Source organism: Alkalihalophilus lindianensis (assembly GCF_032843265.1).
GTDB lineage: Bacteria > Bacillota > Bacilli > Bacillales > Bacillaceae_D > Alkalihalophilus > Alkalihalophilus lindianensis.
This window is the reverse complement of the sequence record NZ_JAWJBA010000004.1, coordinates 288,358-403,700: the sequence shown is the minus strand read 5'-3', so window position 1 is coordinate 403,700 and position 115,343 is coordinate 288,358. Positions and strand designations below refer to the sequence as shown.

The 115,343-nt window shown below is 38.5% G+C and carries 114 protein-coding genes and 2 pseudogenes (2 of these 116 only partly in view); 18 read left to right on the top strand and 98 right to left on the bottom strand.

Going from position 1 to position 115,343, the window contains the following annotated elements:
- On the top strand, positions 1-589 hold the 3' portion of the coding sequence (locus tag RYX56_RS14605) for an AraC family transcriptional regulator (RefSeq protein WP_317122769.1). The gene continues 260 nt to the left of window position 1, outside the view; the window shows 589 of its 849 coding nt (coding positions 261-849); its start codon lies beyond the left edge, outside the window; its stop codon occupies positions 587-589.
- Positions 590-748: 159 nt separating this feature from the next.
- On the opposite strand, the gene RYX56_RS14600 is transcribed toward RYX56_RS14605, so the two are convergent.
- The 15 genes from RYX56_RS14600 to RYX56_RS14530 form a co-directional block, all read right to left on the bottom strand.
- On the bottom strand, positions 749-1,183 hold the full coding sequence (locus RYX56_RS14600) for a VOC family protein (protein ID WP_317122768.1): 435 nt from the start codon (positions 1,181-1,183) through the stop codon (positions 749-751).
- A gap of 222 nt (positions 1,184-1,405) precedes the next feature.
- Positions 1,406-2,917, bottom strand: coding sequence for a tripartite tricarboxylate transporter permease (locus tag RYX56_RS14595; RefSeq protein ID WP_317122767.1), 1,512 nt, complete (start codon positions 2,915-2,917; stop codon positions 1,406-1,408).
- Positions 2,918-2,929: 12 nt separating this feature from the next.
- Entirely contained in the window at positions 2,930-3,388 is a 459-nt protein-coding gene (locus RYX56_RS14590; protein WP_317122766.1) for a tripartite tricarboxylate transporter TctB family protein, read from the bottom strand.
- 158 nt (positions 3,389-3,546) lie between these two features.
- A complete protein-coding gene (locus tag RYX56_RS14585; RefSeq protein ID WP_317122765.1) occupies positions 3,547-4,569 on the bottom strand; it encodes a tripartite tricarboxylate transporter substrate binding protein in 1,023 nt (340 codons plus the stop codon).
- 314 nt (positions 4,570-4,883) lie between these two features.
- On the bottom strand, positions 4,884-5,423 hold the full coding sequence (locus tag RYX56_RS14580) for a chromate transporter (RefSeq protein ID WP_317122764.1): 540 nt from the start codon (positions 5,421-5,423) through the stop codon (positions 4,884-4,886).
- Between the two features lie 13 nt (positions 5,424-5,436).
- Positions 5,437-6,054 (bottom strand): chromate transporter, encoded by a 618-nt coding sequence (locus RYX56_RS14575; protein ID WP_317122763.1) that lies wholly within the window; start codon positions 6,052-6,054, stop codon positions 5,437-5,439.
- 92 nt (positions 6,055-6,146) lie between these two features.
- Positions 6,147-7,730 (bottom strand): class I adenylate-forming enzyme family protein, encoded by a 1,584-nt coding sequence (locus RYX56_RS14570; protein WP_317122762.1) that lies wholly within the window; start codon positions 7,728-7,730, stop codon positions 6,147-6,149.
- A 41-nt stretch (positions 7,731-7,771) separates the two neighbouring features.
- Complete coding sequence (locus RYX56_RS14565; RefSeq protein ID WP_317122761.1) at positions 7,772-8,941, bottom strand: acyl-CoA dehydrogenase family protein; 1,170 nt, start codon at positions 8,939-8,941, stop codon at positions 7,772-7,774.
- A 179-nt stretch (positions 8,942-9,120) separates the two neighbouring features.
- Complete coding sequence (locus RYX56_RS14560) at positions 9,121-10,029, bottom strand: LysR family transcriptional regulator (RefSeq protein WP_317122760.1); 909 nt, start codon at positions 10,027-10,029, stop codon at positions 9,121-9,123.
- Positions 10,030-10,182: 153 nt separating this feature from the next.
- A complete protein-coding gene (locus RYX56_RS14555) occupies positions 10,183-11,826 on the bottom strand; it encodes an alkyl sulfatase dimerization domain-containing protein (RefSeq protein WP_317122759.1) in 1,644 nt (547 codons plus the stop codon).
- Between the two features lie 345 nt (positions 11,827-12,171).
- Positions 12,172-12,903 carry a MerR family transcriptional regulator gene (locus RYX56_RS14550; protein ID WP_317122758.1) on the bottom strand — a complete coding sequence of 244 codons (732 nt, stop codon included), beginning with the start codon at positions 12,901-12,903 and terminating at the stop codon, positions 12,172-12,174.
- A gap of 149 nt (positions 12,904-13,052) precedes the next feature.
- A complete protein-coding gene (locus RYX56_RS14545) occupies positions 13,053-13,307 on the bottom strand; it encodes a hypothetical protein (RefSeq protein WP_317122757.1) in 255 nt (84 codons plus the stop codon).
- Between the two features lie 1,138 nt (positions 13,308-14,445).
- The gene (locus RYX56_RS14540; RefSeq protein ID WP_317122756.1) at positions 14,446-15,318 is read right to left on the bottom strand and encodes a GNAT family N-acetyltransferase; all 873 of its coding nucleotides are present in this window, start codon (positions 15,316-15,318) and stop codon (positions 14,446-14,448) included.
- A gap of 462 nt (positions 15,319-15,780) precedes the next feature.
- Entirely contained in the window at positions 15,781-16,242 is a 462-nt protein-coding gene (locus tag RYX56_RS14535; RefSeq protein ID WP_317122755.1) for an SAM-dependent methyltransferase, read from the bottom strand.
- A gap of 100 nt (positions 16,243-16,342) precedes the next feature.
- Complete coding sequence (locus RYX56_RS14530; protein ID WP_317122754.1) at positions 16,343-16,909, bottom strand: GNAT family N-acetyltransferase; 567 nt, start codon at positions 16,907-16,909, stop codon at positions 16,343-16,345.
- Between the two features lie 264 nt (positions 16,910-17,173).
- Between RYX56_RS14530 and RYX56_RS26545 the strand changes: the two are divergent.
- The 3 genes and pseudogenes from RYX56_RS26545 (at position 17,174) to RYX56_RS14515 (ending at position 19,669) form a co-directional block, all read left to right on the top strand.
- Positions 17,174-17,803, top strand: a pseudogene (locus RYX56_RS26545) (YczE/YyaS/YitT family protein).
- A gap of 91 nt (positions 17,804-17,894) precedes the next feature.
- Positions 17,895-18,695: an alpha/beta fold hydrolase gene (locus tag RYX56_RS14520; protein WP_317122752.1), complete on the top strand. Its 801-nt coding sequence runs from the start codon at positions 17,895-17,897 to the stop codon at positions 18,693-18,695.
- 135 nt (positions 18,696-18,830) lie between these two features.
- Positions 18,831-19,669: pseudogene (locus tag RYX56_RS14515) on the top strand (tyrosine-type recombinase/integrase).
- 83 nt (positions 19,670-19,752) lie between these two features.
- Here RYX56_RS14515 and RYX56_RS14510 read toward each other — a convergent pair.
- The 11 genes from RYX56_RS14510 to RYX56_RS14460 all read right to left on the bottom strand — a co-directional run bounded on the left by RYX56_RS14510 (position 19,753) and on the right by RYX56_RS14460 (position 29,910).
- Positions 19,753-19,992 (bottom strand): hypothetical protein, encoded by a 240-nt coding sequence (locus RYX56_RS14510; RefSeq protein ID WP_317122751.1) that lies wholly within the window; start codon positions 19,990-19,992, stop codon positions 19,753-19,755.
- A 131-nt stretch (positions 19,993-20,123) separates the two neighbouring features.
- Complete coding sequence (locus RYX56_RS14505; protein WP_317122750.1) at positions 20,124-20,861, bottom strand: leucine-rich repeat domain-containing protein; 738 nt, start codon at positions 20,859-20,861, stop codon at positions 20,124-20,126.
- Positions 20,862-21,091: 230 nt separating this feature from the next.
- Positions 21,092-22,084, bottom strand: a complete 993-nt coding sequence (locus RYX56_RS14500) for an NADP-dependent oxidoreductase (protein ID WP_317122749.1) — start codon at positions 22,082-22,084, stop codon at positions 21,092-21,094.
- Positions 22,085-22,479: 395 nt separating this feature from the next.
- Positions 22,480-23,178, bottom strand: coding sequence for an SDR family oxidoreductase (locus RYX56_RS14495; protein ID WP_317122748.1), 699 nt, complete (start codon positions 23,176-23,178; stop codon positions 22,480-22,482).
- 374 nt (positions 23,179-23,552) lie between these two features.
- Positions 23,553-24,131, bottom strand: a complete 579-nt coding sequence (locus tag RYX56_RS14490; RefSeq protein WP_317122747.1) for a TetR/AcrR family transcriptional regulator — start codon at positions 24,129-24,131, stop codon at positions 23,553-23,555.
- Complete coding sequence (locus RYX56_RS14485; RefSeq protein ID WP_317122746.1) at positions 24,098-24,316, bottom strand: hypothetical protein; 219 nt, start codon at positions 24,314-24,316, stop codon at positions 24,098-24,100. The genes RYX56_RS14490 and RYX56_RS14485 overlap by 34 nt, the downstream gene beginning before the upstream one ends.
- Before the next feature lie 838 nt (positions 24,317-25,154).
- Positions 25,155-26,390, bottom strand: coding sequence for a beta-ketoacyl-ACP synthase II (fabF, locus tag RYX56_RS14480; RefSeq protein ID WP_317122745.1), 1,236 nt, complete (start codon positions 26,388-26,390; stop codon positions 25,155-25,157).
- A gap of 29 nt (positions 26,391-26,419) precedes the next feature.
- The gene (locus RYX56_RS14475) at positions 26,420-26,851 is read right to left on the bottom strand and encodes a PaaI family thioesterase (protein WP_317122744.1); all 432 of its coding nucleotides are present in this window, start codon (positions 26,849-26,851) and stop codon (positions 26,420-26,422) included.
- Positions 26,852-26,875: 24 nt separating this feature from the next.
- Positions 26,876-28,033 (bottom strand): MFS transporter, encoded by a 1,158-nt coding sequence (locus tag RYX56_RS14470; RefSeq protein ID WP_317122743.1) that lies wholly within the window; start codon positions 28,031-28,033, stop codon positions 26,876-26,878.
- Positions 28,034-28,136: 103 nt separating this feature from the next.
- Positions 28,137-28,715 (bottom strand): TetR/AcrR family transcriptional regulator, encoded by a 579-nt coding sequence (locus RYX56_RS14465; RefSeq protein WP_317122742.1) that lies wholly within the window; start codon positions 28,713-28,715, stop codon positions 28,137-28,139.
- Between the two features lie 298 nt (positions 28,716-29,013).
- On the bottom strand, positions 29,014-29,910 hold the full coding sequence (locus tag RYX56_RS14460; RefSeq protein ID WP_317122741.1) for a LysR family transcriptional regulator: 897 nt from the start codon (positions 29,908-29,910) through the stop codon (positions 29,014-29,016).
- 131 nt (positions 29,911-30,041) lie between these two features.
- Between RYX56_RS14460 and RYX56_RS14455 the strand changes: the two genes are divergently transcribed.
- Both RYX56_RS14455 and RYX56_RS14450 read left to right on the top strand, forming a co-directional pair.
- Positions 30,042-31,238 (top strand): YbfB/YjiJ family MFS transporter, encoded by a 1,197-nt coding sequence (locus RYX56_RS14455; protein ID WP_317122740.1) that lies wholly within the window; start codon positions 30,042-30,044, stop codon positions 31,236-31,238.
- A gap of 14 nt (positions 31,239-31,252) precedes the next feature.
- A complete protein-coding gene (locus RYX56_RS14450) occupies positions 31,253-31,456 on the top strand; it encodes a tautomerase family protein (protein ID WP_035195477.1) in 204 nt (67 codons plus the stop codon).
- A 228-nt stretch (positions 31,457-31,684) separates the two neighbouring features.
- On the opposite strand, the gene RYX56_RS14445 is transcribed toward RYX56_RS14450, so the two are convergent.
- The 5 genes from RYX56_RS14445 to RYX56_RS14425 form a co-directional block, all read right to left on the bottom strand.
- Entirely contained in the window at positions 31,685-32,467 is a 783-nt protein-coding gene (locus RYX56_RS14445) for a class I SAM-dependent methyltransferase (RefSeq protein WP_317122739.1), read from the bottom strand.
- A 118-nt stretch (positions 32,468-32,585) separates the two neighbouring features.
- Positions 32,586-33,083, bottom strand: coding sequence for a GNAT family N-acetyltransferase (locus RYX56_RS14440; RefSeq protein ID WP_317122738.1), 498 nt, complete (start codon positions 33,081-33,083; stop codon positions 32,586-32,588).
- Between the two features lie 200 nt (positions 33,084-33,283).
- Complete coding sequence (locus RYX56_RS14435) at positions 33,284-34,117, bottom strand: nucleotidyltransferase family protein (protein ID WP_317122737.1); 834 nt, start codon at positions 34,115-34,117, stop codon at positions 33,284-33,286.
- Between the two features lie 130 nt (positions 34,118-34,247).
- Positions 34,248-34,511, bottom strand: a complete 264-nt coding sequence (locus RYX56_RS14430) for a hypothetical protein (protein ID WP_317122736.1) — start codon at positions 34,509-34,511, stop codon at positions 34,248-34,250.
- A gap of 83 nt (positions 34,512-34,594) precedes the next feature.
- Complete coding sequence (locus RYX56_RS14425; RefSeq protein ID WP_317122735.1) at positions 34,595-35,155, bottom strand: GNAT family N-acetyltransferase; 561 nt, start codon at positions 35,153-35,155, stop codon at positions 34,595-34,597.
- 412 nt (positions 35,156-35,567) lie between these two features.
- Between RYX56_RS14425 and RYX56_RS14420 the strand changes: the two genes are divergently transcribed.
- The 4 genes from RYX56_RS14420 to RYX56_RS14405 are packed head-to-tail and all read left to right on the top strand — an operon-like array spanning position 35,568 to position 38,997.
- Complete coding sequence (locus tag RYX56_RS14420) at positions 35,568-36,827, top strand: glycosyltransferase (protein WP_317122734.1); 1,260 nt, start codon at positions 35,568-35,570, stop codon at positions 36,825-36,827.
- Positions 36,828-36,847: 20 nt separating this feature from the next.
- Complete coding sequence (locus tag RYX56_RS14415; protein WP_317122733.1) at positions 36,848-37,495, top strand: TetR/AcrR family transcriptional regulator; 648 nt, start codon at positions 36,848-36,850, stop codon at positions 37,493-37,495.
- Position 37,496: 1 nt separating this feature from the next.
- On the top strand, positions 37,497-38,741 hold the full coding sequence (locus tag RYX56_RS14410) for an MFS transporter (RefSeq protein WP_317122732.1): 1,245 nt from the start codon (positions 37,497-37,499) through the stop codon (positions 38,739-38,741).
- 19 nt (positions 38,742-38,760) lie between these two features.
- Positions 38,761-38,997 carry a hypothetical protein gene (locus RYX56_RS14405; protein WP_317122731.1) on the top strand — a complete coding sequence of 79 codons (237 nt, stop codon included), beginning with the start codon at positions 38,761-38,763 and terminating at the stop codon, positions 38,995-38,997.
- 395 nt (positions 38,998-39,392) lie between these two features.
- Here the strand turns inward: RYX56_RS14405 and RYX56_RS14400 are convergent, their stop codons facing one another.
- Both RYX56_RS14400 and RYX56_RS14395 read right to left on the bottom strand, forming a co-directional pair.
- Positions 39,393-39,626, bottom strand: coding sequence for a hypothetical protein (locus RYX56_RS14400; protein ID WP_317122730.1), 234 nt, complete (start codon positions 39,624-39,626; stop codon positions 39,393-39,395).
- 58 nt (positions 39,627-39,684) lie between these two features.
- The gene (locus RYX56_RS14395; RefSeq protein WP_317122729.1) at positions 39,685-40,185 is read right to left on the bottom strand and encodes a transaldolase family protein; all 501 of its coding nucleotides are present in this window, start codon (positions 40,183-40,185) and stop codon (positions 39,685-39,687) included.
- A gap of 226 nt (positions 40,186-40,411) precedes the next feature.
- Between RYX56_RS14395 and RYX56_RS14390 the strand changes: the two genes are divergently transcribed.
- Positions 40,412-40,594, top strand: a complete 183-nt coding sequence (locus RYX56_RS14390) for a hypothetical protein (RefSeq protein ID WP_317122728.1) — start codon at positions 40,412-40,414, stop codon at positions 40,592-40,594.
- 217 nt (positions 40,595-40,811) lie between these two features.
- Here RYX56_RS14390 and RYX56_RS14385 read toward each other — a convergent pair whose 3' ends face one another.
- From RYX56_RS14385 to nagA, 4 genes are read right to left on the bottom strand one after another with little or no spacing between them, the layout of a single operon-like run.
- On the bottom strand, positions 40,812-41,537 hold the full coding sequence (locus RYX56_RS14385; RefSeq protein ID WP_317122727.1) for an SIS domain-containing protein: 726 nt from the start codon (positions 41,535-41,537) through the stop codon (positions 40,812-40,814).
- Positions 41,538-41,547: 10 nt separating this feature from the next.
- A complete protein-coding gene (locus RYX56_RS14380) occupies positions 41,548-42,273 on the bottom strand; it encodes a GntR family transcriptional regulator (RefSeq protein WP_317122849.1) in 726 nt (241 codons plus the stop codon).
- 23 nt (positions 42,274-42,296) lie between these two features.
- Positions 42,297-43,031 (bottom strand): glucosamine-6-phosphate deaminase, encoded by a 735-nt coding sequence (nagB, locus tag RYX56_RS14375; RefSeq protein ID WP_317122726.1) that lies wholly within the window; start codon positions 43,029-43,031, stop codon positions 42,297-42,299.
- Complete coding sequence (gene nagA, locus RYX56_RS14370; RefSeq protein ID WP_317122725.1) at positions 43,018-44,217, bottom strand: N-acetylglucosamine-6-phosphate deacetylase; 1,200 nt, start codon at positions 44,215-44,217, stop codon at positions 43,018-43,020. The genes nagB and nagA overlap by 14 nt, the downstream gene beginning before the upstream one ends.
- 221 nt (positions 44,218-44,438) lie before the next feature.
- On the opposite strand from nagA, the gene nagE reads away from it, so the two are divergent.
- On the top strand, positions 44,439-45,818 hold the full coding sequence (gene nagE / locus RYX56_RS14365; RefSeq protein WP_317122724.1) for an N-acetylglucosamine-specific PTS transporter subunit IIBC: 1,380 nt from the start codon (positions 44,439-44,441) through the stop codon (positions 45,816-45,818).
- Between the two features lie 163 nt (positions 45,819-45,981).
- Here the strand turns inward: nagE and RYX56_RS14360 are convergent, their stop codons facing one another.
- The 3 genes from RYX56_RS14360 to RYX56_RS14350 form a co-directional block, all read right to left on the bottom strand.
- Entirely contained in the window at positions 45,982-46,404 is a 423-nt protein-coding gene (locus RYX56_RS14360) for a hypothetical protein (protein WP_317122723.1), read from the bottom strand.
- A gap of 118 nt (positions 46,405-46,522) precedes the next feature.
- A complete protein-coding gene (locus tag RYX56_RS14355) occupies positions 46,523-48,007 on the bottom strand; it encodes a site-specific DNA-methyltransferase (protein ID WP_317122722.1) in 1,485 nt (494 codons plus the stop codon).
- A 152-nt stretch (positions 48,008-48,159) separates the two neighbouring features.
- Entirely contained in the window at positions 48,160-50,412 is a 2,253-nt protein-coding gene (locus RYX56_RS14350; protein WP_317122721.1) for a transglycosylase domain-containing protein, read from the bottom strand.
- A gap of 498 nt (positions 50,413-50,910) precedes the next feature.
- Here RYX56_RS14350 and RYX56_RS14345 point away from each other — a divergent pair, with 498 nt between their 5' ends.
- Entirely contained in the window at positions 50,911-52,002 is a 1,092-nt protein-coding gene (locus tag RYX56_RS14345; protein WP_317122720.1) for a peptidoglycan-binding protein, read from the top strand.
- Between the two features lie 52 nt (positions 52,003-52,054).
- Here RYX56_RS14345 and ykzS read toward each other — a convergent pair whose 3' ends face one another.
- The gene (gene ykzS, locus RYX56_RS14340; protein WP_317122848.1) at positions 52,055-52,249 is read right to left on the bottom strand and encodes a protein YkzS; all 195 of its coding nucleotides are present in this window, start codon (positions 52,247-52,249) and stop codon (positions 52,055-52,057) included.
- A gap of 107 nt (positions 52,250-52,356) precedes the next feature.
- Between ykzS and RYX56_RS14335 the strand changes: the two genes are divergently transcribed.
- Entirely contained in the window at positions 52,357-52,752 is a 396-nt protein-coding gene (locus RYX56_RS14335; RefSeq protein ID WP_317122719.1) for a GNAT family N-acetyltransferase, read from the top strand.
- Positions 52,753-52,789: 37 nt separating this feature from the next.
- On the opposite strand, the gene ald is transcribed toward RYX56_RS14335, so the two are convergent.
- Positions 52,790-53,917: an alanine dehydrogenase gene (gene ald / locus RYX56_RS14330; RefSeq protein WP_317122718.1), complete on the bottom strand. Its 1,128-nt coding sequence runs from the start codon at positions 53,915-53,917 to the stop codon at positions 52,790-52,792.
- 329 nt (positions 53,918-54,246) lie between these two features.
- Here ald and RYX56_RS14325 point away from each other — a divergent pair, with 329 nt between their 5' ends.
- Positions 54,247-54,678: a DUF2621 domain-containing protein gene (locus RYX56_RS14325; protein WP_317122717.1), complete on the top strand. Its 432-nt coding sequence runs from the start codon at positions 54,247-54,249 to the stop codon at positions 54,676-54,678.
- A 42-nt stretch (positions 54,679-54,720) separates the two neighbouring features.
- On the opposite strand, the gene RYX56_RS14320 is transcribed toward RYX56_RS14325, so the two are convergent.
- On the bottom strand, positions 54,721-55,230 hold the full coding sequence (locus RYX56_RS14320) for a CcdC family protein (RefSeq protein WP_317122716.1): 510 nt from the start codon (positions 55,228-55,230) through the stop codon (positions 54,721-54,723).
- Between the two features lie 221 nt (positions 55,231-55,451).
- Here RYX56_RS14320 and RYX56_RS14315 point away from each other — a divergent pair, with 221 nt between their 5' ends.
- Positions 55,452-55,631: a Spo0E family sporulation regulatory protein-aspartic acid phosphatase gene (locus RYX56_RS14315; protein ID WP_317122715.1), complete on the top strand. Its 180-nt coding sequence runs from the start codon at positions 55,452-55,454 to the stop codon at positions 55,629-55,631.
- 27 nt (positions 55,632-55,658) lie between these two features.
- On the opposite strand, the gene RYX56_RS14310 is transcribed toward RYX56_RS14315, so the two are convergent.
- From RYX56_RS14310 to RYX56_RS14270, 9 genes are all read right to left on the bottom strand, one after another.
- Positions 55,659-57,449, bottom strand: a complete 1,791-nt coding sequence (locus RYX56_RS14310) for an ABC transporter ATP-binding protein (protein WP_317122714.1) — start codon at positions 57,447-57,449, stop codon at positions 55,659-55,661.
- Positions 57,449-59,206, bottom strand: coding sequence for an ABC transporter transmembrane domain-containing protein (locus RYX56_RS14305; protein ID WP_317122713.1), 1,758 nt, complete (start codon positions 59,204-59,206; stop codon positions 57,449-57,451). The genes RYX56_RS14310 and RYX56_RS14305 overlap by 1 nt, the downstream gene beginning before the upstream one ends.
- 23 nt (positions 59,207-59,229) lie before the next feature.
- Positions 59,230-60,297, bottom strand: a complete 1,068-nt coding sequence (gene mnmH / locus RYX56_RS14300; RefSeq protein WP_317122712.1) for a tRNA 2-selenouridine(34) synthase MnmH — start codon at positions 60,295-60,297, stop codon at positions 59,230-59,232.
- A 92-nt stretch (positions 60,298-60,389) separates the two neighbouring features.
- A complete protein-coding gene (locus RYX56_RS14295) occupies positions 60,390-60,608 on the bottom strand; it encodes a YneF family protein (RefSeq protein ID WP_012959284.1) in 219 nt (72 codons plus the stop codon).
- A gap of 128 nt (positions 60,609-60,736) precedes the next feature.
- Complete coding sequence (gene sirA, locus RYX56_RS14290; protein ID WP_317122711.1) at positions 60,737-61,177, bottom strand: sporulation inhibitor of replication protein SirA; 441 nt, start codon at positions 61,175-61,177, stop codon at positions 60,737-60,739.
- A gap of 140 nt (positions 61,178-61,317) precedes the next feature.
- Complete coding sequence (gene tkt, locus RYX56_RS14285; RefSeq protein WP_317122710.1) at positions 61,318-63,315, bottom strand: transketolase; 1,998 nt, start codon at positions 63,313-63,315, stop codon at positions 61,318-61,320.
- 205 nt (positions 63,316-63,520) lie between these two features.
- Positions 63,521-63,763 (bottom strand): DUF896 domain-containing protein, encoded by a 243-nt coding sequence (locus RYX56_RS14280; RefSeq protein WP_317122709.1) that lies wholly within the window; start codon positions 63,761-63,763, stop codon positions 63,521-63,523.
- Positions 63,764-63,834: 71 nt separating this feature from the next.
- Positions 63,835-64,539 carry a YneB family resolvase-like protein gene (locus tag RYX56_RS14275; protein ID WP_317122708.1) on the bottom strand — a complete coding sequence of 235 codons (705 nt, stop codon included), beginning with the start codon at positions 64,537-64,539 and terminating at the stop codon, positions 63,835-63,837.
- On the bottom strand, positions 64,499-64,783 hold the full coding sequence (locus tag RYX56_RS14270) for a hypothetical protein (RefSeq protein WP_317122707.1): 285 nt from the start codon (positions 64,781-64,783) through the stop codon (positions 64,499-64,501). The genes RYX56_RS14275 and RYX56_RS14270 overlap by 41 nt, the downstream gene beginning before the upstream one ends.
- Positions 64,784-64,930: 147 nt before the next feature.
- On the opposite strand from RYX56_RS14270, the gene lexA reads away from it, so the two are divergent.
- A complete protein-coding gene (gene lexA, locus RYX56_RS14265) occupies positions 64,931-65,554 on the top strand; it encodes a transcriptional repressor LexA (protein ID WP_317122706.1) in 624 nt (207 codons plus the stop codon).
- Between the two features lie 146 nt (positions 65,555-65,700).
- Here lexA and RYX56_RS14260 read toward each other — a convergent pair whose 3' ends face one another.
- The 9 genes from RYX56_RS14260 to spoVK all read right to left on the bottom strand — a co-directional run bounded on the left by RYX56_RS14260 (position 65,701) and on the right by spoVK (position 73,684).
- Positions 65,701-65,955 (bottom strand): hypothetical protein, encoded by a 255-nt coding sequence (locus tag RYX56_RS14260; RefSeq protein WP_317122705.1) that lies wholly within the window; start codon positions 65,953-65,955, stop codon positions 65,701-65,703.
- 72 nt (positions 65,956-66,027) lie between these two features.
- Positions 66,028-66,255, bottom strand: coding sequence for a hypothetical protein (locus tag RYX56_RS14255; protein ID WP_317122704.1), 228 nt, complete (start codon positions 66,253-66,255; stop codon positions 66,028-66,030).
- A gap of 35 nt (positions 66,256-66,290) precedes the next feature.
- Entirely contained in the window at positions 66,291-66,617 is a 327-nt protein-coding gene (locus tag RYX56_RS14250) for a hypothetical protein (protein WP_317122703.1), read from the bottom strand.
- Between the two features lie 813 nt (positions 66,618-67,430).
- Positions 67,431-67,892, bottom strand: coding sequence for a CarD family transcriptional regulator (locus tag RYX56_RS14245; protein WP_317122702.1), 462 nt, complete (start codon positions 67,890-67,892; stop codon positions 67,431-67,433).
- A gap of 207 nt (positions 67,893-68,099) precedes the next feature.
- On the bottom strand, positions 68,100-69,449 hold the full coding sequence (gene glnA, locus RYX56_RS14240) for a type I glutamate--ammonia ligase (protein ID WP_317122701.1): 1,350 nt from the start codon (positions 69,447-69,449) through the stop codon (positions 68,100-68,102).
- Positions 69,450-69,560: 111 nt separating this feature from the next.
- Positions 69,561-69,959, bottom strand: coding sequence for a MerR family transcriptional regulator (locus RYX56_RS14235; RefSeq protein WP_317122700.1), 399 nt, complete (start codon positions 69,957-69,959; stop codon positions 69,561-69,563).
- 172 nt (positions 69,960-70,131) lie between these two features.
- Entirely contained in the window at positions 70,132-71,379 is a 1,248-nt protein-coding gene (locus RYX56_RS14230; RefSeq protein ID WP_317122699.1) for a methionine gamma-lyase family protein, read from the bottom strand.
- A 7-nt stretch (positions 71,380-71,386) separates the two neighbouring features.
- Positions 71,387-72,655, bottom strand: a complete 1,269-nt coding sequence (gene hflX / locus RYX56_RS14225; protein WP_317122847.1) for a GTPase HflX — start codon at positions 72,653-72,655, stop codon at positions 71,387-71,389.
- Between the two features lie 75 nt (positions 72,656-72,730).
- The gene (gene spoVK / locus RYX56_RS14220) at positions 72,731-73,684 is read right to left on the bottom strand and encodes a stage V sporulation protein K (RefSeq protein ID WP_317122698.1); all 954 of its coding nucleotides are present in this window, start codon (positions 73,682-73,684) and stop codon (positions 72,731-72,733) included.
- Positions 73,685-73,835: 151 nt separating this feature from the next.
- Here spoVK and RYX56_RS14215 point away from each other — a divergent pair, with 151 nt between their 5' ends.
- A complete protein-coding gene (locus RYX56_RS14215; RefSeq protein WP_317122697.1) occupies positions 73,836-74,846 on the top strand; it encodes a tyrosine-type recombinase/integrase in 1,011 nt (336 codons plus the stop codon).
- 37 nt (positions 74,847-74,883) lie between these two features.
- Here RYX56_RS14215 and hfq read toward each other — a convergent pair whose 3' ends face one another.
- The 37 genes from hfq to RYX56_RS14030 all read right to left on the bottom strand — a co-directional run.
- Positions 74,884-75,111, bottom strand: a complete 228-nt coding sequence (hfq, locus tag RYX56_RS14210) for an RNA chaperone Hfq (protein ID WP_317122696.1) — start codon at positions 75,109-75,111, stop codon at positions 74,884-74,886.
- Between the two features lie 50 nt (positions 75,112-75,161).
- Positions 75,162-76,085, bottom strand: a complete 924-nt coding sequence (gene miaA, locus RYX56_RS14205; protein ID WP_317122695.1) for a tRNA (adenosine(37)-N6)-dimethylallyltransferase MiaA — start codon at positions 76,083-76,085, stop codon at positions 75,162-75,164.
- A gap of 17 nt (positions 76,086-76,102) precedes the next feature.
- On the bottom strand, positions 76,103-76,885 hold the full coding sequence (locus RYX56_RS14200; protein WP_317122694.1) for a class I SAM-dependent methyltransferase: 783 nt from the start codon (positions 76,883-76,885) through the stop codon (positions 76,103-76,105).
- 31 nt (positions 76,886-76,916) lie between these two features.
- A complete protein-coding gene (gene mutL / locus RYX56_RS14195; protein WP_317122693.1) occupies positions 76,917-78,800 on the bottom strand; it encodes a DNA mismatch repair endonuclease MutL in 1,884 nt (627 codons plus the stop codon).
- A 15-nt stretch (positions 78,801-78,815) separates the two neighbouring features.
- Entirely contained in the window at positions 78,816-81,455 is a 2,640-nt protein-coding gene (mutS, locus tag RYX56_RS14190) for a DNA mismatch repair protein MutS (RefSeq protein ID WP_317122692.1), read from the bottom strand.
- A gap of 157 nt (positions 81,456-81,612) precedes the next feature.
- Positions 81,613-82,188: an outer spore coat protein CotE gene (locus RYX56_RS14185; RefSeq protein WP_317122691.1), complete on the bottom strand. Its 576-nt coding sequence runs from the start codon at positions 82,186-82,188 to the stop codon at positions 81,613-81,615.
- Between the two features lie 254 nt (positions 82,189-82,442).
- Entirely contained in the window at positions 82,443-82,871 is a 429-nt protein-coding gene (locus RYX56_RS14180) for a YlbF/YmcA family competence regulator (RefSeq protein WP_317122690.1), read from the bottom strand.
- Positions 82,871-84,499: a tRNA (N6-isopentenyl adenosine(37)-C2)-methylthiotransferase MiaB gene (gene miaB, locus RYX56_RS14175; protein WP_317122689.1), complete on the bottom strand. Its 1,629-nt coding sequence runs from the start codon at positions 84,497-84,499 to the stop codon at positions 82,871-82,873. The genes RYX56_RS14180 and miaB overlap by 1 nt, the downstream gene beginning before the upstream one ends.
- Before the next feature lie 152 nt (positions 84,500-84,651).
- Complete coding sequence (locus tag RYX56_RS14170; protein WP_317122688.1) at positions 84,652-85,518, bottom strand: 2-oxoacid:ferredoxin oxidoreductase subunit beta; 867 nt, start codon at positions 85,516-85,518, stop codon at positions 84,652-84,654.
- A gap of 1 nt (position 85,519) precedes the next feature.
- The gene (locus RYX56_RS14165) at positions 85,520-87,262 is read right to left on the bottom strand and encodes a 2-oxoacid:acceptor oxidoreductase subunit alpha (protein ID WP_317122687.1); all 1,743 of its coding nucleotides are present in this window, start codon (positions 87,260-87,262) and stop codon (positions 85,520-85,522) included.
- Positions 87,263-87,566: 304 nt separating this feature from the next.
- Positions 87,567-87,827, bottom strand: a complete 261-nt coding sequence (locus tag RYX56_RS14160; protein ID WP_317122686.1) for a stage V sporulation protein S — start codon at positions 87,825-87,827, stop codon at positions 87,567-87,569.
- A 184-nt stretch (positions 87,828-88,011) separates the two neighbouring features.
- Complete coding sequence (locus tag RYX56_RS14155; RefSeq protein WP_317122685.1) at positions 88,012-88,806, bottom strand: TIGR00282 family metallophosphoesterase; 795 nt, start codon at positions 88,804-88,806, stop codon at positions 88,012-88,014.
- Between the two features lie 116 nt (positions 88,807-88,922).
- Positions 88,923-90,488: a ribonuclease Y gene (gene rny, locus RYX56_RS14150; RefSeq protein WP_317122684.1), complete on the bottom strand. Its 1,566-nt coding sequence runs from the start codon at positions 90,486-90,488 to the stop codon at positions 88,923-88,925.
- 163 nt (positions 90,489-90,651) lie between these two features.
- Positions 90,652-91,329 carry an ATP-binding protein gene (locus tag RYX56_RS14145; protein WP_317122683.1) on the bottom strand — a complete coding sequence of 226 codons (678 nt, stop codon included), beginning with the start codon at positions 91,327-91,329 and terminating at the stop codon, positions 90,652-90,654.
- Positions 91,322-91,573, bottom strand: coding sequence for a hypothetical protein (locus tag RYX56_RS14140; RefSeq protein WP_317122682.1), 252 nt, complete (start codon positions 91,571-91,573; stop codon positions 91,322-91,324). Before RYX56_RS14140 ends, RYX56_RS14145 begins: the two co-directional genes overlap by 8 nt.
- Before the next feature lie 28 nt (positions 91,574-91,601).
- Positions 91,602-93,020 (bottom strand): AAA family ATPase, encoded by a 1,419-nt coding sequence (locus RYX56_RS14135; RefSeq protein WP_317122681.1) that lies wholly within the window; start codon positions 93,018-93,020, stop codon positions 91,602-91,604.
- The gene (locus tag RYX56_RS14130; RefSeq protein ID WP_317122680.1) at positions 93,013-94,005 is read right to left on the bottom strand and encodes a metallophosphoesterase family protein; all 993 of its coding nucleotides are present in this window, start codon (positions 94,003-94,005) and stop codon (positions 93,013-93,015) included. The genes RYX56_RS14135 and RYX56_RS14130 overlap by 8 nt, the downstream gene beginning before the upstream one ends.
- Before the next feature lie 60 nt (positions 94,006-94,065).
- Entirely contained in the window at positions 94,066-95,115 is a 1,050-nt protein-coding gene (gene recA / locus RYX56_RS14125) for a recombinase RecA (RefSeq protein WP_317122679.1), read from the bottom strand.
- A gap of 198 nt (positions 95,116-95,313) precedes the next feature.
- The gene (locus RYX56_RS14120; protein WP_317122678.1) at positions 95,314-96,933 is read right to left on the bottom strand and encodes a DEAD/DEAH box helicase; all 1,620 of its coding nucleotides are present in this window, start codon (positions 96,931-96,933) and stop codon (positions 95,314-95,316) included.
- Positions 96,933-98,183 (bottom strand): competence/damage-inducible protein A, encoded by a 1,251-nt coding sequence (locus RYX56_RS14115; protein WP_317122677.1) that lies wholly within the window; start codon positions 98,181-98,183, stop codon positions 96,933-96,935. The genes RYX56_RS14120 and RYX56_RS14115 overlap by 1 nt, the downstream gene beginning before the upstream one ends.
- A 12-nt stretch (positions 98,184-98,195) precedes the next feature.
- Positions 98,196-98,774, bottom strand: a complete 579-nt coding sequence (gene pgsA / locus RYX56_RS14110) for a CDP-diacylglycerol--glycerol-3-phosphate 3-phosphatidyltransferase (protein WP_317122676.1) — start codon at positions 98,772-98,774, stop codon at positions 98,196-98,198.
- A gap of 34 nt (positions 98,775-98,808) precedes the next feature.
- The gene (locus RYX56_RS14105) at positions 98,809-99,303 is read right to left on the bottom strand and encodes a YajQ family cyclic di-GMP-binding protein (RefSeq protein WP_317122675.1); all 495 of its coding nucleotides are present in this window, start codon (positions 99,301-99,303) and stop codon (positions 98,809-98,811) included.
- Positions 99,304-99,439: 136 nt separating this feature from the next.
- Positions 99,440-100,336, bottom strand: coding sequence for a helix-turn-helix domain-containing protein (locus RYX56_RS14100; protein WP_317122674.1), 897 nt, complete (start codon positions 100,334-100,336; stop codon positions 99,440-99,442).
- A 21-nt stretch (positions 100,337-100,357) separates the two neighbouring features.
- Entirely contained in the window at positions 100,358-101,125 is a 768-nt protein-coding gene (locus RYX56_RS14095; RefSeq protein WP_317122673.1) for a DUF3388 domain-containing protein, read from the bottom strand.
- Positions 101,126-101,404: 279 nt separating this feature from the next.
- A complete protein-coding gene (locus tag RYX56_RS14090) occupies positions 101,405-101,656 on the bottom strand; it encodes a DUF3243 domain-containing protein (RefSeq protein ID WP_317122672.1) in 252 nt (83 codons plus the stop codon).
- Positions 101,657-101,728: 72 nt separating this feature from the next.
- The gene (gene ymfI, locus RYX56_RS14085; RefSeq protein WP_317122671.1) at positions 101,729-102,451 is read right to left on the bottom strand and encodes an elongation factor P 5-aminopentanone reductase; all 723 of its coding nucleotides are present in this window, start codon (positions 102,449-102,451) and stop codon (positions 101,729-101,731) included.
- 1 nt (position 102,452) lies between these two features.
- Positions 102,453-103,748 (bottom strand): EF-P 5-aminopentanol modification-associated protein YfmH, encoded by a 1,296-nt coding sequence (gene yfmH, locus RYX56_RS14080; protein ID WP_317122670.1) that lies wholly within the window; start codon positions 103,746-103,748, stop codon positions 102,453-102,455.
- Complete coding sequence (yfmF, locus tag RYX56_RS14075; protein WP_317122669.1) at positions 103,745-105,025, bottom strand: EF-P 5-aminopentanol modification-associated protein YfmF; 1,281 nt, start codon at positions 105,023-105,025, stop codon at positions 103,745-103,747. Before yfmF ends, yfmH begins: the two co-directional genes overlap by 4 nt.
- A gap of 33 nt (positions 105,026-105,058) precedes the next feature.
- Entirely contained in the window at positions 105,059-105,784 is a 726-nt protein-coding gene (locus RYX56_RS14070; RefSeq protein WP_317122668.1) for a GntR family transcriptional regulator, read from the bottom strand.
- Between the two features lie 38 nt (positions 105,785-105,822).
- Positions 105,823-108,180, bottom strand: coding sequence for an FtsK/SpoIIIE family DNA translocase (locus RYX56_RS14065; protein ID WP_317122667.1), 2,358 nt, complete (start codon positions 108,178-108,180; stop codon positions 105,823-105,825).
- 142 nt (positions 108,181-108,322) lie between these two features.
- Positions 108,323-108,544: a YlzJ-like family protein gene (locus RYX56_RS14060; protein WP_317122666.1), complete on the bottom strand. Its 222-nt coding sequence runs from the start codon at positions 108,542-108,544 to the stop codon at positions 108,323-108,325.
- A complete protein-coding gene (locus RYX56_RS14055; protein WP_317122846.1) occupies positions 108,541-109,296 on the bottom strand; it encodes a ClpP family protease in 756 nt (251 codons plus the stop codon). The genes RYX56_RS14060 and RYX56_RS14055 overlap by 4 nt, the downstream gene beginning before the upstream one ends.
- A 117-nt stretch (positions 109,297-109,413) precedes the next feature.
- Positions 109,414-111,081: a ribonuclease J gene (locus RYX56_RS14050; RefSeq protein WP_317122665.1), complete on the bottom strand. Its 1,668-nt coding sequence runs from the start codon at positions 111,079-111,081 to the stop codon at positions 109,414-109,416.
- Between the two features lie 339 nt (positions 111,082-111,420).
- Positions 111,421-112,296: a 4-hydroxy-tetrahydrodipicolinate synthase gene (dapA, locus tag RYX56_RS14045; RefSeq protein WP_317122664.1), complete on the bottom strand. Its 876-nt coding sequence runs from the start codon at positions 112,294-112,296 to the stop codon at positions 111,421-111,423.
- A gap of 39 nt (positions 112,297-112,335) precedes the next feature.
- Positions 112,336-113,562, bottom strand: coding sequence for an aspartate kinase (gene dapG / locus RYX56_RS14040; RefSeq protein WP_317122663.1), 1,227 nt, complete (start codon positions 113,560-113,562; stop codon positions 112,336-112,338).
- A 15-nt stretch (positions 113,563-113,577) separates the two neighbouring features.
- Positions 113,578-114,633, bottom strand: a complete 1,056-nt coding sequence (gene asd / locus RYX56_RS14035) for an aspartate-semialdehyde dehydrogenase (RefSeq protein WP_317122662.1) — start codon at positions 114,631-114,633, stop codon at positions 113,578-113,580.
- A gap of 153 nt (positions 114,634-114,786) precedes the next feature.
- A protein-coding gene (locus RYX56_RS14030; RefSeq protein WP_317122661.1) for a dipicolinate synthase subunit B crosses the window boundary here: on the bottom strand, positions 114,787-115,343 show its 3' portion. Its footprint extends 37 nt past the window's final position; 557 of the gene's 594 nt are visible here — the last part of the coding sequence; its start codon lies off the right edge, out of view — the gene reads right to left on this strand; its stop codon occupies positions 114,787-114,789.

Sequence of the window (115,343 nt, the reverse complement as noted above, 5' to 3'; positions counted from 1 at the left end):
CTTTTCACGAGCTTTTCAAAATTATCATGGAGTAACTCCTTCCATTTCAAGAAGATCTGAGCAGAACTTGAAAGCATATCCACGAATGACCTTTCAATTAACGATTCAAGGAGGAAGCGAAATGAAATACCGTATTGCTGACAAAGAAGCTTTTAAAGTGATTGGAGTAAAGTATGAGGTCGAAATGGTCAATGAAATTCTATCACCAACCTATGAAGATATGATAGCAGGTATCAGCGATGAGAAAATGAGGGAATTGGAGTCCTTCTCCGATAAGGAACCTCAGGGAATCGTTCATGTATCCGTCAACTACTCAGAGAGTTCAGATGGGAAGGCAATGTTTAATCAGTATATTGGTGTCGTTACAACACAAGATGAGAAAAATGAGTTTGCAACATTAGAAGTACCTGCGCTAACCTGGGCCATTTTTGAAGTGGATGGGGATTGGCTACAAGTTGAAAAGCATTGGCAGCGAATTTACTCCGAGTGGTTACCGACCTCTTCCTATGAGCTAACAGAAGGAGGTCCAGAAATACTAGCTAGCAAAGATCAAAAAAGTGAAATCTGGATCTCTATTAAGAAAAAGTAAAAATACGTTTCTGCTTATTACTAATCTAGACCAATAGTTGCTTTCGTTAGCCCTACAAAAAATGCGATGCTTCGATTACTCAAGCATCGCATCCATTGTGTTAAATAACCCATTTCTGAAGATCATTTTTTCTGGATCATTCTAATCGTACAATCACTGTTAATTCTTTCTTTTTTCCTCCCAAAGCTGAATACGTTCTTCATGAGTAACCGCTTTATGTACTTGATGCAGCATCCATATATAACCAAAGGGGTCCATGAATATGGCGTTCGATACTCCGTGGTCAGGAATCACAGTCACCGTTTGTATCTCTGTACAATCTAAATTCATCGCTTTTTCATAGGTCTTCTTAATATCTGGGACAGTTACATTAACCCAACTCGTTTTCGGATCGTCAGGACTTGGTGCGATCAAATGGAATTCGGGGTTTTCATCTAACATATGAAAGTGAACGTCATATAGGGTAAAAACGACTTCATTTTCACCAAGAGGCAAGTTTGAAACCTCGACACGCTCAATATCAAATATAGTTTCGTATAATTCCAATGCTTTTAAGCTATCTTTCACAACCATATCAATTTCTACTCCAACCATAATGAACACACTCCTTTTACAAGTTATAAATCGTCTTCACCACACCATTTTTCCCTATTTTACCAGTTGAAGTATATCAAATTCAATAGTACTAACACGGTAAATATGGTTTTCTTGATGTACTATTTTTCCGTTAAACAGAGGGACATTTCTTGCGCTTCTAGAATCCTCCCTCTTTATCATTATAAATTAACTTTTAATTCTATTCCCGTGAGCTTCCTTTTACATATTCAACTGTGACTTATCAGTTTTCCTTTTTCTCATCTTTTGAATTCTTGGAAGAATGATAATCAAGAGCGACAATATGACAAAAGTAATGGCTAGAGGACTACTTACAAAGATCAAATAATTATTGTCTGATAGCAATAACGCCCGGCGGAAGGCTTGCTCTAGCATGGGACATAAAATCATGCCGAGTAATAATGGTGCCAGTGGATATCCATTTTTCCTCATAAAGTAGCCAACGAGAGCAAAGAAGATTAATAGTCCGACATCAAACAAACTACCTCTGTACGCATATACCCCGATAAAACATAAACAAGCAATTACTGCCGTCAAGTATGGTTCTGCTTTTTGAATAAGGATGGAAAAAAAAGGTACAAATAAAGTATTTAATACGAGTAGTAAGATGTTCGCAACAAAGAGTGTTGCAATGGCCGCCCAGACAATATCAGCGGAATCAGTTAGTAAACTTGGTCCTGGTTGCAAACCAACCATCATCATACCACCTAATAAAATGGCCGCACTTGCTGAGCCCGGAACCCCTAAACTAAAGGTCGGTATTAACGCCCCACCTACTGAAGCATTACTGGCAGATTCAGGACCACTCAATCCCTTGTGATTTCCTTTTCCGAATGTTTCAGGTTCTTTTGATATCTTCTTCTCAAAACTATACGATAGAAACGTAGCTATGGACGCTCCTGCTCCAGGCAATGCTCCAACTAGAAATCCGATGATCCCCCCGCGTACCATGCTAAATAAACTTTTGACAACCTCAACGATCTTTGGGAAAAGAGACAATAGATTTAATTTTGAAGAGATGGTGTGGCTGTTTTTGTTTTGTTCTAAACGCATGAGTACTTCTGATAAACCAAAGATACCAATGGCTACAACAACAAAACTAATGCCGTCCCATAACTCCATGGTTCCAAAGGTCATTCGTTGATCACCCGTTACAGGATCAAGACCAATCATCGCAAGTAATAACCCTAAGGCAACAGATATATATGATTTAATCGGCTTGCTCTCTGTTACACCACTTGTTGCAACCAAAGCGAAAATAAGCAATGTAAAGTATTCAGCTGGGCCAAATGCAATGGCAAACTCCGAAATCACACCTATAAAAAATACAAGACCGAAAAACCCAATTAATCCTCCAATAAACGATCCGATCGCACTCAACGTTAGCGCCTGTCCTGCTTTTCCTTGCTTAGCCATTGGATAGCCGTCAAATGTGGTAACTAAAGCACCAGCGTCGCCTGGAACGTTTATTAAGATCGAACTTATTCTTCCGCCATACTGTCCACCTAAATAAATACTTATTAATAAGACAAGAGCATTTAATGGACTTAATCCAAACGTGATCGGTAGCAAGATAGCCATCGCTGTGATCGAGCCGATCCCCGGCAGTGCACCTACTAGCGTACCTATGGTAATTCCTATCAGACACCATAATAGTGTAGAAGGACTTGTAACGATGGAAACAATCCCTTCCATTAGCAAAGATAATTCCAACTCAGTCCCCCCTTAAGATAACATTCCTGACGCAAAAGATATCCCTAGTAATACATCGAAAATAACATAAATTACTAAGATAGAAACGATTGAAAATACACTAGAATGAAAAAGCGTTCTCTTTTCTAATTGATTCAAAATAACAAAAATAAACAATCCCAAACTGATTAGCATTCCTACCACATAAACCAATGCTAACGTTAAGACAATGGCTACTAAGAAAAATAGCTGTGTAGAAACTGCGATTGAAGATCTACCCCCTTCTTTTTGTGATTCCTGCTTACGTTCATTCCAAAATACCGAAAATCCTTCAATCGCCAGTAAGGTGATAATAAGGAGCGCTAATACCATCGGCAAAAATCCTGGTCCTATAACTCCATTTGAGGCGAGTACTGGCAACTTTAGAGATTGAAACAGCAAAATAGTTACTCCCAATATAAAACAAATGGGGAATAGCAAACGCAACGCCATTAGGTCTACCTCCTCTCAAGCATTTGATGATTGATTATGTATTTTTCAGAGGTACATTTGCCTATGTAGAAAAAAGTTCCACCTCTTCAACATATTATTGCCATTAATCGAGTCAAAGAGGTGTCTATCAATTTCCTTGAAAAGTGAGCAAACAAGGGTTAATTTTGACTATTCAAAAACTCTGAATATCTTCTTCCTTCTGTATCCATCCACTCGGTGTACTCGTCTCTCCCTTTAAACTCGTCGATATACAATTGACTCTCAATATATTCCTTCCAACTATCGGTCATCGTCATTTCTTTTAGTGCGTTTTCCCAGTAGGAAACGGCCTCTTCACTTATCCCTGCCTTCATAAATACCCCTTGTGGTCGATAAAAATAAACATCGCTTCCTTGCTCAACTAGAGTTGGAATTTCTGGTAGCACCTCTAATCTTTCAGTAGACAATGTCGCTAATGCGTTTAGCTCATCACTGTCTAAATACCCTTTAATCACTGGTGGAACGAATAACGCCACATCAATACGCCCACCTAATAATTCAGGTACAACCTCACTAATGCCATTATGAGGAATAAATCTTAACTCACTTTCGATTCCATAGGATTCGGCTATTTCATTCCATTTGGCAACTTCGACAGTATCAGTCGCCGAAGGCAAACCGATGAAAATTTGTTTTGAATCATCTTTCATGGCGTTCATCAGTTCATCGACTGTTTGATACTCGGAATCACTAGGGACGACCATGAGCAATGTGTTATTCGCAATCTGTGCGACTGGGATAAAATCGTCTAATCTCATATTCGCATCAGGCATATACATCCCTGCATAAATATCAACGGATTGTAATAATGTATTTTCATCGCCTTTGTTACGCAATTCCATTAAAGCCCGAACTCCACCGCCTCCGGTGATATTTTCAACAGCAAATGACTCTTCGACAATTCCTTCTTCATTCAATGTTCTAGCAGCTGACCGGGCTGCTAAATCAGTCCCTCCTCCTGGAGCAAAGCCAACAATATACTTAATCGGTCCTTCAGGTGTAAACTCTGCAACTTCATCAGTAGTTTCCGTGTTTGTGTCAGCTGAGCCTTCCTCATTCGATGTGACCGAACTGGTTGATCCACAAGCGACCACAAATGCTCCCATAATGAAAAGAAAAGCGAATAATATCGATTTTTTCATAAAGTAAATCCTCCCTAGTAGTAAGATGACATTCTTTATAAACCTAACTATATTCAAGTTGTTTGAGCTAATTGAGATTAAATCTTTTTAAAAGGTAGATCCTACTCATCCAGTTTGTAAAGAAGCACCCCTCTTTTGAATACGCTTACAATTATTTAGAGAATGATAGGGAATAGATGAAAAACCCCCTTTAAAAAATTCAGTTTTTTTAGATTTTTACATAACTTTATTTTAAAGGTAAATCTAAAGTTAAGTATATCAAGCATTTATTATATATAATTAAGTACTACTTATAGAAGAGTCCCCTGCTTCTATCATGAGTAGAGGAGGACACCAACAAGGCCAGAGAGAATAATAACGTACGCTGGGTGAAAGCGAAGACGTATTAAGGCAAATAGAGATAGAATAAAGATGAGAAGTAAACTCATCGATTTATAAGTAAGCGAACCAATCAAGTTGTTTGAAATTGCAAATGTTACAGCAGCATAAATAATTAATCCAACGATGATTGGTCGCAACCCATAAAAAGCCGATTGCAAGATTCGATTTTTACTAGCCTTAAAGAAGAAAGTAGCGACGATCAAAATGATTATTAAAGAAGGAAGCACCATCCCTAAAGCGGAAAAAATAGCTCCAGGAACTCCTGCTGTTTGGTAGCCAACAATTACGGCACTGTTGGTCGCAATAGGACCTGGAGACATTCCGGCTAATGCGATAATATCGGTGAATTCTTGTGTCGTCATCCAACCGCTTGAGGTTACTTCTCTCTCGATCACTGGAATCATCGCATACCCACCACCAAACGATACAAGGCCAATCATAAAGAATGTTCGAAATAACTCCAACACTATCATACACTAAACCCCTCTAAATTCCGGATCCCCTATAATAATCACGATCAGTCTCATCCTTATGCGTCTCTAAACTAGTATTGTAACCAAGATAGTCTCTTATTTTGACTAAGGCGATCCCAGCGATTCCACCAATAACTATAATTAGAACGGGATGTAAATGAAAGAATAGGAGGCAAAAGACAGTAACACCAACAGTAGCAAAGGTCGTTTTGTCAATGACAGCCATTTTTCCAATTTTATATCCTGCATAAGTAATGAGCGCAACAATGGCAGGTCGTATCCCTTGAAAAGCTGCCTCTATCTTGGGATGATCTTTGTAAAGTAGAAAGCTAATCCCTAAGACTAATACAATGAAGAAGGTTGGAATTAGAATTCCGGCCATCGCAAACATGGCGCCGGCCACTCCAGCAACGCGGTATCCAATAAACGTAGCAGAATTAATCGCAATGGCACCTGGAACCGACTCGGCAACAGCAAATATTTCTGACACCTCTTTTAATTGTAACCACTTCTTTTTGATTACCACTTCTCTTTCAATCAATGGAATCATGGCATATCCCCCACCAAAGGTGACAGGACCAATCTTGGAAAAGGTAATAAATATTTCCCATACTAGCCTCCAATTCCTCATTTGTTACACCCCAACTATTCTCCGTTTAGTCACAACAATCCTTGTAACAGTAAAATTTAGAGCTGGAATAAACGGTGATCCCAGTCAGCTCGTTAGTTAACACTGAGCAAACCTTCGACATACATTTTCTTTAATTCTTTCTTATCGACCTTACCAATTGGAGTGAGAGGCAAGCTTTCTCGGAAGTAGACGTTTTTCGGTACCATGTATTTAGAGGTGTTTTGCTTACAAAAAGCGATAATATCCTCCTCTGAACACCGGGCTCCTTCTTTGATAGTGACCACGACACAAACTGATTCTCCCCAATCCGGATCGGATACCCCAATACACGCACTTAATGAAACCGCAGGGTGCTGATTGACGACTCGCTCAACTTCAGAAGAATAAACGTTCATCCCACCAGAAATGATCATGTCTTTCTTGCGGTCCTTAATATATATATATCCGCTTTCATCAAACATGCCAATATCCCCCGTATGGAGCCAGCCATCACGAATTGTTTCTTCAGTTAGCTCTGGCTTTTGATAATACCCAATCATCATCGCTGGTGATTTCACGATGATCTCCCCAAGTTCAAATGGTTTCACATCATTTCCCTCTTTATCAACCATTCGAATCTCGGTCAATAGACAAGGCTTTCCGCAACTCTTTAAGACCTCGGGTTTGTTATGATAAGCCCAGTAATGAGCACTCTTTGAAAGTCTTGAAATAACAATATTGCATTCTGTCATGCCGTACTGTTGGCGCATGATCGGTCCAAACACTTCAAATGCTTCCTTCAACCGCTCTTGTGAAATAGGCGAGGCGCCGTAATAAATATTTCTCATCGAGCTTACGTCATACTCCATCTTTTTTGTTACACCTAACAACCTGTATAGCATCGTTGGGACCATAAATGTGGTCGTAATTTTGTATGCCTTAATGGTCTGCATGAAACTAACTGGATGGAATGTAGGCATGACATAGACATGCACTCCAGACATAAGAGATCTCCACAGGAGAGAACCAGCCGAATGAACAAGCGGCGTGCTAAGTAACAATTTCTCTCGGTCATCAAGTGGATCTTCAATCGCAGCTGAAAGTACTGCGGCCCATAGACCTTTCTGGGTATGCATGACGCCTTTTGGTGTACCCGTTGTTCCACCAGTATAAGATAAAATGGCAATGTCATCTTCTAACGCAACTTGACACTCTACGGCTGGATCCGTTGTTTCCTCTGACCAATCGAATATCTCAAACCTTTCTGGGTATTCAATACCAAACCCTGGTAATCCAATGATACGGACATCTGAATTATTTTCTTCTTCGACATATTGGAGTGTTGTCGCTACATGCTGTTGTGTTGCCATAATAAGCACTTTTGGTTTTGACTCATGTAAGATAAACTTAACTTCCCGGTTTCCTAGCTTCTCTCCTAACGGCACGATGGTTGCTCCACACTGCTGCACCGCTAAGCCAAACACGACACCCTCTAGGCTATTTGGAATAATCGTAGCAACATGAGTCCCCCTTCCTACCCCTAATCGTAGCAAGTACTTTGAGATTCGTTCGGTCTTCTCCAATAATTCATGATAAGTGAACGTTGTCTCAGCTGGCAGCAAGGTAAGCGCTGGGAGGTCTCCGAATCTCTTTAGTCCTTTTGTCAGAAGAGACTGAAATGTTTTCTTCTGTGTCATAAGTCATGCCTCCTTCACCCACTGTTTAATAGATCTTAGAATTATTTCAACAATTCTTTCGCAATCGTATTTTTTTGAATTTCAGAAGTCCCAGTGAGAATTCGGAACATCCGTGCACTTCGATACAATTTTTCTACTGGATGCCCTTGTGCCAATCCTTGTGATCCAAAAATTTGAATCGCCTTATCCGCAACACGACTCGTTACTTCAGAGGCATAGAGCTTAGCCATAGATGCACCCGTTCGACCTTCTTCACCCTGATCAATTTTGTCAACGACATCATAGACCATACATCTAGCCGCATAGATTTCCGTAGCCATTTCCGCTAGCATGTGCTGAATCGCTTGGAAATCGCCAATGGGTCTTCCAAATTGCACTCTCGATTTTGCCTGTTCCACTGATAAATCAAGAAGGCGTTGAGCAACCCCAATAAATGCTGAAGCGTGAGAAGCACGGTTTGTAGTAATTCGTTTTAACCCAAGCAGAAGTCCTCTACCTGGCAGTCCGATAATATTAGAGGCGGGTACTCGGCATTCGTTAAAATACAATTCTGCGTGGATTCGTTCTCCTGAGATTGGAACTTGAATGTTCCCCAATTCGAATCCATCCGTTTGCGGTGTTTTTTTATCAACGATAAAAGCAGTGACTCTAGGTTTCTCACCTTCTACTAATTCTTTCGCTATCACAATAGCAAAATCAGCATAAGGGGCTGCGCTGATAAAATGCTTTTTCCCACTTAGAATATATTCATCTCCGTCTTGAACGGCCTTCGTTTGAATCGCAAAGGCATCGGACCCCGCATTCGGTTCAGTCAAAGCAAAACAACAACTCGCCTCCCCTTTAATAACCGGAATGGCATATCTCTTTATTTGCTCTTTTGTGAAATTTTCTAGCATTTGTCCAATTCGTAATGGTCCTCCGATTTCACCAATCACCTGTCCCCACAATACGGCACCCGATCGAGCCAAGTCCTCTTTGAAGTAACATAACCCTTTTAAGCTAATATCTTGACCGCCATACTCTTTCGGTAGATTAATGCCATAGAAGCCTAACTCTCGTGAGCGTTTTCTCACCCATTCAATTGCCTCCATTGGAATATCCTCTTCTGCATTCAATTGATTTTCCTGCTCGTATGGCAGCAATTCATTTTCGATGAATGCCTGTAATTTGTTACGAAGTACGCTAAGGTCTTCTTTTAATGCCATGACCATTGCTTCCCTTCTTCCCTTAAATTTTTATTGTCTGCAGTTTCGATTGTTACAAATTTTCTTAATCTTTAAATTAATTATAGATATAAATTTATGTGAAGTAAAATAACCATTTATTATATTTAGTTAACTAAAATTGATATATAATCAACAAAAAAATTCCCTATCAAAAAGATAAAGAACTAATATTTCAACGTAGACGTATAGAATTCAAGACACTTAATAAACTCTCTTGCCGCTTTTGAAGAACGCTGCTTTTTCGAGCGAACCCATCCAAATTCCAATGAACTTTTATCAAAATTCACTAATGGGATCGGCACAAGCTCGCCACTTAAATAATACGGATCACTGTTAATACCAACATCATAGTAAAATGAGATGGCCAACCCTTCAGCCACTGACTTCTTCATAATTTCCGTATTATTAGTATAAAACAATATTTTCATCTCTCCATGCTGTTCAAAAAAGTCTTTGATAAATGAACGCATTTGTGGTCCGTTATAGATGACTAAACTTTGACCTATCAGTTCTTTCGGGGTAATGCTTTTTCGGCTAGCCAAAGGAGAGTTCTTACTAACAGAAACGATAATCTTCCCTTCCATCAATGTTTGAAACTCTAGCTCATCTTCTTCGGGCTTGTTCAAAGGGATATTCAATAAGCCGATATCAATTTTCTGATTTAGGACATCATTAATAACTTCATGTCCACCCTTTTCTTCCATTATGATGTTGACATTCGGGCATTTTTTCTTAAAGAAAGCCAATGATTTCGGTAAAATCGTTAGAAATAACCCTTGAGTGGAAGATAGTCGCAATTCCTGCTCTATAATATCTGAATGCATTTGCGCTTTATCTTTTATTTCTTCTAACTTACTCAAAACCTCATACGCTTTCTGAATGATTTCCTTTCCCTCTTCTGTCGGGATCGTCCCCATTCGTGAACGCTTAAATATTTTAATCCCTAATTCTTTTTCTAAGTTCGTAATCGCCATGCTGATGCCAGCTTGCGAGATATGGAGGCTTTTTGATGCATTCGAAATCGATCGTTTCTCAGCGACCTTGATGATATATTCCAGTTGTTCAATATTCATGGCAAATCCTCCTTGAATTCTCTTACTAGAATCATACATCTAAGGGAAAGCCCTTTCAACATATAGAAGAAAAAATGGCATAACGGGCACAAGATAAAAAAGATGACCAGCATCACCTGATCATCTTTTTGTTTGTATACTCATCTAAAGGCATTACTGAAAAAGAGCAAAAAATTGTTTCAAAAGAACATAGTCTCCTTCATATTGAAGTTCCCCCGCTTGAACCGCTTCCTCACACTCTTTAGCACCTATAACGAGTTCTTTCCATACTTTCTCATCAGTCTCAACCAAGAGCACTGAATCCACTGTACTATTTTTACGAATTTCAGCAACACCCTTACGAATCGTAATCTGAAAATGTTCGATCTGATCTGTAATACGAACAGTGACAGAATACATTTGATCAAGGCAACGCTCCGGCTTCAGTAAGATTGCCATATTGGAAAAGAAACGACCTAATGGCATCGCATGCGCATAAGCTGCTCTAGCTTGTAACGGCTTTTTCCGTGGTTGCTGCGCTTCTAACTCTCTTGCCTGCGAGAGATAATACGAACGATTATTGGAATTATACGACCTCAACCCTAGTTCCGTTAAGGCTTTGATTTTAACCTTCCTCGCCTCGTCCATGTTAGGTTCTAGTGACATGATCATATCGGAGAGCTCTGCAGCCCATTGAAAATCTTCCTGCTCTAGCGCTTTCTTCGCCTCTTCAACTAATTGGTCTGTCCCCCCGGCTAAACGTGAAATTTTCTCAGCATAATCTCTAGAAGATAACCGTTCCAAGTTCGTCGCATTTCCATCAAACCAGCCTAAGTATCCATCATAAATTGCACGAACAGATTGAGCCACACTTCCATAAAGCTCTCGAAGCTCCTCGCACTCTAGTAAATGCCTTGGAAGCGTAATTTCTTCGACAAGTTGGTCAGGCGTCTTCCCTTGATTCATTCCACGAACCGTGCTGTCATGAATGAACTGAATCGCATCTCGATACATTGTTAATAGTTCATGAATACGGCTAGAACCAAAGACCGGTTCAGTATGGCCAAGAACCAAATATTCTGCATGAAGATCTCGCATTCGATCTAATGAATGAACCCATTGTAAGACTGGACGTGGCGTCGTTCCTCTGATCGTATAAAGGTTCGGAAACGCAGGATAATAGTTATCTGCACCAAGCAACACTTTTTGATTAGGAATCCAAATATAAATTTGATCATCTGTCTCTCCAGGAGCAGAAACCAGCTGTAAATTCACATCTCCAATCGTTAATGCCATTGAACCTTTGAACACCTTCGTTGGGAAAAGTAACTTTTGATTGTTGCGATTAAACCGCAAAGACGGACCTAGTCCACTGCAAGGGATCTCATCAGGTGGCAAAAAGACTCCAAACTGTCTTGCCCCACGCATATCCAGGATATTTTTCAGCTGATTAAACTGCGTATCAAAAAACTGAACGGTCTTCTCATTCGAATAGATTTCCGTCTCCTCATCCATAAAAACCGATGCACCGTTCACATGGTCTGCATGCCCATGAGTATAGATGATGGCCGCTGTCGGCAGTGGGGAAATTTTATCAAACTCTTCCCTAATTTCAGCTGCCACGTCTATGCTTTCGGTTGTATCTACGATAATATTTCCTTCACTCGTGACAATTAACGTCGAGTTACCTAATCCGTAGCCAACAGCACAGTAAATATTATCTGTCACCTTTTCAATCCGTTTCCGGAACCGTTTCTTATGATTCTCTAAAAGTGCAAACGCTTTCTTTTTTCCGTTTTTTAATGTTTTTTGCGACAAATAAATCCTCTCCTTTTTATAAATGACTCTTTAACTCTAGGCTTACAGGTAATGAGATGTTTACATGATGAGGAAGTATGGAACTGGGGGACTTTAATAACTAATAATTGTATAAAAAATTGTATGTATTAATTATAATAGTTTCGTATATATAAATAAAATTAAAGTTACTTATAGATAGTTAAGTGAGATTTATGGAAAGGTTAATTCCCCCTTCCTTTCTTTTAAGTACACTCTTTCAGAAAGTGACCTAATAATGAAGATAATTATTACACAGTATAAAGTCAAATATGAAAAGACGCTCACTTTGAACGAAGTTGTCTCATTAGGAGCAATGCGATCTACTTATTCATATTCAATTATCTCCAAAAGTTTTTCTACGGCGGCCATCGCTTTTAGCTGTCTTCTATTTCGGGTACCTAGCAGGGTTAGAACCTCCTCGGCAAGTTTTTGGCATTCGGCTGTTCCCTCAGCTCCCTCGAACCTGTCCTTCATCCGTGCATTTTCATCCGTATAAAATCGATGGTTCATCGCTTTAAGGAGACTGATTTTGGCCAATTGAAGACGGTCAAAATTACGATAGCCGCTTTCCGGATCCCGGAAAGCCCGTATGTACCCTTCTTTATCCCAGTACCTGATGGCTGTTCGGGAAACGTTCATTCTTTCTGCGGCTTTCCCTAGCGACCAGAGACAAGATTTTTTCTCCGAGTATGCAATGAGTTCGACGGCTTCCATCACGAACTTCTTTTCCTCTCCTCTACGAATCAGCTCGTCGTTAAGAATCCAAAGCGCTTCATCGATTTTCTTATGCCTAATGTTTTGCATAACCTTCACTGCTATATCCATTCCAAAACCATCGGATAAGGATTTAATGCATAAAAAATAGACAAGATGAGTGTCCGAGTATACACGGTATCCACTTGCCGTAAATTCTCTCCATCCACAAGTATCTACTTCACTGACCCCTAAACTTATCCAATCTTCCATTCTTTCAAAATAAGTCCGATTATTATATTCTTGAATTTCCTCTGGTATTATAAAAGGTTTTGATGACGCTAAAAATGTTATTTCAGACATTGCTCCCCTCCTCCTTTCAACCCATTTCATATCATAGAAATTAGAAAATAACCGACTTCTTTTTTGAACAATCCTGCTCCGTTACTTCAATAATAAAAAGACGATACCTTTATTCAGCTATCGCTACCCATTAGCTTAAAATAATTGCGCTAAGATTTGTTATATATTTCCTGATCAGGCGTGCCTTTTCTTTTTTTTATGTAATAAACAGTCAATACTATAATGCTTGTAACTCCAAAAGAATAAGTAAAAAGTATAGTGAAATATTCTTGATACGACCTTTGCATACTTGAATAATAACCATTTACATCTGTTGTCATAATCGTTCGATCTGTGAAAAACCATAATAATAAAAAACAAAAAATAATGGAATAAAAAGCAGTCTTAACTAAAATTTCTTTCACGTTCCCCACCCCTATATTTATAATTATTACTTATAATACCAAAGGAACCCATATTTTCTCATTGTACTATTCTGCTCGTTACTTCAACAAGAAGAAGCGATTACCCTTTATTGAGCAATCGCTACCCGTTACTGTAATATCAACCACGAATTTCCTTGAATTTATTGATTACATATATAAAGAGAAGATAAGTGCCAAATATCAAGATAACACCTACTAAACTAATTGTGAAACTATCCTCTTTGAAGATAAAAGGACTCAGCATTTCATTGTCAAACATATAAGCAATTGAGTAATACACAAGGGTAATAACAATGAATATCGACATATCCAATTTTGTAATCCTTTTGTTTTTAACAGCCAATATTAACCCTATTACTACAACCATGAAAAAAATCCACGCTCCAAAATTCACCGGCCACCACCTCACCTTTTAATCGAAATCACTTTATCTGACAATGTAGATTAAATATCTTCCTTCTCGCATAATCCTGTTTCATTAACTTAACATTAATTCCCTTTTATTTAACAAAGAAAAAGCTTCCCTTATTGAAGGAATGCCACCCTTTAGTTGAATTTCAACTTTACTTCATAGTAGAAAACAAAACTTAATTGTTTTACATACCCATTATTATTTTATTCAGCTTTACCAATAAATAAGTCTATCTGTAATATGTAGATAAGCAGCATAAATCAGTACATATGAAATCCCACAAAGTGAATATATAAGTAGGAATTTCTTTTTGTTTTTCACTTTAACATTAATAATACAACAGACTACAATACTAACAATAAGAGGAATTAATATCACAATCCAAGTTTCTAAGTTCATAAAAACCTCCCAAAGAATTTGTTCAACTCTACTGCCTTTACTTGAATATCGTCACTTCAATTTTAACATTAATTCCCTTTTATATGTTCACAAAAAAGGCTTCTCTGTTTATTACAGAAAAGCTCCCGTTAGCTTAAAAAAATTATTTAACAATTATTGAAAAGTTCCGCTTTCATTGTTGTTTGATTGTTTTAACTCCTTCTTATACTTAGTATAGGAAGTAAGAACTCCTATCAAATATAATCCCTCATTGAAAAATGTTGACAAACTATTAGCTGGTTTAGTTTAAGTACATTTATTCACAATCTACCCAAAAATTTGTGCTGCAATCCCGAATAATGTATTGTTTCTAGAAGGCATATTGACAGAATTGATTACCATTATCGGAGGTTGACTTACATTAACAAATCCTTTTTTCTCCAAAAACACCATAAACTCAATATTACCTGATGGGACATCAATTCTTAATTTCCCTTGATGTTTTGAAGATAATTTATCTATTAGAACCGAAGCGCTTTGAAAATCTGGTGCTACAATTGGACCTAATATGAGATTAATCGGGCCTAAAATGGAAAGTCCATATCCAACTATTGTTCCAATTTTATCTTTTACAACCAGGCATTTTTCTGATTGTTTTATTCTATTTCTTAGAAAGTGAGTTCTTTTATCTCCAAAAGCACCCTCATCAAGCTTAAGTAATTTTTCAAAATCAATTTCACTGAACTCTTCAATGCTTATATGACTGTTAATTAGTGGGGCCGTATCAATTTGATAATTATCACACAGATATTTATGAACAAAACCAACGGTATGAAAACCCATTTTCTCATATAAGGGTGTTCCTTCTTCTGTCGCAATCAACATAATGGACGTTTCCTTAGAAACACTTTCGATACATTCCTTAGTAACCTTTTTGCCTAACCCCATACCTCTAAAATTTTTATTAACTATAACCATACCAATTGAAGCTAAAGAAGTATCATAAGGAATGATTGCGGAACTAGACACAATTTCCCCCTCGGCATTTTTATGTCCGAATATTTTACCGGATGACAGAACAGTTCCAATTTCTTTTTCATCATAATCCCATCCAACTGATGCAGAAAGCTCGATTAATTTTGGAACATCACATTTATCAAATTGGAATAATTCTAATATTGATTTATTGGATGTGACCATAATGATTTCTCCTCCCCCGGAACATCATTTTAATCCTCTTATACAAAATTATACTATATTAATTTTAACCTGATCTTAGTGAAAAAGCGTTCCTGCTGTTGTTGCAAAAATGTACTCCATAGGTTGTAGAATGTTAATACTGGTTTAATGCATTGAAACTTTATTACCTTGCTTGTTAAATGAAAATGCACCCATCTCCTCAATAGTCACTTCAAAAGGATAAAATTCCGCATCTTTCTTTGAGAAGAACCACTTAACATTAATTTCCTTTTTATTGATATAGAAAAAGCAGTTCTTGTTAAGGGAATGCACCCTTTAGTAAAAAAAAGAGCATAACCAATTAAAGGTTTGGTTCTCAATACGATTGGTCTCGAATTATTACTGTTTGAGGACGACAAAGGGAAACAAAAAGGAGCTAGCTTTTCATAGCATTGCTCTCAACGCAGTTTGTTGGCAGGATCATCAGCAACTCCAATAATTCTTCATGATGTCATTTGTCCACTCTGGCTGAGAAATTTCCTCTCTAGGAAGAAACTCTTGCATCACTGGCTTGATATCTAGGATTGGCGTTTCATTTATACAATCAAGGCCTGAAACCGTTAACTCTCTTCCTTCTTTTTTCAGTACCTTTACAGTTGTAAGTCCTAACTGATTGGGGCGGTTTTTCCCACGCTGAGAAAAGATTCCCACTTTAGGTAAAGATGTATCATTCCTAGGGTGTCTTGCACCTAAAACTATTTTGTCTTTCTCTACTTTATGTAAGTAAAAGATAATTTCTACGTGTGAAAAAGAATCAATCTCATTAAAAGCTTCCTCTGGGAAAGTACTGCCTAATACAATCTTACTAATTACTTCTCCCCAGTAATCATCCTCAATGGTTTCTCTTTCATTATAAGCAATACCAATTGGATTTAATGTAATCATATAACTCCCTCTTCTCTATGGATTAAAAAATTGTTTCTTCAAAGAAAACGATTGCACTTATTAATTAAATTGCAGTCGATAGGTCCCTTTTAAATAGGAGTTATGTTAGGCTGTTATAACATTTTGTTTTTTTGTAATCTTTCGATAATAAACCATATATTAAAGTATCTTCATAGTGGTCATATAACCATTCACTTTCTCTTGATAACCCTTCTAATTCGAACCCCAACCTTTCTGGAATTGCTTTACTTTTCGCATTACCTTCTGCCACTCGAATTTCTATACGATTAAGAGCTAAATCCGTAAATATATAATCAATTATTTTCGAACATGCTGAAGTCACTAAGCCTTTTCCTTCATAATTCTCACCTAACCAATAACCTAAAGAGGCTGTTTTATGATTCCACATAATACTATTAATTCCTACTAAGCCAACTAGATTTTCTTCATACCAGATACCTGCTTGAAACCCATTATTGTTACTAAATTGCTCTAAAGAATAATGAATAAAAGATTCACTATCTTTTAAAGTGGTATTGCTATCTAACCATGGAAGCCACCTTCTTAAATGATCTCTTGATGAATTTATTAGAGAATACAACGATTCAGCATCCCTTGGCTCTAATAATTTCAAATAACATTTATCACTTATTTCAACTACAAACATAGAAAACACCGCCTAAAGTCTTATATTTAATACATAAAATATACCAAATAATAACTAAATCATAAAATTAGTTTACTTATATAATAGAAAACTAATTTTAATTCACTAACATTTTAGTAAATTTCGGTTTAGAATAATGAATAGCCAAAATAAATGGTTATATATAACTATAAGGAAACAAAACACCTATTATAAGTTATGAGAACAAACAGAGAACGTAATTAATACACAATCAAAACATTTTTAAAATTAAATGAATTGAAGGTGGGATACTTGGTTGGACGCTTAACATCTTACATTATTGGTATCGTGTTAGTGGGAGTGGGGATTAATCTATTAATTATCGCAAACGTAGGTTTAGACCCGTGGGGACTTTTTAACATCGCCATATCTACTTCGCTCGGCATAACATTAGGTAGTTTTTATATATACTCTGGGATCTTCTTTGTGATCATAAATTCAATTATACAACGGAAAATTCCAGATATTTTAGGAATGGTTACATCATTCTTTATGGGTGTATCTATTGATATATCCAATTTATTCATGAGCGGTCTTTCGACTTACTCTAGTTGGGTATAACTTCCAATAGGTTTAATGATATTTTGTTTAGGTCTAGCCTTCTACTTATCAACGGCTCTGCCTCGTAGTCCAGTCGATGATTTAATCTTTTCCACACAAAGAATAATTAATAAGAGTTTTAAGACAAGTAAAATAACATTAGATTGTATTGTATTAGTTTTTGGTATGCTTTTAGGAGGGGTTTTAGGGTTTGGCACTCTTCTCATGGTTGTTTGTGTTGGTCCACTTATCGCCTTGTTTACAAGGTTATTAGATAGGACGTTGAAACCTAGTATCCTTTTTAAATCAAAACGAGACCTACATACAAATTAAAGAAGTGAGAAAACAGATTATACTACTGCTACCTCCTATTTTCCTTCGATAAGCCATCAATAAGATATATCAATTTATGAGGTGAAGAGCAATGCCTAGTTTTAAAAACAACGATGTAGAATTATATTACGAAGTAAAAGGTTCTGGGGAAGCCATTGTGTTTACACACGGGGCTTCTTGGGATCATAAACAATGGCAGCCTCAGATTGAGGAATTGTCAAAGCAGTTTAAGACGATTATATGGGACGTACGTGGGCATGGACAGTCGACCTTACCAAAAGGAAGAGTCGACTCTGAATCATTTAGTAAGGATTTAATTGGTCTGCTAGATCATTTAAATATTAAAGAAGCACATCTTTGTGGTTTATCAATGGGAGGGCATATCTCTCTACAAACCGCTATTAGATATCCTCATTATGTGAAATCACTCATATTAATCGGAACCCCTTTTACTAACAGATATAATTGGTTAGAGAAGGTAATCGTTCCTATTAACAGGTGGTCCAGTTTATTTATACCTATGAATGTATTGGCTTCTATTCAGGCAACAACGCTTTCGAAATTCAATCCCGATAATAAAAGATATATAAAAGAAGTAGTTGGATCAATACCTCTTCATCAGTGGATACGCATTTGGAATGCCGTTTCTCGAATGGAAAGTCGAGATGATCTTCGTAAAATCTCCTGCCCTACCTTAATACTTCAAGGTGACCATGACACAATGACGGAGAGGCAACAAAGAGTCATGGCTGACCTCATTCCTAATGCTAGTTTAACCTATATCAAAAATGCACATCACGCCACGAACCTTGACCACCCAGAGCAAGTAAATAATGAAATACTTCATCACATATCTCAATTAAATTACAACTTTGGACGTTCTCTTGATTAAAGGGACGTCCGTTATGTGTTAACCTACCCCTTCAGTCTAACATTAATTTCCTTTTGTATGACTACATTGTTTATTGTATTCTTTGAAACAAAAACGTTAATAATTCCTGTAAAGACTTATACAGGAGGGGTTAAGATGCTCTTATCACAAGCGTGGAAAACCTATGAATCTGATAAACGAATTGAAGGTTTCTCTTCTCAAACGATAAAAGCTTACCGGCTTCAATCATGCCTTCTTATCCGCTATTTTACTGATGTGGCGATTGAATCATTGTCTACAAATCAATTAAAGGAGTATTTAGCTGAACCAAGCGAACATTTAAAACCGTCTAGCTTAGCCCATCGCATTCGGTTCATGCGATCCTTGTTTCGGTGGTCACATGAAGAGGGACACATTCCCTCAAACCCAGCTTATAAGATTAAGGAACCAAAAGTCGGGAAACGAATACCCAAGTTCCTTACAGAAAGAGAGATTGAACATCTTAGGGAAGCTTGTAAAATGCCAATGGAGAAAGCACTGTTTGAGTTTATGTTCTCAACTGGCTGCCGTATTGGTGAAATTGTCTCTCTGGACAAGAATTGTATTAACTGGTCTAATCGTTCCGCTATTGTTAGAGGAAAAGGCGATAAAGAACGTGAGGTGTACTTTAATATCAAATGTAACATCTGGTTAAAACGGTACATCAAATCCGTCAAGATAATGATCCCGCGATATTTGTTACAGATCGTTCACCTCATCGAATGAGCATCGCTCAAATGAGGTATATCATAAAACGTATTTCAAGCCGTGCAGGCATTAATAAAACCATACACCCTCATCAGCTTAGACACAGTTATGCCACTCATTTATTAAACAATGGAGCCCCTATTGATGTCATACAGAGTTTACTCGGCCATTAAAAAACGGAGACGACACGGATCTATGCCCAACTGAGTGGACGACTTAGACAAGACTTATATAGAAAATACTTTTAAGTATGACAAAAGAGCAGCACTTGGGTAGTGTTGCTCTTTAAATTCTCGCACCCGTTAGCACAATAATGAATTACTAACTTTGTTTATGCTTTTTTGAGTGAATTCCAAACCAATGTTGTACCAATTACAATTTGAACAATACTAAAAATATATGGAACCCATCCCATAATTCCATTAAGCACAGTAGCAAGTTTTCCAGGAGGACTAGCCCAACCTGTCATACTAGGAATGTACATTGCAATAGCTAAGTGCATAATACCCAACAAAATTGTACCTGACAAAATTAAGAAAGAACCTATTAGGTAAGACTTATTTTGGTTCATATTTCCTCTCCTTTTTTCTTTTAAGAAGAATTTTTCATCAATTCTTCTGCCCGTTAGCTATTTATAATTTCTTTGAAATGCTTTGAATTGCTCTTCATATTTTTGTAACCTCTTTTCATGAACTTTCGAATTTAAAAGGGTTTTCGCTTACCAACAACCATCACATCTTCATCACCTATGGAACTTAATAGATATATAAATGGTTGAAAATATTTGCACTTAGTATTAGGTAGTTTTACTGACAATCTTGCATATTCTTCGGTTGGAAATTGATTTGAGATAGCTAATTCTTGAAGTTCTTTTAAATCCGAAATTGGCTCTAAAGATTCATCTTGAACTTTAATATTTGATAAGCCTAGATATTTTAAATTTCTAAGAGTTCTTAAGGATTCAAGATTATCTAATTTTAATTGATTTGTTTCGCCACCTGACAATTCTAATATCTCCAACCTTTTGTTGTTTTGTAAAGGACTAATATCATTTAACTTAGAAAAGTCTTTTATTGATAAATATTTTAAAGAAATATTGTTAGATAAATCCCACAAATTATTAGCTTTTGTGTTCCACTCAAGTGCCAGTATTTCAACATTCGTGAGTGAACTAAGTATCGATAAATCATTAACTCTCAATTCATAAATATAAAGCATGTTGGGATTAACAATACTTAATATAGCATTGAATTCTGCTTGGTTTACTGTATGAATCCATAATTTATTTAAGTTTGAAAATGATTTCAACATTTCAATATTCTTTGTTTTTCCTCCAATGAACAATTCAGGAGAAGAAACATCTACATTATTTAAATCATTAGCAAACTGTGGTTGTGTATCAATACGAAAAATGTATTCTGGATGTTCTTTCGGCAACAAATTTTTCGCCTCCTTTTACTCACGACAGAGTTAGTTTGTATCAAGTATTAAATTGATTTTATAGCATTTTCTTATTTAACTAACCTGCCCTTTAGTTTAACATTAATTTCCTTTTATTTGACAAAGAAAAAGCATCCCTTGTTAAAGGAATGCTAACCCGTTAGTTTAAGAACATTTGTATTAGTAAGGTAACTTTTTTATAGTGCTAGTGCTCATTCAGACACTCAGTATCACCTTAACTTAAGAATTACTTTCCCTTTAGCTTTACCTGTCTCTGTATACGCTAAAGCATGTTTAGCTTCTTCAAAAGGAAACACTCGGTCAATTGTTGGTTTCACTGTTCCTGCTTCTAAAAGTTCTGATAAAATATCTAACTGTTGCCCACTATGTTTCATAAAAAGAAAGGTGTATTTTATATCATACTTTTTTTCCAATCCAGTTATTTTTGAACTGGCTAATGAGAGAATTATTTTCTTAATTAGACCAAGTCCCATTTCTTTTGCGAAACGACCATTCGGAGTTCCAGCGATAGAAACAATTTTACCCCCTTTTTTTACTGTCAAAAATGACTTCTCTAATGTTTCACCTCCAACACTATCAATTACTGCGTCATAATCTTTTATGACGTCTTCGAAATTCACAGATTTATAATTAATAATTTTATCTGCTCCAAGTGATTTGGTTAATTCAATTCCTTCGCTAGAAGTTGTTGCAACATACGCTCCCATTTCTTTTGCTAGTTGTATAGCAAAAGTTCCTACGCCGCCTGAGCCAGCATGAATGAGAACTTTTTGACCGTTTTTCACACTCAATATATCGTGAAGTGCTTGGTATGAAGTTAATCCAACTAAAGGGATAGAAGCTGCTTCTTCAAAACTAAGGTTTTTAGGTTTTAAAGCAATATCTGCTTCATGAACAGATAGATATTCTGTAAATGTACCCATCTTTTCTGAACGAGGACGACCGTAAACTTCATCACCCACATTAAATTTGGTTACCCCTTTACCAACTTCGATAATGGTTCCACTAAAATCGTTCCCTAATGTTAAAGGCATGTCGTATGGCAACAAAAGTTTTAATTCGCCTTTACGTATTTTTGCATCAAGGGGGTTTATACTCGCTGCATGTATTTCCACTAACACCTCATTATCTCTTATTCTGGGCATTGGTCGTTCAATAAAAATAGGATCTTTTTTATATCCTTCTATTACAAATGCTCTCACGCCAAAACACCTGCCTCTCTACATTAATTACTAGTAAATTCCTGATTTTATTGTAAAAACAAGATATCCTGAAACTTCATCATTCTCTTTAAACGCAAACATTATGAAACTCCCCCAAAACTTGAATAGATATGGGAAAGTTTCATTAATCATTCCTGCTGTTTATATGCCAGTTATTGTTTCATAGAAGGATAATCGATATATCCTTCCGCCCCGCCAGCATACATTGTATTTCGGTCAGGTTCGTTCAATAGTGCGCCAACTTTTAAACGTCCCACCAAATCAGGGTTTGAGATTAACCAAGTTCCTACGGTAACAACGTCAGCTCATTGTGGAACGTGTCCTTTTACCTTTTGTTTGAAATCTTGGACAAATCACTGAATTAGTAATTTGTATTAGGAGAGATGTGAGTATATCGCAGATACACCACCGGCAAAATCTCTTTGGATCTTTCGGCTCACGTCATCAGCAACAATTTCAAAGCTGTCGGATTCTAATCCATCAATAGCAATTTTTGCGATATCCTCAGGGTTGGATTTGGGAACTTCTAAGCTCGACGTCATGTCTGTCTCCATGAAGCCTACATGTAATCCAGCTACTCTCACATTTTGAGGATAGAGATTTAAACGTAGGTCGTTCGTCAATGCCCACTCTGCCGCCTTTGCAGCCGTATAAGCGCCAACAGATCCCGAACTAACCCAAGATAATGCGGAAAGAATATTCAGAATCGATCCTCCCCCATTATTTGATAGAATCGGTGCAAAAGTACGAACCATGGAAAGTGTGCCAAAGAAATGCGTATTAAACTCCAAATGTATTTTATCGAGATCACCGTCAATCAAAGAAGCACCTGTAGACGATCCTGCATTGTTGATCAAAAGCGTAACATCCTTAGCTACCATAGCGGCTGCAGCTACCTCTTGAGGGTTGGTAATATCAAGCTTTACAGGAATTACACCGGGAATGTCAATGGACTCCGGATTTCTTGCACCAGCATAAACCTTAGCCCCTCTGGATAGAAGTTCAAGTGCTAAATGGCGTCCAAAACCTCGGTTCGCGCCGGTGACAAATGCGACTTGTTCAGAAATTTTCATTTTTATGTGCTCCTTTTATTATTTAATTTTGGTACAACAAAATGTCTTCCTCCTTAAAACTACGCAAGTAATGATTTCCTTAAGGAAACGTTTTGGACATAGGCGAGTCTCACTATATGGGAATGGTCATTCTAAAAAGCACAAAATCCCTTTATGGAGAGAGCTTTAAGTAAGGCAAGATTTATATACGAGAACGACCATTCTAAAAAGCACAAAAATATGATCCCTTCATGGAGAAAGCTTAAGCAAGGAAAGATTCATATACGAGAACGATCATTCTAAAAAATCCATAAGCAATGATATCTTCTTAGGAGTAAGCTTTACTACAGCTCAGACTTACTCATATAGGAACTATTATTCTAAGAATAAAATAATTATTTATCTAAAAGTTTTATGGATAAATTGGCTATACCGTTTAGTTTTTCTTTTGGAATGGAGGTTCTTGTCATTACCCTTAACCCAACACATACAGTATGCAGATGTTCCGCCAGTTCGCCGCCATCGTAATCTGAGGTAAATTCTCCCTCCTCCTGCCCCCACAGAATAATATCCTTGAGTAGCTGCTCTGATAGTGTGAACGATTCAGTGGACTTTGAATCCACGTCGGCATCGCGCATTGCCAATTCCACCGCCGAATTTACCATTAAACAGCCTGAAGGCGAGCTCTCTTCACCATATATCATGAAACTAAAAATAAAGTGAAGAGCCTCCGCTGCAGTTTTGGAGCGTTTAACTTCTCCCATAAGCTCAGCTCTGACTTTATCGCGAAATCGATCCATAGCTTTCAAAAACAGCGTATGTTTGTCGCCAAATGTGTCATATAAACTTCTGCGATGGATTCCCATATGCTCGACCAGATCGGTCAAGGATGTCTTCTCATAACCTTGTGCCCAAAAGAGCTTCATCGCCTTGTCTAATACTACGTTCTCTTCGAATTCTTTGCTTCTTGCCATTCTATTTTCCTCCTCCCATCGAAAATATAACATATTGAGAACGATTGGTAAAGAAAATAAGCATCAAAATCTTCATAGTAAACTAAGTTGAATTTACAAATAGAACAACCTTGTTCTTTATCGATAAAACCTTCAAAGTCAAAGTCATCAATAATAACTAAGTCATTTTTTTCTTCTATTTTCATAGGTCCTCTCTTAATTTTACTATCGCACCCGTTATTTAATGATGGTTATAGTGGCTGATTTCAAGTATTGATAGATATAGTCCCTGACTTCTTGTTCCTCTACAATTCGGGACCCTCCACCCGGGCATCAACCTTACATATCCAACTACAACCATGGCATTAAAGAATAGTCTGTTTCATGCCACTACCTTTTGGTAGCTCTCTTGATGTCCGAACTGGCTCAATTCGATGGCTGTAATCAACGGTTTCAAAAATAAAAACCAGTAATGTTAAGTGTTAACATCAACCCTTTAGGTTTAATTCGTATAAGTAATTAAATTCATTTATTCCTACAAAAAAAAGAGGAGAAAATGCCCCTCAAACAATAAGCATATATAGTGAATAATTGAAGTCATTGTAACAAAACTCGTATGAATAAAACCTTTCTGTTTAAATTGACCAGCTACGTTTCTAACAATTTCAATATTATTTAAACTAGATGCAATATAAAATTTCATTTTTATTTTCCTCCGCATATTTATTTGTAATGTCTTATGAAATTTCATTAATTCTTTTTAAACTCTTCTGCTCCTTTAGTTTAAGTGTATTTTTTCACAATCCCACTCCGAAATTACATAAATATCCAGTTTTGTTCATGAGTCTTATTCCATTAAATGGCCCTTAAAAGAAAAATGAGCACTACCCTTATTCAAGAATAGCGCCCGATTGTGGCATATGGAAAAATATGAAGGAGCTGCAAAAATGGCTTCAGTTATTTTACTAAAACATCGAGATAGTTAGGATTTAAACGATAAAATAATATTTAACCTTTCAATTAGTCCTTTTACTTCAGTCTTACCTATATCGAAAACTTTTTAAATACCAACACGGCATTATGTCCGCCAAAACCAAAACCATTTGAAATGGCATAATTTATCTCACATTCAACTGAGTGGTTTGGTACATAATCTAAATCACATTCTTCATCGAAATGTTCATAATTAATTGTAGGAGGTGCAATATTTTCCAAGATACTTTTTATAGTAATGATTCCTTCCACCCCACCAGCAGCACCAAATAGATGACCTGTCATTGATTTTGTGGAACTAACCTTTAGATTATATGCATGATCACCAAATACACTCTTAATTGCTTTCGTTTCTGATTTGTCGCCTTCTGGAGTGCTGGTCCCATGAGCATTTATATAATCAACATCAGCAGGATTAATTTTAGCCATTTCTATTGCAAGATTCATTGCTCTAAATGCTCCCTGAAAATCTGGTGAAGTAATATGAAAAGCATCAGTTGTTGACCCATATCCGATAATTTCTCCAAGAATAGTTGCCCCTCTATTTTTTGCATGCTCATATTCTTCAAGTAGTAAAATTCCAGCTCCTTCAGACATTACGAAACCATCACGATTTTTATCAAAAGGTCTACTAGCTGCTGTCGGAAAAACATTATTTGTTGACATTGCTTGCATTCTTGAAAAACCTGAATAGGCTAAAGGATTAATTGGTGCTTCTGCTCCACCTGCTAAAATGGCATCTGAATAACCGTGACGTATGTTCAAAAACGCCTCTCCAATTGCATGATTTCCAGTTGCACATGCAGAAACAGGAGCAAAACTAGCTCCTTTGAATCCTGTTTTTATTGAAATGATTCCAACCGCCATATTACTAATCATCATAGGTACCATAAAAGGAGAAACTTTTCTTGGTCCTTTTTCTAGAAGTGTTTTATGATTCTCTAGTACAGTGTCAATACCACCAATACCCGAACCAATGAAAACTCCAAATCGATTCGCATCGAAATCACCAATTGTTAATTTTGATTGATCCAATGCTTGTTTTGATGCGGCATATGCATATTGTACAAATTTGTCATACTTTCCTAGCTCTTTTTTATCAAAATAATTTTCGGGAAAAAATCCTTCGACATAACCACCTATTTTAGAATTAATACCTTCATAGCCCTCAAATTCAACCTTTTTAATTCCTGATTTTGAAGCCTTTATATTATTCCATAAAGTTTCTACATCACTACCTAAACATGAAACGGTACCATATCCAGTTATCACAACTCTACGAGTCATTGAAATCCCTCCTAAAATAAAGATAAAGATTATCTGTTCTTTGCATTTTTCCCTTTTAAAGTCATACAAGTAGAACTTGCTTTTGCAACTAATGACATATTTTCATCATAAATAGAGCAATCAATAAGACCGATGGAACTTCCTTTTTTTACTACAACAGCACGGGCTTTTAAGGTCGTCTTCCATATGGGTTTTAAGTAGTTGATTTTCAATTCGACTGTTGTGAACGTTTCATGCTCATTCAACAATGTAGCATATGCAACTCCCATTGCTGCATCTGCCAAATCACATAGAATACCTCCATGTACGGTTCCCATCGGATTGAAATGCGCTTCCTTTGTCTTTAATGTGAATACGGTCTCTCCATTCTTAACTTCTACTGGCTCAAATCCAATTAATTTTGCCACAGGTGGGACTGAAATTTCCTTGTTAGCATTTAGTTTAATCGTATTCTCCATCATTCATCTCCCTTTACTATGTGTGTTTTATGGTTCAAGTACAACCTTCTCCTTCTCACTTACAAAGGAAGTGATAATAAGGGCAGTAACAAATATGAATACGGCAAAGACATACGCCTCTCGAACTCCCCCTAACTGCTCAATAATTGCTCCTGCCAGAAAGGGGCCAAGTAATTGACCCGTTGCAAAGAAAATGGTTACAAAGCCCAAGACGGCCGGTACTAGATAAGGAAGAGAGCGTTCTGCTGCCATGGCTTGGACGAGGACCATTAGACCCCCTATGGAAAAACCAAATAAAATAGCAGAAGCTATAAAACTAATTATGTGATCATTGACGACTGGAATTATCCCTCCCATGACGCAAAAAGCCAAGGCAACGAGTAGAGATTTTTTTCTCCCTACTTTATCTGAAACCATTCCCCAAATTGGACCACCAATAATAGTAAATAATCCAGATATTGAAAATAGACTTCCGGCCACTTTTTCACTGATCCCGGAGTGTATCATAAAAGATGTTTGAAAAAGGATTGGGATGAGATAAGCCACTCCAACTAAAAAGTAAATGATACCCACCCTAACGATTTTTTGATTTTTGTAGACATGAGCGACTCTTAGATTCCTATCATCTTTGTTGGACGCTCTGTTTCCTGGTTCTTTCAATACGATCCATGAGAGAAATGTGACTATAATAGAGATAATGGCAAAAATTATCCAAATAGCCCTCCATTCCCATACTGGAAAGTACTGAATTAAATAGGTGGTCATTAGACCACTAAGAAGCATCCCTGAACCCACCCCGCTCAATAAAACCCCAAGCACTAATCCTTTTTCCTTTTGGAATTGGATCACTAGTAAAGACATAATCGGGGAAAATACAAAAGCACTTCCTGCCCCACAAAAAAACATGATAAGTGTGTATAGATAAAAGGAATTCGAGAATGAAAGTAAAATGAAGCTACCAGTGACGAGAAAGCCACCTGCCATTATGACTTTTTTCATTCCAAACTTCAGAGCTAAAACACCAGCTACAGGAGAAATTGCCAGAAACCCAAGCGAGATCGTTGTTGCTAATAATCCTGCTTGTGTGTAGTTCATATTTAAGTCGGCTTGCATAAAAGGCATTAACACACCATAAGCCAATCTTGCAAAGCCAGTAGTCGAAATAACCAATAAGAAACCCGACATAAGCTGAGTCCACATAGGCCATCTTTTATGTGCTAGAATATAAATCCCCCCATTAAAAGACCGAACGGTCTTTTTTTATTCAAAAAAATAATAAATAAAAGAATTAGAAAAGAATGGCTTTTATCTGAATGATGACCATGTCTAAATATCGCTTATCCTTATACAATCTGCTGAGGGCCAATGCACCTTCCATGGAAGAAATAATGAACACCGCCATCTGTTCAGAATCAACATGTTTGTCAATTTCATTTTGACTTTTTCCAAACTCAATTATGGCTTTAATCATCTTGATTAAGCCTGCAAAACCTTCCTTAATTGAATCTTCAATCAAAATTTTTGAATCATCTGCTTCAATGGCCGCATTCATTAAAGGACATCCACCTACTAAGATGTCATTGTGGAACAAAGTCATAAAAATATCAGTAAAAGCTTGAAATTGCTCGTTTGCATTTTCCTTGGATTTGATAGCTTGTAAATAGTTTTCTTTTAGTGTGATTAACGAGTATGAAAACGAAGCTTTGGCCAAATCCTCCTTACTATCAAAATGATAAAATATACCTCCTTTTTTTAATCCTGTGGCCTTCATTATTTCAGAGATAGAAGTGGATTTATAACCATTTGTGTTGAATAAAGACGATGATTGCTCAATAATAAATTTTTTCGTTCGCTCCCCTTTATTCATCTTTTCTAACCTCCTTTTTAAAAAAGAACAATTGGTCTTTTTTTATTATTTAAAACCATTGGTACCGTTTATGTCAAGTAATGAACATGATAATAGAGCCGATTGCCAAGATATCTCCCCTTTTTGCCTATTTAGCTTTCTAAGAAATCATTATCTTATTAAACAATCCTGCTCCTTTAGTTTAACATTAATTTCCTTTTCTTTGACATAGAAAAAGCATTCCTTGTTGAAGGAATGCTACCCTTTAGTTTAAGTTTAATTCTTCACAATCTTTCTAGGATAATAAATAAGTATCAATCTAAACTATTGTTGCCTTGCTATTAACTAATACCCTTTCATTACTTAATATTTCTATAAATTCTCTTAAGGATGAAGGCTTATATTTATCTTTACGATAAATGAAAAGTGTTTCGACTTTTCCGAACACGCTTGGAATAGAGTGTTGGATCAGATGTCCTTCTCTCATATGTTTGGCTACAACACTTCGAGGAAGTAAACTTATTCCTAAACCCGCAGATACACAACCGATAATTCCGTCAAGTGTTCCAAATTCCATTATTTTTTTTGGAATGACTCCTTCATGATTTATCCATTCTTCAAACCTTGCCCGATAAGAACACCCATTACGAAAAACTAATATTGTTCTATTTTGTATTTCTTTTATAGAAGACAAAGGTTGATGTAAAGCATCCGTTATAAGCACTAATTCTTCTTCTATAACCGTTTTATAAGTGAGATCAGGATGTTCAATAGGTCCTGCTACGAAAGCTCCATCCAATTCATATTGTAGAACACCTTGGACATTTTGCTCAGTTGGACCTGTTTTTAGCGTAAGGTCAACTGCAGGATATTCACGGTGGAACTTTGAAAGCAATAATGGCAAACGAATGGCAGCAGTCGTTTCCATCGACCCTATTACTAAAGGACCTTTTGGTGTTTGCTCATCATTCATAACCTTTCTCACCTCATCAAAAAGGTTAAATATTTCATCCGTATATGATAGCAATACTTTCCCTTTGTCCGTTAAAGAGGTTCCTCGATTATGGCGATAGAAAAGTGTTGTTTGAAGCTCTGTCTCCAACTGTTGAATTTTAGCTGTAAGATTTGATTGTGCATAATTAAGTTCTCGGGCTGCCTTTGAGATACTACCTAACTCTGCGACTGCTCGAAAAAATTTTAATGCTTGTATATCCATACTCACGGACATCCATCTCCTTGCTATCTAAATAACAGATACCTACATATCATTTTTAAGTATTATATCATATAGCAAAAAACAGTTAAGATAAAATAGAAATAAAGATTATTTTAATTGGAGGTGAAAAATTGAATAAACGTCCTTTTCTATTTTTGATTGGGGGAATTTTTTCATTAATGATTGCGATGGGAATTGGAAGATTTGCTTATACTCCTATTCTGCCACTAATGCAAAATGCTCTTTCCTTTACTAATGCAGAGGCCGGCTATCTTGCTTCAAGCAATTACGCAGGGTACTTCGTTGGAGCTGTTTTGGCAGGGATTCTCCCCTTAAAAAAGCATAAAACCTTTTATTTAAGGATAAGTCTCATAGTAAGTATTTTGACTACATGCATGATGGGACTTTCTCACTTTTACACTCTGATGCTTATCGTTCGGTTTATATCTGGAGTGGCTAGTGCGTTCATTTTTGTTTTAGCTTCGAGTATTGTCCTAGATAAACTGGCTGTTACAGGTAAAACCAGCTGGTCAGGCTTGTTTTATTCAGGGGTAGGATTCGGTATCTTTTTATCAACGCTCTTCATTCCCAGTTTAAATCATTTATTTAATTGGGAGGGTGTATGGGTAGGATTAGCCATTGGAAGCATCATCCTTACTATCTTCGTGTGGCTTTGGATTAAAGATTCCCCAAACTCGAATGTAAAAAAGGATGAGAAACAACTTATTAATACACAAGCTCCCCCCCTCAAATGGCTTCCTTGGTTGATTGCCGCTTATGGATTAGAAGGGTTAGGTTACATTGTGACAGGAACATTTATTGTATCGGTTGCTACAGAAACGCCAACCTTTAGCATGGAACCTACTTTTGTTTGGATGGTTGTAGGATTAGGTGCGATTCCATCATGTATCATCTGGTCAATCCTGGCAAAAAAATGGGGGTTTGTAAAAACATTAGTGTTTTCAATGATTCTACAATCCATTGGTATTGCACTACCTGTCTTCTGGTTAACCCAATCTAGCTTTATTATAAGTGCATTATTATTTGGAGCTACATTTATGGGGATTACTACACTCGCTACCACATTAGCACGCCAAATGAGTCCATCAAATAGCAGTCGAATCATTGGGTATCTAACTGCCACTTATGCTGCCGGTCAAATGATTGGACCAACAATCGCTGGAATCCTATCATCTCATACGCATAGTTTTAATTCGGCTTTGATTGGAGCAGCTAGTGTCGTATTCATTGGAGCATTGTTACTTGTAAGTGGTATTCGATATGATCAAATACCAAACATAAAAACTATTTCTATTAAATCAAATTGAAAGAGGGAATTATAATGCCATACGTAAATATTAAAATTACAAATGAGAATGTTACACCTGAAAAAAAAGCTGAGCTTATTAAGGGAGCAACACAATTACTGGTTGATGTATTAGGAAAAAACCCAAATACAACTGTTGTAGTTATTGATGAAGTTGATACTGATAATTGGGGCATCGCTGGTGAATCAATAACTGTTCGTAGAAAAAATGGTCAGTAATAAATTGTTGGTTTGACGAAATATTAAAGCAACACTAGTAAGGAAGCAAAAAAGAGGGGATTGTTCACGTCACTTTCTTCTTTTTTGCTTTTTCATATATGTCTTATGTTTTAGGAGAAATCACTACTTAAACAATCCTGCTCCTTTAGTTTAACATTAATTTCCTTTTTATTGGCATAAAAAAAGCACCCCTTGTTGAAGGAATGCACTCTTTAGTGAAAGAACACGCTATTTCTTTTCAGCAACTATATAAACATAATCACCTAAGTCGCTACTAAAGTTATTAAAAACATCTTCTATTTTTTTAGTTTCAATGTCCTTTTTCAGCTTATTACAACCTTCTTCCACTTCCTCTTTAGATGCCAAATTTGCAAAGGTAGATATTCCTGAGCGTACTTTTTCATCTAAGTACATCTTTGGTTCATACTTGCCACTATAAAGGAAGAAATCTTTTAAATTAGGTTGTATCAAAAATGTTTCATTACCAACAATATTAAATCCAACAGTTTTTAATATATCGCTGACTTCTACTACACTCGGCATTTGATTAGCAGATTTTTCAATAGCGCCTGGAAAATATTCTTTTAGCCAATAATTATTCATTTGTTCAGGGTATGAAGTAAAAATGACAAATCTACCTTTATCAAGAACTCTAAAAACCTCTTTAAAAGGAGTTAAAAGTTCATTAAAATGGTGAATTGCTAATGTACAAGTTGCTCCTTCAAAAACGTTATTCTCATAAGGTAGTTTGTTTACATCAGCTACTTCCCAATCTATCGTGCTTGATTTCCCTTTAGCTTTCTTAATCATCTCTTCTGAAACATCGCTTCCAGTTATTTTTAAACCCGTTTTTTCTAAAGCAATAGTATAATTTCCTGTTCCACAAGCAATATCGAGAATTCTGCTTCCGTTAGGTACTTGTAAATGATTTCGTAACCGACTTGCGATTTCGGGGTCAGCTTTACGAGTAGTATCATAAGTTAAGCCAATGCTATCGTATAAAGATGTCATTTCTAAACCTCCTACACTAAGTTATTCTGATATGTATATATTACCATTTAATCCTTTGTGTTGAACTATTCTGTCCTTTAGTTGAAGAAGCGTCAGCCCTGTTTCGCTAACGCACCCGTTACTTGAATAGTATCATTTTTTCATTACCTACTAACTTTAGCTCCCATTTCTCTTCGATAAGTTCTTTATTGGAAAGTATTTGAGTTTGAGTTTCCTTTAATTCAAACCCTGCTCTTTCGTAGATTCGCCTTGCTGATTTCAGTTCTCTATTAGTCCAGAGAATAATGGTCTTATATCCACTATCTTTGCTAAAGGTAATAGCTTGTTCTACTAACTTCTGTCCATACCCAGTGCCTCGAACATTAGGTTCAACAAGAAATAAACCCAATTGTGCAGTGGTGTCACTAACTTTTTTAATACTTACAGAACCACTTTGTTTTTCATCAATCTCTAATATGAAAATGTTTTCTTTTGCGTCTGCTCGCTCAATAAACCCACTAACACTTCCTTCAATAAAATCTCGAAAAGATAAATCGTAACCAAATTCACTATTGTATAAATCATAGTGAGAATTTACTATGTAATCTTTATCTTCTAATCTATATGTTCTTATCATTTAATCACCTTTTTCATGTTTTTCTTCTTCAAGTATTCTGCTCCGTTACTTCAATAAGGAAAGGGTGATAACCCTTAATCAGTATTCGCTCCTTTATTTTAACATTAATTTCCTTTTGTAAGACAAAGAAAAAAGCACTCCTTATTGAAGGAATGCCCAATGTTAGCTTAAAAGGAACCCTTCTCGGGTGCTTGTTACTGTCATAAAACTTTAGCAAAAATTTGATCAACCCACTCAAGATCCTCTCCAACATTTACCTTTTCACATAAACTTTTATGTGTTTTTTTAAATTCAGGGATAATTCTTTTAATTACATCCATAATCTCACTCGGCTCCCTATTGCTTTGCCAATCTGCTAAAAGTGAAAGTTGCCAACTATCTAATTCACTTCGTTCACCTTCATATTTTGCCCAATCCCCAAATGTATTAGGTTGCAATCCTTTATCCATATACCAAGCAGTCACCATAGACATTCTTAAATTATCCAAGCAATTTAGGGCGTAATATAATTCTTTTCTATTTACTCTCCGATAAGCTTCATGAACATATGCAAAGAATTTGGTTCTCCACAACTCAACTTCTTGGTCATTTGGAACATAATAAAGTTCCATTGATTTTTCTATTATTTTTCTCATTACCCCTGTTTTATCATAAACGATTTTAATATTTTGTAACCATATAGATGGTTGAATATCTTGTATTTTATAATAAAATGTATCAACCTTTATAAAAGTATCATAGTGAGCAACACTATAAGTTGTCCAAGGGAAATCTTCAAAATACAAAACTTCCCCCCAGTTCTTAGCCCTCGCTCTTTTGTTCAGCCTATACTCCTCAAATACTTCATCTTTAACGATTATACGAAGGTCAATATCAGAATATAAGTCTGTATCTTGGTTTCCTATCGAACCTCCATAAAAAACAGCTAATACATTTTCATCACTTAATAAGTCTTTCTCTATTTTCTCTAACATAACTTGACGATACTTAGGAATTTTCAAATCCCTTTCATAATGTTTATTTTCTAATCCCACACATTAAAAACCACTCCTTTTAAAAGTCTATTATACCTGTTCGTAAAAGTCCCTTCTTCCACTAACCTGCTCCAATAGTTGAAGAAGCGATATCCTTTTAGTACTGTCGCTCCCGTTTGTTTACGATATACTATCCTATAAAATTTGAATAAAACCATAGAATTCCTTGATAAGCAAACCAACTAAAATAAATCGTATATGTAGTGATTCCCAAAATCCTTAACAACTTATTATTGGCTTTCTCAACCTTTGAATATGCTATTAATACAAATGCTAATGTTATAAATAGGAAGGGATTCTCGTTCAACAATGACAAGATTGCACTTAAGAGAGACAATAAAAAATATACTAAGTGGGAACGATCTGTGTTAATTTCTGCTTTCAACTCGGTCATATCAACACCTCCTGAATACAATACATCTTAAAATCTTTTCCGTTAACGCCAAGCAGAGGTGGTAGGTTAACTAAAGTACTCCATTAGTTCAACAAGTCGTATTCATTTTTGAGAATTCCATAGTAAACAAGGTCTATATATTTATTTTCTTTTATGACATGTTCTTTTAAGATCCCTTCTTTTTTCATACAGATTTTTTCTATAACTTTTCCTGAAGCTGAATTTGAATTAAAGTACCGAGCAAATACTTTATTGTAGTTTTTTTCTACAAAAGCAAATTGAAGGATCCCTTTTGCTGCCTCAGTTGCATATCCATTTCCCCAATATTCTTGTCCAATCCAATAAGCCATTTCGCCATGATTAAATCTTTGGTTGTTAGTTAACGCAATTGCTCCAAGTAGTTTCCCCGTAACCTTATCTGTAATAGCAAATTCATACGACTTGTTTTCATTAAAATGATCAAGATGATTTTTCATCCATGATAATGCATCCTCTATTGAATATGGATACGGAAGATATAAAGTATTTTTATAAAGGTTGTAATTATTACATAGTTTAGTAACCTCTGGCGCATCTGTTTCATTAAATAGACGTAGAAGCAACCTGTTCGTTTCTATTGTTTTTTCTTTTTCACTGTAAATCATTTATCTACCCCTCCAAAGATAATCTCCTCATTTTGACTTAAATAGTTCATTCCTGCTTGTTCAAGCATCCTGCCCTTTAGTTTAACATTAATTTCCTTTTATGTGACATAGAAAAAGCATTCCTTGTTGAAGGAATGCACCCGTTAGTTAATAAAATCTCCACTTTTCAACTCTCTGCCAACATCCCAACTCACCTATAAAATTCAATGACAGCTGTATTTTCCTCAGATACTCCCCTATCAATACACCTATTTGATTTATATCTAAATACGCAATACAGGTCATTGACGTCCATTCCAATAAAAAAGACATCATTGTCGTTTTTTTATTGACTTTAATTTTAAATCATTATAGAATAAAAAAGACAATGTTGTCGTTTTTAATTATTTATGTTAACTGGAGGTTATTTTTTATGTTAATTACGATGTTAGCGAGCGGTACTCGCGGAGATACACAGCCATATATTGCACTTGGCATAGAGCTAAAAAAGCTTGGATTGGACGTTCGAATCTCTGCTTCAGAGTCTTATCGGGAGCTTGTTGAAAGCTATGGATTTGATTATGCGCCGATCCGGGGGGATGTGACTAAAATCATTGAAAGCGGTGTGGTGAAGGAGGCCGATAATCCTTTTAAGTTTTTTTCAAGTTTAAAGAATGATGACCTCATGGATCTGATGGTAGATGCTCAGGAGGACCAGCATAAAGCGTGTGAGGGAGCAGATGCCATTGTATATCACCCAGGCTCGACACTCGGGTATTTTGTGGCCAAGGAAAAGGGAATTCCAAGCATACTTGCCTCCCCCTTCCCTATGGTTCCGACCAATGAATATCCGGCGATTATTTTTTATGACAAAATCAGACTTGGTAAACTTTCTAACAAGCTGACACATCTTATCTTTGAGAAAGGATTTTGGAAGATGGCCAATTCAGGTTTTAAACGTTATTGGAAAGAAAAAAATGGCGAGCTTCCAAAGGGTTTCACAAATCCTTATCCAAAGCAGCGAACAAAGAATAACCCTACTATCGTATCTTTAAGTCCCAGCGTTTTTCCTGTTCCGAAGGATTGGCCGAATCATGTATATTCTTTTGGGTATTGGTTCATTGAAGACCAAAGCGACTACCAGCCTTCCCAGGAGTTGCACCAATTTTTAAATGCCGGGGACGCACCCATCTATGTGGGGTTTGGCAGTGTGGGAGATAAAAAACGGGCAAAAGAATCCACTAAGATGGTGCTTAAAGCATTAAATGGAACAGGGAAACGGGCCATTATCAATGCAGGAGGCGGAATGGAGCAAAGACAAAACACGAAAGATGTTTTCTTTGTAAAAAGTGTTCCACATGAATGGCTCTTTCCATATATGTCTGCAGTCGTCCACCATGGAGGAGCCGGCACGACAGCTGCATCTATACGATCAGGAGTACCTCAAGTGATCATCCCATTTGGGAATGATCAGTTTGCTTGGGGTAGAAGGATAAAAGAACTTGGAGTTGGCGCTAAAGCTATTCCAAGGAAGGAACTGACTGCAGAAAAGCTTGCTGACGCTATCCGATTTACCCAGACAGCTTCGGTTCAAAAAAAGGCAAAACAACTGGGTAAGAAGGTAAAGTCTGAACGAGGGGCCAAAAAAGCAGCGGAACTTGTTCTCGAAACCATAAAGAATTATCAGTCTTAACAAGAAGGAGTTTACGAATCATGCCAAAAGTTAAACCAGAACATGCACAAAGAAAAAAATTAGAGATAGTTGAAGCAGCAAAGCGTGTTTGCAGCCGAAAGCCTGTGTACGAGGTAGCCATGAGAGATATTGTCTTGGAGGCTGGAATGAGCCAGGGGGGCGTTTATAAATATTTCGCTAATATCGATGAAGTATTTGTCGCAATATTAAACCAGGAAACCTTGACTTCTTCCATAAAAGAAAGAGTAGATGCCGTGTATGAAAGCCAGGCAGAGCCTCTTGAAAAGCTGGACCAGTTTCTTCGCATCATCGGCCGGCACATCGAAGCTTCCATCAAAACAGATGGGTCCTTTATTTACGAACTTGTTTCCCTTTATTCAAAAGACCCAGAGCGCTTTGAAACAGTGAAGTATCAACTTAATGAAGTGTCTAATCTTCAATATTTACAAAAGTCATTTGCTGAATTTTTAGTTGTGGAGATAGAGAACGGCGCATTTAAGTCAACCATGCAAAAGGAGGATTTGTTAACACTGATTGAAGTGTATATGACGGGGCTTTTACATCATCCAGAACTTTCATTTAAGCCATCTGAAGAGGTAACAAGAAAAATTAATGATCAAATAAACATATTGTCAACTGCACTCCAAAAACTTTTAGCGGGAGAGTAATATGAGAGAATTTAATCTCAATTTTAAGCTTATGGTAGTGGGGCAAGTTATCTCTATGTTCGGAGCCTCTGTACTCCGATTCGCCTTATCCCTTTATATACTGGATTTGACGGGATCAGCCACCATTTTCGGTACAATACTGGCTATATCGATTATCCCAACCATATTTATTTCACCTATCGGGGGAGCCATTGCAGACCGCTTTAATAAGAAAAAGATGATGGTGACGCTTGATGTAATTAATGGAACCCTTATTTCCGTCTTTGCCATTATGCTTATGAGCAATAATGTGAATGTTATTTCTATTGCTGTTATGATGACGGCCTTAACTTTAATCAGTGCCATGTATCAACCTGCAGTGCAATCAAGCATTCCGGTACTCGTTCCGAAAGATTTACTAATGAAAAGCAATGGTATCATTTCCGGTGTCATGTCTATTTCAAACTTTATTGGCCCAATCGTCGGAGGTGTCTTGTATAGCTTTGCAAGTTTACAAACGATTGTCATCGTTAGTGCTATTTGTTTCTTTTTAGCTGCTCTAATGGAGGTTTTCATGAAGATACCATTTGAGAAGAGACCTCCTCAGCCACTAGTCAAAATAGTGACCTCTGATATTAAAGAAGGACTCATGTATATTATTCATGATAATCGCTTCATTTTAAAAAGCATTGCTGTTACGTTTATTGTCAGCTTATTTATTGCCCCTATGTTTTTTGTCGGTTTGCCGTATATGGTAAAAATTCTATTTGGAATGCCAGACACCTTCTTTGGTTTTACACAATCAGGCATTTCTATAAGTATTATATTCTCTGCTATGACCATCGGTATGTTAAAAGGCAAGATCAAGGTAAGCAATCTGTATGTATGGATATTGGGCTGTGCCGGTGTTTACTTCGCCATGGCTGTCGGAATAAGCGGTCTTATTTCCAGTCCTTTTATAAAATACCTTATCGTGACGTTAAGTTCTATGCTTGTTATGTTTGCATTAACTGTTGTGAATATCTTTATAAACACCAAGATCCAAGAAGCAACACCAAGCAACCTTATTGGAAAAGTAATGGCGATTCAAATTACTGCTGGTACAATTGCCGTTCCTATCGGGCAGATGCTATTCGGCTTTCTAGTGGATGAATTCTCTTCCCAGATCTATCTTCTTGTATTCGGTGTTTGCGCCCTATCGCTTTTAATAAGTTTAGCAGTAAAGCAGATTTATAAAAATAGTTTTTCAGAGGAACTAGTCGCATAAAAGGAAGGAAGAAGTAACCGTGTTAAAAAAAATTTTACTACTCGCTCTCTCTTCCCTCGCCATTCCAATTGGCATTGCTATTTTAGGTGGCGGGGGATTTATCATTTTAAATCTCATTTTAGGAGTTTCTTTAGAGGAGTCACTTCAAGCGATACAAGGATTTCAACAAAAGATTCAACCTTATATGCCATACATGGTTATCTTTATAGCGATTCCACTTATTGTCAAGCTCATTAGACAGAGGACCGTTGAGTAAGAAAGGTGATATGACAACAATTATTTTTCCAAATAACTAGAAATGAATATTTCTTAAAAATAAATATAACAGAAGTGAACTGTACACCCAACTAACAATTGGAGGTGCAGTTTTTTATAGTAATTATTTGCTGAAGATAAATTACGATAACTTTTTCGTTACTTAAATAAAATGAGTGTTCTAATGATATATCTAAATTACCAGTACTGATCAGGCAGCAATCTACATACTTTTTTAATGAAATAATCCTAATTTAAATCCAAATGTACCATAAATCATCTTTAACTAACCTGCTCCTTTAGTTTAACATTAATTTCCTTTTTATTGAGAAAAAAAGCATTCCTTGTTGAAGGAATGCACCCTTTAGTTTAATAAGAAGTTTCAGGAATCCAGTCTTATAACCAGTTTTCTATGCATATTACCTTTTTAGCATCTCCATCTAACTTCACTTTTTTACCGATTGCTAATGGATGCATCGGATGGGTGTGACATGTATCAAATTCCGCTAAAATTGGAATGTCTAGTCCATCTATTTGTTCAATTAATAAATCTAATGGTCGTTTTCCTGTCCCTAAATCATCGTAAAGTTCATGTTTTCCTAGAATTATGCCAGCTAGTTTCCGTATCAAAGATAAGACCATCAAAATCAAATATTATTCCTTTCATTTCCTCACCTCATAAAAATAATTAGATTGTTACCGTCCCAAAGCGCTCTTGCCAATCCTTCGTGAATTGATTAACACTAATTTCAGAAGATGGGTGAGAGTGATGTTCCTCAATGACGTCTGGACTAGCTGTAATGAATTGCGCCCCTACTAAACTGCACTTATGCACTTGAGTAACATTTTTAAAGCTCGCAGCCATAACCTCTGTTTTTAATTGATGTGTATTATATACTTCGACAATCTCTGAAACAACCTTAATCCCATCACCTGAAACATTATCAATACGATTCACATATGGAGCGACATAATCCGCACCACATCCTGCTGCCATTAGAGCTTGCTGGGGAATGAATATAGCCGTTGCCAAAGTATTAATCCCTAAAAGATTTAATTCCTTTAAGGCTTTATATCCTTCTTTAATCGCAGGAACTTTAATATATACCTTCTCAATATAGACTTCTTCTACTTCGTTTTCAGGAATTCCAAGTGTTTTCGCATATTGTGGTAGTAAGCTCTGGAACATAGGAGAGCTTAATAGATTTCCTGGCTTAATGGCATTTACAGGAATGTTATATTCCGCAAGGTCTAATAACTTATATTAAGATTTACATCCTCGTTTCATTCACTAAAACAAGGGTACATAGTCCATAAGTCATATTGTAGGTAGAGGGTTTTCATTAATGGGAAAGACATTAGCATGATCCGTTTTACTACTCACCGCAGCTATTCTTTTTATCGGATTGTATATCGTGGGAGCTATCATTACGAGTGGCCAAGAACTTAGTAGTATACAATCGATGGCAAGCATAATCGACAACTCATTACTAGACTATTTTCCTTATCCTTTCTATCTTTCGATTGCAGCATTCGTCTTAGGACTGGCATTGCTGAGTTGGGGAGTAGTTGAGGAGTTAGTCGAAACCCCAAAATAATTCAATCATCTTATAACGTCTATCACAAAAAGCCTCGTCGTAAGTTTATCTTACGACGAGGCTTTTCCTCCACCTGTACGAAAAATACAGAAGCAGACATTTATTATTTTTGTAAATCCATTTACAAATAACAGGTAAACTCCAACGTAATACTTGATAAAATGAATAAACCTACCCAATCTGGATTTAGCAATCCATCTGAGTAGTCTCTCATTCCCTAAAACAATCTAATTCGATCTTTATATTGCTTGATTAACTGTTCGTTATGATTATCAGAGCCGTCGATATTTCCACTTTTAAAAATAGGAGGCGTCTTGCCTTGATGAGTGAGCTTCTCGATCACACCTGCCATGATAGCGTTCATGATCATAATTCCAATAACAGAAGATGAGGGTCCAAACGAGAGGTCACCTGATTGTAGGAGTCCATCTCCTGGCTTAGTATGATTGTTGATAACAAGATCGGCTACATCTGCTAAAAGCTTGCCATTTTTATGTCTGGATGGTTGTGTTTGATTATAAAGAAGTGACGTGACTCCAACAACAAAAGCTCCTTGCTTGCTTCCATGAAGAGCGACATCAATTGGCACAGGGTTTCTACCAGATGTCGATGCCACGATTAAGACGTCCTCACTTCTTATATCTAATTGATCACTGAAGGTATCCATGTAATGATGGCTACGTTCTAACTTAGAGGATCGCTCCGCCCCTTTATGAAGCATAAGCTCTTCAATGAATATTGGCTGCACAGGCACGAGTCCTCCTGCACGGTAGAAGACCTCTTCTCCCAACATATGAGAGTGGCCACACCCAAAGACTTGAACAATCCCACCTTTGTTAATCGATTCAACGATTTTCTCTGCAGCCTGTTCAATTGCTTGTAGCTCAGTTGTTTCTATTTTTTTTATTAAAGATTCAATTTGATGAATATAGGACTTAATCAAAAGAAACCCCCTAATAACGTTTTAATTGAGAAGTAAATCTATAACGGTCTGCACGGTAAGAAGAGCGGACAATTTCAAAGGGTGTTCCGTTGTTTAAATACGTACACCGCTCAATTAATAAAATCGAGTCGCCTTTGTTGATATTTAACAAGTCGACTTCAGCGTCATTCGCTAAAGCAGATTCTATCACTTGAGTGGCTTCTCCTATTACCAGGCGCAGCTTTTCTTCTATATATTGATACAATGATTGGTTGATAATTTCTTCAGTGAGCCCTTTAATTAGATTCGCTGAAATATAACACGTTTCAAGAGCCATCGGGATATTATCAGCCAAGCGAATTCGTTTAATTTCATAAACTGGCGTATATTCAGCAATCTGAAGAGTAGCAGCTACTTTGGCAGAAGCAGGAATTAATTCAAACTTTAGAAGCTTGCTGCTTGGAGTCAATCCTCTTGCTTTCATATCTTCTGTGAAGCTTGTCAACCCTTGCAAGGGCTGCTCAAACTTTTTCTCGGCTACATATGTGCCGCTCCCTTTTTTTCTGTATATGAGTCCTTCATTTACAAGGTTATTGATGGCTTGTCTAATCGTCATTCTGCTTACATCAAATTGCTCGGAGTATTCGCGCTCAGGCGGCAGAACATCACCAGGTTTTAATTCCCCATTCACAATTTGACCTTTAATGCATTCCTCAATCTGACTGTAGATTGGGAGAGGTGAATTTTTGTCAATCAACACATCGAACCTACTCCTTTTGTTTAAAGTTTAATTCCAGTCCCCATTAATGCTTCTTTGTCCGCAATAATTGTAACATGCGGGTGTGATTTTAGAATAGAAGCAGGAAAGCTCTCGTTTAGTTCTTCAACAGATAACAGACGCTCTAAAGCCTCACTTTTAGCCTCACCCGAAACGAGCAATAAGATTTCTTTGCTGGACATGATTGAAGCGATCCCCATCGTAATCGCATGGGTCGGTACTTCTTCTAAAGAAGAAAAGAAGCGTGCATTGGCTTTTCTTGTGGAATCAGCCAGCTTCACAACATGTGTATTACTCTCAAAGGACGTACCGGGTTCATTAAATCCAATATGCCCGTTTGCACCTATTCCAAGAATTTGTAAATCAATCGTGTGGCCCTTTATCTTCTTATCGTATTCTTCACACTCTTGGCCGATATTCCTTGAATGCCCGTTTGGAAGATGCGTGTTTTCTCTAGGAATATCAATATGGCGGAAGAAAAATTCGTTCATGTAGAAGTGATAACTATTAGGGTCATTTAGCTTTAGCCCGACGTATTCATCTAAATTAAAAGTAGTGATATGTTTGAAAGACGTACCCTTTTTTTGGGCCTCTATTAAGTGCTTGTATGTGCTTTTGGGTGTACTCCCGGTAGCAAGTCCTAAGGTCATCTCAGGTTTGTCTTGAATTTTTTTACTCACATATTCAGCTGCAAGTAAACCCATCTCTTCATAGTCTTCAACTTTAATGATGTTCATGATTCTTAACTCCTTCATATGCTATTTTTCCTTTACAAATCGTCAAGACAACTTTGTGATTCTCATCTAATAAAACGAGATCGGCCATTTTCCCAACTGCAATACTTCCTACCTTATTCCAAATCCCTAATTGTTTAGCTGGGTTTTCAGCAGTCATTTTGGCAATATCTCTTAGGGAGCACCCTGTATACTTCATCATATTTCTCACAGCTTCATCCATCGTTAATATGCTGCCCGCTAATGTTCCATCTTCTAATAATGCCTTCCCATCGACAACACTTACCTGCTGTCCGCCAAGATCGTAATCGCCTTCTCCGAGTCCTTTAGCACGCATCGCATCTGTAATTAAGATGAGTTCGTTTGCGCCTTTCGCTTTAAACGTACTATTTACAACAGAGGGATGAATATGGACTCCATCGACAATCATTTCAGCTACTAGTTCAGAATGACTTAACGTAGCTCCTGCAACACCTGGTTCACGGTGATGCAGACCGCGCATTCCGTTGTAAAGATGCGTTACATGTGTAAGTCCTTTGTTAATTGCTTCTTGAACTTCAGCATACGTAGCATCCGAATGTCCAATGGATGTGACCACTCCCCTTTTTTGCACCTCTTCTAAAAAGGTTAGTCCATTTTTTTGCTCAGGTGCCATAGTTACAAGCTTAATCAAATGACCTGATTGATTTTGCCATGTTAAAAACAGATCTATATCCGGATCTTTAATGTGCATGATCGGTTGTGCCCCAGCACGCTTATTAGAAATAAACGGCCCTTCTAAATGAATCCCAATCATGTCTGCATGTGGAGTTTGACCTTCCATTTCTACAAATGCTGCAGCTTGTTTTAACGCCGATTCAATCAATTCATCTGATTGAGTGATCGTCGTGGCTAAAAAACTGGTTGTTCCTTCTTTTGGAAGGAATTCGGCTATACTTTTTAAAGCATCGACACTGTTATCCATTATATCTGAACCATTCGCCCCATGGATGTGAAGGTCAATGAATCCAGGCAAAAGAGAACACTCACTTGAAAACGCTAAAACAGTATCAGACTCATTTTGCTTAAAAAGATCCATTGAGCCGACCTCTACAATTTTTCCTTCGCTTATTCTAATAAAGCCGTTGTCTAATTTTTGAGTCTCTTCATAAATCACTACATCTGTAATCACGAGATTATTCTTATTCATCAGTTCCCTCTCATTCTCATCCCACTCTTTATATTTTTGAAATTTGTCTATACCAATTATAAAATATTATCCCCTATAATTCAATAAACAAATGCCATAACGAATAAAAAATATATAATATGTATAGACATCTATACTTATCTAATGCTACAATATTTTCATCTTTTATGAACATATTATTACTTAATATGAACATATTATTACTTAAGGAGATGAGGTACATGCTTGCATTTTTACAACGGATTGGTAAATCATTGATGCTACCAATAGCCGTACTTCCTGCCGCAGCTCTTTTATTAAGACTCGGGCAAGAAGACTTATTAAACGTTCCTTTTATGGCTGGTGCAGGAGCTGCGATTTTTGATAATCTTGCTCTGATATTTGCGATGGGTGTAGCAATTGGCTTTGCTCATGATAATAACGGCTCTGCAGCCCTTGCTGGTGCGATCGGTTATTTTGTATTGGTGAACGGTACACAAGCGATTAATGAAAATATTGAAATGGCTGTTCTTGGTGGAATTATTACTGGTGTTATTGCTGGACTTTTATACAACCGCTTTCATAACATACGACTTCCACAATGGTTAGGGTTCTTCGCTGGAAGAAGATTTGTTCCAATCGTTACTGCAGCGACAATGGTTGTATTAGCTGGTATCTTTGGTGTCGTTTGGCCGCCGATTCAAGAACTGATAAACGGACTCGGCCAATGGATTATTGATGCTGGTGCTCTCGGTGCCGGTGTCTATGGATTTCTAAATCGTCTACTCATACCTATTGGACTGCATCATGTGTTAAACAGCTTAGTTTGGTTTGTTTTTGGAGAATTTAACGGAGCAACTGGGGATTTAAATCGTTTCTTTGCGGGTGATCCATCTGCAGGAATCTTTATGACAGGATTTTTCCCTGTGATGATGTTTGGGCTTCCGGCTGCATGTCTAGCGATTATTTTAACAGCAAGAAAAGAGAAGAAAAAACAAGTGACGGGGATGTTTTTAGGGTTAGCTCTTACCTCATTTTTAACAGGTATTACAGAACCGATTGAGTTTTCATTTATGTTCCTCTCCCCTTTATTGTATGTGATTCATGCCATTCTGACTGGAGCGTCTATGTCGATCACGTACTTACTAGATATTAGACATGGATTTGGTTTCTCGGCAGGCTTTCTCGATTATGCATTAAATTTCTCAATCGCTCAACGGCCGCTACTATTATTCGGTGTTGGATTGATTTATGGAGTGATCTATTTTGTCATCTTTTACTTCTTAATCCGTGTATTGAATTTAAAAACACCGGGTCGCGAGGACGATGACGAGGTAGTGGAAGAGGCGACTGCGCCAGAGGTGACAGGGGATAAATATCACACAATGGCCGTACAATTTATCGAAGCTTTAGGTGGTGTTGATAACCTGATATCAATTGATAACTGTGCTACCCGTTTACGTCTTCAAGTTGTGGATTCAAGCATCATTAATGAAAGCGCTCTAAAGAAAAGTGGGGCTCGCGGGGTGATGAAGTTACAAAAATCCAATGTCCAAGTGATTGTAGGAACGGACGTTGAATTTGTAAGTGACAAAATGAAGCAACTGAAGAAAGGTATGTAACTGGTGAAAAAGGAATCTGAACCTAACTGGTATCGACTAATTAAAAGGGCAATTAGTATGCGAAAATGCTGATATAATATTATCAAGGTGGAAAAAGGAAAGGACATTACACACTTTATATGTAATGTCCTTTCTCCTTGTCTACACTCAATAAGAGACCTAACTAAAGTCCCTTTATCAACATCTTATCTAATTCCCGCATCTTATCATAGGACACTACCAGTTCTTCTGGCACTAAGGTTCTGCCGTAGTCCCAGGCATTGGTTTCAATGGTTACTTTAAGCGTTTCGATTTCTTCCTCATCACCGAAGATAAACGTTCTTAGGTCATGCTTGTTTTTCTTGAAATCTAAGTAATAGCCAATCTCATGATAGAGAATGATCTTAACGAAGTTTTCAGGGGTTTCTTTCATTCTAATTTTACTCATATACCCGTTCACTTCGAGGTAATTAAATTTCATTGTATTGGTCGTTACGTTATAGCTCATCGGTGTGTCGAGTTCGTTGTTGAATTCATAGTCTATCTCTATACCGTGTTTGTCAAAAGTCTGTTTGATGATTCTCTCTATATCCCATATGTAAAGCATTATTAATCACCATATTCCTTCCTTATCTAGCGTGAATCTTACCCTCATTTACTTACTAGGATACGCTATTCTTTATCATTCACCTAGATGTATTCTCTCCCAAATCTTTTACTCTAGTTTAATCGAGTTTATACACCTTAAACCCAATATCCAGCCCTTCGCTCTTTGCATCATCACTCATTAATTCTCCCGCTCGGCGCAAACGCTCTTTGCCAATATCGCAGATCGTTTTTAAGCTAGGGTCTGCAGATTGAAATGACGGCTTGATCTTCTCAGGTAGTTGAACGAGAATGAAATTCCGCTCTCCACCATCCTCCTTATTCAGGTGCATGACGGCATGTCCGACTGAAGCTGACCCTGAGAAGAAATCTAAGATGATATCGTCTTCCTTTGTGAAAAAGGATAGGATTTCACTGACGAATTTGTAAGGCTTCGGATGATCAAATTTCAGCCCAATTTGGTTGAAGAAAGCTGCATCACTTCCGCCATAGGCAATCACAGATGGGATATTTTCCATAAGGTAATTTTTCAATAAGTATTTTCTTCTCGGCTGCGTTGTTTCATCCTTACCGAATACAATCTCATTACGCTCCATTAATTTCTTCATCGTCTGACTAGGATTCCTCCACCCTTTAGCTGGAACGGGGCATTCTTTTTTTGTTACAGGGTGAACTAATGGAACGAAATAATCATCAGGAGCTTTCCTGTTATTCGGCCATGCCATTGAGACGGCCTGATACACTTGTCCTTCCTCGTCAATGTTTGAGTAGGCCGCTTCTCCGCGTGATAATGTCTCTTCCTTTTTGATCCAAGCAGCAAATTCTTTATTAATCGTTTTGAGGTTATAGTAGCTACTGTGCTCTTCTACCATATGTTGTGGAAGCTTGTACTTTTTCGCCACTTTCAACAGGTCTGTAGGGATATACTTCTCCCCCTGTTTCTTAAATAAACTCTCTGCTTTCTTTAGCATTTTCAGTGCATTCGGTTTTTTTCTCTTCATGCCGCCATTTGCTAGAAAAGCTGCTTTGTTTTTTGCGAAGCAAACGATTGATTCATGCTGCACAGCTACAGATGTCGCATCACCTTTAGGGTTTAATTTATCCCACACAATCGTGCCAAGAGCGTTTTCTTCCCCATATAATTCATGTAAGATGGTGATCAAATGGTGTAGTTCATGCTCATCAATGTGAACAACGATCACCCCATCTTCTTTTAATAGATTTCTAGCCAGCTTTAACCGGGGGTACATAAAATTTAACCACTCGTTATGATGTCTACCTCTACGGAAGTTATCTTTATAAACAAAATCCTTGCCCGTATTATAAGGAGGATCAATATAGATCATGTTAACCTTCTGTTGATAGGACTGCTGTAAGATTCGTAACACTTCGAGATTATCCCCTTCAATGTAGAGATTTTCCGTTGCATTCCAATTCACACTTTCCTCTTTGGATGGCCTTAATGTGCCTGTTGGTTGCCTCACTGCAAGGTTAATCGCTTCAGCCTTTCCATTCCACCTTAATTCAAAGCGTTCTTGTTTCGAATTTATACTCTCTCCACGTACTAATTTACGTTGATCTAAATTGTCCTCTACCTTTTTCACGGAGCAGACCCCTTTTATTGTATTAATTACTCGTTTAGCGGACCATGTCTTTTCTCTACTTTATTATTCTATTTTACTTGATTTACCCTATCATTCAAAACAAAAAAAGCTCACCATCTTGTAAGATGGTGAGCTGGGGATGAGCGAAGCCATTACTCGTCCTCATTGTCTTCTTCTTCTTCTTCTGCTTCGTCTTCTTTTATGTCAGATTCATTTTCCTCTGAACTTGAGGTACTACTTTCTTCACCTTCGTCATTGTTGTCTTCTTTCTCAGGCTCTGGCTCCAGTTCTTCTTTTTCTTTCTCTTTTTCTTCTTCCTCTTTTACCGCCTCTTGCTTTTTCTCTAACTCATCTTCCACTAAGCTATAGGCATCCTTCACATCTGTTCCAGTAACGAATAGCTCTGTAACGATATCACTTTGTGAAGAACTACTTGTTGCTCGCTCACCTGTCTTTGTATCAACTTTTATCTCCTGTACAGAATCAGGCTTCGTAAAGTCACTTGTTTCTTCATTAACCATGCCCGTCATCACTTCTCGGAAGATATGCTGAGCGATTTGACGATCTTCTCTCGTTTGAATATAGGTATCTTCACTTATTCTTGGATATCCTGTCCAAACAGCAGCGGTGTAATTAGAAGTATAACCAGCAAACCAGACATCTGGTACCCCTTCATCAATGTTGTACTTTTGTTTCGTTTCTTCATTAAAGTTCGTCGTACCAGTCTTACCTGCTACTGGGACACCATCAATACTAGCATGACGACCTGTTCCATCTTCTACTACACTTTTTAACATGTCCGTCACCATATAGGCTGTGTAATCATTCATTGCCTCAACGCCCTCAGGCTGCATATTAATTTCTTTGCCGTCTGGAAATACGACTTTTCGAACAGCATGAGGCTCGTTATAGGTGCCACCATTACCGAACGTAGCGTAAGCACCACCCAATTCTAAAGGTGAGATCCCTTTTTCAAATGAACCAAGTGCGTACGATTCATAAGCAGAACCTTCAATCGATATTCCTACATTCTCGGCAAATTGCTTAGCATCAGCCTCGCCAACTTCTTGGAATGTCTTTACAGCAGGTATATTCCACGATTGTGTCAACGCTTCGCGAATTGACATCACTCCGTGGTATTGACCATTATAATTACGAATCACTTGGTCGCTTCCAGTATACGTCATTTCTTCATCTTCAATTTGTTGATAAGTAGACCATTTTAAATGTTCAATTGCCGGTCCATAACTTAAGATCGGTTTGATCGTAGAACCTGGTGAACGTTGGATTTTCGTTGCATAGTTTGAACGATCTTTCCCAGATTCCTGATTACGTCCGCCACCAATTGCTTTAATTTCACCTGTTTGATTATCAATGACCGTCACTCCAGCTTGAAAACGATCATCTGGATAGCTAACGAATTCGTCTGAATTTAATACTTGTTCCACATGAGCTTGTGCATCTGGATCATAAGTCGTGTAAATCTTTAAGCCGCCGTTATAGATCATCGAAGAAGTCATGCCTTCAATTTGTTCCAATTCCTTATACACTTGATCCATAAAAGCATCCGAAATCGACTCTTCTTCTGACTTTTCATTTAACATCTCTTCGATCGAAACACTTAGTTCCTCATTATATTCATCAGCCGTAATAAATTGATGCTCTCTCATCACATATAAAACGGTGTCTCGTCTTTCTTTCGCAAGTTCCGGGTTTTGATAAGGATCATAACCAGATGGACGTTGCGGAAGACCTGCTAATAAGGCTGCCTCATTCACAGTCAAATCTTGCACATCTTTTCCAAAATAAGTATCTGCTGCTGTAACAATTCCGTATGCACCATTACCAAAATATATTTTATTTAAATAAAGTTCGAGAATCTCATCTTTGGTATAGTGCTTTTCAAGTTCTAACGCTAAGTATGCTTCTTGAACCTTCCTAGTTACCGATTTTTCTGAAGTGAGCAATGAATTTTTAACAACTTGCTGGGTGATGGTACTTCCTCCCTCTGCACCAAATCCATTTGTAATATTTGAAACGACGGCTCCCCCGATTCGTTTGATATCCAATCCAGAATGTTCATGGAAACGCACATCTTCAATTGCGATAAATGCATCCTTCACATGATCCGGAATATCTTCAATCGAAGTAGATTGTCTATTTTCACCATTACTTAATGAAATGATTTCCTCATCACTTTGATCATATAGAGTGGATGAGTTAGCAAAGGCAAAGGTATCATCATCTATAGACGGAGCACTTTGAACCAATCCATAAATCTGAACACTCCCTATCGCCCCTGCAACGACTATTAATATTGTGAACACTGTCATAACTTTTATAAAAAGGCTACTCTTTTTCTTCCCCTTATTCTTTTCTTGTCTAGTTTGAGGTTGATTTGCCATACAACTAGTCCCCCACTTTCAAAATAGATTACGTTACCTCTTTCCCTATAATCTATCTATTAAAACACTCAATCTAGTGGGAACTTTTTCCTTCCATTGTATAGAAAATAAGTTTCTTCATTAAATAGAAGGATAAAAGGAGACCCCAAAAATGATTTCCTAAAATAATTTCACCACATTTGCCGTTTTTATCAGATAAGCATGAATAAAATCGAATGACGTCAGTAGGGTCCATCGATCGTAAAACGGGTCATTCTTTGATAAATAAGGTGTTTTCATAAAGATCGCCGTCTAAAATCCATGTTTTTACATCGTTGGTTTTTGTTATTTTCCCACAAACAGACCCATAATTTGGCGAAAGTGAGACTATTTATCTCACTGCAATTTCATATATTACAAGTATATTTCAGTTTGATTAAGTAGAGCTAGAATGCTTGCCTTAATCATCCAATGGCTGTTACGATTACAAACGTTGAACGAAGTAAGGAGGTATTCACTTTGAAAAAACAACCACATTCAAAGATTTTACGGAACTTCGGACTGCCGCTTGCTACAGCTGGAGTGCTACTATTTGCATCACCAGCCATCTCAGAGGCAAGTGATGTTGGTAGTAACCTACTTAAAAAAGGTGTAGAAGGCGAGAGCGTCCATTTAGTTCAAGAACTCTTGCATGAAAAAGGCTTACTAGATAAAGCCGAAATTACAGGGACATTCTCAAAAGAAACGGCTAAAGCTGTTTCCACATATCAAGAAAAACATGGTCTTGTCGTTGATGGCATTGCTGGCCCACAAACAGTTGGTGCAATCAAAGTACTTGAAGCAGGCGACGAAGGCGATTACGTAGAGGACCTTCAAGGTCAACTACTAGATTTAGGCTTCTATGAGGGTAATAAAGATGGACTATTTGGTCCTTTAACTCATGCAGCTGTCAAAGGGTTCCAATCTGCTCAAGGCATCCAAGTTGATGGAATTGCCGGTCCAGAAACATATGCGAACCTTTACTATACAAACCCTGCAACACCTGCAGTTGAAAAACCTGTAGCAGCAACACCTGCTGAAGAAGCTCCCGCAGAAGAACCTGTTGCAGAGGAACCTGTTGCTGAAGAACCAACAGTAGAAGCTCCTACTGAGGAAGCTCCAGTAGAAACAGCTCTTGAAACAGAAGAAGCACAAGAGCCTGCAGAACAACCTGCTGAAGAACCATCAGAAGAAACAGTTGAAGAACCAGCAGCTACAGAAGAGCCTGCTGTTGAAGAAGCTGAAGTTCAAGAGGAAGAAGCAGCTCCAACATCTTCAGACCAAGCAACATTTGAAATGGAAGCTACTGCTTATACAGCTTATTGTGAAGGATGTTCTGGTGTAACAGCAACTGGAATCGACTTACGTGAGAATCCAGATCAAAAAGTTGTAGCAGTGGATCCATCTGTTATTCCACTAGGTTCACGCGTACACGTTGAAGGATACGGTGAAGCTATTGCTGGTGACACTGGTGGCGCAATTCAAGGTAATAAAGTAGACCTTTATATGGCTTCTAAAGATGATGCAATTAACTTTGGTCGTCAAACTGTTACAGTTACAGTTTTAGATTAATAGAACAAATAAAAGCACCATCTGCTTAAGCAGATGGTGCTTTTTACTATGCTTATTTTGTCCAGCCGGGCTCATACGTATAAATCGCTTCTCCACCGTGTTGGGCATTTCCTCTGAAATCCTTCATATCAGCTTGAGCGACTAATACTGCTCTAAATGCTAGAAAATTTTCTTTATTGACTCTGTACGTCTTCATTTCTCCATTCCTTAGTTGATCAAGAATGGCTTTAGCCTCTTCTACTGTCATCATGCTTCTCTCCCCTATACTTATGTCTGACTATCGAGTATGATATTGATAATTAAAAGAATTAGCCACGACTCTATTAAACTAGATCAAGGAGGTTTTGTAAATCAATGATTACCTATAAAGAAAATCAACGGATCTCCCCTGAACAATTAGCTGAGGTCTTTTTCCAATCGACGATTAAAAGGCCTTATACCGATTTAACTCGTTTAAAAAAGATGATCGAGGCTTCCCCTCTTCTCATTACAGCTTGGGACGATGGAAAGCTAGTCGGTGTGGCACGCTCACTAACTGACTTTTCTTATTGCTGTTATCTTTCTGATTTAGCGGTTAGAGAAGATTATCAGCGCAAAGGAATCGGCGAAGAGCTGATTAAACGGACTAAAGAAGCAATTGGTCCAACCTGTTCGCTTGTCCTATTATCGGCTCCAGACGCTCTTGATTATTACCCTAAGGTCGGATTCAAAAAAGCAGATCATGCTTTCTTCATTCAAAGAGATATATAAAAGGCCAGTAGAGTACTATGCTCTACTGACCTTTTTATTAGGATTGAATCGTTTTTAAAGCTTCTTTAGGGGCTAGATACCCGTACCCTAGATCACGAGCAACCGCTTCATATGTGACCGTTCCTGCAGCTGTGTTTAAGCCTAGCTCTAATGCAGGGTTTTCCTCAATTGCTCGGTGAACGCCTTTACTCGCAATTTGAAGAGCATATGGAATCGTTACATTCGTAAGTGCAATCGTCGAAGTACGTGGTACTGCTCCTGGCATATTGGCTACAGCGTAATGGACGACATCATGCTTTGTATAGGTTGGCTCATCATGAGTTGTGATGCGATCAACGGTTTCAATAATACCACCTTGATCAATAGCCACATCAACGACAACCGATCCAGGCTTCATTGTCTTGATCATTTCTTCTGTTACAAGCTTAGGTGCTTTTGCTCCTGGAATTAAGACTGCACCAATCACTAAATCCGACTCTGCCACTGCTTCTGCAATATTTAGTGGGTTTGACATCATCGTTTGAATATCGGTGCCGTATAGATCATCTAGCTGACGAAGACGTTCAGGGCTTAAATCCATAATCGTTACATCGGCACCAAGTCCCATCGCAATTTTTGCTGCATTCGTACCAACAACACCGCCACCAATAACGGTTACTTTGCCACGTTTTACACCAGGTACACCTGATAATAAAATTCCTTTTCCACCTTTAGGCTTTTCAAGAAACTGTGCTCCAATTTGAGAAGCCATTCTTCCTGCCACTTCACTCATAGGTGTAAGTAGAGGTAAGGTCCGTCCAACTTGAACGGTCTCATAAGCGATAGCCGTTACTTCTTTTTCGACTAGAGCCTTCGCCAGTTCTGCCTCAGCTGCTAAATGTAAGTACGTAAACAAGATGAGTCCTTTACGGAAATACGCATATTCCGATTGAAGTGGCTCTTTTACTTTCATAATCATATCAGCTTTTTCCCAAATAGCTGCTGGGTCCGCCTCAATCTCCGCACCAGCTTGAATATATTGCTCGTCTTCAAATCCACTTCCAAGACCCGCATTTTGTTCAATTAAAACATGATGACCAGCTTGCACAAGTGTCATTACACTAGCAGGGGTCATTGCTACACGATTTTCATTGTTTTTAATTTCCATCGGTACACCAATTAACATACAAACATCCTCCTTCAATTTCAGTAATCGTCTTCTTTCCATCAGTATAATCATTTTTCATCAAACTGACTTTGTGGCGAATAGTCAAACTATTCACTTTTCTCTTGTGGAATCTAACAAATAAACATCCACTATTTACCAATACCGAAAACAAAGGTTAACTATACTCTTCTACCTTACCCATTTTCACCTTTATGTACCTATTCTATCCTTTGAATCCTGATCCTTTTTACATAATGTCATGTATATGCTCTTAAATTTAGACACAGATAGAAGTTTTAAGTCGTTTATGGTAGGATAGAATCGATAAGTAGAAGAGGTGAGAATACATGCCTACTTGGTTTATGTGGTTTATTGTTCTTTGGACGATCTTTTTAATTACCGTAATGTTTATAGGTGGATACTTTATGTTCCGTAAGTTCTTGAAGCGATTGCCAAAAGAAGATGGAAAAAGTATTTTGGATTGGCAGGATCATTACATCGAAAAAACACTACACTTATGGGATACAGAGCAAAAGGAATTATTGAATGACCTCGTTGAGCCCGTACCAGAATTATTCCGTGATGTCGCCAAAGGCAAGATTGCGGGTAAAATCGGAGAACTTGTTTTAGAAGAGAATGCAAACGTATTAACACAGGATTATATTATCCGCGGTTATATTTTAGCAACGCCTAAACGAGATCATAAGTTTTTAAAGAAGAAACTTCGCGAAAAAAACATTGATATGACTCCTTATAAACAATTGCTCGAATCCTCATAATACAAAAGAACTCGCTCTATTTTCGTGATAGAGCGAGTTCTTCTATGTTTCCGCAGGTACAATGATTTTTTTAGGTGGGTTTGTCTTCATTTCAGCTTCAAGCTTACGATAAGAACGATACATGGAGATCCGCCAAGGAATAATCATTCCATAAGCCAGTAAAAAGAACATCCCAGCTAACTCCTCAAATTGAACGGAATCTCCAATCAAGAGCTTGAACACAATTCTTGCAATTAATAACCCTACTAATATAAAAGCAAAAGCCTTTGAGCGTTTTAAGTAAATTTGATTACGTTTAATCTCGAAGTTCGACGTTTTTATAAGTAAAATCGAAAAGACCATTCCCACCGCTAATGCTTCAATTACTTGCCACCAAGCGGGACGTGCTGGTTCATATAGAAACATCAGAAACCCCGTCGACATAAATATAGGTGGTAAAATAATTTTCCTAGCTGATGCAGGTCGTTTCGTTGCCTTTAGACGAACAATAATAGCTATTGTAGCCATGAATGCTGCCCCTATTGTTGAGAGCAAAATGTACGTATCACTCAATTTAGCTCACTCCTCTCTCATGAGCGTACCCATCCCTTTAAACATACCGTAAACTTCAACGGCTTTCAAACATTATTTTTAAAAAAAGTCTGCTCTATAGCTAAAAAGCAGACTTTTAATGAGTCGACATCATTTGATTTGAATTACCAGAAACTTCAGATTGAGATTCAGATGATAACTTTGTATGATAAAAACATAGCGATTGCTGGAGGGTGAATCCTTTGGAAAAAAACCGTTTACTAGACATCATTGAAAAAAAACGCAATGAGTTGATTCATGTAGGGTCACAAAATGGATTACATTCTAAACAAGCAATTGAAGTGAGCCAGCAACTGGACGACCTATTAAACGAATACGATCGTTTGTTAAAAGATAAACAAACGAAAGAAAGACCAACTTAGCTTCTGCCAAGTTGGTCTTATATAGATCTAGGACATTTTCACTTTTGAATCTGATCCCTTTTGGAGCAAATACATTTTATGATACAATCCACCACGTTCAAGTAACTCCTCGTGATTTCCACGCTCAACAATTTCTCCTTGATGCAAGACAAGTATTTGATCGGCATCTTTAATCGTCGATAAGCGGTGAGCAATAGCAATTGTTGTTCTTCCTTGTTGCATTCGACGAAGGGCGGTTTGAATCGCTTCCTCGGTCTCTGTATCTACATTTGCCGTCGCCTCATCTAAAATTAACACTTTAGGATTAGTTGCCATCGTTCTAGCGAATGATAATAATTGACGTTGCCCACTTGAGAGCGTCGATCCTCGCTCAGCTAATGGCGCCTCGTACCGACCTGGTAACTTCTCAATAAATTCATTTGCTTGAACAAATTCTGCCGACTCCCTCACTTGTTCATCTGTAACGCCATCACGATTTAAGCGAATATTACTTGCAATCGTCCCCGTATAGAGAAACGGATCTTGCAAGACGAGACCAATTTCTTTTCTTAATTCATCATTTGGATAGTTATGCAAAGGCATGCCGTCGATTAAAATCTCGCCTCGATCAAGGGGATAAAAACGCATAAGTAAATTGATGATCGAACTCTTCCCACTTCCCGTATGACCGACTAATGCAACGGTTTCTCCTTTTTTCACCGTAAACGAAATATTTTTTAATACATCCCTTTTGCCATCATAAGAAAAGGTTACATGATTAAACGTAATGTCACCTTCTGTTACGTTTAACGGTTCATTCCCATTTTGTTCGGGCGCGTATTCTTTATGATCCATTAATTTAAACACGCGCCCAGCAGAGACGATCGCTTGTTGAAATAAAGACAATCGCATCATCATCTGATTAACGGGCTCAAAGAAACGGTCTAAGTAATTTACAAATGCATAAATGACGCCAATTTCTACAGGACTGACAAATGAAGTGACACCAAAAAAGCTTAACACAAGAATTAAAGCTGCGATTGATACGAGATCAACCATTGGACGTAACAACAGACCGTCTAGCTTCATGCTCTTCATTCCTGCTTCTAGGTGTTCATCATTAACATCAGCAAACTCTTTTCGTAACCGTTTCTCTTGGCGAAACATCTGAATAATCGCCATTCCCTGAATCGACTCATTCATCTTCGCATTTAGCTGACTCAACTTTTCGCTCATATCGGCATAGAATTTCGAACTCCATTTCCGATAAAGCTGCATTAAGCCTACTAAAATGGGAATTAACGCTAAGCAATATAGAGCGAGGGTCGCATTTAAATAGAACATCGCTATAAAGACCCCAACTAAAAACATAATATTTTGCACGAACGTCGCAAGAACCGTTACATATAATTCTTTGATCGACTCTGTATCATTCGTTATCCGTGAAATAAGGGCTCCAGCAGGCGTCTTATCAAAGAAAGACAACCCTAACTTCTCTACATTGGAAAAGACATCGACACGTAGCTGTTGAATGATTCTAAGCGAAATCTTTTGAAATAAAAACGACTGAAAGTAATTAATAAATACCGATGAAATGTGTAAGACAATATACCATACACCTAGCCAAATTAATGCATTCACTGGAAATTCTCTTGGCGTTAAATAATCATCAATAAAGATTTTAACTAAGATGGGACCCATTAATTCTGCAGCTGTTGCAAGAAGGAGCAGGATAAAGGCAATCGATAATAATTTCATATGCGGTTTTGCATAGGTTAAAAGACGATAGAGCACTTGACGTTGCTCTTTGTCCGTTAAAACTTTGTCTTTATGTTCCATTACTCCTCCTCACCTCCTTCACGTACAACCGACTCTAGTTGTTGTTGGTCATACATGCTGCGATACCATCCGTTTTCATCCATCAAGTTAGTATGAGTGCCACGCTCGATAATATCTCCATCTGATAGCACAATAATGAGGTCAGCATGCTTAATAGCACTTAAACGATGGGCTGTGATAATGGTTGTTTTCCCTTCTCTATTTTCTCTTAAGGACGTTAAGATTTGTTCTTCTGTTTTGGCATCAACAGCGGAGAGCGAATCATCTAATATGAGAATGTTAGGATGTGATAAAAGAGCACGAGCAATTGAAATTCGTTGCTTTTGACCTCCTGATAGAGTGACCCCTCGCTCACCAACGACCGTATCGTAGCCTTGATCAAAACGTGTGATATCTTCGTGAATATTGGCCAACTCACAAGCTGCGACAATTTCTTTAAAAGATGCCTCAGGCTTAGCGAAAGCTACATTATCAGCAATTGTAGCCGAAAATAAGAAATGTTCTTGAGGGACTAAGCCAAAAGCTTTCTTTAAGGCGTCGAGTGAGTATTCATTCACTGGTACGCCGTCAATTGTAATTGTTCCTTCACTGACATCATACTCTCGTTGCAGCAGGCGAATAAGCGTTGATTTCCCGCTACCCGTTTTTCCAACGACTCCTAGGGTTTGACCTTCTTGTAAATGCACATGTACATTTCTTAACGAAGTAACATTAGCCCCTGGATAGGTAAATGAATCGACCGCAATCTCAATGTCTCCTTTTGCAACCGTCGTTACACTCGCTTGTTCATCTGTAATATCTTGTTTTTCACTTAAGAGATTGCTAATCCGGTCATAAGAAGCACGACCTCGCTCAACAATATTAAACAACCAACCAAAAGCAAGCATGGGCCAGATTAATAGACCAAGATAGATCGTAAAACTCGTTAATTGTCCAATTGTCAGCTCATCTGCTATAACATAACGTGCACCAAAAACGACAGCTAAGAAATAAGAGATTCCAACAATGAAAGAGATGGTAGGATCAAATAGCGCATCGACTTTAGCAACAGCTACATTTTTCTGAACAACTTCCTCTGACTTCGAGCGAAACCCTTCTATTTCTCGCTCTTCTTGCCCGAATGCTTTAGCAACGCGAACACCCGTCACACTTTCTTGGACGGTATCATTTAATTCTGAAAAGGCAGCTTGAGCAACGTGAAAGCGCTTATGTAAAAGCGTGCCGTAATAACTCGTTAATAGGGCCATAAATGGCATCGGAATCAAGCTTATTAAAGTTAGCTCCCAACTAATCGTCAGAGCCATTGTAAGGATGACAAAGCCACCCATCGTAAGAGAATCTACGAGTGTAAGAACCCCTTGCCCTGCAGTTGCCTGCACCGCTCGTATATCATTAGTCGCATGAGCCATCAGATCACCTGTACGTTGACGCTGATAAAATTTACTAGACATATTCGTAAAGTGTCCGTACAGTTGATTGCGAAGAAGCCGTGCCAAACGAATCGCAGCTCCAAAGATCATAATTCTCCATACGAAACGTAGAACATACACGAGTAAACCAACCGCAATTAATACGCCAACCCACATCAATAAAATCGACGTCGTCAAGCTTTGTTCAGCAATATGGTCGACAATGACACCTACGATATACGGCGGCAGCAATGTAAAAATTGATACGAAAGCTAATACTAAAATACCCATTCCATAAGCAAACCGTTCTTCCTTAAAAAACCACTTCAAGTCTTTAAATACAGACATCTTCTTTCCCCTTCCCCTACACTCTATCTTTCATGAGAGTGATGGATGAGTTGATCTAATTCTTTTTCCAAGCTTGACAACCCTTCTTCAAATGGGTGAAATGAAATAGAGGATCCTTTAGCTCGATCAACTCCTTGTTTAAATTCATACCGCGGATCATAATAGCACTCGAGTAACAGCGTAAATAGATCATCAAAACGATTTTCATCATATGCTCTTCTAACTTCCATATACACTGGATGTGAAAGCCTTTTTCTCAAATAAGAAATCGCCTCTCCAAATTCATCTTTATGTAAATCAGGTCGATACGTTTGATGAATATGATGGATTCGATCGTGAAACGGTGTATCAATTTCGATAATTCGTCCCTCTTCTTTCCCTTTCAGAATAAAAGATGGCACGACTACACGTCCAATCCGCTTACTTTCAGCTTCAATAATGAGATGACTCGCATGCTCAAATTCAATTAATCGTCTCACCAAACGTGCCTCAAATTCTTTTTGGCTATGAGGTGTTAATCCAATATGGCCAAATAAAGAGCCTCGATGATTCGCTAGCTTTTCTAAATTAACAACCGGATACCCTTTATCCTCAAGATGATCTAGGATCTCTGTTTTTCTTGATCCTGATGGTCCTGCCAACACAACAAACTGGCGCCCTACCTCCATTTGCTTAGCAAGAAACTCTTGAATGAATGTGCGATAGGAACGAATTCCACCCTCTAATTGAAAACATGGAATGCCTAAAAGAGAGAGCGTGCCGGCAATCGTCTTGCTGCGCATACCTCCTCTCCAACAATAAACAATCATTCTTTTTTGAGGATTGCTTTGAAAGAGTATTTTTAACTCCCGATAAAACAGAGGTAATTTCATAGAAAACAGTTCTAACCCTTTTTCTACCGCATTCTCACGGCTTTCTTGTTTATAAATATAGCCAATTTTTGCCCGTTCTTCATTCGAAAACAACGGAATATTTATAGCTGAAGGTAATGAATATTCAGCAAATTCACGAGGTGAGCGTACATCTATGTAGACATCTTTTTCATCATCAAGCTGATTATATGTAACTTTTTGCACGTCAATGGTGGTCAATCACATTCACTCATTTCCAATTTTTATATTATATCAGATTATTTTTCCAAACAGTAGAAAAACACCCCAAATTGAGGTGCTTGTCCTATACCTTATTTCGTTTGTTGCTTTTGCATTGCTTTCATCATTTGGTTAATCTTCTTTTGTGATGGATTTTGACCCATTTGCATCATCATTACTCGAAGCATTTGCTCATTAATTGGTGGGTTCTTTTTAAGATAAGACATCATTGTCTTACGTGCGATAAAGAAACCTATAGCGACACCCGCTAAAACTGCGATTGTGTAGCCTAAAATATGAATCCATGGCATACGTCCAACTTCCTCCTTCAAACAAAATAAACCGTTCAAGCTTAGCCTGAATCAACCTACATTATTATATCGTAACGACGCCATTTTTAAAAGCTACTTATGAAAATTGTTCCTATTACTCGCATGAACTAAACAAACTTAACTTGCTTAATCGGACTCAGCCAGCCAAATCGATGTGCCTCTGTATTGACTGCAAAGAAGCAAGGGTCAATTTTCCGTAACACTTCAAAAAACATCGTTTCTGCTTCGATTTCTCCAGTAGATGTAAGCGTGAGATGTTGCTTTTGTATTAATAGTTCAGCACAGCTTTCTTGGTGAGTTAGGTCCAATACATGAATGTGTTTATATACGGTATAGGTTGATAAGTGAGAGAAGGCAGATAATATCTTTTGTTGCAACAATAACCCTGGCATCGGTTTTGAAATATAATCAATTTGCATCTCTAAAATGGCTTTTTGTTCAGGTGTGGCCATTGTTCGTTCTAAAAACAAATGAAATAATTTAGACTCTTGTCCAAAATAGTGTTGCGCAACGTCCTCTTCTAGCAAATAAAGTTGATAATGCCTCACTCGTTGCACCCCTTCCATTCTGCCTTTTTCCATAGTATAAGGGAGAATGGGTAAAATCATTGTCTGAAGATGGCGAGGAATTCCACTAGTTTTGTCGAAGCAAAAGACCACTCCAAAAGTAGGAGTGGTCAAATGATTAATTATTTATTTAGCAATACTTTCGCTTTTGCCACAACATTTTCTACTGTGAAACCATATTCTTGCATAATACGATCTCCAGGCGCTGAAGCTCCAAATTGATCAATGGCTAATACATCACCGTGGTCACCCACATATTTTGCCCATCCAAGAGACGAACCCATTTCGATTCCAAGACGAGCTTTAACGTTAGGTGAGATCACTTCATCTTTGTAAGACTTAGGCTGGGTTTCAAAACGATCCCAGCTTGGCATACTTACGACTGATGCATGAATGCCTTCTTTTTCAAGAGCATCTTTCGCTTCTACTGCTAAAGGTACCTCTGAACCTGTTGCAAGAAGTAATAAGTCAGCTTCTCCGCTTGCTTTTGCAATCACATATGCACCTTTTTTCACGCCTTCATATGCATTGTCTTTCGTTCCTTCAATCGTAGCAAGGTTTTGACGAGTAAGCACCAGAGCTGTTGGCATATCTTTTGATTCAATTGCTAATTTCCATGCAGCCACTGCTTCGTTGCTATCTCCTGGTCTAATGACAGATAAACCTGGCATTGCACGAAGAGCTGCTAGTTGTTCAACTGGCTCATGCGTTGGACCATCTTCACCTACTGCAATACTATCGTGTGTGAACACATAAACAACAGGTAATTTCATTAGAGCAGATAAACGGATAGCAGGGCGTAGGTAATCAGAGAATACAAAGAATGTTGCTCCAAATACTTTCACACCGCCGTGAAGCGCCATACCATTTACTGCTGCTCCCATTGCGAATTCACGTACACCAAACCACACATTACGACCACTATAATCATCACGAGTGAAATCGCCTACGTCTTTCATCATCGTTTTGTTCGATGATGCTAGGTCAGCAGAACCTCCGATTAATTGAGGAATATGCTTAGCAAAAGCATTTAGGGCTTCTCCGCCTGATGAACGAGTTGCAACACTTGAACCAACTTCATAAACTGGCGCTTCTTTATCCCATCCTTCAGGAAGTTCGCCTTTATTAGCTAACTCAAATTGCGCCGCAAGTTCTGGATGAGCTTCTTTATAAGAAGCAAACAATTCATTCCACTCAGCTTCTGTTTTCTCTCCGTTGGCTTTAACACTCTCATAGAAAGATTTAACATCTTCTGGAATGAAGAAATCACCGTCACCTTCCCACTTATATGCTTCTCTAGTTAATTTTACTTCATCCGCACCAAGTGGAGCTCCGTGTGAAGCAGATTTACCCGATTTATTTGGAGAGCCATAACCAATAACTGTTTTTACTTCAATTAAAGTAGGACGGTCATCCGTTTTAGCTAATTCAACAGCACGGTTAATCTCATCAATATCCGTTCCGTCTTCGACACGGATCACTTGCCATCCGTATGCTTTATAACGATCTTCAACGCTTTCAGAGAATGAACGATTTAGTTCACCATCTAGGGAAATATCATTTGAATCATACATTACAACAAGACGACCTAATTTTAAGTGACCAGCTAGTGATGCAGCCTCAGCTGATACACCTTCCATTAAATCTCCATCACCACAAATGCTATATGTGTAATGATCAACAATATTGTAACCATCACGATTATATGTACTAGCTAAATGACGTTCTGCCATTGCCATCCCCACAGCCATTGCGACACCTTGTCCAAGTGGGCCAGTTGTTGCTTCAACACCAGGTGTATGTCCGAATTCAGGGTGACCAGGCGTTTTACTTCCCCATTGACGGAAAGACTGTAGATCTTCAAGCGATACATCATAACCCGTTAAGTGAAGAAGGCTGTAAAGTAACATAGAGCCATGACCAGCAGATAAAACAAAACGATCACGGTTTGCCCAATCAGGGTTAGCAGGATTATGATTCATGTATTTTGTCCAGAGGCTAAATGCCATTGGTGCAGCACCCATCGGCATTCCAGGGTGACCTGAGTTCGCTTTTTCAATACTATCAATTGATAATGTACGAATTGTGTTAATTGCTTTTAGTTCAACATTGGTTGACATGATTTCGTTCATCCTTTCCGTTACTGAAAACGTTGTATTCGTGTTTCATCATATACTTTATTGCTCTTTTTCACAAGCAGATTAGACAAATTCTCACCGGTTTGTTGCATTTCCATATCTCATTTAATTTTCTCATTTCGAGGAATTTTATCCTATATTCACAAGAGGATCAAACAAAAAACTCTCTTTCAAAGAAAGAGAGTTTCTAATGGGTCAAACCACGATTATTTTTTTCTTTACTATCTTTAAGGGCTTTAGGTGTCACATCATTCCCTTTTTCATCGACAACCTTCACGGAATGAAGTTGGTCTTTAAATGAATTACGGAAGGTTTGAATGTATTCTTTCCTAAGAGTTTGTTGCTCCTTAGCCTCTTTTGTTGTTAAACCAGTTGATTTAGCTCGCTTTGATAGCTCATTAATTCGTGCGATCTTTTCTTTAGATAACATCGCCATTCACCACCTTTTACATAACCAGACTATACTTTACCATGAGTTTTTACGTCAATCAAGTTATGTGCTTAATCGTCAAGGTGATTACTTGAAGCTTGCTCTTGTTCATATTCACGATACCTACGATGGACGGTTGCTTTCGATACGTCATGACCAAACCCTCTAAGGGTAGCAGCAATGTCATGAAAGGTTAATTTCCGCTCCCTGAGGCGAACAATTTCTTCGATTGGTACTTCTTTTTTTTCTCGGCCCCCACTAGGAGTGCCTCCCAAATTGTCTTGTGGCTTGTACCCTCGATCAACAGCGGCCTTCATTCCTCTTTTGATCTTTAAATTATGTAATTTGCGCTGATACTCTTCGACGATTGAAACAATATCTAGTACCATCGCGTCAGCTTCAGATAGTTGAAGCTCTCCCTCATCTTGAATCGTGTAAATTTTAACCCCATCTTTTCGTAATTGGTGAAGAATCGCCATTTTGGCATGCCCTCTCCCAATTCTGGTGTCATCTTGAACGAGAACAACCGAGACATCTCCTTGTTTCACGTAATCTAGAAGCTTTAGCATGCCATCACGATCCACTTCATAGCCACTAGCCTTCTCTTCAATAATCTCCACGATGGTAAAGTCGTTTCTATGAGCAATCTCTTCTAATTCTGCTCGTTGACGTTCAATCGATGTTTGTTGCGTTTCTTTTTCTGTACTAACTCGACAATAGATAATTGCTTTTTCTTCATTTATCATCTTTGCTTGTTTTCTCGTACGCATAGGCATACAATTCTTCAGTCTCCTTTTCTAGTGAATCTAGTTGATTTGCTTGAATAATAGTTCCATTTGTTAAAGGCGCCTCTTCATTATTTAATAAATCGGATTGTTGTGCAATCGTTTCAGCTTCTACTACTGTTTCTTCCTTAATACTGATTTCCCCGGAGAAGAGGATCGAACTATACATAAACATCAACGCGAAAACCGCTGTAATAATAATAAATCGTTCTTGACCTGATAATTTTTTTAACATTTCCATCACCCCATAAGAATGTTTGTTCCCATTCACTATAAATGAGAACACTCGTTTGTGTCAAGCGTTTTTAGAACTTATGTTTGCATTACGTATGTTCGCATGGTACAATTTAGGCAAGATAAAAACACAAGCGAGGTGTTAACCGTGTCAAAACTATCAAAACGTCAACAGGAAATCCTAGATTACATTAAGATAGAAGTGAAAAAGAAAGGCTATCCACCTTCCGTACGAGAAATTGGTGAAGCTGTTGGACTTGCTTCAAGTTCTACTGTTCATGGCCATCTTTCACGACTAGAGAAGAAAGGTTTTATTAGAAGAGACCCGACTAAACCTAGAGCCATTGAGGTTCTCGAACTCGATGAACTTGATACAGTAGTCAACGAAAAACGAACTGCGTACGTACCAATTGTCGGTAAAGTAACCGCAGGTCTTCCGATTACAGCGATTGAAAATGTAGAAGACTATCTACCATTACCTGATCATTTTGTGACGAATGATTCTGTTTATGTGTTAGTGATCCAAGGTGATAGTATGATTGAAGCTGGGATCTATGACGGTGATATGGTTATCGTTCGGCAGCAGCAAACAGCGAATAATGGTGATATTATTGTTGCCATGACAGATGAGGATGAAGCAACCGTCAAGCGTTTCTTCCGTGAAAAAGATTACATCCGCTTACAACCAGAAAATGCAACAATGGAGCCTATCCTTTTAAAAGATGTTACGGTACTCGGTAAAGTCATCGGTGTATTTCGCACCCTTCATTAATAGTAAAAAGCTTGTCCCTCTATCCTATGAGGACAAGCTTTTTTTATACCTGCTTTATTAAAACAAACCAAGAAGAGATCAAACAATGGTTAAACGTCGACCTCTCCTCTTTATTTATTTATAAACTGATTGCTTATGTTCAACTTTTATAATGCCCATGGTCTAATTAATGGTGCATTGTAGTTAGGATCCATTGATTGATAGCCTCTACGTTTAAATTGACGGTCCATCTCTCTTACCATCGTGCGATATTGATTTTGGTCTAAGCGGCCATCCGCATATAAATAACAAGCAAAGGCATAAGCCAAAGCTGAAGTATCGATATTAACCGTAACATCTACATCAGAGTTTCCACTCTCACTTACAACAGATTTTGTATCTGTTTGGTTACGATGCTGCATGAATTTCACCTCACTCTTATATTTAAATGGGCATTAGCATAGCTAATGCCCATTTTTGATAGGACCCACTAATTATCTGTTAGCGCGAGCTCTTGCAAATGCTTCTGTATCCACATATACATCAACTTCCGAATTCCCGCTATTGTCTACATAAGACTCGTTAAAATTGAAGTTGTAGTTTTTGTCTTTTAGGATGTTCTCATTGTCTACACGATTACGGTTTTTGTTATCGTTATCAATCTCGGCATTTAACCAAATTTCAGGTAATTCACGGTGTAAACGCTTCTTTTTACGACTCATTTCTTCTCCTCCTTATTTTTAATATTCATTCAAAATTACCAGAAAAAACTTCTGCAACAGCATTTATCACTGCGTCTTTCGTCACGTTTACGGTCACGTTTACGGTCATCATGACGACGGTCGCGATCACCAGCAACCGGTCCTCTGCCAGCATTAGCTCTTGCAAATGCTTCTGTATCGACATACACATTTACATTTGAATTCCCGCTATCTGTCACATAGGAATTATTAAAGTTATAGTTGTAGTTTTTATCTTTTAAAAAGTTTTCGTTGTCTACTCTATTATCATTTTTGTTCCTGTTTTTACTTCTTACGTCAAATTCACCCTTTTTACACTTACAGTCTCTATGGCACCAAAACATATGTTTCCCTCCTTCTTTTCTGGAATACTTATGTATATGTTTTCTATAACTGGACTGTATAGACAAGACTCATGGTATAAGCAAATTTTTTAAACCTACAAGCTTTTATTTTAATTTTGATATCTATATGTAAGCAAACACCATAGGGACATTGTTTACATAACTAAAAACCCAATCACTGCAATGATTGGGTAATGAAAACAGGTTAAACACGAATAACCCTCGATGCCCATAGCATCATAGGTTTCCTATTTTTAGCGTGCCGTACAAGTTTCTAGCAAAGGAAAGATTCGAAAATACTAGGGCAACTTGTTAGCTCTATGCTAAGCGAAAAGGAATGTTAGGATATAATGACTAATAACCTTAGATGCAGTAAATAGAAGTTGTACTTAACAGGGGTGGTTAATGGATTTTAGTGGATGGACATGCGATCAGTTGGCAACTAGATTTGTAGTTGCTCCTATCATGCTACCCATTTGTTTATTTCTTTTACCAATAATAACTCAGATCATAAAATTAATACCTAAAACAATGAAAGCCCTACCTCTCTTTCATTCTTACGGATCCTAGTCCGCGCCAGAGTGAATCAGGGTTGCAAAAATCAAGTAACTATTTTGACGAGTAATTCATAATAACTCGAACGTACGTAAAAGAAGTAATAATTAAAAGGGATTAGATTAAAGAAGTAACATAAGAGGTTAATACTCAATAAATGAGTTGAAGAAGTTTGAAGGTCTTTGAAAGGAAAGGATTTTCCTATTACCGTAAGATTCACTATGTTTCCTAAGCGGGAACTATATTATTTACTAAACCTTATCGGAAACATTTTGATTGATTTTCAGTGATCTCTTTAATTAATCCAAGTTCACTAAATAATAGTTTATATGCTTTGTCCAACATCTCTTTTTCACTTGCATTTAGTGCTTTTTCTTTCTTCATACGCATTAAATCACGTACAACTTCGGCACCTTCTTGTATGTCACCTGTCTTTATTTTGTCCATGTTCACTTTGTATCTTTGTTTCCACGATAGTGATCTTTCAGATTCTCCATGCTGAAAAATGTGTAAAATGCGCTTTAATGTAAGAATATCAATTACTGGTCGTATACTTGAACTCGCCATTTTACTTACAGGAATCATAACATCCATATTAGTCATTGACATGTTAATGATATAATACTGTTGTTTTTTTCCTGAGATTTCTTTTTCTTCTATAGCCTCAATGACGCCCGCACCGTGCATCGGATAAACAATGCTATCTCCAATTTGAAACAAAAAACCACCTCCATATATTTCAAGTATACCACCTATATATTTTTTGTCAAATTTTATATAATACCATAAATATAATTTTAGTGTCAATATTTTTTTCGGAAAATGACTGGCTCTTTCATGAGTGGTTTAAGGGAGCGCTAGGCCATATGAAACATACTACTTACAATAGAAAAACCTCGATGCTAAAAGCATCGAGGTTGATTGATCTTAGTAAGAACTCATGTATTGCTCGCGCTCCCAAGGGTGAACTTGTGTGCGGAACATATCCCACTCAATTTCTTTTGCTTCAACGAAGTGTTCTACTGCATGCTCACCAAGAGCCTTCACTAGTACTTCATCTTTCACAAGCTTATCAAGAGCATCTTTTAATGTAGCAGGTAGATCGTTAATTCCTTCTTCTACACGCTCTTCTTTGCTCATCACATAAATATTACGATCAGTTGCTGGTGGTGGAGTTAATTTCTTTTTAATTCCATCAAGACCAGCAGCAAGTAATACAGCCATTGCTAAGTACGGGTTAGCAGCAGGGTCTGGACTACGTACTTCAATACGTGTACTTACTCCACGTGATGAAGGAATACGCACAAGTGGACTACGGTTTCTCATAGACCAAGCCACATATACAGGTGCCTCATAACCTGGTACTAGACGCTTGTATGAGTTTACAATTGGATTAGTAATCGCTGTGAACGCTTCTGCATGCTCAAGTGTACCACCTAAGAAGTGCATAGCTGTTTCACTTAATTGTGTATCCGTAGACTCATCATAGAATACGTTTCCGCTCTTATCGAAAAGAGACATGTTACAGTGCATACCTGAACCATTTACACCAAATAAAGGCTTAGGCATAAACGTTGCGTGAAGACCGTGCTTACGAGCGATTGTCTTAACAACAAGTTTAAATGTTTGGATGTGGTCACAAGCTGTGATCGCATCTGCATATTTGAAATCAATTTCATGTTGACCTGGTGCTACTTCATGGTGAGAAGCTTCAATATCAAAGCCCATATCTTCAAGCTCTAACACGATATCACGACGGCAGTTTTCACCTAAATCAGTTGGTGATAAATCGAAGTATCCACCTTTATCATTTAACTCTAAAGTTGGCTCTCCGTTTGCATCATTTTTGAATAGGAAGAATTCTGGCTCTGGCCCAATGTTAAATGCCGTGAATCCTAGCTCTTCCGCTTCTTTTAAAACACGTTTTAAAATTCCACGAGGGTCTCCTTCAAATGGCGTTGGCTCTTCGCCTGGTGCACCTGGTTGGTAAATGTCACAAATTAAACGCGCTACTTTTCCTTTTTCTGGTGTCCAAGGAAAAACTACCCAAGTGTCTAAATCAGGATATAGGTACATATCTGATTCCTCGATACGAACAAATCCTTCAATTGATGAACCATCAAACATCATTTTGTTGTCTAGCGCTTTTGAAAGCTGATCAACTGGAATTTCAACATTCTTAATCGTCCCTAAAAGATCAGTAAATTGTAGACGGATAAACCTTACGTTATCTTCCTCGGCAATTCGCATAATATCTTCTTGCGTGTACTTTGACATTGATATGTAATCCCCTTTCAACTTCTTGTGAGTAAATGTATTTGTAGAATCGATTCCCTCAAGTAGAATACCCTGTTTCCCTTGATATGAAACCGATTCTTACAATTTTTATTAATGAAAAAAACGTGATAGCTGACCTTGGATTATGGATGCTCGTCCATTTCTGCCGGCCATCATTAAATCTTTTTTCAAATGGTTTCTAAGCTCACGATCAGACAGCGGCTTTTTTGCAGGCTCTTCTTCTACTGCAACATTCAGCTGAACTTGTTGCTTCATTTGAATAATCTGCTTGATCCCTGAAATGTTCACCTTTTGATCAAGCAATGATTTAATTTCTAATAAGCGATCGACATCATTAAATGAGAATAAACGTTGATTTCCATCGGTGCGGGCAGGTTTGATTAATTCATGCTGCTCATAATACCGAATTTGTCTAGCTGTTAACTCGGTTAACTTCATGACAATTCCTATTGGAAATAACGGCATGCTGCGACGAACTTCATCATTCATCAAGCCACCTCCTTGTCTTCTCAAAATCTAGTATAAGTGATGTTAGTTTACTTGTCAATAACGTGTCACCTTTCCTAACATAAAATTATTTCTTTATTCAATCTTCATTGAAAGTTTTGACTTTATTAATAAAAAAGAAACACGTTCAACATCATTGAACGTGTCGTAAAGACTACATAACTCGGTCTAACGCTTGAAGTACGGCAAGCTTTACATGCTCATACGTTAGGCCACCTTGAACGTATGCAAGATAAGGTGGACGGATTGGACCATCTGCTGTTAATTCAATACTAGCACCTTGAATAAACGTACCAGCTGCCATGATTACGTCATCTTCATACCCTGGCATATAGCTCGGATGAGGTGTAACGTGAGCGTTAATCGGAGAAGCTGCTTGAATTTGTTGGCAGAAGGCTACCATTGTTTCAGCATTTTGAAAGCGCACAGATTGAATCAGATCGGTTCTCTTCTCATCCCATCTCGGTGAGGTACTCATTCCTGCCTCTTCTAAGCAAGCTGCAGTAAACACAGCTCCTTTTACCGCTTGCGAAACGACATGTGGAGCAAGAAAGAAGCCTTGATACATTTCTAATAAGCTATAGAGACTCGCTCCACCTTCTGCGCCAATTCCCGGAGCAGCTAAACGATAGGATGCCAGTTCAATCAATTCTTTATCCCCAACAATATAGCCGCCCGTTTTAACTAAACCACCACCAGGATTCTTAATTAATGAACCTGCGATGATATTCGCTCCGACTTGGCAAGGTTCTAATTTTTCAACAAATTCTCCGTAACAATTATCTACGAAGACAATCACGTCTTCTTTGATCGAGCGCACATACTCAATCATTTCTTGAATTTGTTCAATATAGTATGACGGACGATCCCCATAACCTTTTGAACGTTGAATGCCAATCACCTTAGTGTTCGAGTGAATCGCTTCTTTAATGGCTTCTTTGTTTATCCAACCGTCCTCATTAAGTGGCACAGCTTGATACGTAATGCCAAATTCCTTTAATGAACCATTACCATTCCCTCTAATCCCTACAATTTCTTCTAGCGTATCATAAGGCTTTCCCGTAATGTATAAGAGCTCATCTCCAGGCCGTAGCACTCCAAATAACACGGTCGCAATCGCATGCGTACCCGAGATGATTTGCGGGCGCACTAATGCCGCTTCTCCCCCAAATACATCTGCATACACCAACTCTAATGTATCCCTACCTGCATCATCATAGCCATAGCCTGTTGAGGGTGTAAAATGAAAATCTGAAACTTGATGCTGTTTAAAGGATGCCATCACTTTTGCTTGATTATATAAGGCAACTTCCTCGATCTCTCTATGATGAGAGGCGATTTGCCGCTCAACTTTATTTGTAATAGCCTCAAGTTTTTCTTTGTTGTTATAGGTTCCATACATCTTGCGATTACTCCTTTTTTGATCTTTCTTTTAATAGTTGATAAATAGCTGTCTCCTTTAAGGCATGTCCTTCAATATGATACACTTCTTCATCTTCATCAAACTCCTGGCTTGATAGCATCGTTTCTGCTCTTGCAGCAGCTAGAATTTGACCTTCATCTGCTTTAATCTCTGCTCGGTAAGGAATCATTATCTCTTTTAAAGAGTGTTCAATTTCACGCTTGAGATCGAGTAGATCTTCTTCATTATATGCGCTCATTTCAATCGAATCCTTTGTAGAAACAGGAATAAACTCAGCTATTTTACAATCTGATTTATTGTAAATGATCAGTTGCGTAATCGATTGAGCTCCTAGCTCCTCAATAAGGCGCATCACCGTTTTTTCATGCTGCTCATAATCAGGATGAGAACAATCGACCACATGAAGGAGTATATCTGCTTCTTTTAATTCCTCTAGAGTTGAACGGAAAGAAGCAACAAGAGTCGTTGGCAAATCTTGAATAAACCCAACGGTATCTGAGAGTAATACTGAAAAACCACTTGGTAGCTGCATCTGCCTCGTTGTAGGATCAAGTGTCGCAAATAACTGATCCTCTTCCAGCGTATCAGCCTTCGTTAAGCGATTTAAGAGCGTTGATTTTCCGGCATTCGTATACCCGACTAGTGCAAGCTGAACGACGGAGTTCTTTTTCCGTTTTTCACGATACCTCTCACGATGATTCACAACCGCTTCCAATTGTCGCTCAATTTCCGTCATTCGTCTGCGAATATGACGACGATCTGTTTCAAGCTGGGTTTCACCAGGACCTCTCGTCCCAATTCCCCCACCTTGTCTTGATAAGGCAAGACCTTGTCCAGATAGACGTGGAAGGAGGTATTTAAGCTGGGCTAATTCCACCTGCAATTTTCCTTCACGAGATTTAGCACGTGATGCGAATATATCTAGAATAAGTTGTGTGCGATCAATCACTGCAACCTTACAGTGAGAATGAAGGTTACGCATTTGGCTTGATTGGAGTTCATCGTTAAAAATCACAATGTCTGCTGATGTTTCCTCTATTAATAACACCAACTCTTGGACTTTCCCTTTTCCTATGTATGTGGAGGATTCAACCTTTTCACGCTTTTGGGTAACGGAACCCACCACTTCGCCTTTAGCCGTTTTAGCTAAACTTTCAAGCTCTTGCATTGATTGCTGAAACTCTTCATCACTTCGATTAACCTGACAGCCTACTAAAATTACGCGTTCCACTTCTCTTTGTTTAACATCTTGCACAATCGCCACATCCTTAGCTCATCTTGAAAATAGTCACACCTAAAAAGCCGAGAACGCTTACTCGGCTTTTCTTCATTACTTTAGCTTAACATGAGATGCTTCAAAATTAAAATCTTCTTTCATGAGCGTCACAAGGGATCCCCGGTCATATGTCCCTTCTTTTAGTAGACGGACCGCCTGCATACGAATCGCTTCTTCGACAATGTTCCGGATATATCGGCCGTTGCTGAAAGTTTTTTCTTGTTCCTTTTTCAACTTGCGCAAATGTTCCTTCACATGACGCTCGCCTTCAGCGGTCAGTTCATACTCGCGTTCATTGACCATACGCCGTACCATTTCAATTAATTCTTCTGATGTATAGTTCGGGAAATCTATTGCGATCGGAAAACGTGAGGGGAGTCCCGGATTTAACGAGAGGAAATAATCCATTTCTCTAGAATATCCTGCTAAAATTAAGACGAATTCATGTTGTTGGTCTTCCATCGCTTTCACCAACGTATCAATGGCCTCTTTACCAAAGTCTTTCTCGCCACCCCGCGATAGGGAATACGCTTCATCAATAAATAGCACGCCACCGTTTGCTTTTTTTATGACTTCTCTCGTTTTTTGCGCTGTATGTCCAATATACTCTCCTACCAAATCAGCTCGTTCCACTTCGATTAATTGACCTTTCGCTAACACATTCATCTCATGAAAAAAAGAAGCGATAATTCTAGCCACCGTTGTTTTCCCTGTACCAGGATTCCCTTTAAAAATCATATGCAACACTTGCTTTGAAGCTTTTAAGCCAATATCTTTCCGACATTGATTGATATAGAGCCAAGCATAAATTTCCTTGATCAGCCTCTTTACTTCATTTAGACCTACATACTCTTCTAACTCTTTCTCAAAACGATCCAACACCTCATGTTTTTGTCTTTCAAGTTCCGTTTTAAAAAGAGATTCTGACTCTTTATGAGTTGTGGTGTGATTATGATTTAAAACAACATTTATTCTTCCGTTCTTTCTCGTATTGACTCGGTCATTCATCGATACCACCCCTTTATTACCGAGTTCGACGAAACCATTTTCACTTATATTCATACGCAGCACACAAGAAATGTGTGACAAATGCCTAGTTAAAAAAGTAAATAGACTAAAAATTTGCTATACTGATAGGTAAAATAAGGAGGTGTAGGATATGTCAGATTCAATGCCCGTTTTTGTAGAGGAATACCTTGATTCTTTACATGAAAAAGGCCGAAAGCCAACAACTATCAAACGTTATCGATACGACCTCCTTGATTTCCTCCACTGGTATGAACAAAATCGATCTACTTTAACGTATCAACGGTGGGCATCACTCACAGATCTTGATATTACCGACTTTTTTGATGAACTGATTCAACAACGTTCCTACAAAATACGTACAACAAGGCGAATTTATTCCGTTCTTCAGCAATTAGCACGCTTTTATATAAAAAAAGGACAACTTCAGACACACGCCATCCTACATTACAGTCAACCTGAACTCATTTTGACCCCTTTAAAACGTAGTGAATGGTTAAGTGAAAAAGAAGCAGACCGGTTGCTTTCAATCGTTCGATCGTATGAAGGTCTGACAGATAACCAAATGAAAGGTCGGCCTATGTTAATCGACCGAAATGAATTCATGGTGCATCTATTTCTTCATTATGGATGTTCCCTTCACGAAGTCGCATCCCTGACAACTTCAGATGTACGCTTTGAACGGAATGAATTAAGAATTCGTTCTGAAAAAGGGATTTCTCGAATTGTTCGTTTATCATCCGAACATAAGCAGCTAGCTTATACATACTTCAAACAAATACCTGAACCAGTTAGACCAAGGTTATTTAGCACCGACTTCTTTTTTGTTGCCTTTGACTTTCAACGAGGTACTTACCGCTGGTCGTATGAAGAGGACCAGCCAAAACGATTAACTGAAATAGCGATTCAGAAGATGATTCGAACAGAGGTGGAACGAGCTGGATTACGTAAGGGCCATTCTGCACAGCAATTAAGACATACGTTTATTTTAAGAATGCTTATGAAGGGATTCGACCCATTTACATTACAACAGCAACTCGGTCTCAAGTCAGCCTTGTCCTTCAATCGTTATCTTCTCACTATTGAACTAATGACCTCTGAAGAAAAAGAAGAGCTCCTATCCAAAAAAGCTTTGGACATTTGATATGTCCAAAGCTTTTATCGTTATTATAAGATCTATTTTATTCTTCTGATTTTAAAGAAACATTACGTTGCGGGGCAAAAGTAGAAATCGCATGCTTGTAAACAAGCTGCTGTTTGCCTTCAGATTCAAGAATGATTGTAAAATTATCAAATCCTTTTACATGCCCTCGTAATTGAAACCCATTTAATAAAAAGACGGTGACTGAAATATTCTCCTTACGTAACTGGTTCAAAAATTGATCTTGGATGTTAATCGGTTGCTTCATTGAAAATCCTCCTCTATATATCTCTATCCTTGTTAATTCGATTTCATTAATCAATTTCCTGCAACAAATTGTACGATCTCTTGATAATGTTGACTTGGATCATCTATCGAGACGGTATACCATGTTGCATTGGTTTTATTCTTGAACCACGTAAGCTGTCTTTTCGCATATCTTCTTGAGTTTTGTTTCAGCGCATCGATCGCCTCATCTAGTGAACAGCGCCCATCGAAATAATCATACAATTCTTTATACCCGATCGCTTGAATCGATTGACAATCGCGAAGTCCCTGCTGATAGAAAGATTGAACTTCTTGAATCAGACCGTCTTCTACCATTTGATCAACTCTTTTGTTGATCCTTTGATAAAGGTGCTCACGCTCCATTGTTAACCCAATCATGACTAAATTATACAGAGATTCTTGTTTTTCTTCTGTTTGTTGCACAGAGAATAATTCCCCAGTTACATGATACACCTCTAGTGCCCGGATCACTCGACGAACATTGTTTGGGTGAATTTTATCACATGCTTTAGGGTCAATCTCCATTAAGCGCTGATAGAGCACGTCTTTCCCTTTCATTTCAGCTTCTCTCTCAAGTTGAGATCGATATTCGGCGTCAGTAGGACTTTCAGCAAACCCAAACCCATGAGTCACGGCATTCACATACAAGCCGGTCCCTCCAACTAAAATGGGTAACTTCCCTCTTTTAGTAATGTCTGAAATCAAAGGACGACACAATTCTTGAAACTCTGCTACGGAGAACGATTCAGCCGGCTCTTTAATATCGATAAGGTGATGAGGGATGCCATCTTGCTCTTCTTTTGTTACTTTAGCCGTCCCTATATCCATACCCTTATATACTTGCATTGAATCTCCGCTAATGATTTCTCCATTAAGGGCTTTAGCCAGATGAATACTTAATGCCGTTTTCCCCACTGCCGTAGGCCCCACAATCGCAATTAACTTCTCTTTCATCCTATACTCCTTCTACCTTATTTCGTGCTAACATCGATAGATCCATAATGGAATGCTGCATGCTGCCGCTTTACCTGATTGAATCCAAATCGTTCAAATCTCTCACTTTGCCAGTGATCTTTTAATACCACACGTGACTTAGCTACTCTTTTTGCATGAGAGAGAATTTCTTCATTCAAATCATCATGACAAGCAATTGACTTTAAACCTTTAATTCCTTTAGAGGTTTCAACATGAACCTCAAACATCGGATCAAAATAGACAACATCGATTGATGACGTCTCGGCTGACTGCAGATAAGCAAGGTGATGTTTGTGAATAACTTCGATTTCTCGCATTCTTTGAATCATCTCCTCGCTACCTTCCTGCCACGTCTGTAATCCTTCTTGCACAATGTAAGCAACTACAGGATTTGCCTCAAGCCCAATCACACGTCCATTAACTCCCACGGCTAACTTAGCAACTAAACTATCTGATGCTAGACCTAATGTACAATCGACCATACTCATGCCTTTTTTTAGAGCAGCTGCATCAATGAAAGGATCAGAAACACCCCTACTCCATTGCTTCACCCGAAACATTGCCGAACTAGGATGATAAAAAAAGGGATCACCATTATTGGCTGGATAAAGTGTCAATCTACCTTTTCCAACGACGATCACATTGGTTTGATGACGTTCGATCATGTCCGCAACGGATTCGTCTTTTCTTTCTATAAATAAAGCACCCAACTTATTCGCTACTTCTTTTGCTTTTTGTTCTAATCGAATTGCCTGTTTCCTAGCTGTTGTTACAATCATCTATTTTCCTCTTCCTCACCATTATCGTCCGCTACATCACTCGTTTAAACATTTTCTCAAGCTCATAAGATGAAAAATGAACGATAATCGGTCTACCATGTGGACATGTAAATGGATCACTACTCTTTCTTAAAGACTCCAGTAGGGCAAACATTTCATCTTGTCGCAAATGACGATTTGCTTTTATTGATGCTTTACACGACATTAAAATTGCCGCTTCTTCTCTTAAACGCTTAATATCAATTTTTGATGAAGTGAAAAGATGATCAATAATCTCTCGAATCGTTTCTTCTTCAAGACCCTTCGGCAGCCAGGTAGGATGAGAGCGTACTATATAGGTTCTTGTCCCAAAATCTTCTAGGAAGACCCCTACTTGCCTTAAATCGTCTATATGTTGGTCGATTATAATCGCTTCTTGGTTCGTACACTCGATCGTCATCGGGATGAGCAATTCTTGCGTTTCTCTTGTGTACTGAGCGACTTTTTCACGATAATATTCGTATTTAATTCTCTCTTGAGCTGCATGTTGGTCGATCAAATACATCCCATCTTCGTTTTGAGCAACAATGTAGGTGCCATGCATTTGACCGACTGGATACATAACAGGAACACGAGGTGAATTCATTTTTACCGTTTCCCCAACTTGTAATGGATCGGATTCAGCTGGGACCTCTTCTACTTGTGGTGACTCAACCTGATCCAAAGATTGAACATCAGTAGCCTCACTACTGTGTTTGCCATCATTAACAGGCTTTGCTTCCTTCTTCTCACTTGGAGAATCTTCACTGATTGTGTGTTCTCTAGCAAGCATTCGTTCCTGCTTCGGTTCCAATTCAGATCGATTGCTTGATGTGGTATCTGTGTCAAAAGGTAATTGCTCCTGTATCGGCTCCATTTCAGGCTTCTTATGACGAACCTCTGGAATCAGCGTCTCTTGCTTAAATGCCGATTGAATCGATGTAGTAATTAAGCTAGAGAGTTCCTCTTCCTTACTAAGGCGCACTTCTAATTTTGAAGGGTGAACGTTAACATCGATCAAGGTCGGGTCCATTTCAATACGAATCACTACGACAGGAAAACGTCCAATAGGTAGCAACGTATGAAAACCTTCTTGTACCGCTCTGGCAAGATGGAAGTTCCGAATATAGCGGCCATTAATAAACAGTGACATGTATTGGCGTGATGCTCTCGTTACTTCAGGTTTAGCAACATAGCCTGAAACGGTGTAATCAAGCGAACGACCATGGACCTCCACCATTTCCTTTGCTACGTTACGTCCATAGATGGAGGCGATCACTTGTCTTAAATCCTTATTTCCACTCGTTTTCAATACTTCTTTGCCATTATGATAAAGCGACATTGAAACATGAGGATGAGCAAGCGCTAAACGATTCACAACATCACTAATATGACCGGCTTCAGTATGAACCGTTTTTAAGTACTTTAGTCGTGCCGGTGTATTGTAGAAAAGGTTTTTAACGATAACTTCTGTCCCTTTTCTTGTTTTGGAGGCTTGACGTGATTGAATATGCCCACCTTCAAGGGTCAGTTCAACGCCAGCCCCTTCTCCTGTACACGTCCTCATCGTTAAATGCGATACAGATGCAATACTTGGTAGTGCTTCTCCCCGAAACCCTAGCGTACGAATTTTAAAAAGATCGCGATCCGTCTTAATTTTACTAGTCGCGTGTCTGTAAAAAGCTGTTTCGACATCTTCTGCTTCGATCCCATCTCCATTATCAAGGATGCGAATCGATGACAACCCACCTTCTTCCACTTCAATTAAAATATTAGTACTGCTCGCATCGAGTGCATTTTCTAAAAGCTCTTTTACAATCGAGGCGGGGCGTTCCACCACTTCACCAGCTGCAATCTTATTGGATAAAAAGGCATCTAGCTTTACAATTTGAGCCATCGATTCTCCTCCTCTCTATTTCAGTTGTTGTTGGCAATCATTGATTAACTTCATCACTTCAAACGGTGATAAATTTAATAAATCTGCCTCGCTAATCTTCTTTATGACTTGCTGTTCTCTTGGATCTAGCTTTTTAGCTTTGCTTTGTTGCGCTTTCCTCTCTTCAGCCGTTATCTCTTCTCCAAATAAGGATAATTGTCTCTGAGGTTCCTTCACTTCGTCCAGTTGAGGCGGCTGTGTCTCTTGTATAGAACGTTCAATTACATTCGGCAAAGGTTGTTTCTGACCTTCAAGCTCACGTAATAACACTTCCGCTCGATCCGTGACCATTCTAGGAAGCTCTGCAAGCTGAGCCACATAAATACCGTAACTACGATCTGCTTGACCATCAATTACTTTATGAAGAAAAACAACCGTCCCATTTTCCTCTACAGCTGATACATGAACATTTTGGACATGTTCTAATTGATCCGCAAGGGCCGTTAACTCATGATAATGCGTCGAAAATAAAGTTTTTGCGCCGATTTCATCATGGATGTATTCAATAATCGCTTGTGCAAGTGCCATCCCGTCATATGTCGAGGTCCCTCGCCCTATTTCATCTAATAAGATCAGACTACATTCAGTTGCCTTTGCAAGAGCATACTGCGTTTCAAGCATTTCCACCATAAATGTACTTTGTCCACTCGCTAAATCATCTGCAGCACCAATTCTAGTGAAAATCTGATCAAAAATCGGCAACTCCGCACGGTCTGCTGGGACAAAGCAACCAATCTGACCCATTACAGAAAGCAAGGCTAGTTGACGCATATACGTACTTTTACCAGCCATATTCGGCCCCGTTATGAGCAGCATTTCCCTTCCAGGGTAAAGCTTAACGTCATTTGCGACATATTCCCCTTTTGGAATGACTGATTCTACTACGGGATGGCGCCCACCTTCAATAAAGACATCACCGACCGGCTGCAAGATTGGTTTTGTATAATGTTGCTTTTCACTAACTGTAGCAAATCCTAAAAGAACATCAATTTCACTAATCTTATGAGCAAGCGATTGCAGATGAGGAACGTATTCTTTAACTTGCTCACGAATCATCACAAATAAATCATACTCTAGCTGTTCCATCTTTTCTTCCGCTTCTAAAATTAATGCCTCTTTTTCCTTTAATTCGGGGGTGACAAATCGTTCTGAATTCGTTAGCGTTTGTTTACGCTCATATCTTCCTTCTTCGAGCAAGTGACGATTCGCACGTGTGACTTCTAAATAGTATCCAAACACTTTGTTAAAGCCAACTTTAAGAGACTTGATTCCCGTTTCTTGCCTTTCTCTTCTTTCAAGTTCCGCGATCCATTTCTTCCCGTTTACACTTGCATCACGGTACGTATCAAGTTCACCGTGAAATCCTTCTTGGATCATTCCACCGTCTTTAATGGAAATAGGAGGATCTTCGACTATGCTTCGCTCGAGTAAATCAATTAAATCCTCAAAGGGCGCTTGATCATGGAACCAACGCTCTTGAAACGAAGGGTCAAGCTTTGTCACCATTTCTTCGATTAACGGGATCTTCTGCAATGATTTTTTAAGTTGAATTAATTCTCTTGCGTTAACATTCCCGTAAGCAATTCGACCAGCTAGTCGCTCCAAGTCATAGACTTGTCTTAATTCATCACGTAACTCTTCTCTAGCAAAATAATCCTCTAGAAACACCGTAACCGCCTCATGCCGTTTTTCTATAGCCGATTCATTAAGAAGAGGTCGTTCAATCCAACGCTTAATTAAGCGACCGCCCATTGCCGTCACCGTATGATCGACAATACTTAAAAGAGACCCTTTCTTTTTCTTTTCGCGTAATGTTTCCACTAATTCAAGATTCCGCTTCGAATGAAGATCTAGTTTCATATATTCTTCTGCGTGATACCACTCCACCTTTTGAAGATGATCAAGCGACCGTTTTTGTGTGCGGATGAGGTACTGTAACAACCTCGCATATGTTGTTACTAATTTTGATTGAGTAAGCTCTTTAACGAGATGAACATAGCGTCCATTTAGTTCTGCCTCTTCTTCATGAGAAATCGTAACAGCTAATGTTCTCTCAAGCTCTTGAAGTAGTTCACTATTTACCTCTTTTGAGACTACTAGCTCTTTTGCACCGGTTGCACTCAGTTCTTGAATGAGTTCAGCTTGTCCACCTTGAATAAGCGTAACGGCCCCCTCACCAGTCGTGAGGTCACAACGAGCAATACCCATCGACTCATCTTCGAAAATGGTAAAGCTAGCTAAATAATTATTTTCTTTTTCTCGAATCATTTTCCCTTCCATGATCGTTCCAGGGGTTAGCATTTTAACGACTTCACGTTTTACTACCCCTTTAGCCACCTTAGGGTCTTCTACTTGCTCACAAATGGCCACTTTGTAGCCTTTCTCGACTAACCGTGACATATATTGATCTGCAGAATGATAAGGAACACCACACATCGGGATGCGCTCTTCTCCTTGCCCTCTGCCTGTTAATGTTATTTCTAATTCTTGAGCAGCCTTGATGGCGTCATCAAAAAACATCTCATAAAAATCACCTAAACGAAAAAATAAAAAGGCATCTTGATGTTGTGCCTTAATGTCTACATATTGTTGCATCATTGGGGTAAGCTGTGCCATTTTTCTCCTCCACCGTCCTAAAAACATTCTCTTCTATTATAACATAGCCCCACATCTGCTCGCACCCATTCACCTTAGGCATCATAGTAGACTCTGTAACTATATGTAATGATCAAAATGAAAAAGTCAGAAAGAGTCCTCTTTCTGACTTTCGCTATTAATTATCCATTTCTTTGTGTAAAAAGTTCGGATCTAACTTTTCGTATTCCTCGTCACTAATTTCATCAAAATCATCTGATGTACTATGATACTCTTCCATTATTCCATCAGGATTAATGGCTACGGCCATTTTTGTTTCCCCGATACAATCAACAACAAATTCTCTTTCTACTTCTACATTCACATGTTCGCCATTTTCAGAAATGGTCGCTTCTAATGTATTAGGTTGTTGAATGGCTTTTGCGAACACTTCCATCTCATCAGATAGAACATTTTCATCTTGCATGGATAGTGGAATCACATCTGTATACGTCATCGTTTGTGTTGCAACTTCTGTTTTTGTATTGTCGTTATAAGAAAACCATACATTAATATCATAGCTTCCTTCTACCTCGACATTACTTCCTTTTTTCGCAGCCCCATACTTATGATTAATAATCCAACACCCTAAAATGCTTGAAGGCTTATGTGCAGGTTTAATTTTATGAGTCGCCTCAGAAAACTTACGTCCCTTACCACACACCGCTTTTGTAATAATTTCACGATACATTCCATCTCTGCTTGATTGTGCCATGTAATTGAACCTCCTATTCTCTTATCCGTCCCTTGGTGGTCGTTCGTGTCGGCTAATGCCTACTCTAACTCCCCCATTTTCTTTCATGCCCATACTATGCAGGCTTATAAACGAGTGTGCAAAACCTAAGATAAGTCCTTTTCCTTCTTTCCTTACAACGTTATGAGGAAGCTTGCATTTTTAGTACAGGAAATCAATCATTTCTTCATAAAAAAGAAACCCTATGCTTCTCAAGGAAACATAGGGTTACGTCATTATTGACATCCACCGTCAAAGTATGGATTTTTTGTTGTCGTTCCTTTTAATACATCGCCACCCATTGAGGTAATGATTTCCTCAGTAACTGTTTTCGATATCGTTTTTGATACCATTTGAAGAAGTTCATTCACATCAATTTGACTTTGTTTAAACTCTTGAACAAGCGGAATATCGTCAACTTCTTTATGAAGAGCATCAATTTTTTGTTCAACTTCTTTTAAGGCCTCTGATTTGTTATAGTGTTGAAGGTTAACAGCCTCTTTTTGGAGCTTTTTAATTTCAGCAATTAACTCTTGAACGCGTAAATGTTCGTTAATCTTAAGCTCAGCTTGTTTAAAGAAATCAACTTCTTCTGTTTCAGCCATCATTTTTGCTAATTCTTTTGCTTTCATTCTAATATCTTCTCTTGTATATGTCGCAGTCATTAGACGTGCACCTCCGCATTTTCAACCATTTCTCCACTTAAGGACCATGTTTTCGCTTCATTTATTTTAATGTAAACAATTTCACCAATTACTGACTTAGGGCCTCTGAAGTTAACTAGACGATTTGTACGTGTACGACCCGCTAGAACATCTGGGTCCTTCTTACTTTCACCCTCAACTAGCACTTCAACAATTTGATCTTGGTAGTCAAGATTTCTTTTCGCTGAAATTTCGTTCACTAAAGCATTTAATCTCGCTAGTCTCTCGCGTTTCACTTCCATTGGGACATTATCTTTCATTTTAGCCGCTGGTGTCCCTTCACGTGGTGAGTAAATATAAGTAAACGCACTATCAAATTGAATCTCACGAACAAGAGATAACGTCTCTTCAAATTGCTCTTCCGTTTCATTTGGGAAGCCAACAATTAAATCTGTCGTAAAGGATGCATTTGGAATCGCCATTTTAATTTTGTGAGCAAGATCCATGTATTGTTCTCTTGTGTATTTTCTGGCCATCAATTTAAGGATGTCCGAATTACCATGTTGAACAGGTAAGTGAATATGCTCTACTAAATTTCCACCTTTGGATAGGACAGAGATTAAGTGATCATCAAAATCTCTTGGGTGACTTGTTGTAAATCTCACACGTGGAATATCAATCTTATGAATATCATCCATTAAATGCCCAAGTCGATATTCTCGATCCTTAAGATCTTTTCCATAAGCGTTAACATTTTGACCAAGCAACGTAATTTCCTTATAGCCATTTCTTGCAAGCTCACGTACTTCGGCGATAATATCTTCAGGTAAGCGACTACGTTCCTTCCCACGCGTGTAAGGAACGATACAGTACGTGCAAAATTTATCGCAACCATACATAATGTTAACCCACGCTTGCGTTTTCCCTTCACGTTTACGAGGCATATTTTCAACAATATCGCCTTCTTTTGACCAAACTTCAATCACCATTTCTTTTCCGAATAAAGCGTTTTGAAGTAAGTGTGGCAGACGATGAATGTTATGTGTTCCGAAAATGATGTCAATATGCTGGTGTTTTTGCATAATACGATTCACGACATTCTCTTCTTGTGACATACAGCCACAAACACCTAAAATAACTTCTGGACGTTCTTTTTTCAAAGATTTCAAATGACCAATTTCACCAAATACTTTGTTTTCTGCATTTTCACGAATTGCACATGTATTGAGTAAAATCACATCTGCCTCTTGAGTATCATCCGTTTGGGCAAAACCCATCTCTGTAAGTAATCCTGCCATATTCTCTGAATCATGTGTATTCATCTGACATCCATACGTACGAATATGAAATTTCTTCCCGTTCCCAATCCCTTGCATCTCTTCAGGGATAATGTCATCTGGTCTTAGAACTTGAACATCTTCCTTACCGCGACGTTTTCCTTGCTTATAATCAGGCTGGTCGGTAATCGAGATCTCACGGCCTTGAATACGAATAACCTTTTTATTATCTTCTTCTGAAATAATTTTCGCATTGGAAAAATCAAAATACTTGCTATAGTCTTTTTTGGCTTGTCCGTCTGTGGATTTTAAGTTCCCTTCGGATTTACCTTCAGTATTTCCTAAGCGTCCTAAACGCTGATCTTCATTCATTGCACAATCTCCTTCCACCTGAATCGAACAGAAACATTCCATTTTATATTATACGGATGTTTCGGATGAAAAACAATGAAACTTGTTTGACAACTACACAGCCGCTTAGGTTCAAATTAAAAGAGCCTAGCATATGCTAGACCCTCATTGACTTACATGAATTCAGCCATCATTTTATTAAACTTCTCTTCATCCAGTGAGAGATCATGTGTTGCTAATGGTTGGTCTGAATAACCTTCTATTAATTCTTGATAAGATGGTTGTTGTTTATTTTGATAAATCAACCCAGTCACAAGACCGTTATGCTCCATCAATGTTTGCATAGCCGTCATACGATTAGCTGCATCATAATTCTCAACATTACTTAGCTTTGTGATATTTTGTTTAAACCAATCGTACGTGTTTACTTTGTTGAATGTTACACAAGGGCTAAACACATTAATTAAAGAGAAACCTTTATGATTTATGCCTTCTTCAATTAAGGCCGTAAGCTCTTTTAAATCACTTGAGAAGCTTTGGGCAACGAATGTAGCACCAGCAGTTAGCGCCATTTCCATTACGTTTAAAGCTGATTCAACCGAACCATTAGGTGTACTTTTTGTTTTAAATCCAACATCACTACGCGGAGATGTTTGACCCTTTGTTAAACCATAAATTTGATTATCCATTACGATGTACGTCACATCAATGTTACGACGGATCGCGTGGATGGTGTGACCCATACCAATCGCAAATCCATCACCGTCTCCTCCTGAAGCGATGACTGTTAAATCTTTATTAGCCATCTTCACCCCTTGGGCAATTGGAAGCGCACGTCCGTGTACCCCGTGAAGACCATAAGCATTAATATAACCTGAAATACGACCTGAACATCCGATTCCTGACACGACAGCAAGGTTATCTGGCTCTAAGCCAACATTTGCAGCAGCACGCTGGATCGCAGCTTGTACAGAGAAATCCCCACAACCAGGACACCAGTTCGGCTTGGTTTTATTACGAAACTCTTTAAATGTCGCCATCTTAGACCAACTCCTTGCATGATTGATGTAATTCATTTGGTAGGAACGGGTTCCCGTCATATTTTAATAGATTTTCAATCTTATCAGTATTGATGTTCATTTTAATAATCGTTGCTAACTGTGCGGTTGCATTATTTTCTACAACAACGACCTTTTTAGCACGATCAATTAAAGGCTTAAGTTCATCTGCTGGGAACGGATGCAAGAGACGTACTTGTGCATGGTTCACTTTTACTCCATCTTCTTCAAGACGCGGCATAGCCTCTTGAATTGTACCACGAGTAGAGTTCACACCAATTACTAGTAGGTCTGCATCTTCATGTTTCGCATCAACAAACAACGGGTCTTTAAACTGACTAGGTAAGTTGCTCACTTTACGCAGACGTTTATCCATTTGTGCCTGACGGTTCTCAGGACTCTCTGAAGGCTTACCTGTTTCATCATGCTCAACGCCCGTCACGTGATGCACTCCATTTTTCATACCTGGAATAACACGAGGGGAAACGCCATCTTCTGTTAATTCATAACGCTTGAAATAAGCACTATTTTCTCTCTCAGGCAATTCAGCAGCTATGTCTAGTTTTCCACGACGAATTTCTACACGGTTAAAGTCCAGTGGCTCTACAGTTTGCTTTCCAAGCGATAAAGCTAAGTCCGTTACAATAATAACTGGACACTGATACTCCTCCGCTAAATTAAATGCTTCTACCGTATCGTAAAATGCTTCTTCAACAGTACTTGGTGTCATAACAATTTTAGGAATGTCACCGTGTGTGCTAAAGATCATCGCCATTAAATCAGATTGTTCTTGTTTTGTAGGTAAACCCGTACTAGGGCCCCCACGTTGTGTATCCATAATGACAAGTGGTGTTTCCGTCATTCCAGATAATCCAATTGCTTCAGCCATTAATGATAATCCTGGTCCTGCAGATGCAGTAAACGAACGAACACCAGCATAGTTAGCTCCGATCGCCATCGTACAAGCGGCAATTTCATCTTCTGTTTGAATAACCGTTCCACCGAACTCAGGAAGCTTCTTAATCATATATTCCATGATTTCAGATGCAGGAGTAATAGGATAAGCTGCCATGAAACGGCTACCTGCAGCAACTGCGCCCATACCGATTGCATCATTTCCAATCATGAACATACGCTTTTGACCATCTGCTTTTTCTAATTGTAAGTTTGGAAGATTTCCAGCTGCTTCTTCTTTAAAATGAGCAGACCCTGCACGAATCGCATCCATATTTTTATCAACGATTGCTTGACCTTTTTTCAAGAAAATCTCTTCCACTACTTCACGGTATTCTTCAGGTTCAAGTCCTAAAATCGCACTTGATGCCCCGACAGCCACCATGTTTTTCATTAAGGAAGTTCCAAGTTCATTGGCAATTTCCGTGAAAGGCACTACAAATAAACGAGCGACACTACCATCTGGTAAGCTCGGATTGAACTTAGCATCCGCAATCACGACACCTTCTTCTCTTAACTCGTGGATATTTACATCAATTGTTTCTTGGTCAAAAGCTACTAAAATATCGAGATCATCTGAAATCGAATTTAATGGTGAAGTACTTACACGAATCTTATTATTCGTATGCCCACCTTTAATACGAGATGAAAAATGGCGATACCCATACAAGTAATATCCTAGTCGATTTAGTGCAGTTGCAAAAATCTCTCCCGTACTCTCAATTCCTTCACCTTGTTGTCCTCCAACTTTCCATGATAGCTGGTTTCTCATCTACTCCACTCCTTTGGCATTCGCCATTCTATCTATGTCTGTTTACGTCATTTACATATTGTGAGTTCTGATAATCTTTATATTGTATCACAATTCCGAGTATTTTAATAGACTTACTACCACTTGTTGAAAAGGTCTATCACCTTGATACTCTTAAACGTCATAATGATAGTCTTTCTCACAGAAAAAAGCAAGTTTTTTCGTCCTATCTTGACATGCTTCACAGCCCCTTTTACACACAAAAAAATGCTCACACCGAAGTGTGAGCATTTTTAACTTGTCTTACCTTAAGGGAGCCATCCACTTATCTTGGCTCAATTATAAGCTTGATCGCCGTACGTTCTTCCCCTTCAATTTGAATGTCCGTGAATGCCGGGATGCAAATAAGGTCGATTCCACTTGGAGCTACGAAACCACGAGCAATGGCAACAGCTTTAATCGATTGATTAAGAGCACCTGCTCCGATTGCTTGGATTTCTGCAGAGCCTTTTTCACGGATCACACCGGCTAGAGCGCCAGCTACAGAATTTGGTGTAGATTTTGCTGAAACTTTTAATACTTCCATTTCTTGTACCTCCTCATACGTGTCTCATTTAGGTTCTAGCCTCACAGACGATGATGAACAGTTAGTTACTTAAATCTCAGCACCTAGCCTTGTACAAGATGATGCTCTACTTCATACGTATTTCTTCAACTCTACACTTATTCCTTCTTTTAACAAATTGATTGAAGAAGGGAGCAAACATCTTCTAATGGTAAAATGGGTGATCCTCATTAATAAGAATTCTCTCAGTAGATTTTGCTAGTCCTGTTTTGGGATCAACTTCAATCACCACTCCACTTAATTGTTCCCTTCCTTCCGCAACTTCAAACCTTACAGGCATAGACGTTAGAAATTTATACAACACCGCTTCTTTATCGACACCTAATACCCCGTCATACGGTCCAGTCATCCCAACATCACACATAAAAGCAGTCCCTTTTGGTAGTACACGGTTATCTGCTGTTTGAACATGAGTATGTGTTCCAACTACAGCCGTAACTCGACCATCTAAATACCAGCCCATCGCTTGTTTCTCACTTGTCGCTTCTGCATGAAAATCCACAAAAATAATCGATGTACGTTTTGATACTTCTTCGATAATCTCGTCTGCTTTTTTAAACGGACAATCCATTGGCTGCATAAAGGTTCTTCCCATCAAATTCACAACAGCCACTTCTAATTGATTAATTTTTACGATCGTATAGCCAACACCAGGTGTACCTTCTGGGAAATTCGCAGGTCTAACAAGAGCTTTTGCTTTGTCGACAAACTCAAAGATCGCCTTATTGTCCCATGCATGGTTCCCAAGTGTGACTGCTTGTGCTCCTGCAGATAAGAATCCTTTATAAATTTTTTCAGTAATCCCTCTTCCTGATGCTGCATTTTCTCCATTTATGATCGTCATCATTGGTCGATAATGTTGCTTTAATTTTGGTACATATTCATCAATCATTTTTCGACCCGGCGCACCGTAAACATCGCCAATAAATAAAATTTTCATAATAACCCCTTTTTGTGTTCTGCACACACGTTATAAATAATCATATGTAAATGATAGCATTCTTTCTAGTCACTTGCATCTTTAGACAAAAACAAATAAAGTGGCATAACGCCACTTTATTTTGCATACTCAACTGCCCTAGTCTCACGTATAACGGTAACGCGAATATGTCCCGGATAGTCAAGTTCATCTTCAATTTTCTTCGTGATATCTCGAGCTAATTTATGTGCTCTCGTATCATCTACTACATCTGGTCGAACCATGATTCGCACTTCACGACCTGCTTGGATCGCATACGTTTTCTCCACACCTTCAAACGATTCAGAGATCTCTTCTAATTTCTCTAAACGACGAATGTACGTCTCGAGAGTTTCACGACGTGCTCCTGGTCTCGCAGCAGATAGTGCATCAGCTGCTGCAACAAGTGTCGCAATAATAGAAGTCGCTTCTGTATCTCCGTGGTGAGAAGCAATCGAATTGATTACAACCGGATGCTCCTTGTATTTCGTAGCTAGCTCAACGCCAATTTCAACATGGCTGCCTTCTACTTCATGGTCAATCGCTTTACCGATATCATGAAGCAATCCAGCTCGTTTTGCTAGTTTAACGTCTTCTCCTAATTCAGCAGCCATAAGACCTGTTAAATGTGCCACCTCCATAGAGTGCTTCAACACATTTTGACCGTAGCTCGTTCTGAATTTAAGTCTACCTAAAATCTTGATCAAGTCTGGATGTAGACCATGAATACCCATCTCAAAGGTCGTTTGCTCTCCGTATTCCCGAATCGCTTCATCAACTTCACGTCTTGATTTATCGACCATTTCTTCGATTCTAGCTGGATGAATTCTACCATCTTGTACAAGTTTTTCAAGAGCTGTCCTGGCAATCTCACGACGAATTGGATCAAATCCGGATAGAATAACCGCTTCAGGTGTATCATCAATAATAAGGTCAATCCCCGTTAATGTTTCAAGTGCGCGGATGTTACGACCTTCACGTCCAATAATACGACCCTTCATTTCATCGTTCGGTAAGTTGACAACTGATACGGTTGTTTCTGCAACGTGATCAGCAGAGCAACGCTGGATTGCAAGAGATAATACCTCTCTTGCTTTCTTATCTGCTTCTTCTTTTGCATGTGCCATTCGCTCTTTCACAATAAGTGCCGTCTCATGAGCAAGCTCTTGCTCCACTTCGGTACGAATTGCATCACGCGCTTCCTCCCGAGAAAATCCAGAGATTCGCTCAAGCTCAGCTTGATGCTTGTTCAAGATTTCCTCCACTTTGCTATCCATCTCTTCAACTTGTCGTTGTTTTTTGGTGAGAGACTCCTCCCTCTTGTCCAAAGACTCCTCTTTCTTATCTAAGGTTTCACTTTTCCGGTCAAGAATCTCTTCTTTTTGAACCAAACGATTCTCTTGTTTTTGAATCTCATTTCTTCGTTCACGAATTTCACGTTCAGCTTCAATGCGAATTTTATGAGCTTCATCTTTCATTTCAAGAACTGCTTCTTTTTTATTCGCCTCAGCATCACGTCTCGCATCTTCAACAATTTGTTTTGCTGCATGTTCCGCGCTAGAAATTTTCGCTTCTGCAATGGATCGTCTAACAAGATATCCAACAACTGCACTTACTGCAGAGACAACAAGCAAAATGGAGATGAACATAACCATACTTTCCATACTCTTTCACCTCCCCTTGCTATCTAATTGTTGGTTCCAATTGTGTCATACTTTCATTAATTTAAAGATGCATACTAGTGTATACAAAGTGGCTGCGGAATAAATAATATGACAAAAAAATCTACCGCATTCTCCCTAATTGTAAGGCTCGCATCGCGTGATGTCAAGTGTTGTCAATCTCCATGACGTCACTGATCCCATCACGTATCGACACCTGATAAGCTAAGTCTCCAGACTCTGCTAAATGATGATTATGAGTGATCATGATAATCTGACGACCGAACATCGTACTTAATGATTTTAAAAATTCATATAAGTAATGAATGTACTCACCCGAGACATGTTTTCCTGGCTCATCTAATAAAAGAGGGCCTTCTACTTTTGGCTGAATCGTCTCCATTAGAGCAACACGTAAAGCGAGTGTTACAATATCAACGACCCCGCCCCCTCTTGAATCTTGAGGCTTCGTTTTCACTTTTATTCCTTCATAATCGGACACAACATAAAACTCAGCTACAGCCTTGTTCCCATGTTCTTCAATCTCTATTTGAAATGAAAATAGTGGTCCAAATACATATTGAAGGGCATTTGTAACAAGCGTTTCCATTTGCTGTTTTGCTTGCTCTCTAGCATATTCTGCAGACTGTTGTAATAACAATCTTGCTCTTTCGTATGTTTCAATGGTTTCCTTGTATTCAAGAATAGATTGCTCTCGTTTACTTAGTTGTTCTTCTAACAAACGACGTTTTGCGTCTTGCCTTGTCCATTCATCATGCGCCAACTTCAGAGAATGCTCCAATGACTTAATCTGTTGGTCTACATGTAATACGTGGTTACTCATCTCCTACAAGCTCCTTAGGAATGAGAGCCCATGTATCGCTTAATGATTGATCAATTTCTTTTTCTAGACGAACAATCTCTTCATCTAATTGATCAGGACTTACACCTAAGTCTTCTAATTCTTTCAAGAGCCTCGTTCGCTGATTCTCTAATTCTTCAAGCTTCGCTTCTGCGCGGTATCTCATATCACGAGCTTTATCAATTGCTTTTCTCATTTTAGATAAATCTTGTTCAACGTGGTTCATACTAACCCTCCTAGATTAAAAAGATGATTTACGTGCGGGCGTTTAGATCGGTTCCACATGTCGGACACGTGCCAATATGAATTAACTGCTTCTCGAATTCTTTTTCTAGCTCTTCTTGTTCTTTTCTTTTTTCTTCCGTAAAGTGATTCCCATCATTAATTCGGACTTGAACGTCTTTTAGTTCGTTTTTTAATCGCATAAATGATTGCTGCTGCTTGATCAAACTCTCAAGCTTATCTTTTCTTTCTTCCACTTCTTCTGTATGTTTCACAAGATCAAACAGTTTTCTTGTATGGGTTACTCCTTCATTCACTTTAAGTAACTGTCCATTTAACGAATGTAGTTGATTTTTTCGTTTTTCTTGTTGCCAAATACGATCAAGTACATTCCAGTCCTGGTTCGCAATGAAATCTGTTTTTTTGAGTAACTCCCTTACCTTAGTTAGCTGATTAGTGATCTTTTTCTCTTCGATCTTACGTTTCATTAACTCTTGTTTCTGTTGTATTCGTTTATCAATTTTTTCCGTATATTCTGCTGCAAGTGCTACATCTTTTGTTTTCTCAATCCATTGTTCACATATCGCTATAGATTTTGTGAACTCTTTTAGGTCGGTTCGTTTATGGTGCAGCGACTTAGCATACGAATAAGATTGTCTTATGTGATCCCAAGACTTCTCCCATCTATCAGCTTGTTCTACTAATTCAAATTGTAAAGTAGCACGCTCTTTTTCTTCACGGACGGTTTTAAGTTGCTCTTTTAGTTGCATTAATTCGCTTAGTCGTTGCTGTTTCAACTTAAGGTCGTGGAGTTTAGCAGCGGTAGCATCTAACTTTTCTCTTTGTGCGTCAAGGGCCTGATATGGTTTTAAGCCTAGCTTTAACTGATCTAATTCCACTTCTTCTATTTTCACTCGTTGGTTTAAACCTGATAAGTCCTTAGAGGTATCTCTAATGGCCATATCGAGAAAATGCGCGCCGCTAATTCGTCCGATCGTTTTCGCACGCAACGAACTTGTTTGCTCTAATAAAAATGGACCATCTAGTTGTTGAGAGAGGTGAATCATTAACTCGTGATCACGATCAATTCTCAGTGGTTGCATGCCATGAGCAGTCAGTACTTCTTTAGGCACATGAATTCCAAACCCTTCAAGCACTAAATCTTCTTTTTCTACCTCTTTAATTATGTATCGATTTTTCGAAGTGGTCCGCTCTCTGATGATCGTCACTCCATGGGTAAATCGTACTGTAACGCGAGCAAAATCTGCTCCAACTCTGACGAAATCGGTTCCGCGCGGTTGGTTGAAAAGAACCCATCTGAGCGCTCGTAAAATCGCTGTTTTTCCGCTGTCAGATTGACCCACTAACACATTCAATCCTGCAGCAAATTCAATCGTCGTGTCTAAATGCGACTGAAAATTTTCTAGCCGAATGGATTCGATGTTATTCATCCTCTCCCCCCTTCCACGTTTCTTCAATCACTGTAATACGACGCAATGCTTCTTGTCTTACTTTTTCTTCTACATTAGATAGGGCTGCTATTTCAGCAATAATATCTCCCATCTTTAATGATTTAAATTCGGAGTGTTCTTTTACTTGTTGCACAAATTCATGTAGCTTTTCTTCTTGATGAACAGCCTTCTCGAGATAAGTACGATCAAGCACCTCTTCCCCTTTTTGGGCTACTTCAATTGGATGAAGGGTCAGCTCAACAGAGGCATCTGGATGAATCGTTCCTATAACATATTGAGGTTGACGGTTAATCTCAGACCAATGGTTATTAACGCGAGCGATCGCCCCAGGGTTACCGATCCATTTTCCATCACGTTCTTTTAAGCCAAAGCCACCATGAAAATGACCGGTTAAAATGACATCAGCAGTTGTTCCCCAAATGTGATCAATTAACGTATGAGGAATTCCTTCAGGCAAGGCCTTTTCCACTAACATACTGTGTGCTAAATGGATTAACACATCTGCATTGTGGTCATTATTCGGGTAATAGTCAAGCTTAGGATCACGTTGATCTAAATCATAATGATAGGGTTGACCTGATATTTGAATGCGCAGCCCGTTCTTTTCAATTAATACCGGTTGATCGGGATGGATGACCGTCATTAACCCAAATGAATCTAAAAGACCAAGCATCGTACGAGAGATGGTATCCGGATTATGTCCAAATGTATCGTGGTTACCTGAAATCGCGTAAATTGGCATTTCTGCCTCCTTAAAAAGACGAGCAAATTGTCCAACCACATTTGGCGATAGATCAGGTCGATCGAAAACGTCCCCTCCATGCAAAAGCAAATCTACTTGTTCCTTGTTTGCAATTGTAATCACTTCTCGAATTTTTTCGGCTAACGTTTCTGAAAATGAATCTTTTCTGTTCTTTGGAGTGGTCCCACGTATATGTGTATCTGTTATATACAAAAATTTCATCGCACACCTCAAATTTTAAAAGAATAAGCACCTACAATAGGTGCTTATCCTTTGATTTCCTTATTTCAAATCTAATGGTACATCATCAAGCTCTTCTTCGGTAGCTGGTTCAACTTTAATTTCACCATTTAAACCGTGGTGATCGCGAATAAGCGTTTCAACTTCAGAAGCAATAGCTGGATTTTCTTTTAAGTATTGCTTAGAATTCTCTCTTCCTTGACCGAGACGTTCTTCGTTAAACGAATACCACGCTCCACTTTTTTGAACAATATCAAGGTCAGCTGCGATATCTAAAATCGAACCTACTCTTGAGATCCCTTCTCCGTACATGATATCTACTTCAGCTACTCTGAAAGGAGGAGCTACTTTGTTTTTAACCACTTTAATCTTGGTCTTATTCCCTACCATATCGTTACCTTGCTTCAACGTTTCCGCACGACGCACTTCTAGACGAACAGAAGAATAGAATTTCAAAGCACGACCACCAGGAGTTGTTTCAGGATTACCGAACATAACCCCAACTTTTTCACGGATTTGGTTAATGAACACAGCAATCGTTTTCGACTTACTAATAGCACCTGAAAGCTTACGTAATGCTTGAGACATTAGACGTGCTTGTAAACCAACGTGGCTATCTCCCATATCTCCTTCGATTTCAGCTTTTGGTACAAGTGCCGCCACACTATCAATAACAATCATATCAACCGCACCACTACGAACTAATGCTTCAGCAATCTCAAGCGCTTGTTCCCCAGTGTCAGGTTGAGATAATAATAATTCATCAATATTAACACCCAAATTTTGAGCATATACAGGATCAAGTGCATGCTCCGCATCAATAAATGCAGCTTGTCCACCATTGCGCTGTATTTCAGCAATCGCGTGAAGTGCTACTGTTGTTTTACCTGAAGATTCCGGTCCGTATACTTCGATAATTCGACCACGTGGATATCCGCCTACTCCTAGTGCGATATCCAGTGCTAACGCTCCACTAGATACAGTAGAAACTCGTTGGTCCACTTGTTCACCAAGCTTCATTATCGAACCTTTACCAAATTGCTTTTCGATTTGGCGCAGTGCCATATCAAGAGCTGCTTTACGATCACCCATTAATCATCTCTCCTCTATAAAAAAATATCTATTAATATGTTTAATTGAATCGTTCTTCCTATTCATCATACCTTCTTTTGAGTCATTTGCCAATAGTTTTTACGAACATTTATTCGGTTTTTGAATAGTAAGTTAATGGGGAGGGGTTCTTTTAGAAGAATACTAGCCCAGTGATTAGGGCTAGTATCGAGGCATTTATTATGAAGAATGCGTTTTGGTTGGGCGTGGTACACGGTTTTCACGCTTTGGTCGTGGCTTTGCTGGCTCAAGATTAACACGAGCACCGTTAATTCTTGAATAACGTAGAGCCTCGTAAACAAAAGGTGCTACTTCTTCTGGGACTTCCACAAAGGTGAAGTTTTCAAAAATATCAATCCGGCCGACTGCTTTTCCAGGAATACCAACTAGCTCAGAAATTTCTTCGGTCAAAATTTTAGGGCTCATGTTTACATTGCGCCCAACATTAATGAAGAATCGAACCATCCCTTTGGCTCCACCTGTTTCACCGAAGTTATATCCGGCTTCATCCGTTGTAGAATCAGTCGAGAAATTCATTTTAAGTAGAGCTGCCACAACTTCCTCAGGCTTATGATCAGCAAGCACTTCTTTTACAAGCGGGCTAAACAGTTCAAAGTCCTTTCCACCTGTTTCAATCGTGTCATTAATCAACTTACGCCACGAGCTTTGTTGCTTTTCTACCACCTCTTCAATCGTAGGAACGTTTTGAGACGGAATGGTCATCTTAATCTCGTTTTCTATCGATCTCAAATGCTTCATTTCGCGAGGAGTTACTAGTGTGAGAGCTAACCCTTTACGACCTGCACGTCCTGTTCGACCAATTCTGTGAACATAACTTTCAGGGTCTTGAGGGATATCATAGTTAATAACATGTGTGACATTTTCAACATCAATCCCACGAGCTGCAACATCTGTCGCGATTAAAAATTCAATCGATGAATCTCTAAATTTCTTCATCACAGTATCACGCTGAGATTGAGTAAGATCACCATGTAAGCCATCAGCTAAATACCCTCTAGCTTGCAAGGCTTCGGTTAGTTCTGCAACACCTTTTTTCGTTCTGCAAAATAGAATACCTAACTCCACTTCTTCACTATCGATAATACGGCATAATGAATCGATTTTATTACGTTCAAGGACCTTGTAATAAAGTTGATTGATCAAAGGAGCCGTCACTTCCCCTTTATTAATGGTCACAATTTTAGGTGTAGTCATGTAGCGACGAGAAAGCTTTTTAATAGCCGGTGGCATCGTTGCTGAAAATAATAGAGTCTGTCTAGCACCTTTTACTTCACGCAAAATCGACTCAATGTCATCGACAAAACCCATATCTAGCATTTCGTCTGCTTCATCTAATACAATCGTATGCACCTTATTCAAGTTTAACGTTTTTCTTCTAATATGATCAAGAATTCGTCCAGGCGTACCAATCACAACTTGGACCCCTTGCTTTAATGACTTAATTTGATGCCCAATCGATTGTCCACCATAAATTGGAATCGTTCTAATTCGTTTATGGGCTGACAACTTTTGAAGCTCACCAGATACTTGAATCGCAAGTTCTCTTGTAGGCGTCAAAATTAACGCTTGAACATAACGCTCTTCGGTTACTTTATCAATAACTGGAATACCAAAAGCTGCTGTTTTACCAGTACCTGTTTGGGCTTGACCGATGACATCGCCACCTTCTAGGATGACTGGAATAGCTTTTTCTTGGATCGGGGATGGTTCTTCAAACCCCATATCTTTAATTGCTCGTTTAATTGGTTCTGAAATTTGAAAATCACTAAAATACGTCATTATGCTAAATTCCACCTTTTCAATTCGTTCAACAAATAAAAACATCCATATTTAATCGCGCGATGACGAACCGCTTCCCTATTCCCACCAACGTTTATTTGATAAACGGTGCATTTGTTATCCGGGAGGCAAATGCCGATAAAGACAACCCCCGGTGAGATGTTATCTTGGGAACTAGGTCCAGCGACTCCTGTAAAACTTATACCAATATCTGAATGAAGCTTCTGTTTGATTGCTTTTACCATTTGTTCGGCACACGGTTCGCTAACTACGCCGTGGCTATCAATTAATTCTTTCGACACATCTAAGCTATTTTCCTTCACCTTTGTAGCATAAGAGATAATACTGCCAACAAAGATATCAGAAACACCAGCAATAGAGGTTATTTCACTTGCAAAAAGACCTCCTGTTAAGCTTTCAGCAGAAGAGATCGTAAGCTTTTGCTCTTTTAACTCAGAGATTAAGACATTCATTAGCGACGATTCACCATAACCATAAAAGAATTCTCCTACACGTGCTTGAATAGCCGCTTCGGTCTCATCTAGTAGTTGATTTGCTACATATGAGTCATGGTGTTTTACCGTGAGTCTTAAGGTAACCTCCCCTTCACTTGCCAAAGGGGCGATGGTTGGATTTGACTGCGCCCTTAACAAATCATCAATCATGACTTCAAGCTTTGATTCCCCAATGCCGAAAAAACGAAGTACTCTTGATGTAATCGATTCGTTTTTCACATTACCTTTTTGTAAGAGAGGTCTCAGTTGCTCTACGACCATTGGCTCCATCTCTTTAGGTGGACCTGGCAGTAAGACGAATTGACACGTATCAGCTTCAACCACCATACCAGGTGCCATGCCGTAATGATTAGGAAGCACGCGACTTCCTTCAATGACAAGTGCTTGTTTCTTGTTATTTTCAGTCATTGTGATCTTACGCTTTTCAAAAAATGCGATAATAGATGTCAACGCATCTTCATCATATACAAGCTTTTTATTACAAAAATCAGCAACTGTTTCTTTCGTTAAGTCATCTTTCGTTGGTCCAAGACCGCCAGTTAGAATGACTAAATCTGAACGATTAGCAGCCGTTGTAACGACTTCACTTAAACGCCTTGTATTATCCCCGACAACTACTTGGTAATGAACGTCAATACCATGAGTAGCCAGCTCAACCGATAAGAATTGTGCATTTGTATTGACGATTTGGCCAAGTAAAAGTTCTGATCCTACTGCAATAATCTCGGCTCTCATGGTCCTTCCCCCTTACTTTGACTTTAAAATCACATGACGATTTTTCATAAAATAATCAATTCCTGATAATAAAGTTAAAATTGTAGCAATCCAAATTGATATCATGTCAAAAGGGATTGATAACGCTTCGAAAGGAAGGTTGTAAAGCATCAATGCAGAGATCCCGATGATTTGCCAAACGGTTTTCCATTTCCCTAAATTACTGGCAGCGATCACATGACCGTCAGCTGCAGCCACAAGTCTAATACCTGTTACCGCAAACTCTCTACTAATAATGATGATCGCCATCCAAGCAGGCAAGAGCCCTAGCTCTACAAGACCGATCAAAGCGGCTGTAATCAGTAATTTGTCTGCAAGTGGGTCCAGAAATTTCCCGAAGTTCGTCACAAGATTTAATTTACGTGCATAGTACCCATCTAACCAATCAGTCGCTGCTGCAAAAATAAATAGAAGCGCGGCAATAAAATGAGCAACCGGGATCGTTACCCCAAGCCATACCCATTCTCCAAAAGGTAAGGGGGCTAATAAGAAGATCATAAAAATCGGTATTAAACAGATTCTTGAAATTGTAATTTTATTAGGTAAATTCACCAAACGTCCCTTCTTTCATCAGTATGCTATGTATTTATCTCATGTTGACAAATTGAACAGGGAAGTCGAAATCCTGCTGTTTCATTACCTGAATGACATGCTGCAGGTCATCTATACTCTTTGCCGTCACGCGCACTTGCTCATTTTGAATTTGTGCTTTCACTTTTAGCTTCTCATCTCGAATAAGTTTCGTGATTTTTTTTGCGCGATCAGCACTTAACCCTTTTACTAATGTGACGACTTGGCGCACAGTACCGCCATGGGCACGTTCAATTTTCCCATAATCCATTGCTTTTTGAGAAAGACCACGCTTAATGAATTTAGATTGTAGAATATCAATAACACTTTCTAACTTGTATTCATCATCAGAAATAATCGTAATGTGATCGGCGTCTGTTCTTTCAATCGAGCTTTTAGACCCTTTAAAATCATAACGATTTCCGATCTCCTTCATTGCTTGGACAATTGCATTATCGACCTCTTGCCCATCAATATCTGAAACAATATCAAATGAATGCTCTTTTGCCATATGCGTGTCACTCCATTCCCTATCTCTTTTCTAAAGGCTACCTCATATTGTACCATATTATGGACTGATTTGAGAAACATGTAGGACCTCTTGTGCCAAACAAAAAAAGAGTAGCAGAAAACGCTACTCTCTTCCTTTATTCATTAGAATTATTGACAACATTAACTTTCTGATGGATGGCATCTAACTCAAATTCTACTTCCTCATCATTAATGATTAAGGTTACGTTTTGAGAAGCACCGAAGTTAAACTCGACTTCTTCTTCTCCATCAAATTGATACGTTAATTCATCTCCATCTGCAGGTGTACCACTATAGATAAATGAACCCTCTGCATCTTTCACATCAACATATGAACTTCCACTAAACTGAATGACCACATCAAAGCGATCTCCTTCTAATTCGTAAAACGTCGTATTCCCACTGCTATCGACTACGTTTAACTCGCTAGAAGCCGTTTCTTCTTCTTCTTCTTCCTCTTCTTCAACTGCTGGCTCTTCTTCAACTGGTTCTTCTTCCGTATCAGGCTCTACATCTGCCTCAGGTTCTTCTGGTTCTGTTGCCTGGTCTGAAAAATCAGCATCTACATTCTCCTCTGGGTCAGGAGCCATAGCAGCATCTCTCTCACCACCAATATTAGTGGTGACCAGCCATATACCTAATGCTAACACTACTAAAAATGCTAGCGCTATAACAGCAGGCAGAAATGCCGGTGTTTTAGATGAAGACTTTTTCGTTGGACGGACGGCAGACTTCGACCGCTCTGACCTAGAAGGTAAATCAATCGCTTCCTTCTGAGGGTTGGGCAACTCACTCCTGTATTGCTCAAACAATGGCTCAGGGTCTAAACCCACTGCCTCAGCATAAGTTTTTACAAATGCTCTAGCATAAAAAAGGCCAGGTAACGTATCAAAGCGCCCTTCTTCAATTGCAAGTAAATACCGTTTTTGAATCTTTGTAGTACGTTGGAGATCTTCAAGAGACAGTCCCTTTTGTTCTCGTGTTTCCCTTAAAAATTGACCTAATTCTGACACTCTAAACACCTACCTACAACTTTAACTAATATCAAATGAAGAAAAACCCGATTCCATCATCTCATAAGAAATCTTCTCTTTCTCATTGTTTCGAAGTTCAATAATACAATCAAAATCTTCAAGCTCATATTCCGTTTCACGGACAAAAATATCAGGATGTTCAACCACTTTCACAGCCGAAAGTCTCATAATATCTCTTACTAGCGTGCGATGGCGCTCAGTTGAACGCATCGTTGATACAATTCCATCAATAATAAAAATATGATCCTCACTTAACTCGTCATCAGCTAATTGGTTCCTCACTGTTTGACGGAGCAAGGTAGAAGAAATAAACGACCAACGCTTGTTGGCACATACACTTGCAGCAACAATCGATTCTGTTTTACCCACTCGCGGCATTCCTCTGATACCCACTAAATAATGACCGTCACGTTTAAATAATTCAGCCATAAAGTCTACAAGTAAACCTAGTTCAGTACGAATAAAACGAAACGTTTTGCGATCATCTGCATCTCGCTCAATATAACGTCCATGACGAATGGCTAAACGATCTCTTAAATGTGGCTCACGAAATTTACGAACTGTAATGCTGTCAATGGTATGTAAAATGGCATGAAACCTGGCCACTTGATCATCACTAGCACTTCGAATAAGCATACCGCGACGCATATCATCCACACCATTAATTGTGACAATATTAATCTTTAACATCCCAAGTAATGATGAAATATCTCCAAGTAAACCTGGTCTATTATTATGAATTTGATATTCTAAGTACCATTCTTTCATTTGTTATAACGTCACCTTTCTATCATGGAATAAGAAGCATCTAGGTAACTCATTAACACTTGTACAATTTGACAAATTCATCTATATTTCACTACTTCTTAATGATAATGGATTTTACTTGTAATTGAAAGAGCTTTGTCCGTTTAAATCGTGAAATAAACAAAAAGAAGGAGGAACACATATTTTACTATAGACTTGATACCCTTCCTATACCTTTATCATAAATTATTTTCCCAACATAGAAAAAAAACGTCGCAGCGTTTGCGACGTTTTTCTTTGTTATCCTTCGTTTCGAACTAATTTAACCATCATATTTGCAATCGCATGCTGTTCAGCTTCATCAGCGACTTTCCACATTTCAGCTAAAACACGCTCTTGCTCATTTTTAGGTTCAACTTGTTGTGCCAAGTATTCGCCCACTTGATAGGCAACATCTGAAACAACATTCTCGTTCATACCCTCATGTTGAGCTTGATCCAGACGATCACCTAAAAAGTCTTTCCACTGGTTCCAATTATCAAGTACAGACATATTAGCCCCTCCTTAAAGAAAATGTACTACATGATTATTTTCTCAAAAGAGGTTCCTTTTTATGCATCCCTTTTAACAATACCAAGCACCATTCACCGATAATATTTGTCCATTAATGTAATTCGATTTATCTGAGCAAAGAAACGCAACAGCATCTGCAATATCTTGTGGTTGACCAAGTGTACCGGCTGGAATGTCCATTTCTAATGATTGAATATCCTCATTTGAATAATCGCTAAGCATATCTGTTGAAATGGCGCCAGGTGCAACCCCATTTACCTGGATATTACTCATCGCTACTTCCTTCGCTAAACTTTTTATGAAGCTGTTCAACCCACCCTTTGCTGCTGAATAACCTACTTCACAAGCAGCTCCAGTAAGCCCCCATATTGATGAGATAGCGATGATTTTGCCTCTTTTCTCTCTAATCATATGTGGCAATAATTTGCGTGTAATCTTCATCGGGTTAAGCAAATGGATATTGATTAATTCCTCTAGTGCTTCATTAGTCAATTCGGTAAAAAGTTCACTACTGCTTAGCCCACCATTATGTATGACGATATCAATTTGAGCATAGAGCGCATCAAGAAGCGTTTTAGCTCCAGTTCCCTGACTCAAGTCCGCTTGAATGATATGGACAAGAGCCCCTCGTTGTTCGCATTCTCTGCTTACTTCCATGATCGATTCCTTACTTTGATAATAATGCAAAAAGAGAGCGCACCCGGGTGCAGCTAGCTCTTTTGCAATCGCTGCTCCGATCCCGCGTGACGCTCCAGTAATCAAAATGTTTTTCATCTTACTTCCCCGCATCTTCCGCTTTCACCTGACATACAGTAAAGCGTTTGAAATCAAAATGTTCTTCTAAGACATCTTTTAACTGGTCTGAATTTATGGCTTCTAATGTAGGTACGACATCGAATAAATTCATCTCATTAAACTGATATCTGGTAAACTGATTTGCAATGTATTCTGGTGAATTTAGTGAACGGAGGAATGAGCCGATTTTCTTTTTGACTGCGCGATTCACTATTTTTTCATCAAGTGATGATTTTTTGAAGTCAGTAATCATTTCTTTGATTGCCTCAGCTAATTCATCTGGCTTTTTGGTGTCCCCACCTAAGATCGTAAATCCAAATCCTTCTTCTGCAGAGTAATCAAACGAAAATGAATCATCAATCAAGCCTTGTTCATGTAAGTTTTGATAATTAGCAGAGCTTTGACCAAACATGAGATCAAGCAAGATGTTTATCGATAATTCGTGCTTTAATAACTCTTCACCTTGTCTTGTTGGGTTAGACTCTTTAAACCCTACTAAACACTTCGGTGTCTGGACTGGCATTTTTATCACGTTTCGTTCAGTGGCCACTTCACTTGGTTCATCGTCAAAGAAACGATTGATCGTCTCTGGCTTTGGAAACGATTTTTGAGCTTGATTCTCTTTCACTTGTTTCATAATTTCCTCAGCATCAACCGGTCCAATGACGAACAGAAGCATATTATTGGGGTGATAGAATGTCTCATAACAAGTGTACAATAAATCTTTTGTAACCTTTGAAATAGAGTCAATCGTACCTGCAATATCAAGCTTTACAGGATGATTAACAAACATATTTTCAATGACACCAAAATAAGCTCTCCAGTCTGGATTATCATCGTACATCGTGATCTCCTGTCCAATGATCCCTTTTTCCTTCTCAACACTTTCTTCAGTGAAATAAGGGTGTTGAACAAAATTTAACAATGTATCAAGGTTTTTCTCAACATTCGATGTGCTTGAAAATAAATATGCTGTTCTGGTGAAGCTCGTAAAAGCATTTGCAGATGCACCTTGTTTACTGAAATCTTGAAACACATCGCCATTCTCATCTTCAAACATTTTATGCTCAAGGAAATGAGCAATTCCATCTGGCACATGAATAGGCTCGTTACTGCCAAGCGGTGTAAACTTATTATCGATTGAGCCATATTTCGTTGTAAACGTAGCAAACGTTTTGTTAAACCCTTCTTTAGGAAGAATATAGACATCAAGCCCATTTTCTAACGTTTCATGATACAACGTTTCGTTTAGTTGATTAAACGTTACTGGCTTCATTTCGACTCCTCCCCTTTTAAGAAATAAATCGTATCAAGTTCCACTTTTTTAGAGGCTTGAATGACATCTTCCTTAGTAACTTGATCAATTTCATTAAGTAAATCTTCTAAAGAACGCTTATGCCCGCTTACAATTTGATGGTAAGAAAGTTCTACATACCCTCTCGCTACATCCGATGTCTCGAGCACTTGGTTTTTCAACATTGCTTTCGTTTGATCTAGCTCAGCATCTGTAAAATCACCATCGCGCATCGCGTCTAACTGTTCTTTAATAATCGTGACGGCACGGTCATACTTTGCAAATTCGATCCCGCTCATTACCATTAAAATCCCTTTATGACTTTCATATCTAGACGCTGCATAATAAGCCAAACTTTCTTTTTCGCGCACATTGATGAAAAGTTTTGAATGGGAGAATCCTCCGAACAGGCCATTACATACTTGCATGGCTACATAATCATCATCTGCAAACGTTGTGTAAGTACGGAAACCAATATGCAATTTTCCTTGTTTAACATCTTGCTCATCAGTCACGATGTTCTCTTGTTTAACTTTCGGGCTTTCTGAACTTGCAGGAACTTGATCAACAGGTGTTCGGTTAGAGAATGTAAAATAGTTCTCGATTTTCCCAATCGCCTCTGACTCTTCCATATCCCCAACCACATAAAAGTCAATTCGATCATTTTTAAGTAATTGATTGTAATAACTAAATAAAGATTCAGGTGTAATCGCTTCCACTTGTTCAACCGTACCGTATGCCGTAAGACCGAATGGTTCATCCTTACACATTTCTTCTGTGATTCGAACGTTTGCATACCTCATTTTGTCATCATACACAGATTGAATCCGTTGTATTAATGATCGTTTTTCACTTTCAATAATGGATGATTTAAAGGCTTCTCCTTCAACCACGGGGTCTAATAGTACTTCTGATAATAATTTGAGACCCTCTTCAAATAGTGGTGTTTGGTCCGTTAAGAACTTCTCATTCGCAACATCTAAACGAATCGTTATAATATGCTGCTCTCCCTTTTTTTGAACATCAGAAGCTAACATTGCACCGTATAATTCATCAAGTCGCCCGCGAACATCTTTTCTAGAAGGAGATTTAGCTGTTCCATTTTGCAACACATGAGGCAACAATGCTCGCATTGCCACCGTTTCACGCTCTAATGGAGCTTTTATCATTAACATTAATGTATTGGTTTTATAACGATCCGTTTTAATAGTATGGATCGTTAGTCCTTTGAACTCTTTTGTTTGTTCCGTAAGTTGCATAAAATCATCTCCTTTTTACCATTCATGCATAGTTTATGCCTTAACGCGCTTTCTTACTACGTGGAACTTAAATTTATCCGCTCTAAAATAGTTCAAAGAATAGAGGAGAGGCTGTTCACTTTGATCATAGTGAATCTGCTTTAACAATAGAAGAGATGTTTCAGGATCACATTCTAACGTTTCAGAGACACGCTCATGAAAGCCGATTGGCTCAATATATGTGACTGCATAAGAGATCGAATGTCCAATTTCTTCTAAATAATTGAAGATCGACTTTGTCTCGTGTATGGAGTGATTCTCTAACAATTGATTCGGGACCTTATCTAAACAATAGACAACTGGAACCTGATCAGCTGTTCTGACTCGTTCAATCGCCATGACTTCTTTTAGATCCTCTAGATTAAAGCGACGACGATCTTCATCTGTTGCTTCGCGTACAGCTGAAGATAAAAAGATCGTCCCTGGCTCCATATTGGCTTGTTTGATCATGTCCGTTACACTATACAATTCCTCAATTCCTGCTGAGAACAAAGGTTTCGTGTGAACAAATGTCCCGACGCCATGACGCCTTACAACGACTCCCTCTTCCTCTAATAAACGTAGCGCTTCGCGTAATGTAGCTCTACTTACTCCAAGCTGCTTCGATAATTCAAATTCAGAAGGCAGTTTTTCTCCTTCTTCATACACTTGATTCTCGATATCCTCTTTAATACGATCAATTACTTGTAAATACAACGGACGATGATCTGCTTTAATCAAAGTCTCCACTCCTTTAGTTCTTATTCTCTCTCTCCACTTTACGATGTAGCATCTATATCTTCATTTTCTTTTTTTGAAACGAGAACTTCACGCGGTTTACTACCTTCGTAAGGACCAACAATCCCCCTTACTTCCATTTCATCAATTAACCTTGCTGCGCGTGTGTAACCGATACGAAACCGTCGTTGCAACATGGATACTGATGCAGTTTCCATTTCAGTTACTAATTGAACAGCATCGTCATACAAATCATCATTGACCTTATCTTTTACTTCAGGAGCCTCTGTTGGTGTCATTTCTTCTTGATACTGAGCTTTCTGTTGTGAAATAACAAAGTCCACAATCTCTTCTACCTCATTATCGGATAAAAAAGCACCTTGAATTCTTGTTGGTTTGTTTGCACCCATAGGCAAGTACAACATGTCCCCCCTGCCAAGCAGCTTCTCGGCCCCACCAGAGTCTAAAATCGTCCTCGAGTCTGTTTGAGATGAAACTCCGAAGGCAATTCGAGAAGGGATATTTGCTTTTATTACACCTGTAATTACATCAACAGAAGGTCTTTGAGTCGCAATTATCATATGAATACCAGCAGCACGAGCCATTTGAGCAAGTCGGGCAATTGAGTCTTCTACATCACCTGAAGCTACCATCATCAAATCAGCTAATTCATCAACAATCACAACAATATAGGGTAATGTTGGTTGTTTCGCTTCTTCTGTTTTATTTTGTTTATGAATAAGTTCATTATAACCTTCAATATTTCTTGTGCCCGTATGAGAAAACAAATCATAGCGTCGTTCCATCTCAGCAACGACTTTTTTTAGTGCTTGTGATGCCTTTTTAGCTTCAGTCACTACAGGAGTTAAAAGATGTGGTATCCCATTGTACATATTAAGCTCAACCATTTTTGGGTCAATCATCATTAACTTCACTTCATGAGGCTTCGCTTTCATGAGTATACTTGTAATAATACCATTAATACAAACACTCTTCCCACTACCGGTTGCACCCGCAACAAGTAAATGTGGCATTTTATTTAATGGAGCAAGCACTGGTTCACCTGAAATATCTCTTCCTAATCCAACCGCCAATACATGGTCATCCTTTTTGGAGCGTTCAGAATCAAGAACTTCTCTCAACGTTACGATCGCCACCTCTTGATTTGGCACCTCAATTCCAATCGCTGATTTACCAGGAATGGGAGCTTCCATGCGAATATCCTTTGCCGCTAGTGCTAGGGCGAGGTCATCTGCTAGATTAACAATTTTACTCACTTTCACGCCCACACTCGGGTTCACTTCATACTTCGTCACAGCAGGCCCTAGGTGAACTTTAGAAACTCTTGCTTTTACCCCAAAGCTCTCAAGCGTTTGTTCGAGCTTTCTCGCATTAGAAGTAAGTTGTCTTTTTTCATTGTATTGACCGGTATTATTAGGGAGCTTTAACATATCCAGAGCAGGAAGCTTGTATGACTCATTCGCTTCATCAGCTGTAATGAGTGAAACTGGAACGGTATCTTCCGCTTGCTCCTCGTCGTCTTTTTCACTCGTCTTTTGGTCTTTTCCTTTTTCAGGTGTAGCCTTCGTTTGGCTAGTGGTATCTTGTAACGGCTGTTGATAGGCCTTTTGTGTAAAGTCAACGATCTCAGGCTCTATTTCTTCTTGTTCTGTCACAACCTCTTCAGGCTCATCCCCATGTAGTTTTTTACGTTGTTTTTTCCGTTCTTCATATGCCTCTTTTTCATCCGTCATTTTTTGTTTCGTCTTTTCTTTCATCGTTTTCAACTCATCAAAAAATGATAGGATTGTATCTGCCGCAAAAACGTACACTCTTTTGAATAAACGTCCTACTAATTCTGAGAGTGAACGGCCTGTTAGTAAAATCATCCCGACGACAAACAAAATGAAACATAAAAAATATGTACCTGCTTCTGCAAAGAGAAAATGACTTATAGCAAAAGCGATTGAGCCAATCATTCCTCCGCCTAGGTCTGTAGGAGGGACCTCTCCTCTCATCTCCATCCAAAATAAGTTCCATGTGTTACGAATAACCGATTGGTCTTGAAACCCTTCACGGTTATTTAAATGATGGAACAAGCCAACATGACTAAATAGCGTTAGTGAGAGGACAATCACATAAAAACCTGCCATCCTTCTCGACCAAAAAGCTGGTCGCTTACGTTTAATCATAATATAAAGAGCAACGACTAATAATCCGCCCGCTAAAATCACAAACCATTGGCCTAAGAAAAATCGAAACAGTCTAACAAATGTCTCCCCAACTGTCCCTAATCTTGCCAAAGTAACGACGGCAATCACTAATAATCCGAGTCCAATCAATTCAAATGTAAGCTGTGATTTCCACTCGGTCTTTTTTTTCTTTTTACGTCTTGCCATCAATTTCACCTCATTTTACTACAACCTGCTTAATCGTTTTTTTCAAAACGAACACACATAGTGAAGAAGCAGCCAAAATTGGCTGCTTCGACCATGCTTGGATTAAATTAATTATAGCATAATAACGGATCGGTCTACATAGCTAAAATTGAGGTTTTGCTTGAATAATCGTGCCTGGAGAATAGCCGGGATTTAAATAGCTCATCGGATTGCTGCTCATTAATCGAACAATTTTATATTGACTTGCATTTACTTGTTCGACTATGAGTTGGCCATCGGCACAATTGACGACTTGCTGGGTCGCATACACAGATTCATCTTGCGGAAAGATTTGATCATGAGGCATCATTGTGTATAAAATCATTGCACCATGTCCCCCTCATCTTTTACAGGCTTATTTGCATCGATAAGTGTATTTAATTTCTTTAACGCTTGCCCGATCCCGCCTACTTCGTCGATTAAACCATACTCTACTGCATCCGTACCCACTACATTCGTTCCAATATCCCTTGTTAAATTCCCTTTAGAAAGCATTAGCTCTTTAAATTTCTCTTCTGAAATTCCTGATTGTTGAGTCACAAAACTAATCACGCGCTCTTGCATCTTATCTAAGTACTCAAATGTTTGCGGTACACCGATAACAAGACCTGTCAGCCTTACAGGGTGAATCGTCATCGTAGCCGTCTTGGCAATAAAAGAATAATTAGCGGCTACAGCAATTGGTACCCCAATCGAATGTCCTCCTCCTAATACAAGCGTTACACTTGGCTTAGACATAGAAGCTACCATCTCAGAAATGGCAAGTCCTGCTTCCACATCGCCCCCAACTGTATTTAAAATTAATAGCAACCCTTCAATTTTAGGGTTTTGTTCGACTGCTACGAGTTGCGGAATGATGTGCTCATACTTTGTCGTTTTATTTTGAGGCGGCAGTTGCATATGACCTTCAATTTGCCCAATAATCGTCATGCAATGAATATTCGAGGTTTCCATATCAGGTACATTGGTTTGCCCTAACTCTTGTATTTTCTCTAGAATCCCTGATCCTTTTTGTTCCTTCTGAGGTGATTGCGGGGCTTGTGGTTGATCTTGTTGTTCTTGATGATAGTATTCCATCGACATCTCTTGTGCCCTCCTTCATTGTTCTGTACAAATAGTATGAACGACAAAGTGATAAATCATTCTACTGACAAATAAAAAGACATGCCGCATTAGCATGTCTTTTCGTTGTTTCTATACTTCCATAATAATTGGAAGGATCATTGGACGACGTTTTGTTTGTTCGAATAAGAAACGACTTAAACCTTCACGAACATTACTTTTTAACGATGACCACTCATTGACATTTTCCGTTACACATTTCTTAAGAATCGTGCTAACCAATTCGTTTGAATCATCAAGTAATTTCTCAGATTCACGAACATACACAAACCCTCGCGAAATGATATTTGGACCCGAGACAATTTCTCCAGTCTTCTTGTTTAAAGTTACGACCACAACAAGAATCCCGTCTTTTGATAGGAGACGACGATCTCTTAATACGATGTTACCAACGTCACCTACTCCTAAACCATCGATTAAGACATTACCAGAAGGAACTTTTCCGCCTCTTCTCGCTTGTCCTTTTGTAAATTCAACGACTTCACCTTTATCTACTAAGTAGATATGTTCTTCTTTTACTCCTACTTCAATCGCTAAAGAACGGTGAGCATGTTGCATTCTGAATTCACCATGAATCGGGACAAAGAATTTTGGTTTCATTAGGTTCAGCATTAATTTTAATTCTTCTTGACTACCATGGCCTGAAGCGTGAACTTTTGATTGTCCGTAAACAACATCCGCACCAATACGATGAAGCTTGTCGATAATAGCTGATACAGACTTTTCGTTCCCCGGAATAGCTGAAGCTGCAATAATCACTGTATCTTGCTCAGTAATCGTAATTTGACGATGCGCTCCTTTTGCCATTCGTGTTAATGCACTCATCGGTTCGCCTTGAGACCCAGTTGTCACAATCGCAAGTTGATGATCCTTGTATTTGCCAACTTCATCAATATCGATTAAAAGATTATCTGGCATTTTTAAATAGCCTAGTTTTGATGCAATCGTAATCACTCGAACCATGCTTTTTCCAACGACCGCTAGCTTACGATTGGCCTTAACAGCTGCATGGATAACTTGTTGAACACGATGAACATTTGATGCGAAAGTGGTAACAATGATGCGCCCCTCAGTATGTTCAAATACGTCTGCGATTCCTTGACCAACCTCTGTTTCTGATTTCGTTGTTCCAGGACGTTCCGCATTTGTACTATCAGATAACAAGCAAAGAACTCCTTTTGAGCCTATTGCAGCCATCTTGCCGATATCAGCTTGCTTCCCATCGACTGGTGTTTGATCAAATTTGAAATCACCTGTATGTACGATTGCACCTTGAGAAGTTTCAACACAGACTCCAATAGAATCTGGAATACTGTGATTCACGCGGAAGAATGATACATCTGTTGAACCAACCTTAATACGTGAATTTGAATCAATCAGCTTCAGTGTTGTTTGGCGGATGATACCCGCTTCTTTTAATTTTTCTTCAACCAAACCAAGGGTTAATTTTGTCCCATAGACTGGAACATTCAATTTTTTTAATACATAACTTAACCCGCCGATATGATCTTCATGACCATGTGTTAAAATGATACCTCTCACACGATCTTTTTGCTCCAATAAATACGACACATCAGGAATAACAATATCAACTCCCAACATATCATCATCTGGAAACATTAAACCTGCATCGACAACAATAATATCGTCGTCTACTTCTATTCCGTACATATTTTTGCCGATTTCTCCGACTCCACCTAAGGCAAAAACACGTACTTTCTCTGTCTGTTGCTTTGACACTTGGCGTTCCTCCTAAATATAAATTAAACGTTGTATGAAAAGAAAAAGGATTTTTCCACTTGTATATACGGTGGAAAAAATCATTTTCTAATACGCTATTACTATAATAAATCATTCGTCTTCTTCACTTTACTTCAGTACTACTCTACGCTTTGAACCGTTCGCTTCCTTTGGCAAAGTTGGTTCCGAATAAAGAAAAAAGCAACATTTCCGTTGTTGCTCTTCACAACCCGTACGAATCACTTGCAATTAGTATACCTTATTCTTGAAATGAAACACAAGACTGAACTTCCTCAACTTCCATTATCATGAAACAAAAACAAAGAAAAAGCCTAACCTTTATAGGTTAGACTCTTGTATGGTGGAAAATACAAACTTTTGCTCATCTTTCGTTAAAGGAACAAGCGGTAGTCTGATGCCACCAACATCTATTCCAATTACTTGCAATGCATATTTCACACAAGTAGGATTTGGCGCATGAAACATCGCTCTCATCACTGGAAGTAGGGATCGGTGTATTTGGGCAGCACTCTCCACATTACCGGCAATAAAAGCCTGAATCATCTTTTGCATCTCGCGACCAGCTACATGTGAAACAACGGATACGACTCCATCTGCTCCAATCGATAGAGCAGGCAATGTAAGGGAATCATCACCACTATAAACAAAAAAGTCATCTGCTGTATTCTCTATAATCGAAGCCATCTGTTCAAGGTCGCCACTTGCTTCCTTTACAGCTGTAATATTTTTGATTTTTGCTAACTCTATAATTGTATCTGCTCCAAGATGTACAGAGGTTCTACCAGGTACATTATATAGCATCACAGGTAAATTAGTGGCTGCAGCGATTGTGCTGAAATGCTCATATAAGCCACGTTGCGAAGGCTTATTATAATATGGTGTGACAAGCATGACACCATCTACACCAGCCAATTGTGCCTTTTTTGTCAGTTGAATGGATGATGCAGTATTATTCGTGCCCGTTCCAGCTACAACTGACGCTCTTTTATTCACATACTTTACAGCAAATTGAAATAAAGCTACTTTTTCTTCTTCAGATAATGTAGGGGACTCTCCGGTTGTACCCGCTATAACCAACGTTTCTGTGCCATGATCGATCAAATAATCGATCAGTTTTTTAGTTTTATCGAAATCAACATTTCCCACAGAATCGAATGGAGTAACCATAGCCGTCCATACATGGCCAAAATCCATGTCTCCCAACTCCTTACAAAAGCAATTCTAGCTGACTCATTACAGTTGCTTATTCCCTGCTTCTTCTAGATGAAACATGTAATGGAGTGCATTCACAGCTTTTTTCATATCCTCTTCTTTAACAAGAATCCAAATCGTTGTATGAGAGTCGGCAGATTGCAGAATTTGAATGTTTTCACGTGATAATGCACCTACAATTTTCGCTGTTACCCCTGGTACACCACTCATACCTGCTCCAACAGCTGAAACCTTCGCACAATGACGCTGTACCTCAGGTTCATAGCTCATTTCTCTTAAAATGGCAATCGCACGATCTGCCACTTCATCTGAAACCGTATAGACGACGCCTCTAGGGTTAATGTTGATGAAATCGACACTGATTTTTTCATTTGCCATTGCTTTAAACACTTTCTCTTGCAAGTCAAATTGCCCGTCTTTAGCCAAAACTTTAATTTGCGTAATATTAGACAAGTGAGCAATCCCCGTAATCGTACGATCTTGAACATCTTGGGCCGCTTTTTCAGAAAGCATAGACGTTACAAGAGTCCCTCTACTCGTTGAGTGAGTTGAACGAATATGGATCGGAATTTTTGCTTGCATCGCAATTTCAACTGCACGTGGATGAATGACTTTAGCCCCTTGATAAGCCATATTACAGATTTCATTATAAGTCATGGTATCAAGAGCACGCGCATCGGATACAATCCGCGGATCAGCAGTCATAACACCTTCTACATCCGTAAAAATATCGACCCATTCTGCACCAACAGCTGCTCCAAGAGCAGTGGCGGAAGTATCACTTCCACCACGTCCTAGAGTGGTCATTTCCCCTGTTTTTGATTGCCCTTGGAAACCGGCAACGACCAAGATATCTTGCTGCTCTAGCAGTTTCTTCAAGTGATCTGAGCGCATTTCTAGAATTTTAGCACTCGTAAAGTCATCATTCGTTCTAAAGCCTGCTTGCCCACCTGTTAAGGCTTGAGCACTTGCTCCAAGTTCATTTAACAATTCAGTAAATACGACTGAAGAGATGATTTCACCACATGAGACAAGAAGATCTTGTTCTCTTTTTGAAATATGGTTGTGATCCACTAATTGAAGAAGTGTGTCTGTAGCATATGGTTCACCACTACGTCCCATTGCAGATACAACAACGATCACCTTGTAACCATCTTGGACAGATTTTAATACATGTTGGGCCGCTTTTTTACGGACTTCTTCATCCCTGACAGATGTCCCGCCGAATTTTTGAACTATAATCTTCATAAGACACCTACTCTTCTACGATAAAAGTTGTAATTTAACAAGACTTTCAGCAATTTGGACAGAATTCCATGCAGCACCTTTTAGAAGATTATCTGACACGATCCACATATGGTATCCATTTTCACGATCAAGATCGCGACGAATTCGTCCGACAAAGACATCTTCTTTTCCTACACAATTAGCTGCCATTGGATAAAGCTGCTCGGTGGGATCGTCTTGTAAAGTAACCCCGGGAGCTTCTTGTAGTAATGCTTTCACTTCATCCACTGTAGCGCCAGATTTTTCTGTTTCGATATAGACTGATTCAGAGTGACCTGTTTCGATCGGTAGTCGTACGCAAGTAGCAGCTACTTCGAGTGTATCCATATGCATAATTTTCTTAGTCTCATTAATCATTTTCATTTCTTCAAATGTATATCCATTTTCTTGGAATAAGTCAATTTGCGGAACAGCATTAAATGCAATTTGGTAATGCTTTTTGTCTCCACCTACTGGAAGAATCTCAGGAGTGAAGTCTTCTCCGTTTAAAATAGATTTTGTTTGATCTTTCATTTCTTCAATTGCTTCAAGACCAGCACCAGATACAGCTTGATAAGTAGAAACAACTACTTTTGATAATCCGTACTGCTTACGCATTGGCTCAAGAGCTACGACCATTTGAATGGTGGAGCAATTTGGGTTCGCGATAATCCCATTATGATTACGTAGATCTTCTTCATTAACTTCTGGTACTACAAGTGGAACATCGGGGTCCATTCTAAAAGCACTAGTATTATCAACAACAATGGCACCTCGTTTTACCGCTTCTGGTGCTAATGCTTTTGATACAGAACCTCCTGCACTAAATAGAGCAATTTGAACTCCTTCAAATGATTCTGGAGTTGCCTCTTGAACGATATACGTTTCACCTTTAAAGGTAATTTCTTTACCAGCTGAACGCTTGGATGAAAGCAAGGTTAATTTCCCGATTGGGAAATTGCGTTCCTCTAATGTTTTTAGCATTTGTTGTCCGACTGCACCTGTTGCTCCTACAACAGCTACATGATAGGTTGATGTTGATGTTGTTGTCATTTTTGTTGTTCCCCTTCCTGCGTTCATAAGTTTAATAGATAGACGTATCTTGACGCAATTGAACTGATTATAGCACAATAAATTCAACTTTTCGTCAATTTCCTCTATTAAACTTTAAGGGAAAAGAAGCATTTGTGCAACTTCGTCTAACCGCTAATCTTTGAATTTTTCTACGAGTACAGGCTGATATTGGATGCCAGCTATGGCAGACTCTACTGTATCCACTAATGCTTCCATTCTAGCCACTAACGAGTTTGGCTTTTTAACAGGATCATCTTGACCGAATGGAATAAAGTAAATGTTTTTAGTAGCCATTAACCTCATAATATTGACCCCATTCAATCCCAGTGCATCATTTGTAGAGATTCCAAGTACGACTGGGTTACCATTTCTTAAGGTTGCTTTTGCCCCCATTAAGACGGGAGAGTCCGTTAGGGCATTAGCAAATTTACTCGTTGAATTTCCTGTAATCGGCGCCACTACCATACAATCGAGGGGCGTTTTCGGGCCAAAGGGTTCTGCTTTTACAATCGAGTTCACAATTGGCTCTGAAGTGATTTCTTTAATCTTAGCTAACCAACCCTCACTCTCACCAAATTTAGTATCCGTTGACTCTACCGTATATGTGACAAATGGCGTGACTTTCGCGCCTAAATCGACTAGCTTCTTCATCTCTGGTAGAACGGCATCATATGTGCAGTGAGACCCCG

Excerpts from the sequence above, each read along its gene's own strand:
- RYX56_RS14600 (WP_317122768.1), bottom strand. The coding sequence starts at position 1,183 with ATGGTTGGAGTAGAAATTGATATGGTTGTGAAAGATAGCTTAAAAGCA.
- RYX56_RS14590 (WP_317122766.1), bottom strand. The coding sequence starts at position 3,388 with ATGGCGTTGCGTTTGCTATTCCCCATTTGTTTTATATTGGGAGTAACT.
- RYX56_RS14585 (WP_317122765.1), bottom strand. The coding sequence starts at position 4,569 with ATGAAAAAATCGATATTATTCGCTTTTCTTTTCATTATGGGAGCATTT.
- RYX56_RS14580 (WP_317122764.1), bottom strand. The coding sequence starts at position 5,423 with ATGATAGTGTTGGAGTTATTTCGAACATTCTTTATGATTGGCCTTGTA.
- RYX56_RS14575 (WP_317122763.1), bottom strand. The coding sequence starts at position 6,054 with ATGAGGAATTGGAGGCTAGTATGGGAAATATTTATTACCTTTTCCAAG.
- RYX56_RS14570 (WP_317122762.1), bottom strand. The coding sequence starts at position 7,730 with ATGACACAGAAGAAAACATTTCAGTCTCTTCTGACAAAAGGACTAAAG.
- RYX56_RS14565 (WP_317122761.1), bottom strand. The coding sequence starts at position 8,941 with ATGGTCATGGCATTAAAAGAAGACCTTAGCGTACTTCGTAACAAATTA.
- RYX56_RS14560 (WP_317122760.1), bottom strand. The coding sequence starts at position 10,029 with ATGAATATTGAACAACTGGAATATATCATCAAGGTCGCTGAGAAACGA.
- RYX56_RS14550 (WP_317122758.1), bottom strand. The coding sequence starts at position 12,903 with ATGTCTGAAATAACATTTTTAGCGTCATCAAAACCTTTTATAATACCA.
- RYX56_RS14540 (WP_317122756.1), bottom strand. The coding sequence starts at position 15,318 with ATGGTCACATCCAATAAATCAATATTAGAATTATTCCAATTTGATAAA.
- RYX56_RS14535 (WP_317122755.1), bottom strand. The coding sequence starts at position 16,242 with ATGATTACATTAAATCCAATTGGTATTGCTTATAATGAAAGAGAAACC.
- RYX56_RS14530 (WP_317122754.1), bottom strand. The coding sequence starts at position 16,909 with ATGTTTGTAGTTGAAATAAGTGATAAATGTTATTTGAAATTATTAGAG.
- RYX56_RS14520 (WP_317122752.1), top strand. The coding sequence starts at position 17,895 with ATGCCTAGTTTTAAAAACAACGATGTAGAATTATATTACGAAGTAAAA.
- RYX56_RS14510 (WP_317122751.1), bottom strand. The coding sequence starts at position 19,992 with ATGAACCAAAATAAGTCTTACCTAATAGGTTCTTTCTTAATTTTGTCA.
- RYX56_RS14495 (WP_317122748.1), bottom strand. The coding sequence starts at position 23,178 with ATGAAAATTTCTGAACAAGTCGCATTTGTCACCGGCGCGAACCGAGGT.
- RYX56_RS14490 (WP_317122747.1), bottom strand. The coding sequence starts at position 24,131 with ATGGCAAGAAGCAAAGAATTCGAAGAGAACGTAGTATTAGACAAGGCG.
- RYX56_RS14485 (WP_317122746.1), bottom strand. The coding sequence starts at position 24,316 with ATGAAAATAGAAGAAAAAAATGACTTAGTTATTATTGATGACTTTGAC.
- fabF (WP_317122745.1), bottom strand. The coding sequence starts at position 26,390 with ATGACTCGTAGAGTTGTGATAACTGGATATGGTACCGTTTCATGTTTA.
- RYX56_RS14475 (WP_317122744.1), bottom strand. The coding sequence starts at position 26,851 with ATGATGGAGAATACGATTAAACTAAATGCTAACAAGGAAATTTCAGTC.
- RYX56_RS14470 (WP_317122743.1), bottom strand. The coding sequence starts at position 28,033 with ATGTCGGGTTTCTTATTGGTTATTTCGACTACTGGCTTTGCAAGATTG.
- RYX56_RS14465 (WP_317122742.1), bottom strand. The coding sequence starts at position 28,715 with ATGAATAAAGGGGAGCGAACGAAAAAATTTATTATTGAGCAATCATCG.
- RYX56_RS14460 (WP_317122741.1), bottom strand. The coding sequence starts at position 29,910 with ATGGATATACAAGCATTAAAATTTTTTCGAGCAGTCGCAGAGTTAGGT.
- RYX56_RS14450 (WP_035195477.1), top strand. The coding sequence starts at position 31,253 with ATGCCATACGTAAATATTAAAATTACAAATGAGAATGTTACACCTGAA.
- RYX56_RS14445 (WP_317122739.1), bottom strand. The coding sequence starts at position 32,467 with ATGACATCTTTATACGATAGCATTGGCTTAACTTATGATACTACTCGT.
- RYX56_RS14440 (WP_317122738.1), bottom strand. The coding sequence starts at position 33,083 with ATGATAAGAACATATAGATTAGAAGATAAAGATTACATAGTAAATTCT.
- RYX56_RS14430 (WP_317122736.1), bottom strand. The coding sequence starts at position 34,511 with ATGACCGAGTTGAAAGCAGAAATTAACACAGATCGTTCCCACTTAGTA.
- RYX56_RS14425 (WP_317122735.1), bottom strand. The coding sequence starts at position 35,155 with ATGATTTACAGTGAAAAAGAAAAAACAATAGAAACGAACAGGTTGCTT.
- RYX56_RS14420 (WP_317122734.1), top strand. The coding sequence starts at position 35,568 with ATGTTAATTACGATGTTAGCGAGCGGTACTCGCGGAGATACACAGCCA.
- RYX56_RS14415 (WP_317122733.1), top strand. The coding sequence starts at position 36,848 with ATGCCAAAAGTTAAACCAGAACATGCACAAAGAAAAAAATTAGAGATA.
- RYX56_RS14410 (WP_317122732.1), top strand. The coding sequence starts at position 37,497 with ATGAGAGAATTTAATCTCAATTTTAAGCTTATGGTAGTGGGGCAAGTT.
- RYX56_RS14395 (WP_317122729.1), bottom strand. The coding sequence starts at position 40,185 with ATGTTCCAGAGCTTACTACCACAATATGCGAAAACACTTGGAATTCCT.
- nagB (WP_317122726.1), bottom strand. The coding sequence starts at position 43,031 with ATGAACATCATTAAAGTTGAAGACTATGAAGAGATGGGTTTACTTGCA.
- nagA (WP_317122725.1), bottom strand. The coding sequence starts at position 44,217 with ATGAATAAGAATAATCTCGTGATTACAGATGTAGTGATTTATGAAGAG.
- nagE (WP_317122724.1), top strand. The coding sequence starts at position 44,439 with ATGCTTGCATTTTTACAACGGATTGGTAAATCATTGATGCTACCAATA.
- RYX56_RS14360 (WP_317122723.1), bottom strand. The coding sequence starts at position 46,404 with ATGCTTTACATATGGGATATAGAGAGAATCATCAAACAGACTTTTGAC.
- RYX56_RS14350 (WP_317122721.1), bottom strand. The coding sequence starts at position 50,412 with ATGGCAAATCAACCTCAAACTAGACAAGAAAAGAATAAGGGGAAGAAA.
- ykzS (WP_317122848.1), bottom strand. The coding sequence starts at position 52,249 with ATGACAGTAGAAGAGGCTAAAGCCATTCTTGATCAACTAAGGAATGGA.
- RYX56_RS14335 (WP_317122719.1), top strand. The coding sequence starts at position 52,357 with ATGATTACCTATAAAGAAAATCAACGGATCTCCCCTGAACAATTAGCT.
- ald (WP_317122718.1), bottom strand. The coding sequence starts at position 53,917 with ATGTTAATTGGTGTACCGATGGAAATTAAAAACAATGAAAATCGTGTA.
- RYX56_RS14325 (WP_317122717.1), top strand. The coding sequence starts at position 54,247 with ATGCCTACTTGGTTTATGTGGTTTATTGTTCTTTGGACGATCTTTTTA.
- RYX56_RS14310 (WP_317122714.1), bottom strand. The coding sequence starts at position 57,449 with ATGGAACATAAAGACAAAGTTTTAACGGACAAAGAGCAACGTCAAGTG.
- RYX56_RS14305 (WP_317122713.1), bottom strand. The coding sequence starts at position 59,206 with ATGTCTGTATTTAAAGACTTGAAGTGGTTTTTTAAGGAAGAACGGTTT.
- RYX56_RS14295 (WP_012959284.1), bottom strand. The coding sequence starts at position 60,608 with ATGCCATGGATTCATATTTTAGGCTACACAATCGCAGTTTTAGCGGGT.
- tkt (WP_317122710.1), bottom strand. The coding sequence starts at position 63,315 with ATGTCAACCAATGTTGAACTAAAAGCAATTAACACAATTCGTACATTA.
- RYX56_RS14280 (WP_317122709.1), bottom strand. The coding sequence starts at position 63,763 with ATGTTATCTAAAGAAAAGATCGCACGAATTAATGAGCTATCAAAGCGA.
- RYX56_RS14275 (WP_317122708.1), bottom strand. The coding sequence starts at position 64,539 with ATGCCTATGCGTACGAGAAAACAAGCAAAGATGATAAATGAAGAAAAA.
- RYX56_RS14270 (WP_317122707.1), bottom strand. The coding sequence starts at position 64,783 with ATGTTAAAAAAATTATCAGGTCAAGAACGATTTATTATTATTACAGCG.
- RYX56_RS14260 (WP_317122705.1), bottom strand. The coding sequence starts at position 65,955 with ATGCAGCATCGTAACCAAACAGATACAAAATCTGTTGTAAGTGAGAGT.
- RYX56_RS14255 (WP_317122704.1), bottom strand. The coding sequence starts at position 66,255 with ATGAGTCGTAAAAAGAAGCGTTTACACCGTGAATTACCTGAAATTTGG.
- RYX56_RS14250 (WP_317122703.1), bottom strand. The coding sequence starts at position 66,617 with ATGTTTTGGTGCCATAGAGACTGTAAGTGTAAAAAGGGTGAATTTGAC.
- glnA (WP_317122701.1), bottom strand. The coding sequence starts at position 69,449 with ATGTCAAAGTACACGCAAGAAGATATTATGCGAATTGCCGAGGAAGAT.
- RYX56_RS14235 (WP_317122700.1), bottom strand. The coding sequence starts at position 69,959 with ATGAATGATGAAGTTCGTCGCAGCATGCCGTTATTTCCAATAGGAATT.
- RYX56_RS14230 (WP_317122699.1), bottom strand. The coding sequence starts at position 71,379 with ATGTATGGAACCTATAACAACAAAGAAAAACTTGAGGCTATTACAAAT.
- spoVK (WP_317122698.1), bottom strand. The coding sequence starts at position 73,684 with ATGAATGACCGAGTCAATACGAGAAAGAACGGAAGAATAAATGTTGTT.
- RYX56_RS14215 (WP_317122697.1), top strand. The coding sequence starts at position 73,836 with ATGTCAGATTCAATGCCCGTTTTTGTAGAGGAATACCTTGATTCTTTA.
- hfq (WP_317122696.1), bottom strand. The coding sequence starts at position 75,111 with ATGAAGCAACCGATTAACATCCAAGATCAATTTTTGAACCAGTTACGT.
- miaA (WP_317122695.1), bottom strand. The coding sequence starts at position 76,085 with ATGAAAGAGAAGTTAATTGCGATTGTGGGGCCTACGGCAGTGGGGAAA.
- RYX56_RS14200 (WP_317122694.1), bottom strand. The coding sequence starts at position 76,885 with ATGATTGTAACAACAGCTAGGAAACAGGCAATTCGATTAGAACAAAAA.
- mutL (WP_317122693.1), bottom strand. The coding sequence starts at position 78,800 with ATGGCTCAAATTGTAAAGCTAGATGCCTTTTTATCCAATAAGATTGCA.
- mutS (WP_317122692.1), bottom strand. The coding sequence starts at position 81,455 with ATGGCACAGCTTACCCCAATGATGCAACAATATGTAGACATTAAGGCA.
- RYX56_RS14185 (WP_317122691.1), bottom strand. The coding sequence starts at position 82,188 with ATGGCACAATCAAGCAGAGATGGAATGTATCGTGAAATTATTACAAAA.
- RYX56_RS14180 (WP_317122690.1), bottom strand. The coding sequence starts at position 82,871 with ATGACTGCGACATATACAAGAGAAGATATTAGAATGAAAGCAAAAGAA.
- miaB (WP_317122689.1), bottom strand. The coding sequence starts at position 84,499 with ATGAATGAAGATCAGCGTTTAGGACGCTTAGGAAATACTGAAGGTAAA.
- RYX56_RS14170 (WP_317122688.1), bottom strand. The coding sequence starts at position 85,518 with ATGGCGACATTTAAAGAGTTTCGTAATAAAACCAAGCCGAACTGGTGT.
- RYX56_RS14165 (WP_317122687.1), bottom strand. The coding sequence starts at position 87,262 with ATGAGAAACCAGCTATCATGGAAAGTTGGAGGACAACAAGGTGAAGGA.
- RYX56_RS14160 (WP_317122686.1), bottom strand. The coding sequence starts at position 87,827 with ATGGAAGTATTAAAAGTTTCAGCAAAATCTACACCAAATTCTGTAGCT.
- RYX56_RS14155 (WP_317122685.1), bottom strand. The coding sequence starts at position 88,806 with ATGAAAATTTTATTTATTGGCGATGTTTACGGTGCGCCGGGTCGAAAA.
- rny (WP_317122684.1), bottom strand. The coding sequence starts at position 90,488 with ATGGAAAGTATGGTTATGTTCATCTCCATTTTGCTTGTTGTCTCTGCA.
- RYX56_RS14145 (WP_317122683.1), bottom strand. The coding sequence starts at position 91,329 with ATGAGTAACCACGTATTACATGTAGACCAACAGATTAAGTCATTGGAG.
- RYX56_RS14140 (WP_317122682.1), bottom strand. The coding sequence starts at position 91,573 with ATGAACCACGTTGAACAAGATTTATCTAAAATGAGAAAAGCAATTGAT.
- RYX56_RS14135 (WP_317122681.1), bottom strand. The coding sequence starts at position 93,020 with ATGAATAACATCGAATCCATTCGGCTAGAAAATTTTCAGTCGCATTTA.
- RYX56_RS14130 (WP_317122680.1), bottom strand. The coding sequence starts at position 94,005 with ATGAAATTTTTGTATATAACAGATACACATATACGTGGGACCACTCCA.
- recA (WP_317122679.1), bottom strand. The coding sequence starts at position 95,115 with ATGGGTGATCGTAAAGCAGCTCTTGATATGGCACTGCGCCAAATCGAA.
- RYX56_RS14120 (WP_317122678.1), bottom strand. The coding sequence starts at position 96,933 with ATGACGTATTTTAGTGATTTTCAAATTTCAGAACCAATTAAACGAGCA.
- RYX56_RS14115 (WP_317122677.1), bottom strand. The coding sequence starts at position 98,183 with ATGAGAGCCGAGATTATTGCAGTAGGATCAGAACTTTTACTTGGCCAA.
- RYX56_RS14105 (WP_317122675.1), bottom strand. The coding sequence starts at position 99,303 with ATGGCAAAAGAGCATTCATTTGATATTGTTTCAGATATTGATGGGCAA.
- RYX56_RS14095 (WP_317122673.1), bottom strand. The coding sequence starts at position 101,125 with ATGAAAGAATGGTACTTAGAATATCAAATTCATAATAATAGACCAGGT.
- RYX56_RS14090 (WP_317122672.1), bottom strand. The coding sequence starts at position 101,656 with ATGTCTGTACTTGATAATTGGAACCAGTGGAAAGACTTTTTAGGTGAT.
- ymfI (WP_317122671.1), bottom strand. The coding sequence starts at position 102,451 with ATGAAAAACATTTTGATTACTGGAGCGTCACGCGGGATCGGAGCAGCG.
- yfmH (WP_317122670.1), bottom strand. The coding sequence starts at position 103,748 with ATGAAGCCAGTAACGTTTAATCAACTAAACGAAACGTTGTATCATGAA.
- yfmF (WP_317122669.1), bottom strand. The coding sequence starts at position 105,025 with ATGCAACTTACGGAACAAACAAAAGAGTTCAAAGGACTAACGATCCAT.
- RYX56_RS14065 (WP_317122667.1), bottom strand. The coding sequence starts at position 108,180 with ATGGCAAGACGTAAAAAGAAAAAAAAGACCGAGTGGAAATCACAGCTT.
- RYX56_RS14060 (WP_317122666.1), bottom strand. The coding sequence starts at position 108,544 with ATGATTTTATACACAATGATGCCTCATGATCAAATCTTTCCGCAAGAT.
- RYX56_RS14055 (WP_317122846.1), bottom strand. The coding sequence starts at position 109,296 with ATGGAATACTATCATCAAGAACAACAAGATCAACCACAAGCCCCGCAA.
- dapA (WP_317122664.1), bottom strand. The coding sequence starts at position 112,296 with ATGGATTTTGGCCATGTATGGACGGCTATGGTTACTCCATTCGATTCT.
- dapG (WP_317122663.1), bottom strand. The coding sequence starts at position 113,562 with ATGAAGATTATAGTTCAAAAATTCGGCGGGACATCTGTCAGGGATGAA.
- asd (WP_317122662.1), bottom strand. The coding sequence starts at position 114,633 with ATGACAACAACATCAACATCAACCTATCATGTAGCTGTTGTAGGAGCA.